General features: G+C 65.0%; 93 protein-coding genes, 1 other RNA gene and 1 pseudogene (1 of these 95 cut by a window edge). 43 read left to right on the top strand and 52 right to left on the bottom strand.

Annotated features, from left to right (window positions below):
• From ASE11_RS20295 to ASE11_RS26010, 5 genes and pseudogenes are all read left to right on the top strand, one after another.
• Nucleotides 1–773: pseudogene (locus ASE11_RS20295) on the top strand (hypothetical protein); the annotation flags it as partial.
• Nucleotides 774–1,053: 280 nt separating this feature from the next.
• Nucleotides 1,054–2,757, top strand: a complete 1,704-nt coding sequence (locus tag ASE11_RS20290; RefSeq protein ID WP_056275833.1) for a PQQ-dependent methanol/ethanol family dehydrogenase — start codon at nt 1,054–1,056, stop codon at nt 2,755–2,757.
• Nucleotides 2,758–2,847: 90 nt separating this feature from the next.
• A complete protein-coding gene (locus tag ASE11_RS20285) occupies nt 2,848–3,168 on the top strand; it encodes a c-type cytochrome (protein WP_056276433.1) in 321 nt (106 codons plus the stop codon).
• 31 nt (nt 3,169–3,199) lie between these two features.
• Nucleotides 3,200–4,039 (top strand): tetratricopeptide repeat protein, encoded by an 840-nt coding sequence (locus tag ASE11_RS20280; RefSeq protein WP_200959390.1) that lies wholly within the window; start codon nt 3,200–3,202, stop codon nt 4,037–4,039.
• A gap of 129 nt (nt 4,040–4,168) precedes the next feature.
• On the top strand, nt 4,169–4,747 hold the full coding sequence (locus tag ASE11_RS26010; RefSeq protein WP_056275826.1) for a hypothetical protein: 579 nt from the start codon (nt 4,169–4,171) through the stop codon (nt 4,745–4,747).
• A 63-nt stretch (nt 4,748–4,810) separates the two neighbouring features.
• Here the strand turns inward: ASE11_RS26010 and ASE11_RS20270 are convergent, their stop codons facing one another.
• The 6 genes from ASE11_RS20270 to pqqA form a co-directional block, all read right to left on the bottom strand.
• The gene (locus ASE11_RS20270) at nt 4,811–6,517 is read right to left on the bottom strand and encodes a hypothetical protein (protein WP_056275824.1); all 1,707 of its coding nucleotides are present in this window, start codon (nt 6,515–6,517) and stop codon (nt 4,811–4,813) included.
• A 132-nt stretch (nt 6,518–6,649) separates the two neighbouring features.
• On the bottom strand, nt 6,650–7,819 hold the full coding sequence (gene pqqE / locus ASE11_RS20265; protein ID WP_414842470.1) for a pyrroloquinoline quinone biosynthesis protein PqqE: 1,170 nt from the start codon (nt 7,817–7,819) through the stop codon (nt 6,650–6,652).
• Complete coding sequence (gene pqqD, locus ASE11_RS20260) at nt 7,803–8,060, bottom strand: pyrroloquinoline quinone biosynthesis peptide chaperone PqqD (RefSeq protein ID WP_056275822.1); 258 nt, start codon at nt 8,058–8,060, stop codon at nt 7,803–7,805. The genes pqqE and pqqD overlap by 17 nt, the downstream gene beginning before the upstream one ends.
• On the bottom strand, nt 8,057–8,788 hold the full coding sequence (pqqC, locus tag ASE11_RS20255) for a pyrroloquinoline-quinone synthase PqqC (RefSeq protein WP_056275818.1): 732 nt from the start codon (nt 8,786–8,788) through the stop codon (nt 8,057–8,059). The genes pqqD and pqqC overlap by 4 nt, the downstream gene beginning before the upstream one ends.
• 12 nt (nt 8,789–8,800) lie before the next feature.
• Nucleotides 8,801–9,718, bottom strand: coding sequence for a pyrroloquinoline quinone biosynthesis protein PqqB (pqqB, locus tag ASE11_RS20250; RefSeq protein ID WP_056275814.1), 918 nt, complete (start codon nt 9,716–9,718; stop codon nt 8,801–8,803).
• 74 nt (nt 9,719–9,792) lie between these two features.
• Nucleotides 9,793–9,867 (bottom strand): pyrroloquinoline quinone precursor peptide PqqA, encoded by a 75-nt coding sequence (pqqA, locus tag ASE11_RS25555; protein WP_068167214.1) that lies wholly within the window; start codon nt 9,865–9,867, stop codon nt 9,793–9,795.
• Between the two features lie 75 nt (nt 9,868–9,942).
• On the opposite strand from pqqA, the gene ASE11_RS20245 reads away from it, so the two are divergent.
• Nucleotides 9,943–11,037, top strand: a complete 1,095-nt coding sequence (locus ASE11_RS20245; protein WP_162258075.1) for an alpha/beta fold hydrolase — start codon at nt 9,943–9,945, stop codon at nt 11,035–11,037.
• Nucleotides 11,034–12,032, top strand: coding sequence for an MBL fold metallo-hydrolase (locus ASE11_RS20240; protein ID WP_056275808.1), 999 nt, complete (start codon nt 11,034–11,036; stop codon nt 12,030–12,032). The genes ASE11_RS20245 and ASE11_RS20240 overlap by 4 nt, the downstream gene beginning before the upstream one ends.
• 1 nt (nt 12,033) lies before the next feature.
• On the opposite strand, the gene ASE11_RS20235 is transcribed toward ASE11_RS20240, so the two are convergent.
• Nucleotides 12,034–14,121 (bottom strand): sigma-54-dependent Fis family transcriptional regulator, encoded by a 2,088-nt coding sequence (locus ASE11_RS20235; protein WP_056275806.1) that lies wholly within the window; start codon nt 14,119–14,121, stop codon nt 12,034–12,036.
• 400 nt (nt 14,122–14,521) lie between these two features.
• Here ASE11_RS20235 and pedF point away from each other — a divergent pair, with 400 nt between their 5' ends.
• Nucleotides 14,522–15,013 (top strand): cytochrome c-550 PedF, encoded by a 492-nt coding sequence (gene pedF / locus ASE11_RS20230; RefSeq protein ID WP_056275804.1) that lies wholly within the window; start codon nt 14,522–14,524, stop codon nt 15,011–15,013.
• A 46-nt stretch (nt 15,014–15,059) separates the two neighbouring features.
• Nucleotides 15,060–15,938 carry a substrate-binding periplasmic protein gene (locus ASE11_RS20225; protein WP_056275802.1) on the top strand — a complete coding sequence of 293 codons (879 nt, stop codon included), beginning with the start codon at nt 15,060–15,062 and terminating at the stop codon, nt 15,936–15,938.
• A gap of 3 nt (nt 15,939–15,941) precedes the next feature.
• Here the strand turns inward: ASE11_RS20225 and ASE11_RS20220 are convergent, their stop codons facing one another.
• Nucleotides 15,942–17,318 carry a type II toxin-antitoxin system HipA family toxin gene (locus ASE11_RS20220; protein ID WP_082585890.1) on the bottom strand — a complete coding sequence of 459 codons (1,377 nt, stop codon included), beginning with the start codon at nt 17,316–17,318 and terminating at the stop codon, nt 15,942–15,944.
• Complete coding sequence (locus ASE11_RS20215; RefSeq protein WP_056275796.1) at nt 17,315–17,635, bottom strand: helix-turn-helix domain-containing protein; 321 nt, start codon at nt 17,633–17,635, stop codon at nt 17,315–17,317. Before ASE11_RS20215 ends, ASE11_RS20220 begins: the two co-directional genes overlap by 4 nt.
• A gap of 341 nt (nt 17,636–17,976) precedes the next feature.
• Here ASE11_RS20215 and ASE11_RS20210 point away from each other — a divergent pair, with 341 nt between their 5' ends.
• Nucleotides 17,977–19,497: an aldehyde dehydrogenase family protein gene (locus ASE11_RS20210; protein WP_056275794.1), complete on the top strand. Its 1,521-nt coding sequence runs from the start codon at nt 17,977–17,979 to the stop codon at nt 19,495–19,497.
• Between the two features lie 262 nt (nt 19,498–19,759).
• Entirely contained in the window at nt 19,760–20,131 is a 372-nt protein-coding gene (locus ASE11_RS20205; protein WP_056275791.1) for a DUF779 domain-containing protein, read from the top strand.
• A 68-nt stretch (nt 20,132–20,199) separates the two neighbouring features.
• Here ASE11_RS20205 and ASE11_RS20200 read toward each other — a convergent pair whose 3' ends face one another.
• From ASE11_RS20200 to ASE11_RS20160, 9 genes are all read right to left on the bottom strand, one after another.
• Nucleotides 20,200–21,294 carry a helix-turn-helix domain-containing protein gene (locus tag ASE11_RS20200; RefSeq protein WP_235501375.1) on the bottom strand — a complete coding sequence of 365 codons (1,095 nt, stop codon included), beginning with the start codon at nt 21,292–21,294 and terminating at the stop codon, nt 20,200–20,202.
• A 64-nt stretch (nt 21,295–21,358) separates the two neighbouring features.
• Nucleotides 21,359–22,051 carry an NTP transferase domain-containing protein gene (locus ASE11_RS20195; RefSeq protein ID WP_056275786.1) on the bottom strand — a complete coding sequence of 231 codons (693 nt, stop codon included), beginning with the start codon at nt 22,049–22,051 and terminating at the stop codon, nt 21,359–21,361.
• On the bottom strand, nt 22,048–23,139 hold the full coding sequence (locus tag ASE11_RS20190) for an XdhC family protein (RefSeq protein WP_056275783.1): 1,092 nt from the start codon (nt 23,137–23,139) through the stop codon (nt 22,048–22,050). Before ASE11_RS20190 ends, ASE11_RS20195 begins: the two co-directional genes overlap by 4 nt.
• Before the next feature lie 18 nt (nt 23,140–23,157).
• Complete coding sequence (locus ASE11_RS20185) at nt 23,158–23,721, bottom strand: CoxG family protein (protein WP_056275779.1); 564 nt, start codon at nt 23,719–23,721, stop codon at nt 23,158–23,160.
• Between the two features lie 46 nt (nt 23,722–23,767).
• On the bottom strand, nt 23,768–24,943 hold the full coding sequence (locus tag ASE11_RS20180) for a vWA domain-containing protein (protein WP_056275776.1): 1,176 nt from the start codon (nt 24,941–24,943) through the stop codon (nt 23,768–23,770).
• A 442-nt stretch (nt 24,944–25,385) separates the two neighbouring features.
• Complete coding sequence (locus tag ASE11_RS20175; protein WP_056275773.1) at nt 25,386–26,291, bottom strand: AAA family ATPase; 906 nt, start codon at nt 26,289–26,291, stop codon at nt 25,386–25,388.
• Entirely contained in the window at nt 26,288–27,079 is a 792-nt protein-coding gene (locus tag ASE11_RS20170) for an FAD binding domain-containing protein (RefSeq protein ID WP_056275770.1), read from the bottom strand. Before ASE11_RS20170 ends, ASE11_RS20175 begins: the two co-directional genes overlap by 4 nt.
• An 11-nt stretch (nt 27,080–27,090) precedes the next feature.
• Complete coding sequence (locus tag ASE11_RS20165; protein WP_056275767.1) at nt 27,091–29,469, bottom strand: xanthine dehydrogenase family protein molybdopterin-binding subunit; 2,379 nt, start codon at nt 29,467–29,469, stop codon at nt 27,091–27,093.
• Between the two features lie 12 nt (nt 29,470–29,481).
• Nucleotides 29,482–29,949, bottom strand: coding sequence for a (2Fe-2S)-binding protein (locus ASE11_RS20160; RefSeq protein WP_056275765.1), 468 nt, complete (start codon nt 29,947–29,949; stop codon nt 29,482–29,484).
• Nucleotides 29,950–30,392: 443 nt separating this feature from the next.
• Here ASE11_RS20160 and ASE11_RS20155 point away from each other — a divergent pair, with 443 nt between their 5' ends.
• The 5 genes from ASE11_RS20155 to ASE11_RS20135 all read left to right on the top strand — a co-directional run bounded on the left by ASE11_RS20155 (nt 30,393) and on the right by ASE11_RS20135 (nt 34,838).
• Nucleotides 30,393–30,869, top strand: coding sequence for a 4Fe-4S dicluster domain-containing protein (locus ASE11_RS20155; RefSeq protein ID WP_056275763.1), 477 nt, complete (start codon nt 30,393–30,395; stop codon nt 30,867–30,869).
• Between the two features lie 82 nt (nt 30,870–30,951).
• Entirely contained in the window at nt 30,952–32,799 is a 1,848-nt protein-coding gene (locus ASE11_RS20150; protein ID WP_056275760.1) for an aldehyde ferredoxin oxidoreductase family protein, read from the top strand.
• 81 nt (nt 32,800–32,880) lie between these two features.
• Nucleotides 32,881–34,221, top strand: coding sequence for an NAD(P)/FAD-dependent oxidoreductase (locus ASE11_RS20145; protein ID WP_056275757.1), 1,341 nt, complete (start codon nt 32,881–32,883; stop codon nt 34,219–34,221).
• Between the two features lie 57 nt (nt 34,222–34,278).
• Nucleotides 34,279–34,533, top strand: a complete 255-nt coding sequence (gene thiS / locus ASE11_RS20140) for a sulfur carrier protein ThiS (protein WP_056275753.1) — start codon at nt 34,279–34,281, stop codon at nt 34,531–34,533.
• A 41-nt stretch (nt 34,534–34,574) separates the two neighbouring features.
• A complete protein-coding gene (locus ASE11_RS20135) occupies nt 34,575–34,838 on the top strand; it encodes a hypothetical protein (RefSeq protein WP_235501374.1) in 264 nt (87 codons plus the stop codon).
• A gap of 27 nt (nt 34,839–34,865) precedes the next feature.
• On the opposite strand, the gene ASE11_RS20130 is transcribed toward ASE11_RS20135, so the two are convergent.
• From ASE11_RS20130 to ASE11_RS20120, 3 genes are all read right to left on the bottom strand, one after another.
• Complete coding sequence (locus ASE11_RS20130; RefSeq protein WP_056276427.1) at nt 34,866–35,936, bottom strand: flavodoxin family protein; 1,071 nt, start codon at nt 35,934–35,936, stop codon at nt 34,866–34,868.
• Nucleotides 35,937–36,019: 83 nt separating this feature from the next.
• A complete protein-coding gene (locus ASE11_RS20125) occupies nt 36,020–36,502 on the bottom strand; it encodes a hypothetical protein (protein ID WP_056275748.1) in 483 nt (160 codons plus the stop codon).
• Nucleotides 36,503–36,533: 31 nt separating this feature from the next.
• On the bottom strand, nt 36,534–37,262 hold the full coding sequence (locus ASE11_RS20120; protein WP_056275745.1) for an NIPSNAP family protein: 729 nt from the start codon (nt 37,260–37,262) through the stop codon (nt 36,534–36,536).
• Nucleotides 37,263–37,340: 78 nt separating this feature from the next.
• Here ASE11_RS20120 and ASE11_RS20115 point away from each other — a divergent pair, with 78 nt between their 5' ends.
• Nucleotides 37,341–38,297, top strand: coding sequence for a helix-turn-helix transcriptional regulator (locus tag ASE11_RS20115; protein ID WP_056275742.1), 957 nt, complete (start codon nt 37,341–37,343; stop codon nt 38,295–38,297).
• Here ASE11_RS20115 and crcB read toward each other — a convergent pair.
• The 5 genes from crcB to ASE11_RS20090 all read right to left on the bottom strand — a co-directional run bounded on the left by crcB (nt 38,294) and on the right by ASE11_RS20090 (nt 42,652).
• The gene (crcB, locus tag ASE11_RS20110; RefSeq protein WP_056275739.1) at nt 38,294–38,686 is read right to left on the bottom strand and encodes a fluoride efflux transporter CrcB; all 393 of its coding nucleotides are present in this window, start codon (nt 38,684–38,686) and stop codon (nt 38,294–38,296) included. The genes ASE11_RS20115 and crcB overlap by 4 nt on opposite strands.
• Before the next feature lie 10 nt (nt 38,687–38,696).
• The gene (locus ASE11_RS20105; protein WP_056275735.1) at nt 38,697–39,683 is read right to left on the bottom strand and encodes a recombination-associated protein RdgC; all 987 of its coding nucleotides are present in this window, start codon (nt 39,681–39,683) and stop codon (nt 38,697–38,699) included.
• 81 nt (nt 39,684–39,764) lie between these two features.
• Nucleotides 39,765–41,060, bottom strand: a complete 1,296-nt coding sequence (locus ASE11_RS20100; protein ID WP_056275732.1) for a TRAP transporter large permease — start codon at nt 41,058–41,060, stop codon at nt 39,765–39,767.
• Nucleotides 41,053–41,556, bottom strand: a complete 504-nt coding sequence (locus tag ASE11_RS20095; protein WP_056275728.1) for a TRAP transporter small permease — start codon at nt 41,554–41,556, stop codon at nt 41,053–41,055. The genes ASE11_RS20100 and ASE11_RS20095 overlap by 8 nt, the downstream gene beginning before the upstream one ends.
• 130 nt (nt 41,557–41,686) lie before the next feature.
• A complete protein-coding gene (locus ASE11_RS20090; protein WP_056275726.1) occupies nt 41,687–42,652 on the bottom strand; it encodes a TRAP transporter substrate-binding protein in 966 nt (321 codons plus the stop codon).
• A gap of 94 nt (nt 42,653–42,746) precedes the next feature.
• Here ASE11_RS20090 and ASE11_RS20085 point away from each other — a divergent pair, with 94 nt between their 5' ends.
• The 7 genes from ASE11_RS20085 (at nt 42,747) to ASE11_RS20055 (ending at nt 52,117) form a co-directional block, all read left to right on the top strand.
• Complete coding sequence (locus ASE11_RS20085) at nt 42,747–43,706, top strand: LysR family transcriptional regulator (RefSeq protein ID WP_056275723.1); 960 nt, start codon at nt 42,747–42,749, stop codon at nt 43,704–43,706.
• 91 nt (nt 43,707–43,797) lie between these two features.
• Entirely contained in the window at nt 43,798–44,622 is an 825-nt protein-coding gene (locus ASE11_RS20080) for a putative hydro-lyase (protein WP_082585889.1), read from the top strand.
• A 14-nt stretch (nt 44,623–44,636) separates the two neighbouring features.
• Nucleotides 44,637–45,605: a TRAP transporter substrate-binding protein gene (locus ASE11_RS20075; RefSeq protein ID WP_056275720.1), complete on the top strand. Its 969-nt coding sequence runs from the start codon at nt 44,637–44,639 to the stop codon at nt 45,603–45,605.
• 80 nt (nt 45,606–45,685) lie between these two features.
• Entirely contained in the window at nt 45,686–46,195 is a 510-nt protein-coding gene (locus ASE11_RS20070; protein WP_056275717.1) for a TRAP transporter small permease, read from the top strand.
• A 24-nt stretch (nt 46,196–46,219) separates the two neighbouring features.
• Nucleotides 46,220–47,518, top strand: a complete 1,299-nt coding sequence (locus tag ASE11_RS20065) for a TRAP transporter large permease (RefSeq protein WP_056275715.1) — start codon at nt 46,220–46,222, stop codon at nt 47,516–47,518.
• Nucleotides 47,519–47,548: 30 nt separating this feature from the next.
• Nucleotides 47,549–48,511 (top strand): TRAP transporter substrate-binding protein, encoded by a 963-nt coding sequence (locus tag ASE11_RS20060; RefSeq protein WP_056275713.1) that lies wholly within the window; start codon nt 47,549–47,551, stop codon nt 48,509–48,511.
• A 12-nt stretch (nt 48,512–48,523) separates the two neighbouring features.
• Nucleotides 48,524–52,117, top strand: coding sequence for a hydantoinase B/oxoprolinase family protein (locus ASE11_RS20055; RefSeq protein ID WP_056275710.1), 3,594 nt, complete (start codon nt 48,524–48,526; stop codon nt 52,115–52,117).
• Nucleotides 52,118–52,183: 66 nt separating this feature from the next.
• Here the strand turns inward: ASE11_RS20055 and lapB are convergent, their stop codons facing one another.
• The 9 genes from lapB to gyrA all read right to left on the bottom strand — a co-directional run bounded on the left by lapB (nt 52,184) and on the right by gyrA (nt 63,769).
• Nucleotides 52,184–53,329, bottom strand: coding sequence for a lipopolysaccharide assembly protein LapB (gene lapB / locus ASE11_RS20050; protein ID WP_056275706.1), 1,146 nt, complete (start codon nt 53,327–53,329; stop codon nt 52,184–52,186).
• On the bottom strand, nt 53,319–53,624 hold the full coding sequence (locus tag ASE11_RS20045) for a lipopolysaccharide assembly protein LapA domain-containing protein (protein ID WP_056275703.1): 306 nt from the start codon (nt 53,622–53,624) through the stop codon (nt 53,319–53,321). The genes lapB and ASE11_RS20045 overlap by 11 nt, the downstream gene beginning before the upstream one ends.
• A gap of 59 nt (nt 53,625–53,683) precedes the next feature.
• Nucleotides 53,684–54,004: an integration host factor subunit beta gene (locus ASE11_RS20040; RefSeq protein ID WP_056275700.1), complete on the bottom strand. Its 321-nt coding sequence runs from the start codon at nt 54,002–54,004 to the stop codon at nt 53,684–53,686.
• Nucleotides 54,005–54,097: 93 nt separating this feature from the next.
• Complete coding sequence (gene rpsA / locus ASE11_RS20035) at nt 54,098–55,783, bottom strand: 30S ribosomal protein S1 (RefSeq protein WP_056275697.1); 1,686 nt, start codon at nt 55,781–55,783, stop codon at nt 54,098–54,100.
• A 184-nt stretch (nt 55,784–55,967) separates the two neighbouring features.
• Entirely contained in the window at nt 55,968–57,977 is a 2,010-nt protein-coding gene (locus ASE11_RS20030; RefSeq protein ID WP_056275694.1) for a bifunctional 3-phosphoshikimate 1-carboxyvinyltransferase/cytidylate kinase, read from the bottom strand.
• Between the two features lie 37 nt (nt 57,978–58,014).
• Nucleotides 58,015–58,893, bottom strand: coding sequence for a prephenate dehydrogenase (locus ASE11_RS20025; RefSeq protein ID WP_056275691.1), 879 nt, complete (start codon nt 58,891–58,893; stop codon nt 58,015–58,017).
• Nucleotides 58,893–59,990: a prephenate dehydratase gene (gene pheA, locus ASE11_RS20020; protein WP_056275687.1), complete on the bottom strand. Its 1,098-nt coding sequence runs from the start codon at nt 59,988–59,990 to the stop codon at nt 58,893–58,895. Before pheA ends, ASE11_RS20025 begins: the two co-directional genes overlap by 1 nt.
• A 24-nt stretch (nt 59,991–60,014) precedes the next feature.
• On the bottom strand, nt 60,015–61,121 hold the full coding sequence (serC, locus tag ASE11_RS20015; protein ID WP_056275684.1) for a 3-phosphoserine/phosphohydroxythreonine transaminase: 1,107 nt from the start codon (nt 61,119–61,121) through the stop codon (nt 60,015–60,017).
• Complete coding sequence (gyrA, locus tag ASE11_RS20010; RefSeq protein ID WP_056275681.1) at nt 61,121–63,769, bottom strand: DNA gyrase subunit A; 2,649 nt, start codon at nt 63,767–63,769, stop codon at nt 61,121–61,123. Before gyrA ends, serC begins: the two co-directional genes overlap by 1 nt.
• A gap of 261 nt (nt 63,770–64,030) precedes the next feature.
• Here gyrA and ompA point away from each other — a divergent pair, with 261 nt between their 5' ends.
• From ompA to ASE11_RS19990, 5 genes are all read left to right on the top strand, one after another.
• The gene (gene ompA, locus ASE11_RS20005) at nt 64,031–64,681 is read left to right on the top strand and encodes an outer membrane protein OmpA (protein WP_056275680.1); all 651 of its coding nucleotides are present in this window, start codon (nt 64,031–64,033) and stop codon (nt 64,679–64,681) included.
• A gap of 68 nt (nt 64,682–64,749) precedes the next feature.
• Nucleotides 64,750–65,457: a bifunctional 2-polyprenyl-6-hydroxyphenol methylase/3-demethylubiquinol 3-O-methyltransferase UbiG gene (ubiG, locus tag ASE11_RS20000; RefSeq protein ID WP_056275677.1), complete on the top strand. Its 708-nt coding sequence runs from the start codon at nt 64,750–64,752 to the stop codon at nt 65,455–65,457.
• Complete coding sequence (locus ASE11_RS19995) at nt 65,454–66,131, top strand: HAD-IA family hydrolase (protein ID WP_056275674.1); 678 nt, start codon at nt 65,454–65,456, stop codon at nt 66,129–66,131. Before ubiG ends, ASE11_RS19995 begins: the two co-directional genes overlap by 4 nt.
• Before the next feature lie 12 nt (nt 66,132–66,143).
• Nucleotides 66,144–66,520, top strand: a transfer-messenger RNA (tmRNA) gene (gene ssrA, locus ASE11_RS25550).
• 161 nt (nt 66,521–66,681) lie between these two features.
• Nucleotides 66,682–67,425 (top strand): pseudouridine synthase, encoded by a 744-nt coding sequence (locus ASE11_RS19990; RefSeq protein WP_056276421.1) that lies wholly within the window; start codon nt 66,682–66,684, stop codon nt 67,423–67,425.
• Nucleotides 67,426–67,440: 15 nt separating this feature from the next.
• Here ASE11_RS19990 and ASE11_RS19985 read toward each other — a convergent pair whose 3' ends face one another.
• Together ASE11_RS19985 and ASE11_RS19980 are read right to left on the bottom strand one after the other, a co-directional pair.
• Nucleotides 67,441–68,169, bottom strand: a complete 729-nt coding sequence (locus ASE11_RS19985) for a DUF2726 domain-containing protein (protein WP_056275670.1) — start codon at nt 68,167–68,169, stop codon at nt 67,441–67,443.
• A 215-nt stretch (nt 68,170–68,384) separates the two neighbouring features.
• Nucleotides 68,385–69,206: an alpha/beta fold hydrolase gene (locus ASE11_RS19980; protein ID WP_056275667.1), complete on the bottom strand. Its 822-nt coding sequence runs from the start codon at nt 69,204–69,206 to the stop codon at nt 68,385–68,387.
• Nucleotides 69,207–69,332: 126 nt separating this feature from the next.
• On the opposite strand from ASE11_RS19980, the gene ASE11_RS19975 reads away from it, so the two are divergent.
• The 6 genes from ASE11_RS19975 to ntrC all read left to right on the top strand — a co-directional run bounded on the left by ASE11_RS19975 (nt 69,333) and on the right by ntrC (nt 76,223).
• A complete protein-coding gene (locus ASE11_RS19975) occupies nt 69,333–70,229 on the top strand; it encodes an EI24 domain-containing protein (protein ID WP_082585888.1) in 897 nt (298 codons plus the stop codon).
• Between the two features lie 28 nt (nt 70,230–70,257).
• Nucleotides 70,258–71,073, top strand: a complete 816-nt coding sequence (locus ASE11_RS19970; protein ID WP_056275664.1) for a competence/damage-inducible protein A — start codon at nt 70,258–70,260, stop codon at nt 71,071–71,073.
• Nucleotides 71,074–71,338: 265 nt separating this feature from the next.
• On the top strand, nt 71,339–72,754 hold the full coding sequence (gene glnA / locus ASE11_RS19965) for a type I glutamate--ammonia ligase (protein WP_056275661.1): 1,416 nt from the start codon (nt 71,339–71,341) through the stop codon (nt 72,752–72,754).
• A 191-nt stretch (nt 72,755–72,945) separates the two neighbouring features.
• Nucleotides 72,946–73,467, top strand: coding sequence for a hypothetical protein (locus ASE11_RS19960; protein WP_056275659.1), 522 nt, complete (start codon nt 72,946–72,948; stop codon nt 73,465–73,467).
• Nucleotides 73,464–74,612: a nitrogen regulation protein NR(II) gene (gene glnL, locus ASE11_RS19955; RefSeq protein ID WP_082585887.1), complete on the top strand. Its 1,149-nt coding sequence runs from the start codon at nt 73,464–73,466 to the stop codon at nt 74,610–74,612. The genes ASE11_RS19960 and glnL overlap by 4 nt, the downstream gene beginning before the upstream one ends.
• A gap of 51 nt (nt 74,613–74,663) precedes the next feature.
• On the top strand, nt 74,664–76,223 hold the full coding sequence (ntrC, locus tag ASE11_RS19950) for a nitrogen regulation protein NR(I) (protein ID WP_056275658.1): 1,560 nt from the start codon (nt 74,664–74,666) through the stop codon (nt 76,221–76,223).
• Here ntrC and xth read toward each other — a convergent pair.
• The 7 genes from xth to ASE11_RS19915 are packed head-to-tail and all read right to left on the bottom strand — an operon-like array spanning nt 76,210 to nt 82,033.
• The gene (xth, locus tag ASE11_RS19945; protein ID WP_056275653.1) at nt 76,210–76,986 is read right to left on the bottom strand and encodes an exodeoxyribonuclease III; all 777 of its coding nucleotides are present in this window, start codon (nt 76,984–76,986) and stop codon (nt 76,210–76,212) included. The genes ntrC and xth overlap by 14 nt on opposite strands.
• A 4-nt stretch (nt 76,987–76,990) precedes the next feature.
• Nucleotides 76,991–77,503 (bottom strand): dihydrofolate reductase, encoded by a 513-nt coding sequence (locus ASE11_RS19940; RefSeq protein ID WP_056275649.1) that lies wholly within the window; start codon nt 77,501–77,503, stop codon nt 76,991–76,993.
• Between the two features lie 4 nt (nt 77,504–77,507).
• Nucleotides 77,508–78,413, bottom strand: a complete 906-nt coding sequence (locus tag ASE11_RS19935; RefSeq protein ID WP_235501372.1) for a DMT family transporter — start codon at nt 78,411–78,413, stop codon at nt 77,508–77,510.
• Nucleotides 78,410–79,240: a thymidylate synthase gene (locus tag ASE11_RS19930; protein WP_056275648.1), complete on the bottom strand. Its 831-nt coding sequence runs from the start codon at nt 79,238–79,240 to the stop codon at nt 78,410–78,412. The genes ASE11_RS19935 and ASE11_RS19930 overlap by 4 nt, the downstream gene beginning before the upstream one ends.
• Nucleotides 79,237–80,142, bottom strand: a complete 906-nt coding sequence (locus ASE11_RS19925) for a lytic transglycosylase domain-containing protein (RefSeq protein WP_056275645.1) — start codon at nt 80,140–80,142, stop codon at nt 79,237–79,239. Before ASE11_RS19925 ends, ASE11_RS19930 begins: the two co-directional genes overlap by 4 nt.
• On the bottom strand, nt 80,139–81,575 hold the full coding sequence (locus ASE11_RS19920) for an FAD-binding oxidoreductase (RefSeq protein ID WP_056275642.1): 1,437 nt from the start codon (nt 81,573–81,575) through the stop codon (nt 80,139–80,141). Before ASE11_RS19920 ends, ASE11_RS19925 begins: the two co-directional genes overlap by 4 nt.
• Nucleotides 81,572–82,033 (bottom strand): DUF2069 domain-containing protein, encoded by a 462-nt coding sequence (locus ASE11_RS19915; protein WP_082585886.1) that lies wholly within the window; start codon nt 82,031–82,033, stop codon nt 81,572–81,574. Before ASE11_RS19915 ends, ASE11_RS19920 begins: the two co-directional genes overlap by 4 nt.
• A gap of 35 nt (nt 82,034–82,068) precedes the next feature.
• On the opposite strand from ASE11_RS19915, the gene ASE11_RS19910 reads away from it, so the two are divergent.
• Nucleotides 82,069–83,355 (top strand): YihY family inner membrane protein, encoded by a 1,287-nt coding sequence (locus ASE11_RS19910; RefSeq protein ID WP_056275639.1) that lies wholly within the window; start codon nt 82,069–82,071, stop codon nt 83,353–83,355.
• Nucleotides 83,356–83,362: 7 nt separating this feature from the next.
• Here ASE11_RS19910 and ASE11_RS19905 read toward each other — a convergent pair whose 3' ends face one another.
• Entirely contained in the window at nt 83,363–84,622 is a 1,260-nt protein-coding gene (locus ASE11_RS19905; RefSeq protein ID WP_056275637.1) for a cytochrome P450, read from the bottom strand.
• Between the two features lie 99 nt (nt 84,623–84,721).
• Between ASE11_RS19905 and ASE11_RS26005 the strand changes: the two genes are divergently transcribed.
• The gene (locus tag ASE11_RS26005; RefSeq protein ID WP_156406425.1) at nt 84,722–84,955 is read left to right on the top strand and encodes a hypothetical protein; all 234 of its coding nucleotides are present in this window, start codon (nt 84,722–84,724) and stop codon (nt 84,953–84,955) included.
• A gap of 3 nt (nt 84,956–84,958) precedes the next feature.
• Here the strand turns inward: ASE11_RS26005 and ASE11_RS19900 are convergent, their stop codons facing one another.
• Together ASE11_RS19900 and ASE11_RS19895 are read right to left on the bottom strand one after the other, a co-directional pair.
• Nucleotides 84,959–85,777, bottom strand: a complete 819-nt coding sequence (locus ASE11_RS19900; RefSeq protein WP_056275634.1) for an alpha/beta fold hydrolase — start codon at nt 85,775–85,777, stop codon at nt 84,959–84,961.
• Between the two features lie 2 nt (nt 85,778–85,779).
• The gene (locus tag ASE11_RS19895) at nt 85,780–87,090 is read right to left on the bottom strand and encodes an O-acetylhomoserine aminocarboxypropyltransferase (RefSeq protein WP_056275631.1); all 1,311 of its coding nucleotides are present in this window, start codon (nt 87,088–87,090) and stop codon (nt 85,780–85,782) included.
• Between the two features lie 132 nt (nt 87,091–87,222).
• Here ASE11_RS19895 and ASE11_RS19890 point away from each other — a divergent pair, with 132 nt between their 5' ends.
• Nucleotides 87,223–87,690 carry a CBS domain-containing protein gene (locus ASE11_RS19890; RefSeq protein WP_056275627.1) on the top strand — a complete coding sequence of 156 codons (468 nt, stop codon included), beginning with the start codon at nt 87,223–87,225 and terminating at the stop codon, nt 87,688–87,690.
• 65 nt (nt 87,691–87,755) lie between these two features.
• On the opposite strand, the gene ASE11_RS19885 is transcribed toward ASE11_RS19890, so the two are convergent.
• The gene (locus ASE11_RS19885) at nt 87,756–88,967 is read right to left on the bottom strand and encodes a polyhydroxyalkanoate depolymerase (RefSeq protein ID WP_056275624.1); all 1,212 of its coding nucleotides are present in this window, start codon (nt 88,965–88,967) and stop codon (nt 87,756–87,758) included.
• A 133-nt stretch (nt 88,968–89,100) separates the two neighbouring features.
• On the opposite strand from ASE11_RS19885, the gene ASE11_RS19880 reads away from it, so the two are divergent.
• A complete protein-coding gene (locus tag ASE11_RS19880) occupies nt 89,101–89,757 on the top strand; it encodes a glutathione S-transferase (RefSeq protein WP_056275621.1) in 657 nt (218 codons plus the stop codon).
• Between the two features lie 231 nt (nt 89,758–89,988).
• On the opposite strand, the gene ASE11_RS19875 is transcribed toward ASE11_RS19880, so the two are convergent.
• Nucleotides 89,989–90,411 carry a cupin domain-containing protein gene (locus ASE11_RS19875; RefSeq protein ID WP_056275618.1) on the bottom strand — a complete coding sequence of 141 codons (423 nt, stop codon included), beginning with the start codon at nt 90,409–90,411 and terminating at the stop codon, nt 89,989–89,991.
• A 163-nt stretch (nt 90,412–90,574) separates the two neighbouring features.
• Between ASE11_RS19875 and aroC the strand changes: the two genes are divergently transcribed.
• A complete protein-coding gene (gene aroC / locus ASE11_RS19870) occupies nt 90,575–91,675 on the top strand; it encodes a chorismate synthase (RefSeq protein WP_056276409.1) in 1,101 nt (366 codons plus the stop codon).
• Nucleotides 91,676–91,774: 99 nt separating this feature from the next.
• Nucleotides 91,775–92,944 carry an MFS transporter gene (locus ASE11_RS19865; protein WP_235501370.1) on the top strand — a complete coding sequence of 390 codons (1,170 nt, stop codon included), beginning with the start codon at nt 91,775–91,777 and terminating at the stop codon, nt 92,942–92,944.
• On the opposite strand, the gene ASE11_RS19860 is transcribed toward ASE11_RS19865, so the two are convergent.
• The gene (locus tag ASE11_RS19860; RefSeq protein WP_056275613.1) at nt 92,910–93,800 is read right to left on the bottom strand and encodes a DMT family transporter; all 891 of its coding nucleotides are present in this window, start codon (nt 93,798–93,800) and stop codon (nt 92,910–92,912) included. The genes ASE11_RS19865 and ASE11_RS19860 overlap by 35 nt on opposite strands.
• A 7-nt stretch (nt 93,801–93,807) precedes the next feature.
• A complete protein-coding gene (gene aroQ, locus ASE11_RS19855; protein WP_056275610.1) occupies nt 93,808–94,266 on the bottom strand; it encodes a type II 3-dehydroquinate dehydratase in 459 nt (152 codons plus the stop codon).
• A gap of 198 nt (nt 94,267–94,464) precedes the next feature.
• Between aroQ and ASE11_RS19850 the strand changes: the two genes are divergently transcribed.
• A complete protein-coding gene (locus ASE11_RS19850; protein ID WP_056275607.1) occupies nt 94,465–95,505 on the top strand; it encodes an SGNH/GDSL hydrolase family protein in 1,041 nt (346 codons plus the stop codon).
• Here ASE11_RS19850 and aroE read toward each other — a convergent pair.
• Nucleotides 95,486–96,307 carry a shikimate dehydrogenase gene (aroE, locus tag ASE11_RS19845; protein ID WP_056275604.1) on the bottom strand — a complete coding sequence of 274 codons (822 nt, stop codon included), beginning with the start codon at nt 96,305–96,307 and terminating at the stop codon, nt 95,486–95,488. The two genes, ASE11_RS19850 and aroE, sit on opposite strands and share 20 nt — an antisense overlap.
• Nucleotides 96,308–96,407: 100 nt before the next feature.
• Between aroE and ASE11_RS19840 the strand changes: the two genes are divergently transcribed.
• Nucleotides 96,408–96,670 carry the 5' portion of a DsbA family oxidoreductase gene (locus tag ASE11_RS19840; RefSeq protein ID WP_056275601.1) on the top strand. It continues 397 nt past the right edge of the window, so the window shows 263 of its 660 coding nt (coding positions 1–263); its start codon is at nt 96,408–96,410; its stop codon lies beyond the right edge, outside the window.

Here is a 96,670-nt window from a genome sequence, read left to right as displayed (position 1 = left end):
TGCGCCTGCCGGTGCCCCTGCGTTTCCAGGCCTGGGCCGCTCAGCCAGCCGAGCTGCACCGCACCATCACGCAGTGGTATCCGCGCTACGAGCAGCAGCGCCGGGCCATCGAACGCATCACGCGCGAGCCGGTGGTGCGCGTGCTCAGCCTCAACCTGCACCCCGACTATTTTTTCGGCAACCAGGCCTGGGCCGACCGGCCCACGCAGGCGCTGCCGGGCAGCATCAACGGCATGCAGGCTGAGGGCCGCGCCTACGCCGACAACCTCTACCGGCTGTGCGGCGACTGGATGAAGGGTACCGAGTCCACCCCCTCGCGCGAGCCCATCGAGGCCGGGGTGCTGCAGATCGGCAGCCACAAGCTGGAGCTGCGTCGCCTGAGCGGCCACACCAGCGACGACCTCGTGCTGATCGACCACACCACCGGCGTTCTGTTTGCCGGCGGTCTGGTGTTTGCCCAGCGCGTGCCCACCACGCCGCACGCAGACTTTGAAGCGTGGCAGGCCAGTCTGGTGAAGCTCTCGCAGTGGATCGCCACCGAGAACATCCGCCAGGTGGTGCCCAGCCACGGTCCGCTGCACAGCGGCCAGGCCGGCGTGGACCAGACGCGCGATGCGCCTGCCGGTGCCCCTGCGTTTCCAGGCCTGGGCCGCTCAGCCAGCCGAGCTGCACCGCACCATCACGCAGTGGTATCCGCGCTACGAGCAGCAGGTGCTCAGCGGCTCCGCGACCCGGCGCTGAACGCCGACTGTTGCAGGCCTGCGGGTCTGTGATTCATTTTTGAACACTGTCACCGCAAGGTGACAACCGCCACCGGCGGCATGGCGCAGTTGCACCCGCCGTTCGTTGCAACAGGTGCTCGAAAACCCTTGGAAAAACCGCCGCATGGCACGCCGTGAACGTTGGCACAGATGTTGCCATTCAAGTCGCGTGCAGCCCACGACTGACCTGTCGCGCAGGGCATCACAAGCGGCCGCGCATGTTGCACGGCAGCAGCCATCCAACCCACGAACGAGCAGGAGACACACTGTGAAACGCACCCTACTGAGCCTCATGATCATGGCCGCCACGGCCCACGCAGGCGCCCAGGGCGTCACCGACGCCATGATTGCCGACGACGCCAAGTCGCCCGAGAACGTGTTGAGCTGGGGACTCGGCACCCAGGGGCAACGCCACTCCGACCTCAATGGCATCACCGCCCGCAACATCAACAAGCTGGTGCCGGTGTGGTCCATGTCGTTTGGCGGTGAGAAGCAGCGCGGCCAGCAGTCGCAGCCCCTGGTCAACAAGGGCAAGATGTTCGTGACGGCTTCCTACTCGCGCATCTACGCGGTGGACACCAAGACCGGCCAGAAGCTCTGGAAGTACGAGCACCGCCTGCCCGAAGGCATCATGCCGTGCTGCGACGTGATCAACCGTGGCGCCGCGCTCTACGACAACCTGGTGATCTTCGGCACGCTCGACGCGCAACTGGTGGCGCTGGACCAGGACACCGGCAAGGTGGTGTGGCGCGAGAAGATCGACGACTACTCGGCAGGCTACAGCTACACCGCCGCTCCGCTGATCGCGCAAGGCCTGCTCATGACCGGTGTCTCCGGTGGTGAGTTCGGCGTGGTCGGCCGCGTGGAAGCGCGCGATCCGCGCACCGGCAAGATGGTCTGGTCACGCCCCGTGGTCGAAGGCCACATGGGCTTCAAGGACGGCAAGGAAAACGGCATCACCGGCACCACCAACGCCTCGTGGCCCGGTGAGACGTGGAAGACCGGTGGCGCGGCCCCCTGGCTGGGCGGCACCTACGACGAAAAGACCGGCCTGGCCTACTTCGGCACCGGCAACCCGGGCCCATGGAACAGCCATGTGCGCAAGGGCGACAACCTGTACTCGGCTTCCACCGTGGCGATCGATCCCAAGACCGGCAAGATCGTGTGGCACTACCAGAGCACGCCGAACGACGGCTGGGACTACGACGGTGTGAACGAGTTCGTCACCTTCGACATGGACGGCAAGCGCATGGGCGCCAAGGCGGACCGCAACGGCTTCTTCTATGTGAACGACGCCACCACCGGCAAGCTGGTCAACGCCTTCCCGTTCGTGAAGAAGGTGACCTGGGCCACCAGCATCGATCTGAAGACCGGCCGGCCGAACTTTGACGACACCAACCGCCCGGGCGACCCGACCGCTGCCGCTGCCAACGGCGACGGCGGCAAAGGCAAGTCGGTGTTCTCCGCGCCTGGTTTCCTGGGTGGCAAGAACCAGATGCCCATGGCCTACAGCCCGCGCACCGGTCTGTTCTACGTGCCCACCAACGAATGGGGCATGGAGATCTGGAACGAGCCGATCACCTACAAGAAGGGCGCTGCCTTCCTGGGTGCGGGCTTCACCATCAAGCCACTGTTCGAAGACCACATCGGCTCGCTGCGCGCGATCGATCCCAAGACCGGCAAGGTGGCCTGGGAAGTCAAGAACAACGCGCCGCTGTGGGGCGGTGTGCTGACCGCTGGCGACCTGGTGTTCTGGGGCACGCCCGAGGGTTACCTCAAGGCCGCCGATGCCAAGACCGGCACGGTCGTGTGGCAGTTCCAGACCGGCTCTGGCGTGGTCGCTCCTCCCATCACCTGGACCGAAGGTGGCGAGCAGTATGTAAGCGTGGTCTCCGGCTGGGGCGGTGCCGTGCCGCTGTGGGGCGGTGAAGTGGCCAAGAAGGTCAACTTCCTCGAACAGGGCGGCTCCGTCTGGACCTTCAAGCTGATGAAGTGATCGCCCGGGGTGCTGGCCAGGCGCGGTGCACGCGCCGGGGCCGGCACCTTCTTCTTCTTCTTCTTCTTTCCCTTTTCAGGTGGACTTGCCATGCGCTCGACCTTCTTCATCGCGACCTTGATCACGAGCGCCAGCGCCTTCGCGCAGGCCGATCTGGCCGGCGCCCCCGACCTGGCCAAGGCCAGCGGCTGTTATTCATGCCATGCCAATGGCGAAAAAGTCGTGGGCCCGGCCTTTGCCGCCATCGCCGACAAATACGCGACCGAGAAAGACGCGGCTGCGTCGCTCGCTCAATCGATTCAAAACGGCTCCAAGGGCAAGTGGGGTCGCATACCCATGCCCGCACACTCCAGCCTGAGCACGGCCGACCTCAAGACGCTCTCCACCTGGGTGCTGACCGTCAAGCCTTGACTGTGCTCACCGAGCTGTGCATGGAATCGCCGTGACCCCGACTGGAGACATCGACATGATCCACCCGCGCACTCTTCTCGGCGCGGCATTGGTGGTGCTCACCAGCGTTTCACAGGCGCAGGACAGCCACCGTGACGACTGGCTGCGCAACCCCGCCATGGGCAACTACAAGGCCTACGCCGAGTTCAAGATGGCCCACTACGCCCAGGCGCGCGAGGTGTGGGAGACGCTGGCCGAGGTGGGCAACGGCGATGCGCTGTTCAACCTGGGCATCCTGGCCGAAGACGGCCTGGGCGAGCCGAAGAACATGAAGAAGGCCGAGACGCTCTACACCAGCTCCGCGCATGCCGGCAACTTCAAGGCCCAGTACCGACTGGGCATGCTCTACAGCGCGGGCACCTTGCTGCCGCGCGACGTGGAGAGGGCGCGCATCTTCCTCATGCTGGCCGCGCAGGGCGGTGACAAGGACGCCACCGCCACGCTGGTCACACTGGGCCAACCCACTGCCAGCCTCGCGCCCTACCAGCGTGCCGAGTTCCTGAACGCCACCGGTGAGCACACGCAGGCCGCCGCGCTCTACCGCCAGCTCGCCGAGGGCGGGGACCGCCGCGCGCAGACGCGACTGGCCTGGATGTTTGAAGCCGGTCGTGGTGTTGTGCGCGACCTCGCGGAAGCAGCACGCCGATTCGAGAGCGCGGCTGTGGCTGGTGAAGCGGAAGCGCAGTACGCGCTGGCCGTGATGTACCGCACCGGCAAAGGCCGCGAACACGATGTGGCGCAAAGCCGGGCGTGGTTGCGCAAGGCGGCTGGGCAGAGCTATCCGCCCGCGTTGGCGGCCCTGGGGTCGGGCGAGAGCACCGGCGTGAAGTGACCAGCGTGCGCGGGCGCACGCATGGTTGACGTCTGGTAGCTCAAAACTACCGTTGGTAACCAATGAGCGTGCTCCCAGGTACAAGGCCGCCCTAGCATGGGTCGTGACACAACAACCCAGGAGCCGTTCATGAAGTTTTCCCATCCCCTGTTGCTCAAGACCGGCTTGTGCGCCGCGCTGTTCGCGGCGACCGGAGCATTCGCCCAGACGACCGTCGGCGTGTCGGTGACCACCGCGCCGACCACCACGAACGCGGCCACATCGACGCAAGACTTTGCGACCAACATCGCCAAGGCCGACCTCGCCCAACAAGGCATCACCAACCCCACCAGTGCCCAGCTGGGCATGGCGACCAGCAACGTGCAGGGACTGCGCGACAGCGGCATGGGCTGGGGCGCGATCGCCAATTCGCTGGGCTTGCGCTTGGGCGATGTGGTGAGTGACGCCAACAAGGCAAAGAAGGCGGATGATGCCCGTGCGGCCAGTGCAAACAAGTCGCAGAAGGCGGCCAAGACCTCGACCACCCGCTCGGACCGCTCCTCGGTCGCATCCGCTTCGGTGGGCCTCGGCGTGGGGCAAGGTGGTCTGGGCGGTGACGGTGGCAAGGGCAGTGGCAAAGGTGGCGGAAACGGTGGCGGAAATGGCGGCGGAAATGGTGGCGGAAGCGGTGGCGGAAACGGCGGTGGCGGCGGCGGCGGCAAGCACTGAGTTGGCTACGACGCAGCCGCGGCCTCCAGGGGCTTGGAGGCCGCGGCCATTTGACCGGTTGCCCTAAACCACGTAGGCCAGCGCCACCAGGTGCTCACCCGGACCGCCGGCCAGGGCCTTGGTCACGCGTACCTTCACCTCTGGCAGGCTCATGCGCTCGCGCCCGCTCCAGCAGGTGTTGCCCTGTGCCAGCACGACCGACTGCTCAGGGTGCCCCGGCGTCTGGAAGACCAACAAGGTGCAGGCGTATTGCCGCAGCGCGAGGTCCACGTCGGTGGCTTTGGGTGCGAGGATCACGCGCGATTTTTCGTGCGGCGCCAGCGTCTTGAAGAGATCTTCGAGCAGCGCGACCGGCCACATCACCCACACCTCGTCCCGGCGCAAGGCCAGGTCGCGTCGCGTGAGGTCGATCAGGCGGTCGATCGGCTGTTTGATCACGCCACTGGCCAGCCAGGCCGCCTCTTGTGCGTGATGGGCCATCAACTGCCTTTCGATCACTGGCTGCAAGGTGTCGTGCCAGTGGGTGCCGATCAAGCCGGGCACGTCGACACTGGCATCGATGCACTGGATCGCGCCGAGCAACAGCGGTACCTGCCAGTCGCCGCTGGAAAGCCGCACGGGGCCGCTGGACGTCTGCAGATCGTGCAGCGGCGCGGGGCGCGCCTGGCGCAAGGTCTGGATCACCGCCGCCGGCGTGGGGCCTGTGGGGTCGTTCGGCAACTGCACATGCGGCATGTCCAGGCGCATGTGGGACCAGCGTCGCGTCTTGTGCGAAAAGATCGCCGCCACAAAGGGACCTTCGTTGGATGTCACGTCCATCATTCCGATGAAGAAGGTCTGGAACATGCTGTTGTCGCGCGGGTAGTTGGCGCGGCAGGCCAGTTCGATCATGTTGGCGTCGCCCGGGGACACGAAGGCGCCGCGGGTGGTGTCGTCGAGATCGTGCCAGCCCACCAGCGCGGGATCGGGGTGCGAGCGCACCAGCAGGCCCTGGTTGAAGACCATCACCGAGATCGCGCCCGACTGCACGTGGGCGAGGTAGTCGCTGCGTTCGGCGTGCAGCACCAGTGCCAGGCTGCAGGCCTGTGCCACCACCGAGTTCGCGACCATCTGGCAGGCGCGTTGGGGGGTCATTTCGCGCAGCTGGTGCTCGGCGTCGCCCGCGGCATGCCAGGTGCCGTCCCAGAGCATCACCTGCAGTTGGCCGAACATCTGCAAGACCACCATCGAGGTATCGCCCGGGTTGCCCACCGGCTGGGGGGTCCAATGGCCGCCCTTGAGCTGCGCCACGAAGGCCTGGAGTTCGTCGGAGCTCTGCAGCGCCTTGTAGGCGTTGACAGCCCTGAGGGCGACCGGCCCCACGTACACCACAGCCTCGCACGGGTGCCAGCCCAGAAGCGCCCCGGACGGGGACCACCCTGGGTGGGGCTGCGCGTCCGCGTCATTGCGAGGTATTGCCGGGCTGCCCGGCCGCGATGCACTCGGCGAATGTGAGGGGGAAGTGCTGGAGCTGTCCGTGCTGAACCCGCCTTCGGAGCGGCTGTCGGTGCCATCGTTGTCGCTCCACGAGGACTCATTGCCGGAGCCGTAGCCGGTGGGGGAATGTGCGGGCGAGTCGGACATCAAGCGATGCAGTGTCAATGGCGACATGCAGCCCCAGCCCGGCTGGTCCATGTCGAGGATGAGCACGCCTTCCTGAAACACCATCAGCACGCTGTGGTGTCGCCGGGCCAGGCCGAGGTAGTGAAAGTGTTCCGCGCCGTCGATCATGAAAACTCCTTGGATTCGTTTGAAAGGGGTTTTCAATTTAGGAGCGATGGGCGTGCCGTGGCGCATGCATGCGGCGCCGCGCCCAGGCCATGTGTGGCCGGCGAGCCACGAAGGGCACGAATGCCCAGGCGCTCAGGCCTGCGGGTGCAATGCGCGCGACTCGGTGTCGCTGCGAAACACGATGGGAATGTGGCGCTGCGCGGGTGCCCGGTTCACCAGTTGCACCACCTTCTCGTGGTGCGGCGATTTGCCGCACACCGGGTCGGCCTGGGTGGCGTCGCCGGTGATCAGGAAGGCCTGGCAATGGCAGCCGCCAAAGTCCTTGTGGCGCTCGTCGCAGGTGCGGCAGGGCGGCTTCATCCAGTCTTCGCCGCGAAAGGCGTTGAAGGCCTGGCTCTTCTGCCAGATGTCGGCCAGGGCCATGTCGCGCACGTTGGGCAGCTTCAGGCCGGGCAGGTCGCGCGCGTTGTGGCAAGGCATGGCCACGCCGTCGGGCGCGACCGAGAGGAAGACCGAGCCCCAGCCGTTCATGCAGGCCTTGGGGCGCTGCTCGAAATAGTCGGGCACCACGAAGAGCAGCTTGCAGCGCTGGCCGATGGTCTCGCGGTAGCGGTTGACCACCGCCTCGGCCTCGATCAGCGCTTCGTGCGTGGGCATGAGGTGGTCGCGGTTGATCCAGGCCCAGCCGTAGTACTGCGTGTTGGCGAGTTCGAGGTATTCGGCATCGAGCGCGAGCGCCATCTCGATGATCTGGCCCACGTGCGGCAGGTTGTGCCGATGCAGCACGCAGTTCATCACCATCGGCCAGTCGTGCGCCTTGATCAGGCGCGCCACCTTCTGCTTGAGCTCGAAGGTCCTGGTGTGGCTGAGGAAGTCGTTGAGCTCGCGCGTGCTGTCCTGGAACGAGAGCTGGACATGGTCCAGGCCTGCATCTTTCAAACGCTGCGCACGTGCCTCGGTCAGGCCCACGCCGGAGGTGATGAGGTTGGTGTAGTAGCCCAGCGCGTGCGCCTCCTGCACCAGCTCTTCGAGGTCGTCGCGCACCAGCGGCTCACCGCCCGAGAAGCCGAGCTGCGCGGCACCGAGCTTGCGCGCCTGGCGCATCACGTCGACCCACTGCGCTGTTGTCAGCTCGTCCTTGATGCGCGCGTGTTGCGTGGGGTTGTAGCAAAACACGCAGTGCAGCGGGCACTGGTAGGTGAGCTCGGCCAGCAGCCACAGCGGTGGGCCGGCCGGGTGCGTTTTCGCCGCGAGCAGTGAGAGGGCTTCGGAGACCGGCGCGAACTCAGTCAATCCAGCCACGGCGGCCTCCTTCTTCCAGCAAAGATTCCACCTGCGGCGTGAGGCCATGAACCGAGAACGCAGCTTCCAGTTCGCTCACGATCTCAGCCACCGTGCGTTCACCGTCGCAGCGCTTGAGGATCTCCGCCGCGCTGTCGTTGAGCTGCACCATGCCCTCCGGATACAGCAGCACCCAGCGGGTCTGCGCTTCCTCGTACTGCAGGCGGAAGCGGCGCGAGAGCTTGGGATGAAGGGGGGTCATTGACAGGCTTTCTCGATGGCATCCAGCATGTTCCAGAGGATGTCCAGCTTGAACTGCAGGATGTCGAGCGCGCGGTGCTGGGCGGCGCGGGTGGTGAAGTGGTCCAGCGTGACCTGCAAGCCGTGCTCCACGTCGCGTCCGGCCAATGGAATGCGATTGCGGAAATAGCCCAGGCCGTCGGCGTCGATCCAGGGGTAGTGCGTGGGCCAGCTGGCGAGACGGTCTTTGTGGATCTGCGGCGCGAACATCTCGGTGAGCGATGAACACACGGCTTCCTGCCACGGTGCCTGGGCTGCGAAGTTCACATAGGCGTCGCAGGCAAAGCGCACGGCGGGCGCCACACCCTGCAGCGAGAGCAGGTCGTCGCGTTCGATGCCCACCGCTTCGCCCAGCCGGATCCAGGCCTCCAGGCCACCACTGGCCGAACCTTCGTAGTCACCATGGCCGTCGTGGTCGAGGATGCGCTCCACCCACAGGCGGCGGTGCGCGCGCTCCGGCATGTTGGCCAGGATGGCGGCGTCCTTGCGCGGGATGCAGAGTTGGTAATAGAAGCGGTTGGCCACCCAGCAGCGCAGCTCGTCGGGTGTGCAGCCGCCGGCGTTCATGCGCACGTTGAACGGGTGGTGAATGTGGTACGAGCGGCCCTTGTCGCGCAGCTGTGCTTCAAACTCGTCGCGTGTCCAGGCGGTGAGGCCTTCGCGGGGGCGTGGGGTGGTGGCGATGTCCATGGGGTGGGGGTGTCAGAACACGATGTCCATGCCGTCGTGCGCCACCTCGATGCCGTGGTGGGTGAGCTCGGCGCGCTCGGCGGAATCCTCGATCAGTATCGGGTTCGTGTTGTTGATGTGGATGAGGATCTTGCGGATGGAGCGCGGCAGCTGGTCCAGCTGTTCGATCATTCCGCCCGGGCCGCTTTGTGGCAGGTGGCCCATCTCGGCGGCCTTCTTCGTCGAGAGGCCGAGCGTGATCATTTCGTCTTCGGTCCAGAAGGTGCCATCCACCAACAGCACCGAGCAACTTGCCATGAGGGCGAGCAGCTCGGGTGTCACGGCGCCCAGGCCGGGCGCGTAAAACACGCGCGCGCCGGTGGCGGGGTTCTGGATCACCACGCCGATGTTGTCACCGGCGCGCGGGTTGCCGCGAAAGGGCGAATACGGTGGCGGCCGGGAGGCAATGGCCACGGTCTGCATCTCGATGCCGGGCAGGCCGTCGACGGTGATGGTGCGGCCGTCCGACGGCAGTTCGGTGGTGGCCACGCCGCAGTAGTGCGAGAGGATGCCGGTGATGGGGAAGCCGCTGGAGATGTCGGACAGCACCTCGGGGGTGGCCAGCAGCGGCAGCTTCGAGCCACGCTCGCGCAGCATGATGAGACCGGTCACGTGGTCGATCTGTGCGTCCATGAGCAGCACCGCGGCAATGCCGCTGTCGCGCACGGCGCGGGCCGGCTGCAGATCGGGTGTGTCGCGGATCTGCGTGAGGATGTCGGGTGAGGCATTGACCAGCAGCCAGTCCAGGCCGTTGGCCGTGACGGCGATCGACGATTGCGTGCGCGCTGTGGCCTGGATGCGCCCCTGGCGAAAGCCATCGCAGTTGGGGCAGTTGCAGTTCCACTGCGGGAAGCCGCCACCGGCCGATGAACCCAGAACACGGATGCGCATGTCAGGACCCCTGAAAGGCCAATGAAAAGGCGCACGCGTTGTTCACCCGTGCGCCCCGAACCGAGTGATGCAGATCAGCGGTTGGCGATGTACATCGTGATTTCAAAGCCGAAGCGAAGGTCGGTGAAGGCGGGGGTCGTCCATTGCATAGAAGGTCTCCAATAATGGGTTGGCACGAAACATGTCTGCAAGCTCGCCAGCACCATTGCCACAAGCCGCCCCTCATGAATAGCAATATCGATGCCACGAAAACTGTGCCACGCCCACCGGTGGCCAGCCCCGCGTGGCCACGTCCGCAACACCTGCCGCTGGGTGGGCTGCACCGCATGGCCTGGCGTGCCGTGGGGGCGCCAGATGGTGAGCCATGGCTGCTGCTGCACGGGGGGCCTGGCAGCAGTTGCCAGCCCGGCATGCTGAGGCCGTTCGACCTGTCGCGGCAACGGGTGGTGGCGCCCGATCAACGCGGCTGCGGCGCCTCGCTCCCGAAGGGCCGCACGGCGGGCAACCACACGGCCGCGCTGGTGGCCGACATGGAAGCGCTGCGCGAACACCTGGGGCTGGAGCGCTGGTCGGTGCTGGCCGGTTCGTGGGGCACGGTGGTGGCCTTGGCCTACACGCTGGCGCACCCGCTGCGTGTGCAACGCCTGGTGTTGCGTGGCGCGTTTGCGCTCAGCGCGCGCGAGGTCGGCGGGTTGTTGTTGCCCTCGTCGCGCGTGCGACGGTCGCTCGGCTGGGGCGCGCTGTGGCCGGTTGTTGGCGGCACGGTCTTGCCCGTTGCGTTGCAGCGGCTGACACAACTGATTCAAAGTGGGACACCCGGTGTTGCATCGCTGCGCGCCGCGCGCGGCTGGGGATTGCTGGAAACGGCAGCGGCCGCGCGCAGCCAGCGGCGCAGCCTGTTGCATGCGGCGCTGGGCACACCGCGCCTGGCGACGGCGATCCGGCGCGAATGGGCGGCGCTGCGCAAGGCCGAGAAGCGCGCCATCGCGCGACTGAAGCGACCCGGGAAAACCCGCGCCGACCGCAACGCGTTAGCCAAATTCCACATCCAGGCGCACTACTTGCGCCACCGCGGTTTCATGCGGACCGCCCAGCTCGACCGAGGCGTGTTGCAGGCCGCTCGACACGGCCTGCCGGTGGACTGGGTGCACGGCCGTTTCGACGCGATCTGTCCCCCCGCCAACAGCCGGCGTTGGGCCGCGCTGGGCCGCGCCGCGGGTGGCGCGATCGTACAGGTGGAGCCGCACAGCGGTCACCTGGGCCACGAGCCCGACATGCTGAGCGCCTTGCGCAAGAGCGTGCGCAGGACGCTGGCATGAACGGCCTGTGCCGCGCGTTGGGGGCGGGCTTGCTCGCGCTGTTGATGGGCTGTGCCTCCACCGCACCCAGGCCCGACTGCAGCGCCGCCCACGCGGTGCCGTGGCAAGCGGTGGTGCCCGGCCTGTGGGTGTGGCAGCCCGACGTGGTGGGTGAGGTATCGGCTGCCAATGCCGGTCATGTGGTGCCCACCTCGGTGGTGGTCTCGGGCGGTGAAGCCCTGGTGATCGACCCCGGCCCGAGCCACCGCCACGGCCTGCGTGTGCGCGACTCGTTGGCCTGCCGCTTCGGCGCGCAGGTGCGCTGGGTGGTCAACACCCACGCCCACGCCGAGAACGTGCTGGCGAACTCGGCGTTTGCCGACCGGTTGGCGGCGGGCCAGCTGGAGATCCTGTCCAGCGACGGCACGCGCAGTGCGATGCAGCAGCGCTGCGCGGCCTGCCTGGCCAGCCTGGGCGAGCGCGCTGGTCAGGGTGCGATGGCGGGCACGGGCATCGTGCTGCCCAGCCGCGTGCTGAAGACCGGCGAACTGCTGCGCGTGGGCCCGCACACCTTGCGTGTGCTGCCACCCGCGCCGGGCCACACCGAGAGCGATCTGGTGCTGTGGGACGAAGCCAGCCGCGTGGTGTGGGCCGGTGGGCTGGTGGTCGACCAGCGCCTGCCCGAGCTGGCGCAGGGCGGGGTGGACGCGTGGTTGTCGGCGCTGGACCGCATCGCAGCGCTGCGCCCGAGGCATGTGATCGGCAACACGGTGTCCAGCACCCTGGACGACCGGGCGCTGCCGCCTGCGGTGGTGGTCACCCGCGCATACCTCGCCGAGCTGCGCGCGCGCGTACTGGCGGCGATGGACGAAGGTCGTCACGCGGGCGAGAGCGCTTTGATCACCATGCCTGCGTATGCCCGTTGGGCAGGCTACGCGCAGCGCCAGGGCTTCAATGTGCAGCGCGCGTGGCGCGAACTGGAGCCGGTGTGGATGGAGCGCGGACCCGGGCAATGACTCAGTTCAGCAAGTCCGGCGGCAGCAGGTCCTTCTTGCGGTAGATGGTGTTGCGCGAGACGCCCAGCGCCTTGGCCGCTGCCGACACATTGCCCTTGTGCAGTCGCAGCATCTGCGCCATGGCGCACAGCGCCACGTCCTGCAGCCTCTGGCCTTCGGCGGCCACCTCCACCACCGGCTCGGGCAGGCTGCACACGGGTGCGGCCTCTGTCGGCACGCTGATGTGGGCGGTGGGTGCCGTGGCGGTCATGGACAGCAGGGGCCGCGTCAGCAACTGGTCGTGGTCCAGCTCTTCGAGGAAGTCATCGGGCAGGTGGCCCATGTCGATCACGCCGCCCTGGCCGACCATCACCACCGCCGTGCGCAGCAGGTTGTGAAGCTGGCGGAAGTTGCCGGGCCAGGCGTAGCGCTTGAAGAGGTCCATCACTGGCGCCGACACGCCCACCGGCTGGCTGCCCTCGCTCAGCGCAAGCAGGATCTTCTGCACCACGAGTTCGAAGTCGCTTCGCTCGCGCAGCGCGGGCAGGCGCACCACCAGGCCGTTGAGGCGGTAGTAGAGGTCTTCGCGGAAGTCGCCGCGCGCGATCATGTCCTTGAGGTTCTTGTGCGTGGCGCTGACCACGGCCACATCCACCTCGACCTCCTTGCCCGCGCCCAGCGGGCTGACCTTGCGCTCCTGCAGCACGCGCAGCAGCCGAGCCTGCAGGTGTTTGGGCATGTCGCCGATCTCGTCGAGGAACAGCGTGCCGCCGTGGGCCTGCAGGATCTTGCCGATGGAGCCCTTCTTGCGCGCGCCGGTGAAGGCGCCTTCTTCGTAGCCGAAGAGTTCGGACTCGATCAAGGTGTCGGGGATGGAGGCGCAGTTGACCGAGACGAAGGGCTGGGCCGCGCGCGTGGAGTCGCCGTGGATGGCTTGCGCGAGCAGGTCCTTGCCGGTGCCGGTTTCGCCCAGGATCATGATGGGGATGTCGCGCCCGCTGACCATGCGCAGCTTGTGGATCACCGAGGTCACCTGCGCGTCGCCGGTGTCCAGGTAGTGCAGCGAGGAGAACTGCATCTTCTTGCCGGTCTGCTTCAGCGGCTCGGGCCCTGGTTGGGCCGCCGCGGACGTGGGCTGCGGCTGGCCAGGCGCCTCGCTCGTGTGGCCGCCGGGCTTGGCGGCCCACATGTTGGAGGTCTTGAGCTTGACCCGGCACCACACCGACACGCCGTTGTGCATGCACAGTTGCTTGGGGTTGGGCGTGGCGCCGCTGAACAGCTCGACCAGGGCCGAGACCGGCAGGCCGAACAGCGAGAAGAAGGTGTGTGCCTTGAGCGCGCTGAAGGGCAGGCCGATCTGGAACTGCGCGCTGCGGTTGGCCGAGAGGAAGCGGCCCTCGGGCGAGAACACCGCGATGCCCTCGACCAGCGTGCCGAGAAATTCGGAGCGGGTGTGGAAGTGGATGCGGATCGCCTTGGGAAAGATGTCGGCGAACATGTGGTTCTCGATCATCTGTGCCGACATGCGCACCAGCGCCAGCGTGTGCTGGTGGTAGCTGCGGTGGTCACCGGTCACGTCGAGCGCGCCGATGACCTGGCCGTAGGGATCGAAGATGGGCGAGGCCGAACAGGTGAGGAACTTGTTGGCGTTCATGTAGTGCTGGCCGCCGTGCACGGTGAGCGCTTCCTCTTCACTCAGCGCGGTGCCGATCGCGTTGGTGCCCTTGCTCTTCTCCGACCAGTCCATGCCGGGCGTGAGCGCCACCTGCGAAGCGCGCTCCAGAAAATCCATGTCGCCCAGCGAGTGCAACACGAGACCCTTGGCCGAGGTCAGCAACACCATGCTGTGGGTGTTGACGATCTGGTCGTAGAGCGTCTCCATCACGGGTGCGGCGTGCTGGAACAGGAAGCGGTTTTCTTCCAGCGCGTCGGGCAGCACGCCATGAGAAGGGCTCGAGAAGTCGGGCTCGTCGGTCACGGTGATGCCGTACGACTGCGAGCGGCGGTGCGACTGGTCGATCAACTCGTGGAGTTCGGTGGTGACCATGCCCGATGGCGGGGATTCAACCCGACGACCCGGGATGGGGCTCGTGAAGAGGGCAGAACTCATGTTGTCTCCAGGGTCCGGGGGAATGACGCCCCAGTAGTCCACCGACCAGCGTGCGTCGTCTGCCGCAGGGGGGGTGGATCCAGTGTGTTCGCTGTCTTGGTGGCTCATGCAATTTTCTTCATAACTGTCTCGGGAAACAACACTGGTTATCCCGGTGTGCAACAACCCAGGCCCGATGTGCCCGTGCCTGGGTAGCAATTTGCCGGCCTGCTGCTTCCCGTGAAAAGGTGGTCCAGAAGGCACCAGTCGTGCAAGAGGATGTGTCACGCGGCGCGACGACCGGCTGTGCAACTGATGCAATTTGGAACAGGTTGCCGGTGTCGATCCGGTTTTTGGGGGAAGGCCTGCTTCTTGCTGACCAGCCAGGGTGAACCCGCCTTTTGACCCTGGAGACCTCGCGATGAAAACCCGATCCTTTTCTCTCTCGAAGCGCGCCGCTCGCGGCCTGCTGGCCGTGGCCGTGACATGCGGCGTGGCCGCCGTGATGGCCCACGGCGACGTGATCCCGCAATCGGTGGACACCAGCACCTTGCCGCAGCTCGGCGCCAAGTGGCTGGATGCCAACCCGTTCAGCACCGGCCCGGCCAACAAGGAAGCGCTGCGCATCGGCACCTCGGCCTACAACCAGAACTGTGCCCGCTGCCATGGGCTGGAAGCGATCTCGGGCGGCATGTCGCCCGATCTGCGCAAGTTCGACAGCGACTGCTCCGGCATGGCGGATGCGGCCAAGAAGGCCGCTTGCTACAAGGAGATGGACGAGTTCTACGTGGCCACCGTGCGCCGTGGCCGCGTGCGCGATGGCCGTGTGTACATGCCGCCCTTTGAAGGCACGCTCACCCAGGAAGCCATCTGGTCGATCAAGACCTACCTCGAAACCCGCCGCGAACAGTGATGTGAACCGCGAGCCGCTTGCGGCGCGCACCGTGAGGAGACAGGACATGACAGAAAAAAACAGACCCCTGGATCGCCGCCAGATCCTGGCCGGCCTGCTGCCCCTGCTGGCTGGCATGCCGCTGCTGGCGCAGGCGCAGACCGAGCTGAGCGATCTGGCGAAGATCCGCGCCGCCGGGGTGCTCAAGGTGGCGGTCTACAAGGACAACGCACCGTTCTCCGATGGCCCCGCCAACGATGTGCAGGGGCTGGATGTGTCGATTGCCACCGCGCTGGCCAGGCAGCTCAAGCTCAAGCTCGCACTGCTGCCGTTCGATGCGGGCGAGAACATGAACGACGACCTGCGCAACATGGTCTGGCGTGGTCACTACCTGGGCTACGGCCCGGCCGACGTGATGCTGCAGGTGCCGGGTGACAAATACCTCATGGCGCGCAACCGCCAGGTGCTGATCCTCGCGCCCTACATGCGCCAGTCGCTGGTGCTGGTCTTTGACACCTCGCGCATCGCCGACGTGAACAGCCCGGACGATCTCAAGGGCTTTCAGCTCGCGGCCGAGCGTGGCGCCGGGGCCACCAGCGCGCTCATGGGGTACGGCGGCGGCCTGCTGCGCGCGCAGGTCGGCATCCACAACACCGGCACGCAAGCCGTGCAGGCCCTGCTGGAGGGCAAGGCCGCCGCGGCCTACGTGACGCGTGCGCAAGCCGAGTCGGTGCTCTCGCGCGCCGAGGTCAAGCCGGGGCAATACCGCTTCACGCCGCTGGCGCTCAGCGGCCTGCCCGACAACGGCTGGCCGGTGGGCATGGCGATCAAGGCCGAGAACAAGGACCTGGGTCAGGCGCTGGAAGCCGCCCTGCAATCGATCCGCGCGAGCGGCGAGTTGCTCGCGATCTTCAGGCAGCACGGCATGACGCTCACCGCGCCCTGAGCGTCACGGCACGTTCGCGGCCGAGGTCCAGGCGTCGAGCAGATCGGGGCGGCGCAGCCGTCGGGTGGCCTGGATCAGGTGGGGGTGCTTCGCCAGGCGCGCGAGCAGCTGCAGCTTCTGCCTGGGTGTGAGGCCACTGGCCAGGATGGGCGCCAGCCAATGCTGCGCGGCCTCGGCCGCCACATCGCGCACGACCTTGGCGCAACCCGCCACCTGCAGGCCCAGCAGATTGCAGAACACCTGCAGCCGTTGCGGGTTGAAGATCGGTGCCGCGTGCTGCTTCTGTGCGCCAGGCATCAACACCAGGGCATGGCCCCGCGTGCCGTTGTAGATCAGGGTCGAGGTGATGTCGTAGGCCGGTGCCAGTTCGGCGTGGCGCCGGTCGCGGTAGAGCAGTCCCAGGTTCTTCAAATGCATGTCGGCGTTGCCGAGCAACTCGTTGACCTCGATGCGGCGCAGCAGTTCGTGTACGGCGGCCTGACCGCAGCGGGGCAGGCTCATCAACACCGCCGCGATGGCGACATAGGACTCGGCGTACTTCTGTTCGGGCGGCAACCCGAAGACCTGCGCGAAGTCTTCAAAGTGGACCTTGCCGCCGGGGTCGCGGTCGAACCGGGTCACAGCCAGGAACTCGCCGGCCACTTCCTCGCCCAAGTCGTAGCGGTGTGGCGCCGACAGCGCCGAGAGCGGTGCCAACTCGAACTCGCAGACATTCACCCCGGCGAGCCGGGCCAGGCTCATGCTCAGGCTCTCCAGCTGCGGCATGCGCGCGTACTCCGACGACGGCAGCTTGGCGATGATGGCCGCTTCGCCTTGAGACGTTCTTCCCACGAAGCGACCCTCACGGTCCTTGTTGACACCGATCTTGGGCTGCACACCGGAGATCGACAACGCGTCCTGGAACGGCTCGGCCCAGACCGTGGCTTCGAGTGCGTCCTGGTTCTGGGTGACCAGGCGCTGCAGCGTGGAGCGGGGAATGTCTTCCCACTCCGCAGTGACCGCGCCAGGGAGGTTTTTCCCGCAGGCCGCGATCATGCCCATGTGGTCGAGCGGATCGATCTGCGCCTCGTCGGCCACAAAGCGCCGGAACACCCCCTCGGGCAAGAGGTTCTGAAAGAACGGCGGCAGTTGGGCATCGCCCCGGCTGCCCGGCACGGCGTTGAACTCGGGCCGGGTCACGTCAAGCCAGAAGGACTGCTGCTGTGCCGGGTCGTCCGCGCGCATGGACTCCGAGAGCACATCGGCTTCTTCCCAGGGGATGCTGGCGTAGGTCTCATCGGCGGCGAAGCGCAGGACGATGGGCATGCCGGGCTGCGCATATTTGAAGAGACAACCGATGCGCTGGCCGTGCAGTTTGATGACGAGCACAGGAACGTTCATGGGCGGCCCTTCGGTACGATGGTGCCTTGCTTGAGACTGGCCAGGCGCCGTTGCACCGCCGACGGCGTGTGAGACGCGGGCGCCGTGGCGCCGAATTCCGGCATGCCCCGTTTGAGCGTGCGCGGCAAGGTGATCAGATCCAGTTGCAATACGTCCATGACGGCCAGCAAGGTCGACAGTTGCACATCGTTGCCCTTGAACAGGCGGTAGACGGCCTGGCGGCTCACGCCAGCCTGTTCGGTCAGCTGCTGCCGCGTGAGACCACTGGCCAGGCGGGCTGTTTCCAGGTGTTGGGCGAGTTCCAGTGAGGTGCTCATGGCGTTGTGTATTCGATACGAATGCCAGATATTATCGTATTTGCAACGTTTTTGACTGACTGTTATCGATACGTTTTAATATATTGACCGTATTCGATACGAATGATGACATTTGGGTCAGCGGCTTGCGCCACGACCTGGCAAGCACTTCACGCCACGTCGGGTGTGCCGGGTTGATACAACCGCTCCGGCGTCCGAGCGGTTTCGGGACAGTTTTCCAGGGCATGTGTGCTGTCGCGCAGCGGTTTCCCGGGAAATGCCCATGGCATGGAACTTGAGGTGTGAAGAGGGCCTGACGAAACAGGCTTCGTCATCAACGTTCACCCCTTGAGGAAGACAACATGCTCTATGCAGCCCCTGGCGCCGCCGGCGCCAAGATCACCTACAAAAACCAGTACGACAACTTCATCGGCGGTCGCTGGGTCCCACCCGTCAAGGGTCAGTACTTCGACGTCATCACGCCCGTGTCGGGCCAGGTGTACACCCGCGCTGCGCGCTCCACGGCAGAAGACATCGAGCTCGCGCTCGACGCCGCGCACGCCGCCGCCGATGCCTGGGGCAAGACCGATGCCGCCACGCGCTCCAACGTGCTGCTGAAGATCGCCGACCGCATCGAGCAGAACCTGGAGCTGCTGGCCTACGCCGAGACCGTGGACAACGGCAAGGCGATTCGCGAAACGCTCAACGCCGACATCCCGCTCACGGTGGACCACTTCCGCTATTTCGCGGGATGCGTGCGCGCGCAGGAAGGCGCTTTGAGCAACATCGACGAGAACACGGTGGCGTACCACATCCAGGAGCCGCTGGGCGTGGTCGGCCAGATCATTCCGTGGAACTTCCCCATCCTCATGGCAGCCTGGAAACTCGCGCCCGCGCTGGGTGCCGGCAACTGCGTGGTGCTCAAGCCCGCCGAGTCCACGCCCATCAGCATCCTGATCCTGGCCGAGCTCATCGCCGACCTGCTGCCCCCGGGCGTGCTCAACATCGTCAACGGCTACGGCCGCGAAGCCGGCATGCCGTTGGCAACTTCCAAGCGCATCGCCAAGATCGCGTTCACCGGCTCCACGACCACCGGCCGCGTGATCGCACAGGCCGCGGCGAACAACCTGATTCCGGCGACGCTGGAACTCGGCGGCAAGTCGCCCAACGTGTTCTTCGCCGACATCATGGACAAGGACGATGCCTTCCTCGACAAGGCGGTTGAAGGCCTGGTGCTGTTCGCGTTCAACCAGGGCGAGGTGTGCACCTGCCCATCGCGCGCGCTGATCCAGGAAAGCATCTACGACAAGTTCATGGAGCGCGTCTTGAAGCGCGTGGCCGCGATCAAACACGCCAGCCCGCTGGACACCGACAGCATGATGGGTGCGCAGGCCAGCAAGGAACAGCTCACCAAGATCCTCTCGTACCTCGACCTGGGCAAGCAGGAAGGCGCCGAGGTGCTGGCCGGTGGCGGCCAGGCGCATCTGGGCGGTGACCTCGAAGGCGGCTATTACGTGCAGCCCACGCTGTTCAAGGGCCACAACAAGATGCGCATCTTCCAGGAGGAGATCTTCGGCCCGGTGCTGGCCGTGACCACTTTCAAGGACGAAGCCGAAGCGCTGGCGATCGCCAACGACACGCTATATGGCCTGGGTGCCGGCGTGTGGAGCCGCAACGGCAACGTGGCCTACCGCATGGGCCGCGCCATCAAGGCCGGGCGCGTGTGGACCAACTGTTACCACGCCTACCCGGCGCACGCGGCCTTCGGTGGCTACAAGGAATCGGGCATCGGGCGCGAGACGCACAAGATGATGCTCGACCACTACCAGCAGACCAAGAACCTGCTGGTTTCGTACTCGGAAAACAAGCTGGGCTTCTTCTGACCAGCCGCTCGGCCCCTTCTCGCCGGAGGGGCCGCCACGTGGATCCCCAAGGGGGTGCCTACCTCATGCTGGGGTACCAGAAATCGGTGGTCACCCCCTTGCGGATCCACGTGGCTTTTCGCACTACGACGATGGCACTCCAACCACCCGGCTGCGTGGACTGTGTGGGCGGCCACCTCATGCTGGGGTACCAGAAATCGGCGTCCGCCCACACCGTCCACGAAGCTGCGAGCGCCAAAAAACCCCAAGAGGAGAAAAACCCATGGTCGACAAAGTCATAGCCACCCCTGCCGCCCTGGAGCTCGTGGCCTTCCTCAAAACCAAACACGGCCCGGACCTCATGTTCCATCAAAGCGGTGGCTGCTGCGACAACAGCGCAGCCAACTGCTACCTGCCCGGCGAAATCACCATGGGCGCGGGCGATGTGTACCTGGGCGAGATCGGGGGTTGTCCGTTCTACATCGGCAAGGCGCAGTACGTGACCTGGCGCCACACGCAGCTCATCATCGACGTGATCGAGGGCCACGGCGGCACGTTCTCGCTCGAGGGACCGGAGGGCAAGGCGTTTCACACGCGCTCGCGCGTGTTCAACGAGGCCGAGCTGGCCGAACTGGACGCCGACCGTTCGGGCTGAGCTTGTCGAAGCCCTCGCAGGCCAACATGGTGTGAAGGCTTCGACAGGCTCTGCCCGAACGGATGGGACTAAATGCGCGAGCGTGGTGCGCCGAGCTTGCGGTACACCGTGGCGCGGCTGATGCCCAGCGCGCGGGCGGCTTCCTTGACGTTGCCACGCGCGTCGTCCACCGCCTTGCGGATCATGGCGGTCTCCACGTCCTTGAGCGGCAGGCCATGGGTGGCTCCATGCACCGGGGCGCGTTCACCGCCCTGGTTGAGCTTGGCCAGCACGCTCAGACGCAGGCCTGACCACAGCGGCACTTCGAGCGGGCCGCGCTGCAGGCGCGCGGCGTCGAACAGCGTTTCCACCGGCACGGCAAACACATCGCTGCAGTGGCCAGGCGCCATGCCGGCCACGATGCCGAGCATGTCGGCCGCAGAGCGGTTGAGCGCGGTGATCTGGCCGTCGGCGTCCACGCAGACCAGGCCTTCGCTGGCGTCGCCCGGCAGGCCGCCCGGCCAGCTGAGGCACAGCAGCAGCCGGTGGGGTCGGGCCAGCGCCAGCGCGTTCTCGATGCTGCGCGCCGACTGCGTGACGAGGTGCTTGAGGGCGGGTTGCTCCACCACGTTCACGCCGGTGAGATCGAGCATGCCCACGCACTGCCCGTCGGGCCCCCAGATGGGCGCACCGGCGCAGCTGTAGACACTGGTGGCATCGAAGAAATGCTCGCCGCGGTGCAGCCACACCGGCTGCAGCTCGGCCAGCGTGGCACCGATGGCGGTGGTGCCCACGGCGCGTTCGGACAAATCAACACCCACGCGCGCGATGGTCGACGCCTGCGGGTTGTGGCGGTCCACCGGGCCATTGACGTCGATCACCAGGCCGCTGGCGTCGGTGAGGATGGCGAAATAGCGTGTGTTGGCCATGGCCCGCGTGAGCGACTGGATCACCGGTGCCGCTGCCCGCAGCAGAGGCTGGTTGGCCTCGATGGCGCTGCGCACGGCGCTGTGGGTGACCGCATCGAAGGCGATCGGCTGGTGCGGGTTGAAGCCCATGCCCAGGCAGCGCCGCCACGAACGGTCGATCCACGGCGAGAGTTCCACCGGGCTGCTCGGGTCCCGTGTGTCCAGAACCGATTTGCGCGCCTGCTCGATCAAGGCCAGGCGGTGGGGATGGGTCAAGGGTGACTGCGTGTGGGAGTTCACCCAGGAATTAGAGCAGCGTTTGAACGCCCATGCACGGCGATCAACCGCTCCCGGGATCGGTGTTAACCCCCGTCGTGGACTCGGGCCAGCGGCAGACCCAACCGGTGTCGCGCGCCAGGGCGTCGAGGTCGTCGGGCGTGTCCAGGTCGCGCGTGTAGTGTGGGTTGTCCACCACCCAGGGCAGGGTGGCTTGGCGGTGCGCCGCGCGCCACTGTCGCAGGCTGGTGCCGGGCGCTGCGAGCAGGTTGGCGCGCACCGAGGCGTCGAACACCACCGGGTGGCCCGGCACACCGTTCACCATGGGCATCAAGACCCGGCATCCGGGCGGGCGGCGTTGAAACGCATCGAGCACCGCACCGATGTCGGCGGCGTCGATCAGGGCTTGGTCGGCCAGCAGCACCATCACGGCCTGCACGTCGTCGTCGAGCGCGTGCAGGCCCAGGTGCAGCGAGGAGGCCGGATCGTCTTCGGGCTCGGGGTTGACCACCTGGCGTGGCACCAGGTGCGCAGGCCATTGCGCCAGGTGCGCCTGAATCTGGGCGGAGTGATGGCCGAGCACCAGCACCGGCGTGTGAAGCCCGACGCTGCGCACCGAGCGCACCAGCCGCTCCAGCAGGCTCTGGCCCTGCACCTCCAGCAAACACTTGGCCCGCCCGCCCATGCGCCGGCCGGCGCCAGCGGCCAGGATGAGAACGCCGGTGCGCAGCGGCTGTGGCGGGGCGGCGGTGTTCACCGTGCGGTGGTGGGCGAAAAGCAGGTCGGGCCGGACGGCTCCTTGTGGCCATCGGTCAGCGCATTCTTGGCCTGCGCCACGTCCATGTCGCGCGGCAGCGGCACGCCGTTTTTCACCGCCAGCACCTCGGCCATGATGCTCACCGCGATCTCGGGTGGGGTCTTGCTGCCGATGTAGATGCCGATCGGCCCGCGCAGCCGCGCCAGGCTCTCGGGGGTCTGGTCGAAGTGTTCGATCATGCGGGCGTGGCGCGCCTCGTTGTTGCGCCGCGAACCGATGGCGCCGACGTAGAAGGCCTCGGTCTCCAGCGCCTCGAGCAGGGCGAGGTCGTCGAGCTTGGGGTCGTGCGTAAGCGCGATCACGCAGCTGCGGCGGTCGACCTTGAAGTCGCGCACCACGTCGTCGGGCATCTCGGTGAGCAGGGTGACGCCGCTCACCTGCCAGGCGGTGCGGTACTCCTCGCGCGGGTCGCACACGGTGACCGCGAAGCCGCTGAACAGCGCCATGGTGGCGAGGTACTCGGTGAGCTGGCCCGCGCCGATGAGCAGCATGCGGTACTCGGGGCCGAAGGTGTTGCTGAGCCACGGCCCGTCGTCGCTGAGCGAGGCCGGTGCGGTGGCCGCGCGCAGGGCCACGCGGCCGGTGGCGAGTTCGGTGCGGCGCTCCATCATCTGGCCGTCGGCCAGGGCCTGCACCAGCTCGGCCAGCGAGCCGGCGTCGGGGTTGAATTCGAGCACCAGTTCCAGCGTGCCGCCGCAAGGCAGGCCGAAGCGGTGCGCCTCGTCGGCGCTCACGCCGTACTTCACGCGCTCGGGCGGCCCGTCGGGAATCTCGTGCGTGATGCCGGACGGCGCGGTGCTGCCTTGCACCGCGCCGTGCGCGCGGCTGTAGCGGTAGATCAGGTCGTCTTCAATGCAGCCACCCGAGACCGAGCCGACCACCGCGCCGTTCTCGCACAGCGCCATGATCGAGCCCACCGGGCGCGGTGACGAGCCCCAGGTGCGCACCACGGTGGCCAGCAGCGCGCGCCGGCCTTCCGCGCGCCAGCCTTGCAGGCTGCGCAGAACGGTGACGTCGAGGTTTTCCAAGTTCAGACTCCTTCGGTTTCAGGTGGCCAGGTAGATCATGACCGCCACCACGACCGCGATGGCGGCCCAGGCCCACGTCGGCAGGCCGCCGCCGGCCTGGGGCATCGGTGTGAGTGCAGTATCGGTCGTGGCACCCGGGTAACGGCGCTGCAGTTCTTCGTCGAAGCGGCGAAAGAAGTCTTCGGCGAGCGACTTGGCCGCGCCGTCGATCAGCCGCTGGCCGAGCTGCGCAATCTTGCCACCGACGATGGAGTGCACGGTGTAGCTCAGTTCGCAGCCGGTGCCCGCGGGCGCGAGCTGTACCGCGGCCTCGCCCTTGCCGAAGCCGGCCACGCCGCCCTGCGCATCGAAACCGAGCTTGTAGGAGCTGGGCGGCACGATGTCGGAGAGTTGCACGCGCCCATTGAAGCGGGCGGACACGGGCCCGATCTTGATCGCGGTGGTGACGGCGTAGGTGTTGGGCTCGGTGAGTTCGAATTTCTCGCAGCCCGGGATGCAGGTCTTGAGCATCGCCGGGTCGTTGAGGGCTTCCCAGGCCTGTTGTTGGGTGACGGCGAGTGGCCGGCTGCCTTGCATGTCCACGTGGGGTTCTCCTGTCAGGTCGGCATGGTGAATGAAACCGGGGAATTCAGCCGCGCTGCATCAGCGTTGCCATGGACCGCGCAAGGTCTTCGAGGCGGCTCAGGTTGTGCACGGCCAGCATGCCGTGCGCATGGCGGTGCAGCACGCTGGCACCGCTGGCCAGCGGCGCATAACCCTCGTAGCGCAGCAGCGGGTTGAGCCAGAGCAGTTGCCGGGTGTGGCGGCCCAGCCATTGCAGTTCTTCTTCGAGCGCGTCGGGCGAGCCGGTGTCCAGGCCGTCGGTGATGAGCAGCACCACGGTGCGTCGGCCCACCAGGCAGCGCTTGTGCTCGGTGCGCAGGCGCGCGAGCGATGCGCCCAGGCGCGTGCCGCCAGCGAAATCGTCGATGGCGGCGTTGGCGAGTTCCAGCATCTGGTCGGTGTCCCGGTGGCGGAAGGCCGCTCGCAGGTCGGTCAGCTCGGTGCCGAAGGCGAATGTCGCACGTGGTGTGCCGTGCGTTGCCTGGTGCAGGAAGGCCAGCAGCAGCCGGGCGTAGCGCTCCATGGAGCCCGAGATGTCGACCAGGATCAGCAGCGGCAGCGGCTGGCGCCGCCGGGTCATGCGGGGGATCTCCAGCAACTCGCCGTCGTGCCGACGCGCCTGCTGCAGCGCGCGCGGCCAGTTCGGGCGGTGGCCACGCGTGCCGGCGCGTTCGCGTCGCGCGCGCACCGGCGGCAAGGGCAGGGGGATGTCGCGCACCAGTTGTTCGACCAGGCGTAATTCGCTGGCCGAGAGCCCGGCGAAGTCGGCGTGTCGCAGGCGCTGCTGGTCGCTGGCGGTCATGGCGGCGTCGAGTTTGATTTCGGTCTCGCCCTGGTTGGGCGTGCGCGCCTTGAGGCCGGCCACGCTCAGCGCTTCCTGCACGCGCGCCTTGCGCCGCACCGGGTGCGCCTTGGCGGCCTTGGGCAGCATCTGCGCGAGCAACTGCTGCGCCAGTTCGGGGTTGCGGAAGAAGGCCTCGAACATTTCGCCGAACACGCCGATGTCCTGCTGGCGGCTCACCAGCACGGCTTCGAGCGCGGCGCGCAGGTCGTCCTTGCGCTCCACGCCCACGATCTCCGTGGCGGTGATCGCGCTGGCGATGCGCGTGCTGTCCACCGGCACACCGGCGCGGCGCAGTGCGCGGCCGAAGGCGGTGATGTGGTCGGGGAGCTTCCCGCTCCTTGCGTCACCCAGGATCATGGTTTTTCTACTTGTTTTGTGCCTGGACCTCGCGCTGACGGCTGGCGTGGTCCGCGTTCTCCGGCGCACGGTCGCGGGCGTCTGCCCGGGCAGGCCGGCACCACTCCATGAACGCCATGGCTGGCGCCCACACTCTGCGGCAGCCGCGAATGGCGCCTGCGCCCGCGAACCCCACCAGCCGTCGAGAGTGGCGCGAAGGCGTGCAGAAGGCCAAGGCCATCATTTTCGTGGCGGGCCCAGGTGCTACTGGGGTCGATGGGGTGGGTGTCCGGGCGCAGGCGCCATTCGCGGTTGCCACAGAGGGCGAGCCCAGACCACGTGGTTGATGAAGCGCGACTCCGAGCGCCCGGGCAGACGTCCGCGACCGAGCGCCGGAGAACGGACACACGCCCCAGCGGCCCGGAAGTGGTGCAGGCAAACAAGGTTTCCACGACAAGTACAGTCAAACAGGTTCAGGCGCCAACAACTGGTCCAGCATCGGCAACAAAGCAGCCACATCCTCGCGCTGCTTGAACAGGATGCCCGCCGTGTCCTGGATCACCTCGGGATCCAGAGTGAGCGTGTCCAGTGCCACCAGCGCCTTGGCCCATTCCACGCTCTCGGCGATGCCGGGGCTGCGCTGGAAGGCGTTGGCGAAGGGCTGGCTGCGCAGGCGCGAGACGAAGCGCGTGACCTGCTCGGTGAGCGTGGCGCTGGCCTCTGGCACCTGGCTCTTGACGATGGCGAGCTCGCGCTCGCGGTCGGGGTAGTCCAGCCACTGGTACAGGCAGCGGCGCTTGACGGCGTCGTTGAGGTCGCGCGTGCGGTTGCTGGTGAGGATGGTCAGCGGCGCGGCCACGGCCTTGATGGTGCCGAGTTCGGGAATGGTGACCTGGTATTCGCCCAGGTACTCGAGCAGGAAGGCTTCGAAGGGTTCGTCGGCGCGGTCCACTTCGTCGATCAGCAGCACCGCGCCGGGCTCGGGCGTCTGCAGCGCCTGCAGCAGCGGGCGGCGGATCAGGTAACGCGCCTGGTAGACCTCGCGCTCGATCTCGTCGGGTGTGGAGGTGGCCTGCGCCGCGCGCATGTGCAGCAGCTGCGCGGTGTGGTTCCACTCGTAGAGAGCCTCGCGCTGCTCCATGCCGTCGTAACACTGCAGGCGCAGCAGCGGGCGGCCGAGCAGCTGGGCGAGGGCCTTGGCCAGCGCGGTCTTGCCCACGCCGGGCTCACCTTCGAGCAGCAGGGGGCGCTGCAGTCGCATCGCCAGAAAAACGGCGGTGGCCAGCCGCCGGGGAGCGTGGTAGCCAACGCCTTGCAGGGCGTGGGTGAGGCCGTCGATGGAGTCGGTGTCGGCGGGCAAGCGGCTCATCCGTTTGCCTGCCGCACCGCGGCCTGCGTCTGCACCGTGATCAGGTGCGCCCGGTAGGCCGCGCTGGCGTGCAGGTCGCCACTGATCTCGCTGGCGTCGATCTGCACGTCCTTCACCGCTTCGGGCGTGAAACTCTTGGCCAGCGCCGCTTCCAGGCCTTGGTGGCGGAACACGCCGTTGCCGGTGCCGGTGATGGCCACGCGCGGGCCGCCCGGGGTGAGGGCCACGAACACGCCCACCAGCGCAAAGCGGGAGGCCGGCTGGCGGAACTTGGCGTAGGCCGCCTTGCTCGGGATGGGGAAGCGGATCGCGGTGATGAGTTCGCCCGGTTCCAGCGCCGTGGTGTACAGGCCCTGGAAGAAGTCGTCGGCCGCGATCTGGCGCCGGTCGGTGACGACGGTGGCGCCCAGGCCCAGCACCGCGCTCGGGTAACACGCGGCCGGGTCGTTGTTGGCGACCGAGCCGCCCATCGTGCCCATGGCACGGACCTGGCGGTCGCCGATGCCGTCGGCCAGCGCCGCCAACCCCGGGATGTGCTTGCGCACGTCCGCGTTGTTGGCCACGTCCTGGTGGCAGGTCATGGCGCCGATGACCAGGTTCTGGCCATCGACCTTGATGCCGCGCAGCTCGGCCACGCCGCCCAGGTCGACCAGGTTTTCGGGCCGCATCAGGCGCTGCTTCATCGAAGCGATCAGGGTCTGGCCTCCCGCCAGAGCCTGTGCGCCGCCCGCGGTGAGGCGCTTGGCGTCGGCCAGGGTCTTGGGTTGCTCAAGGGTGAATGCGTACATGGTGCTTCTCCTTACTTCGCGGCCTGGATGGCCTGCCACACGCGGTTCGGGCTCGCGGGCATGTCGAGGTCCTTCACACCCAGCGGGGCGAGGGCGTCGAGCACGGCGTTGATCACCGCGGGGGGCGAGCCGATGGCGCCGGCCTCGCCGCAGCCCTTGGTGCCCAGCGGGTTGGTGGTGCAGGGCGTGACCACATGGCCGAGTTTGAAATCGGGCACGTCGTCGGCGCGCGGCATGGCGTAGTCCATGAACGAGCCGGTGACGAGCTGGCCGGTTTCGCGGTCGTACACACAGTGCTCCAGCAAGGCCTGGCCGATGCCCTGCACCAGGCCGCCGTGCACCTGGCCCTCGACGATCATCGGGTTGATGATGGTGCCGAAGTCGTCCACCGCTGTGAAACGGTCGATGCGCACCACGCCGGTGTTGGGGTCGACCTCGACCTCGCAGATGTGCGTGCCGGCCGGGAAGGTGAAGTTGGTCGGGTCGTAGAACGCGGTTTCGTTCAGGCCCGGCTCCAGCTTGTCCAGCGGGTAGTTGTGCGGCACGTAGGCGGTGAGCGCGACCTGGCCGAAGGTGACCTTCTTGTCGGTGCCCTTCACAGTGAATTCGCCGTTGGCGAAGTCCACGTCGGCGTCGCCGGTCTCCATCAGGTGGGCCGCGATCTTCTTGGCCTTGGCCTCGATCTTGTCGAGCGCACGCATGATGGCCGAGCCGCCCACCGAGATGGAGCGCGAGCCGTAGGTGCCCATGCCGAAGGGCACGCGGCCGGTGTCGCCGTGCACGATGTCCACCTGCGACGGGTCCAGGCCCAGGCGCGAAGCCACGACCTGCGCAAAGGTGGTTTCGTGTCCCTGGCCGTGGCTGTGCGAGCCGGTGAACACCGTCACGCTGCCGGTGGGGTGCACGCGCACTTCGCCGCACTCGAACAGGCCGGCGCGCGCACCGAGCGCACCCGCGATGTTGCTGGGTGCCAGGCCGCAGGCCTCGATGTAGCTGCTGTAGCCCACGCCACGCAGCAGGCCCTTGGCCTTGGACGCGTCCTTGCGTTGCGCGAAGCTGGACATTTCGGCCAGTTCGTTGGCTTTTTCCATGCACTGCGGGAAGTCGCCGGTGTCGTACTGCAGGGCCACCGGGGTCTGGTAGGGGAACTCGGTGATGAAGTTGCGGCGGCGGATCTCGTCCTGCGCGAGGCCGGTCTCCCACGCGGCGCGGCTCACGATGCGCTCCAGCAGGTAGGTGGCCTCGGGCCGGCCGGCACCGCGGTAGGCGTCCACCGGCGCGGTGTTGGTGAACCAGGCGTCCACCTCCACGTAGACCTGTGGTGTCTTGTACTGGCCCGCGAGCAGCGTGGCGTACAGGATGGTGGGCACCGCGGTGGAGAAGGTGGAGAGGTAGGCGCCGAGGTTGGCGTCGGTGTGCACGCGGAAGGCGAGGAAGTGACCGTCCTTGTCGAGCGCCATCTCGGCATGCGTCACGTGGTCGCGGCCATGGGCGTCGCAGAGGAAGGCTTCCGAGCGGTCGCAGTTCCACTTGATCGCGCAGTTGAGCTTCTTGGAGGCCCAGGTCAGGCACACGTCTTCGGCGTAGAGGTAGATCTTGGCGCCGAAGCCGCCGCCCACGTCGGGCGCGATCACGCGCACCTTGTGCTCGGGCAGGCCCATCACGAAGGCGGTGAGCAGCAGGCGCTCGACGTGCGGGTTCTGGTTGGCCACGTAGAGCGTGTAGTCGTCACCGGCGCGGTTGTACGAGGCGATGGCCGCGCGCGGCTCCATCGGGTTGGGCGCGAGCCGGTTGTTGATCAGGTCGATCTTGGTCACGTGCGCGGCGTTGGCGAAAGCCGCGTCCACCTGGCCCTTGTCGCCGATGGCCCACTTGTAGCAGTGGTTGTCGGCGGCGGCTTCGTGCAACGCGGGTGCCCCCGATTTCATGGCATCGCGCACATCAACCACGGCGGCCAGCGGCTCGTAGTCCACCTCCACCAGCTCGGCCGCGTTCTTCGCGTTCTCCAGCGTGTCGGCCACCACCATGGCGACGTGGTCGCCCACGTAGCGCACCTTGCCGAAGGCCAGGATGGGGTGGGGCGGCTCCTTCATGGGCTCGCCGTTGACGTCGGTGATCAGCCAGCCGCAGGGCAGGCCGCCGATCTTGTCGGCCGCGACGTCGTTGCCGTCGAAGATGCCGATCACACCTTCGGCCTTGAGCGCGGCGGCCTTGTCGATCTTGCGGATGTTGGCGTGGGCGTGCGGCGAGCGCACGAACACCGCGTGGTGCATGTTGGGCAGCACGATGTCGTCGGTGTACTGGCCGGCGCCGGTGAGAAAGCGGTAGTCCTCCTTGCGCAGGAGGGATTCCCCGATGTGGGGGAGTTTGGCGAAGTCGATGGCACCCATGTTGTTGGCTCCTTATGCCTTGAGCGCAGCGGCGCCTTGTTGAACGGCCTTGACGATGTTCTGGTAACCGGTGCAGCGGCACAGGTTGCCCTCCAGCCCTTCGCGAATCTCCCTGGCGCTGGCGTTGGGGTGGCTCCTGCACAGGCTGATCGAACTCAACACCATGCCGGGCGTGCAGAAACCGCATTGCAGGCCATGACAGTCCTTGAAGGCGGCTTGCATGGGATGCATGGTCCCGTCGGCCGCAGCCAGTCCCTCGATCGTGGTGATGTCGCTGCCGGCGGCCTGGGCCAGCAGCATGTTGCAGGACTTCACCGCGCGGCCGTCCACCAGCACCGTGCACGCGCCGCATTGGGCGGTGTCGCAACCGACGTGGGTGCCGGTGAGCTTGAGGTGTTCGCGGATCGTCTGGACCAGCAGCGTGTGGGGCGCTGCATCGACCGTCACGGCCTTGCCGTTGACCTTCAGTTGAACCTGCATGCTTGTCTCCTTGTGGTTGCTTAGGCGCAGTGGAGCATGGCTGGATGGGCCTGGATTGAGGGTTAACACTCGGTTCAATTCCACCGCTTCAAACATTCTCAAATTGAGACGCTGACGCCCGGGAGAAGCGCCCGGCCGTGGGCCTGGTGGCGCCCGACAATGCAGACCGTTCCGGCTTGAAACCGGACCCTGGCTATGCAACGGTGTGCCAATGTGGTCGGGGGCCGCGGGAGCGGCCTGGCGAATCTCCACGAAGGCCTGGACGGCGCCGTTTTCCCGGGCAATTGCCCCGTGTCTCAATCTGAGACTTTTTGGCCTGGCCGGACGGAAACACGGGTAAACCCTGAACACGAAAAAGGGAGGGGCACAAAAAATCGTATGAGCAGATGTACATAGGCGCTGTTCGTGCGCACCGCGTCTGTTACCCCCACGGAGACATAACGATGCAAAAAGTCCTTCACATCAATCCCGACAAATGCACCGGCTGCCTGCAGTGCGAAATGGCCTGTTCGTTCGAGAACTACGGCACTTACGCCACGTCGAAGTCGCGCATCAAGGTTTTTGACTTTCACCACACCGGCAAGAAGGTGCCCTACACCTGCACGCAGTGCGACGAGGCCTGGTGCCTGCACGCCTGCCCGGTGGAGGCGATCACGGTGGACAAGATGACGGGTGCCAAGGTGGTGAACGAGACCACCTGCGTGGGTTGCAAGGTCTGCACCATCGCCTGCCCCTTCGGCACGATCAACTACGTGCAGGAAACCGGCAAGGTCCAGAAGTGCGACCTGTGCGGTGGCGAGCCGGCGTGCGCCGAAGCCTGCCCGACCGCCGCCATCACCTTCATCGATGCCAACTGGACCGGCATGGACAAGATGAAGCAGTGGGCCGACAAGTTGGGCAACCAGCCTTCCGCCGCCTGACCCCAAGCCTGAAACCTTGTGGGTCAGACCACTCGCGCAGCGATGTGCTCTGACCCCAACTGACCAATCAAGGAGCATCAACATGTCATGGGCTGGAAAAATCCTCCGCGTCAACCTGACCGCGGGCACCGTGAAGTCCGAACCGCTGAACACCGAATGGGCACGTGCCTACATCGGCTCGCGCGGGCTGGGCAGCAAGTACCTGGTGAGTGAAGTCGACCCCAAGGTCGACCCGCTCTCGCCCGAGAACAAGATCATCTGGGCCACCGGCCCGTTGACCGGCACCATGGCCTCCACCGGTGGCCGTTACACCGTCATCACCAAGGGCCCGCTGACAGGCGCCATCGCCTGCTCGAATTCGGGCGGCTACTGGGGGGCCGAGCTCAAGATGGCCGGCTGGGACATGATCATCTTCGAGGGCAAGAGCCCGAAGCCGGTCTACCTCTACATCAACGACGACGAGGTCGAGCTGCGCGACGCAGGTCACCTTTGGGGCCAGAGCGTGTGGAAGACCGAGGAGGTGCTCAAGTCGAGCCTGCAGGACCCGCTGGTGCGGGTGTCGAGCATTGGCAAGGCCGGTGAAAACGGCGTGCTCTATGCGGCTGTGGTGAACGATCTGCACCGCGCGGCTGGCCGCTCGGGCGTGGGCGCCGTGATGGGCAGCAAGAACCTGAAAGCCATCGCCGTGCGCGGCACCAAGGGCGTGGGCAACATCCGGGACCCGAAGGCCTTCATGAAGACCACCTTCGAGAAGAAAAAGATCCTGGCCGAGAACGCGGTGACGGGCCAGGGCCTGCCGGCCTACGGCACGCAGGTGCTCATGAACGTGATCAACGAGATCGGTGCGCTGCCCACGCGCAACCACCGTGACGTGCAGTTCGAAGGCGCGAAGGACATCTCGGCCGAAGCCATGGTCACACCGCGCGAGAGCGATGGCAAGAAGCACCTGGTGACGAACCAGGCCTGCTTCGGTTGCACCATCGCCTGTGGGCGCATCAGCAAGATGGACGAGAACCACTTCACGGTGAAGAACAAGCCGCAGTACTGGGGCGCCAACGGCGGCCTGGAATACGAAGCGGCCTGGGCGCTGGGCGCTGCCAACGGCGTGAACGATCTGGAAGCCCTGCAATACGCCAACCTGCTGTGCAACGAAGAAGGCTTCGACCCCATCAGCTTCGGCGCCACCGTGGGCGCTGTCATGGAGCTCTACGAGATGGGCGTGCTCACCCAGGAACAGCTCGGCATCGACGCGAAATTCGGCTCGGCGCAAGCGCTGGCCCACTTCGCCGAGATCACCGCCAAGGGCGAAGGCTTCGGCAAGGAGATCGGCATGGGCTCGGCCCGCCTGACGAAGAAGTACGGCCACCCCGATCTGTCGATGAGCGTGAAGGGCCAGGAATTCCCGGCCTACGACGGTCGCGCGATCCAGGGCATCGGCCTGGCCTACGCCACCTCCAACCGCGGCGCCTGCCACCTGCGTGGCTACACCATTGCTTCCGAAGTGCTGGGCATTCCGGTGAAGACCGATCCGGTGGAGAGCGAAGGCAAGCCCGAACTGGTGAAGGCGTTCCAGGACGCCACCGCCGCGTTCGACTCGTCCGGCCTGTGCGTGTTCACCACCTTCGCCTGGGGCGTGGCCGATCTGGCGCCGCAACTGCAAGCCGCGTGTGACGAAGAGTTCACCACCGAGGAGCTGGAGAAGATCGGTGAGCGCATCTGGAACATGGAGCGCGAATTCAACAACGCCGCTGGCTTCACGTCCAAGGACGACAGCCTGCCCAAGCGCCTGCTGACCGAAGCCGCCAAGACCGGTGCTTCCAAGGGCATGGTGAGCAAGCTGCCCGAGATGCTGCCCAAGTACTACGCCGCGCGCGGCTGGGACACGGAAGGTCGCCCCACGGCCGAGACCCGGGCACGCCTGAGTCTGTAAGGCCTGGCGCCCAAGAGCCTTGGCCTGAACCCAGGGGGCAGTCACCACGCTGCCCCCTTTCTTTTTTCGAGGAGACAAGACATGCACCACGTCATCCTGGGCGCCGGCCCCGCCGGTGTCATCGCCGCCGAGACCATCCGCAAGCATGCCCCCGCCGACACCATCACCCTGGTGGGCGACGAGGCCGAGCCGCCGTACTCGCGCATGGCCATTCCGTATCTGCTGATGGGCAACGTCAAGGAAACCGGCACCTACCTGCGCAAGAGCCTCACGCACTACGCCGATCTGCGCATCGACCAGGTGCCCGGACGCGCCACGTCGGTGGATGCCCAGGCGCGCACCGTGACGCTGGACAACGGGACCCAGCTCACGTTCGACAAGCTGCTGATCGCCACCGGCTCGCACCCCGTGCGCCCGCCGATTCCCGGCATGGACTCACCCGGCGTGCATCCCTGCTGGACGCTGGAGGACGCACGCGCCATCATGGCCCTGGCCAAGCCGGGCGCCCGCGTGCTGCAGATGGGCGCTGGCTTCATCGGCTGCATCATCATGGAAGCCTTGGCCGCGCGTGGTGTGGAGCTGAGCGTGGTGGAAATGGGCGACCGCATGGTGCCGCGCATGATGGGCCCGACCGCCGGCGGCATGATCCGCGACTGGTGCGAGAAGAAGGGCGTGAAGGTCTACACCGGCACCAAGGTGGAGGGGATCGAACTCGCCTCGGAGCCCTCGGGTGTGGTGGGCAGGATCGCCAGTGCCATCGGCCTGGGCTCGTCCGAGCCGGCCAAGGGCTTGCGCGTCAAGCTCTCGGGCGGGCAGACGGTGGAGGCCGATCTGGTGATCAGCGCCACCGGCGTGCGCCCGGCCATCGGCTTCCTGAAAGACTCGGGCATCACCTGCCTCGTGGGCGTGCTCACCGACGAACACCTGCAGACCAATGTGCCGGGCATTTACGCCGCCGGCGATTGCGCAGAGGCCTTTGACAAGGTCAGCGGCAAAACCATCGTGAGCGCCATCCAGCCCAATGCCGCCGAGCAGGCGCGCGTGGCCGCGCTCAACATGGTGGGCCAGAAGGCCGATCTGAAAGGCGTGACGCAGATCAACGTGCTCGACACGCTGGGCATGATCTCCACCAGCTTTGGCAACTGGGAAGGTGTGCCCGGCGGTGAACACGCCGAGCTCACCGACAAGGCCGGCGGGCGCCACCTGAGCCTGCAGTTCCAGGGCGACGTCATGGTCGGCTGCAACTCGGTCGGCTGGACCGAACACGTGGGCGTGATGCGCGGCCTGGTGGAAGGCCAGGTGAAGCTGGGCGACTGGAAAGACCGCCTGATGCACGACCCGACCAAACTGATGGATGCCTACCTGGCCAGCGCGCAGGGGCAAGGGCAATGGGCAGGTGCCGCGGATGAGCGCAGGCGTTGAAAATAACGTGTCCTTTTTCCCGTTCGCCCTGAGCCTGTCGAAGGGCCTTCGCCATCCATGAACATCACCTTCAAACTGTTCGCCACCCTCACCGACTACCTGCCCCCCGAAGCCCGGCGCAGCAACCAGGTGTCGCTGGACATCGATCCGGCGACACCGATCAGCCAGATCATCGAGCCCTTCGGCCTGCCGCCCAAGCTGGTGCACCTGGTGCTGGTCAACGGCAAGTACATCCAGCCCGACGAGCGCCTGAGCGCGACGCTGACCGAAGGCGATGTGCTGGCCATCTGGCCGCCCATTGCCGGGGGTTGAGGGCTGTGCAGGCGAGCTACGCGGAAAGTTTCGAACGCGACATGGGTTGTACCGAGGCCGAGTGGCTGGGTTGGTTGCCGGCGGCGGTGGGCGCTTGCGTCTGGCGCCGCGAAGGTGCTCATGCCGTCATCGAGGTGCCGCCAGGGCGGCTCGCGCTGCGCTGGACGCAGCAGCCACCGCGCGTGATCGCGCTCATGCGCATGCCGGTGCTGCGGGTGAACTTCGCCTTCAGCGGGCTGGATGCCGGGCAGCGCTACGCGTTCATGAAACGCTTCGATCTGTACATGCAGCGCGGCGGCGGCTGACGCTGGGTGCGACGCCGCTGCCAGCATTCACTTCGGCCGCGGCCTGGCGCGTGGGGATTGCAGCGATTTCAGCCGGCCAGCGCGCAACTCGACCACCGCCTTGCCGAGTGCCTGCGCGGCCTGGCGCGTTTCTTCCTGCACGTCGAGATCGCGGTCCAGCGCTTCGTGGCTGGTCGCGTACGGTTCGTAGTAGCCGATGTGCCGGTCGATCCGGGCGACGGCACCAGCGTCGATGAATCCCATCCAGTCGAGCCAGTCGCACAGCGAGTGGCGCGAGCCTTCGATGCCGGCCACGTCACCATGCACCACCACGCCGTAGGCCCGGCCTGCCAGGTGTTTCGGGTAGTCCCAGCCTGCCATCTCCAAGGTCTTGGCCAGCGCGGCCTTCTTGCCGCCGGTAGAGGTGGGGTCAGGGTTGCCGCCGTCGGCACACACCAGACGGTCGATCATCAGCTTGAGCGGGCTGGGGCTCTGGTACCAATACACCGGCGTGACGATCAGCACCGCGTGCGCGGCGGTCCAGCGCTCGTAGATCTCGGCCATCCAGTCGTGCGTCTGGCCCAGTGCGTGGTTGGGGTAACAGCTGCAGGGCCAGTGGCACAGCGGCATGGCGGTGGACACGCAGCCTTTGCAGGGGTGGATGTGAAGCTGGTACTCGGACGTGATCAGGCTCAGATCGAGCACATCGCATTCGATTCCGGTGGCCTCCAGTGCCTCGCGCGCGATCTGCGTGAGGCGAAAGGTCTTGGAGATTTCACCGGGGCAGGTGCCGTCGTTGCGCGCCGAGCCGCACACCAGCAGCACACGGGTGGGCGTGTCGACCAGCGCCCACCGGGCCTGAGCCGCGTCGATGCGTGCCTTGGTGGCCACCCATTCGACCGAGAGGTCGTAGTCCGGGTCGGCATAGCCTGCTCCCGCCTTTTCCGTGAAGGGGGCCTTGCGGCCTTCCTTGTAGGCATCCCAGGCAATCGCCTCCAGGCGCGCGATACCGCTGTCTTCGGCGCGAAATCCCGGATCCAGGAAGAGGGCCCGAAAGCGCTCGGCGAATTGCGCTCGCTCCAGCGGGGCGGGGGCCTGTCCTGTGCGGATCTGGGTCATGGTGCGGTGCAAGCGTGTGGGGTTCGGCAGCCCACTGTGAAAGTGCGACGCGCGCACGTCTGTTCGCCACCGCACCGTCGTTTTCATGCGGTGTGCTGTCGGTGGAAGCACATCGTCCAGTTGACCTCCCATGTGGCGCCTGCGTCGATGGAGAACGCCTGCTCCCAGAGCGGCGATGCGGTGTGCGTGTCGGTCCAGCGGAAGCGCACACGGATCGCACGGCCGTCGAGTTCGTCATCGGCGAAGAAGGTGCCGACGCCTTGGTCGAACGAACCGACCACGGGCACGTCGAGGCGGTGCGGGTGGCGGTCATCGAGCCACCAGATGGACCAGCGGCCGGTCTGCGGGTCGTGCGCGCGCAGCGTGACGGCGTGGTAGCTGCCGTCGGGCAGGTTCAGCAGGTTGTCGTCGACGATGCCCTGGCCGCCCAGCACGGGGTGGGCGCTGCAACTGCCGTCGAAGCTCTGCCAGTCGTCGCTGCCGCACAGGCGCTCGCGCAGGCGCCGGTGCGTGACCCGCCAGGGGCCGTGCAGGAAGTCGAAGTCGTGTGAACTGAGGGTGGTCATGGGTGGCTCCTTGGGTGTCGAAGGGTTGGTTTCAGGCGTGCAGGGCCGAGCGCGCGGTGGGCACCAGGCGGTGGCTTTCGGCGGGGCGCGCCAGCCAGGGCGCGAGTGCAGGCTGCGCGTCGCGCGCCCAGGCGCCGCTGCGGGCGAAGGCCTCGAAGGCTGTGAGGTGGTCGAACAGCGCCAGGCCGACCAGCACCGGCTCGCCCTCGCGCACCGGCAGGCGCGGAAAGTCGTTGGGGCGGGCTTCGCTGACGTACCAGCCGATTCGCCGCGCGCCGCCCTGTCGGAGCACGGGCGAGAGCACCTCGCGGCACAGCCTGAGCAGGTCGTCGCTGGCGGGTGCACGCAGGGGGAAGACGCTGGCGTCCACCAGGCCGGGTGGTGTCGCAGAGCCGATGGCGAGGCGCCCGGACGTCGGATTGTCGATGCCCGCGCCAGGCCAGGCCGGGCGAAGCAGGAACACGTCGTTCGAATCCACCATGGTGGCGTTGGCGGCGTCGCGGTGCGCGTGCCACACCGGGCCGCCGTAGAAAGCCTCCAGGCCCGCGCGGCGGCGGGCCATGTCGGCAAAGCCGCGCAGCCAGACGAAACGCTGGTCGTCGTCGAGGTCGCGGAACTGGCCGATCACGTGCATGCCGACCGCCTCCTGGGTTTCGACGAACTCGCGGTCGAACAGATCGATCAGGGTGTCTCGCTGGCCGGGGTGCAGCGTGTAGCGACGCAGTTCGACCAGGGAGGATTCGGACGGGGTGGAAGACATCGGGGGCTCCTTGAAAATGGTGTGACGATGATCTGCCCAATAACCTGACACGTTGTGTCATGTTTAAATCGGCGGGCCATGAAAGCCAGCCGATTGCTCTCCATCCTGATGCTGTTGCAGGCGCGCGGCCGTCTGACGGCGGGCGCGCTTGCGCAGGCCATGGAGGTCTCGGAGCGCACCGTGCTGCGCGACATCGATCAGCTCTCTGCGGCGGGCGTGCCGCTGTGGGGCGAACGCGGGCGGCATGGTGGTTTTCAGTTGCGCGAGGGTTGGAGCACGCAGCTCACCGGCATGACCGAGCCCGAGGCCAACGCACTGTTGCTCGCCGGCCTTCCCGGGCCGGCCACCGAGCTGGGCCTGGGTGCTGCGGCGGCGTCGGCCCGCCTGAAGATGGTGGCCAGCCTGCCCGGCGAGTGGCGTGAACAGGCCGAGCGTGTCGGCCAACGCTTGCACATTGACGCGGTGGATTGGTACCGCACCCAGGACGCACCGCGGTTCCTGCGCGAGGCGGCTGATGCGGTCTGGCGCGCACGGCGCATCGAGGTGCGCTACGAAAGCTGGCGGGGCAGGACGCAGCGCTTGCTGGAGCCGCTGGGTCTGGTGCTCAAGGCGGGTGCGTGGTATCTGGTGGCGCGCGCGGTGGAGGCGCCAGCACGGGGCGGTGGGGGCGACGGCGTGCGCACCTACCGGTTGGCGAGCGTGCTGGATCTGACAACGGGCGCTGCCTTCAGACGCCCCAAAAGCTTCGACCTTGCCGGCACCTGGCGGGCATCTGCAGCGCGCTTCGAGTCGGACCTGCGTTCGATCGAGGTTCGCGTCCGCGTGTCAGACCGTGCGATGAAGTGGCTGGCGAATGCGCGCATTCCCCATGCCGATCAGATGGGTGATGAGGTCACGATCCGCGTGGAGTCCATCGAGCAGGGCGCCCGGCAATTGCTGGGCTTCGGCGATGAGATCGAGGTGCTGGCGCCACCCGCGATGCGCCAGCGCATGGCGCAGCAGGCCGGCGCGGTGGCGGCGCTGTACAGGCCCTAGGCCGGGGTGAGCCAGAGCGCAGCCGTGCGCAAGCCCAGCCAGGTCAGCAGCAGCGAACCGACGAGGTGCAGGCTGGCCACGCCGCTGGCCAGCACGAGGCGGCCTTGCTGCAGCAGCGTCACCACCTCGGCCGAGAAGGTGGAAAAGGTCGTCAATGCCCCCAGGAGGCCGGTGACGATGGCCAGGCGCCACACAGGGTCGATGTGCGGCTGCGCGTTGAAGAAGGCCAGCGACAGGCCGATGGCGTAGGCGCCGATCCAGTTGGCGGCGAGGGTGCCCCAGGGCAGCAGCGAGCCCGGCGCGCTGAGCCACAGACCCAGGCGCCAACGGGCCAGAGCACCCACGCAGGCCCCCAGGCAGATGGCGATGACGCTGGGCAGGCTGCTCATGGCTCAGACCTCAGAAGGGCGGGCCTTCGTCGTCCCCGTCGGCGGTCACGGCAGCGTGCTGCGCCGCAGCAGGTGCGTCGCCCGCAGGCGCGGCACCGAACGCCATCTCACCGCCCAGCGCCTCGACCAGCTCGGGCAACAGCTTTTGCAACTCGCCGGTGGACAGGGCCACGTCGGCATCAAAACCGTTCTCGCCTTCGTCGGGTCGGCCGTCGAACACACCTTCGAGGAAATTGATCTTCTTGAGCTGCAGCGACTCGGTGAGCACGAAGCCGATGCGGCCTTCCCAGCTCAGCGCCAGGCGCGTGGGCAGTTTGCCCTCGGTGATGTGTTGGCGCACCTCGTCGGTGGCGAGGTTGTGGCGGGTGAATTTCACCACCGATTTTTCCTCGTCGCCCGATTTCAGCTCGCACTCGCGTTCCACCGCGAAGCCGCCCGGCCATTCGTCGGGCGTGGTGGCCGAGAGCCACTGCGTCATGGCAGTTTGCGGCGTCACAGCTGTCTGCAGGAGTGTGATCACCAGGCCATCGAAGGCGCGCACCAGGGCGGTCACGACCTCGTCGATCTTCCCTTGGCTGCTGGCGTCGGTGACCAACCAGCCGGCTTCCAGGTCGAGCCAGACCCACACGTTCATCTGTCGCGCAAACGCCTGCGGCAGAAGTGACAGCAACGCGTCCTCGCGCAGGGCTTTGGTTTCCTTCTTGCCGGGCTTGCGGCCGGTGGTGGCCTCGATGTGGTCGGCCTCTTCCTGCGCCTTCTTTTTAACCACCGAGCCGGGCACGCCCTTGGTCTCGATCTGGAGTTTCAGGATGCGCTGGCCGGCCACCGACTCCACCAGCGGACCGTGGGCCTCACCACGCGGCTCGACCCAGCCGACCGACTTGTCCTGCGTGGCGCCGCAGGGCTTGAAACGGGCCGCGTCCAGCGCAGCCTCCATGTCTGCCACCGTCGCCGTCCAGCCGGGGGCGATGCGGTAGATCGTCACATTCTTGAACACGAAAATCCTTGTTGATCTGCAATACGAAAAAGGCCCGCCACGTTGATCGTGGCGGGCCTTGCATCTTAGGTGATGGCGAGGTCACATTCTCGATGGCAACCACGTAACGATTTGCGGAAACCACCACAGCAACAGCAGCGCCAGCACCATCAGGAAGAAGTAGGGCATGCAGACCTTGGCGATCCAGGTGATCTCGCGCTGGGTCATGCCTTGCAGCACGAACAGGTTGAAGCCCACGGGTGGTGTGATCTGCGCCATCTCGACCACGATGACAATGAAAATACCGAACCAGATCAGGTCGATGCCGGCGGCAGTGACGGTGGGCAGGATCACACCCATGGTCAGCACGATCATGGAAATGCCGTCAAGAAAACAGCCGAGCACGATGTAGAACAAGGCCAGCGCCAGCAGCAACACGCCGGGCGACAGCCCCAGCCCGGTGACGAATTCGGCCAGGTGCCGCGGCAGGCCGATGTAACCCATGGCCAGCGTGAGGAAGGCCGCACCGGCGAGGATCAGCGCGATCATGCAATAGAGGCGCGTGGCGCCCAGCAACGAGTCGCGGAAGGTGATCCAGTTGAGCGAGCCTTGAGCGCCCGAGAGGATGAGTGCGCCCACCACGCCCACCGCCGCCGCTTCGGTGGCGGTGGCGATGCCGGTATAGATGGTGCCGATGACGCCGCCGATGAGCAGGATCACCGGGATCAGATGGCGCGACTCACTCAGCTTCTGGGCCAAGGTCATGCTGGCGTCGCTCCGCGGCACCTTCTGCGGGTTGAACAAGGCCCAGATCATCAGGTGGCCACTGAACAGCCCGGCCAGCATGAGGCCGGGCAACACCCCTGCCACGAACAGCTTGGCGATGGACACCTCGGCCGCCACGCCGTAAACGATCATGATGATCGAGGGGGGAATCAGCAGGCCCAGCGTGCTGGCACCACCCAGCGAACCAACGATCTTCTCGGGCGGGTAGCCGCGCCGCGTGAGCTCGGGGATGGTCATCTTGCCGATGGTGGCGCAGGTGGCAGCCGACGAGCCCGAGACCGCAGCGAAGATGGTGCTGCCCAGGATGTTGGTGTGCAGCAGCCGACCGGGCAGGGCGTTGACCCAGGGTGCCAGGCCGCGGAACATGCTCTCCGACAGCTTCGTTCGGAACAGGATCTCGCCCATCCACACGAACAAGGGCAGCGCGGTCAGCGTCCAACTGCTGGCCGACCCCCAGATGGTGATGGCCATGGCGTCGCCCGCCGGTCGCGAGGAAAACATCTCCATGCCGATCCAGGCCACGCCCGCGAGGGTGAGGCCGATCCACACACCGCTGCCCAGCAGGGCAAACAGCGCCACGATCAGCAGCGAGGTGACGAGCAGTTCATTCATGGCGGGTCTCCACGCTGTCGTGCGAACGCTTGCGCTGGAATTCCAGGACCCACTCGTCAAGGAATGCGATCAGCAGAACTGTGGTGCCCACGGCCATGAGGATCTGCGGAATCCACAGCGGTGTGGCGTCGGCGGAGGTGGAAATGTCGTGAAACTCGTGCGATTGCCAGGACAACCGCCACGCGTACACCGCCAGCAAACCGGCCAGCAGAACAGCCACCGAGAGCGACCACAACTCCAGCCCGCGCCGCGCACCACCCTTGAGCTTGCCGATGATCAGCGTCACACGGATGTGTTCACCGCTCTTGAGGGTGTGTGCCAGCGCGAGAAAGCCGGCGCCCGCCATAGCGTAGCCCGCATAGGCATCGGTGCCGGGTACATAGAACTGGAGCATGCGGCCCAGCATCGAGAGCAGCACCATGACCAGCACACCGATCATGAACAGCGCGGCCAGCCAGGCCGCGCCAAGGTAGAGGGAATCGAGGAGTTTGCGCATGGGGAGGTGACTTCAGATGAATGACCCGTTGCGCGTGCCCGGGTCCAACCCAGTGAGACCGCCGAACCGGCTTTGCCGGGCGGCAGGTCTCGCCCCCTTGAGGGGGTCGCGCGGAGCGCGGCGGAGGTGTTTACTTTCTATACGCGTCGAGCATGGCTTGGCCGTCGGGACCCGCTTTTTCAAGCCATTCCTTGAGCATGGTCTCGCCCACCTTCTGCATGTCGGCCTTGAGCGCAGCCGACGGAGATTCCACCGCCATGCCATTGGCCTTGAGGATGGCCAGCGTGTCGGTGTTGACCTTTTGCGAAGCAGCCCAGCCGCGGGCTTCGGCGTCAGCGCCGGCCTTGAGCAGCGCGTCCTGCGTGGGCTTGTCCAGCGCGTCGAACGCGCGCTTGTTCACGATGATGGCGTTCTTCGGCAACCAGGCCTGCACGTCGTAGTAGAACTTCAGGTGCTCGTAAAGTTTGCTGTCCACCCCGGTGGCGCCCGAGGTCATGTTGGATTCAACCGCACCGGTGGCCAGCGCCTGCGACAGCTCGGCGGCCTGCACGGTGACCGGTTGTGCGCCCACCAGTTCGGCGATGCGTGAGGTGGCCGGGCTGTAGGCGCGCCACTTGCTGCCCTTGAGGTCGGCCGCACTGCTCAGGGGTTTCTTGCTGTAGATGCCTTGCGGTGGCCAGGCCACGGTGTAGAGCAGCGTCATGCCCTGCTCTGCGAGCTTCTTCTCCAGAATGGGCTTCTGCGCCTTGTAGAGCTTCATGGAATCGGCGTAACTGGTGGCCAGGAAGGGCAGGCCATCGGCGCCGAACATCTGCCATTCATTCTGGTACGCGGCCAGCAGGATCTCGCCAATCTGTGCCTGCCCACCCTGCACCGCGCGCTTGATCTCGGGGGCCTTGAACAACGATGCACCGGGGTGCACGGTGATTTGCAGCTTGCCGCCTGTGGCCTTCTGCACATCGGATGCGAATGAAGCGAGGTTGACGGAATGGAAGTTGGTCGCCGGGTAGGCTGCCGGCAAATCCCATTTGGTTTGTGCGTGGGCAGCGGTGCCCAGGACAAGGGCGGCGGCGAACAGGCCAAATTGGTTCTTCATGGTTTCTCCGGGACAATGGTTGAATGACGAGGACCATCAGCATAAATGCAAATACCGGGCCAGTCGCTCGGGTATTTCCCCCGGGGCCGATTCCATGAACCTGCGATTTGTCGAGGCGTTTTACTGGGTGGCGTCGCTCAAAAGCGTCACGCGTGCGGCCGACAAGTTGTTCCTCACGCAATCGGCCATGTCCAGCCGCATTGCAGCGCTGGAGGAAGAACTCGGCGTTCTGCTGCTGGATCGGCGTGACAAGCAGTTCCGCCTGACGGTGGCGGGAACACGCTTCTTCACCTATGCCCAGCGGCTGCTGGAGCTGCAGCGCGAGGTGAAGGCCGAGATGGGGTCGGGTGCCGCGTTGGCGGTGTCGCTGCGCATTGGCGCCATCGAATCGGTGCTGCATTCGTGGTTGATTCCTTGGATCGAGAAACTGCGCGCCGACCACCCTGCGCTGGCGCTGGAACTCACGGTGGAGACCACGCCCATCCTGGTGGAGCAAGTGCAACGCGGCACGCAGGATATCGTCTTCGCCGCGCTGCCCGCGGCGGCCGATGGCGTGCGCAGCCGAAGCCTGCCACCGATGGAGATGGTGTTCATGGGCCATGCGCAACTGCATCGCAAGCGCCGTTATGCATTGAGCGAATTGTCCGAGTTGGAACTGTTGACCTTCCAACGCGGTTCCCACCCGCATGTGGCGCTGATCGATCTGTTTCGGCAGGAGGGCGTGGAGCCCGGTCGTGTGCACACCATCTCGTCGATCTCGGCCATGGTGCAACTGGTGCAGGGCGGCTTCGGTGTGGCCACGCTGCCTCTCTACGCGGTCCAGCGCATGCAGAACTACCCCGACCTGCGCCCGCTGGCGTGCAACAGCGTGTTGCAGCCGTTGCCGATCCACGCCAGCTATCGGACAGACCCCACCACGGACGCCGTGGAGACGGTGGTGAAGTCGGCTTTGGCCTTCGTGGAAGCGCAGTTTGGTACCAAGGCTCGCGCCGTGAGCGCACCATCCAGGCGCATCGTGCCCCGTTCCGGAGCATCGAAAAAATCGATGAGCTAAGCGAAATATTTTGAATTTGAACTCCCGCTGATCGCCCTCCACAATCCGCCCATCGTCATCACGGTGACATGCGAAAACAGCAGGAGACGCGGTGGATTCAGCTTCCCAACTGGCGGTGGATGTGTTCGGGCAGGACGGCCTTCAGAACGCTTCCCATGTGCGCAGCTTGATCCGCCAAGGTCGTTGGAGTTCACACACCAGCGGCCTGGCCGACCAGCATGTACAGGGCAACGTTGTCATCCTGCCGGAGTCGTTGGCCGTGGATTTCCTGCGTTACTGCCAGCGCAACCCCAAGCCCTGCCCGCTGCTGGCAGTGTCGGAGCCAGGCGATCGCCTGTTGCCGACGCTGGGTCCGGACATCAACATCTGCTCCGACCTGCCGCGCTATCGAGTCTGGCGCCATGGTGAACTGATCGACGAGCCCACGGACATCACCAACCTCTGGCGTGAAGGTCTGGTGAGCTTCGTGATCGGTTGCTCGTTTTCCTTTGAGCAGGCGCTGATGGCGGCCGGTTTGTCGTTGCGCCATGTTGAGCAGGGGCGCAACGTTGCCATGTATCGAACCAACATCCCCACGGAGCCAGCCGGCCTCTTCGGTGGCCCTTTGGTGGTGTCCATGCGCCCCATGAAGGCTGCAGACGCCATCCGCGCCGTACAGGTCACATCGCGCTTTCCCAGTGTCCACGGAGCACCGGTGCACATCGGTGATCCGTCCCAGATCGGCATTCACGACCTCTCGCGCCCCGACTATGGCGACGCGGTGGACGTGCTGCCCGATGAACTGCCGGTGTTCTGGGCCTGTGGTGTCACGCCGCAAGCCGCGATCCAGCAGGCCCGCCCCGCGTTCTGCATCACCCACGCCCCCGGTGCGATGCTGATCACCGACCTTCTCAACCACCAGTTAGCCAGTTTTTGAACCAGGAGACCACGATGAAAAAAATGCTGTTCTGTCTTACCGCTGTCACCCTTGCCGGCGCCGCTTCGGCACAAACCAAGTGGGACCTTCCCACGGGGTATTCCGCCAACAGTTTCCAGACCCAGAACGTGCAGCAGTTCGCTGACGAGGTGGACCAGCTCACCGGCGGCAAGCTCAAGATCACGGTGCACCCCGGCGGCTCGCTGTACAAAGCCAACGAAATCAAACGCGCCGTGCAAACCGGTCAGGTGCCGGCGGCCGAATTCATCCTGTCGGGGTCGGCCAACGAGAACGCCCTGTTCGGTATGGACTCCATTCCCTTCCTGGCCACCACTTACCCCGCGGCCAAGCGCCTGTACGAAGCAGGCAAGCCGGCCCAGGACAAGTTGTTGGGCTCCCAGGGCATGAAAGTGTTGTTCACCGTGCCGTGGCCCGGTCAGTCGCTTTACTCGATCAAGCCGGTGAATACCCCCGCCGATCTGGCTGGCACGAAGATGCGTGCCTACAACCCTGCCACCACGCGCATTGCGCAGTTGCTCAAGGCCCAGCCGGTCACCATCCAGCTGGCAGAACTGCCGCAGGCACTGGCCACCGGCGGCGTGCAGAACTTCCTCACCTCCAGCGCCAGTGGCGTGGAAAGCAAGCTGTACGAGCAGGTGAAGTACTTCTACCCTGTCAGTGCATGGTTGCCGCGCAACGCCACCGTGGTGAACCAGAAGGCCTTTGATGCGTTGGACAAGCCCCTGCAGGACGCCGTGGTCAAGGCGGCCGCTGCGGCCGAGCAGCGCGGCTGGGTCACCAGCGAGAGACTCAACGGCGAGTTCATCAAGGAGCTCGGCGCCAAGGGCATGACGATTGCAGAACCGTCTGACAGCCTCAAGAAGGAGCTTGCCTCCATCAGCGAAGCCATGACCGCCGACTGGCTCAAGACCGCCGGCCCCGAAGGCCAGGTCGTGATCGACGCGTACCGCGGCGTCCGGTAAGCCGCTTCCCAGACGGGCGGGCGTTCTTGCCCGCTCGTTTCATCTTTTTTTTGCCCTTCAACCGAACCCAGGAGAGTGCGGTGTCCCGACTCGTCTTTCGTTTCTACCAGGGGCTGATGTTCCTGTCGTGCCTGTCCATGATTGCGGCCTTCGCTGCGGTGCTGCTGGGTGTCGTGGCGCGCGAAGTGCATTGGGACATTCCGGGGCTCGATGCCTATGCGGGTTATGCCATTGCATGTGTGCTGTTCCTCGCTTTGCCAGCCACGCTGCGGCATGGCGATCACATCAGGGTGACGCTGTTGCTGGACCGTTTGCCGACGCGAGTTCGCGGTGCGCTGGAATGGATCTGCCTCGCCGGAGGGTTGGTCATCGCCGTGGCGCTGGCCTGGTATGCCATGCGGTTGGTCTGGGTGTCTTGGGACACGCATGACATCTCCCCGGGTGCAGACGTCACGCCACTGTGGATTCCGCAACTCGGCATGGCGCTGGGTTGCGCTGGCTTTGCTCTGTCGTTTGCTCATGCCCTGGTGCTTCGCTGGCAAGGTGAGCAATTCATCGCGGCGAGCGCCGAAGCTGCACACATCGAATAACCCGCCCCTCCTCGAAAGAGCCTCATGGATATTTTGATTGCCGCAGGCCTGATGGTCCTGCTTCTGGCATTGTTGAGCAGCGGTTTGTGGATCGGTCTGTCCCTGCTGGCCGTGGCCTACATCGGCATGGAGATGTTCACGTCTCGCCCGGTTGGCGACAGCATGATGTTGACCATCTGGGGGTCGACATCCAGCTGGACCCTGACAGCGTTGCCCTTGTTCCTCTGGATGGGTGAGATCCTTTTCCGAAGCAAGCTCTCGGACGATATGTTCAAGGGTCTGGCGCCCTGGCTCGACCGGCTGCCCGGCCGCCTGCTTCACACCAACGTGGTGGGTTGCACCATCTTCGCCGCCATCTCGGGTTCGTCTGCGGCCACCTGCGCCACCATCGGCAAGATCACGTTGCCCGAGTTGAAGAAACGAGGCTATCCCGAAGACATCTCGGTGGGCACGCTGGCCGGTGCCGGCACGTTGGGGCTTCTGATTCCTCCCTCGATCATCATGATCGTCTATGGCGTGGCAGCCAATGTCTCGATCGCCAAGCTGTTCCTGGCCGGTGTGATTCCAGGCCTGATGCTGGCCGGCTTGTTCATGGGATACATCATCGTGTGGGCCCTGCTCAACAAGGACAAGATCCCAGCTGCCGATGCACCCATGACCTTTGTTCAAAAGATCCATGCCTCGCGGCATCTGATCCCGGTGGTCTCCCTGATTGCTTTGGTGCTGGGAGGCATTTACAGCGGTATTGCGACTGCCACCGAGGCGGCGGCGTTGGGCGTAGGCGGGGCACTGATCCTGGCCAGGATCGAAGGCTCCCTGAACTGGGCTCGCTTCAAGGATGGACTGGTCGCTGCCTGTCGCATCTACTGCATGATCGGCTTGATCCTTGCGGGTGCTGCCTTCCTCACCCTGGCCATGGGTTTCATTGGTCTGCCGCGCCATCTGGCCGAATTCATCGGCGGGCTGCACCTGTCGCCGTTCAACCTGATGCTGATGTTGATCGTGTTCTTCATTGTGCTCGGGTGTTTTCTGGATGGCATTTCGATGGTGGTGCTGACCATTGCGGTCCTGCTGCCCACCGTCGAGGCCGCCGGCTTTGATCTCATCTGGTTCGGCATCTTCATCGTGCTGGTGGTCGAGATGGCCCAGATCACGCCACCGGTGGGCTTCAACCTGTTCGTGATCCAGGGATTGACCCGGCGCGAAGTGACCTGGATTGCCCGCACCGCGTTGCCTCTGTTCCTGCTGATGCTGGTGGCGGTGCTGGCCACATATTTCATGCCCGACATCGTGCTGTGGCTGCCGCGCCAGATGCAGAGCTGATTCCGTTCACCCCATCGATCGGGAGAGCCCATGAAATTCCTAGTGTTGGCCATATTGATGCTGACCTCGGTGGCGCACGCGCAGACGCGCTGGCAACTGGCAACAGGCTACAGGGCGGACTCATTTCACGCGCAGAACCTCGCCCAGTTCGCGGACGACGTGGAGCAAGCCACGGCCGGTGCGTTGCGCATCGAGCTTCGCCCCGACAACACCCTGTTCAAGCTCGCGGAGATCCGTCGGGCTGTGCAAGAGGGCAAGGTGGAGGCGGGTGAGACCATCATGAGCAGCATGGTGGGGGATATCCCGATCGCGGGGGCCGATGCCATTCCCTTCGTGGTGCATAGCTATGGTGATGCCCGTCGGCTCTGGCATTTGCAGCGCCCATTGATCGAGAAGCATTTTGGGGCGAGAGGGTTGAAGGCTTTGTATGTGGTGCCCTGGCCGCCTCAAGGTCTCTTCACCAGCCAGCCCGTGCACTCGGCGGCCGACTTCAAAGGAACACGCATGCGCACCTACAACCAGTCCACCGTGCGCATCGCCGAGATGCTGGATGCTTCGCCGGTGGATGTGCCGATGGTCGAGGTCAATCAGGCGCTCGCTGACCGCAAGGTGGACAGCATGATCACCTCCGCCGTGACCGGGGTTGAGAACCGCGTGTGGGACCAGATCGGGTTCTACTACGGCATCAACGCCTGGTTCCCCAAAAACATTGTGTTCGTCAATGCCAGGGCTTTTGAGGCCTTGCCGACATCAGCCCGTGAGGCCCTGACCCAGGCTGCCGCCCGCGCCGAAGTGCGAGGCTGGGCGCTGAGTGAAGCCGTGGCCAACGAATCCACCTGGGAATTGCAACGTCGCGGCATCAAGGTGGGTCGCGTGCCCCTCGGCTTCGAGGCTGAACTCAAGCGCCTGGGCGAAAAGTTTTCCCGTGAATGGGTGAGATCGGTCGGCAGCGAAGCCAACCTGATCTTCGTTCCCTACTACCTTCAACGTTAAAGTTCGCAAATCATGCAAGACAACACTTCCCCGCTGGGCAGCCGCTGGCAATTCTGGATCGACCGTGGCGGCACCTTCACCGACATCGTGGCCAAGAAGCCGGATGGGTCACTCAGCACCCACAAGCTTTTGTCCGAGAACCCCGAGCAGTACCGTGATGCGGCAGTGGCCGGCATTCGCCACCTGCTGGGTTTGAAACACGGCGAGCCTGTGACGCCTGTGCTCGTGGAGTGCGTGAAGATGGGCACCACTGTGGCCACCAACGCGCTGCTGGAGCGCAAGGGCGAACCCACGCTGCTCGTGACCACGCGCGGTTTTCGTGATGCGCTTCGCATCGCGTACCAAAACCGCCCGCGCCTGTTCGATCGCCGCATTGTCTTGCCCGAGTTGCTGTACAGCGAGGTGATTGAGGCCCAGGAACGTGTCAGCGCGCACGGCGATGTGCTGCAGGTGTTGGATGAGGTGGCGTTGCGTCGAGATTTGGTGACCGCGTACGCGCGCGGACTGCGCAGCATGGCCATCGTGTTCATGCACGGCTACCGCTTCACCGCGCACGAACAGGCCGCCAGTCGCATTGCGCGTGAGATCGGCTTCACGCAGGTGAGCACCTCGCATGAAACCAGTCCGATGATGAAGTTCGTGAGCCGCGGCGACACGACAGTGGTCGACGCCTACCTCTCGCCCATCCTGCGACGCTATGTGGAGCAGGTGGCCGGCGAGATGCCAGGTGTCAAGCTGTTCTTCATGCAGTCTTCGGGCGGGTTGACGGACGCGCGAGCGTTCCACGGCAAGGACGCGATCCTCTCAGGTCCGGCGGGCGGGATTGTGGGCATGGCACGCACGGCAGGCCTGGCGGGCCAGGACAAGGTGATCGGCTTTGACATGGGTGGCACCTCCACTGACGTTTCACACTATGCGGGTGAGTTCGAACGCGAGTTCGAAACCCAGGTGGCGGGTGTGCGCATGCGCGCACCCATGATGAGCATCCACACCGTGGCGGCCGGCGGAGGGTCCATTCTTTCCTTCGACGGTGCCCGCTTCCGCGTGGGGCCGGAAAGCGCAGGTGCCAACCCAGGACCCGCCAGCTACCGCCGTGGCGGACCGCTGGCGGTCACCGATGCCAACGTGATGACCGGCAAGATCCAGCCGCGCCATTTTCCCAAGGTGTTCGGCCCCAAGGCCGACGAGGCGTTGAGCCTGGAGGCGGTGCAGGCTCGGTTCGGCGAATTGGCGGCGCAGACCGGTCGTCCACCTGAAGAAGTGGCCGAAGGTTTCATCAACATCGCGGTTCAGCAGATGGCCAATGCGATCAAGAAGATTTCAGTTGCGCGCGGTTATGACGTCACACGCTACACACTGCAGTGCTTCGGCGGTGCGGGCGGGCAACACGCCTGCCTGGTCGCTGATGCATTGGGTATGACGCGCGTGTTCGTGCACCCGCTTGCAGGCGTGCTCAGTGCTTACGGCATGGGTCTGGCCGATCAAAACGTCATTCGTGAGCAGGCGGTGGAGTTGCCTCTGGCGGCCACCTCGTTGCCCCTGATTGCTGAAAAGCTCGATGCATTGGGCGCTACCGCGCAAGCGGAGTTGGAGCGCCAGCAGGTGAATGCGGGTGAAGCCAAGGTGCACCAACGGGTGCACATCCGCTACGAGGGCAGCGACTCGGCATTGGTTGTGCCATTCGGGGACCTTGCCACGATCCAGGCTGGCTTCGAGTCCGCTTACCGCCAGCGCTTCGCTTTCCTGATGCAAGGCAAGCGCCTTATGGTGGAAGCGGTGTCGGTGGAAGCGGTGGTGCCGGGCGACGCGCCCGACGAACCCCGCTTTGAGACGCATGAAGCCCGTGAAGTGCCGCGGCGCGAAACCGTGCGCATGTATTCTGGTGGTCAGTGGTTGGACGCTGCCTTGGTGGTGCGCGAGGATCTGCGTCCCGGTGACGTGATTCCGGGGCCGGCGATCATTGCCGAAAAAAATGCCACGACGGTGGTGGAGCCGGGTTGGGAAGCTGTTCTGACCGCGCTCGATCACCTGGTTCTGGACCGCCGCGTGCCGCGCACCGTGACCTACGCCGTGGGCACCTCGGTGGACCCCGTGCTGCTGGAGGTGTTCAACAACCTGTTCATGAACATCGCAGAGCAGATGGGGCTGCAACTGCAGAACACAGCCTACTCGGTCAACATCAAGGAGCGACTCGACTTCTCGTGCGCGCTGTTCGACGCCGAGGGCAACTTGATTGCCAATGCACCTCACATGCCTGTGCACCTGGGTTCCATGGGCGAGAGCATCAAGACCGTGATCCGTGAGAACGCCGGCAAGATGCAGCGTGGCGATGTGTATGCGCTCAACGACCCGTACCACGGTGGAACCCACCTGCCCGACGTGACCGTGATCACACCGGTGTACCTGGGCAACAAGCCCACGTTCTACGTCGGCTCACGCGGCCACCATGCCGACATCGGTGGCACCACTCCCGGGTCCATGCCACCGTTCTCAACGCGCATCGAACAAGAGGGCGTGCAGATCAACAACGTCAAGTTGGTTGATCGTGGCGTCTTGCTCGAAGCCGAGATGGTGGCGCTGCTGCAAGGCGGAGAGTTCCCCTCTCGCAACCCGCAGCAGAACATGGCCGACCTCAAGGCACAGATCGCCGCCAACGAAAAGGGTGTGCAGGAGCTGCGCAAGATGGTCGAGCAGTTCGGTCTTGACGTGGTGCAAGCCTACATGCGCCACGTGCAGGACAACGCGGAAGAGTCGGTGCGACGCGTGATCACACGCCTCAAAGACGGCGCATTCATCTTGCCGCTGGACAACGGTGCGCAGATTCAGGTGGCCGTGCGGGTGAATACCGCACAACGCAGCGCAGAGATCGACTTCACAGGAACGTCGGCTCAACAACTCAACAACTTCAACGCCCCCACCGCAGTGTGCATGGCCGCCGTGCTCTATGTGTTCCGCACCTTGGTCGACGACGACATCCCGCTGAACGCTGGCTGCCTCAAGCCACTCAAGGTCATCATCCCTGCGGGCTCCATGCTCAACCCCAACCCGCCGGCGTCGGTGGTGGCCGGCAATGTGGAGACCTCCAGCTGCATCACCAACGCCTTGTATGGCGCACTGGGCGTGATGGCTGCGAGTCAGTGCACGATGAACAACTTCACCTTCGGGAACGCGGCCCACCAGTATTACGAAACGATCTCGGGCGGCAGCGGCGCGGGAGAGGGATTTGATGGCACGAGCGTGGTGCAGACCCACATGACCAACTCGCGCTTGACCGACCCCGAAGTGCTGGAGTTCCGCTTCCCGGTTCGGCTGGAGAGCTACGAGATCCGCGAAGGCTCGGGCGGCACAGGCCGCTGGCAGGGGGGGCACGGTGGCGTGCGGCGCGTTCGCTTCCTCGAAGACATGACTGCCAGCATCCTGTCCAATGGCCGCCTCCACGGCGCGTTCGGCATGGGCGGTGGGCAGGCCGGTCAGGTGGGTCTCAACCGAGTGGTGCGGGTGGATGGCTCAGCGGAGGAACTGGGTCACATCGGCCAGGCGGAGATGAAGCCGGGCGACATCTTCGAGATCCACACCCCCGGCGGTGGCGGCTACGGAAAAGCTTGACGAGCGCAGAGCTCGTTCCAGCAACTGCGGAACCGGCTATGGCCGGGCCGCAGGCGTTGCCCCAGGCTACAACTCTTCGACTCGGCGTGCCGGGTAACTGTCCCAGGTCTGGCAGCCAGGACACTGCCAAAAATGTTGGCGAGCCTCAAAACCGCAGGCTGCGCAGCGGTAGCGTCGCAATGGCGCGCTGGCTTGCTCCAAGGCCTGTTGCACCCGTGCTTGTGCGCGCTCACTTGATAATGTTTCTCCCGCCAACCACTGCGCGGTGATAACCAGTGAGGGCTCGCGTTCCAGGTGGCTGAGGTAGTGGTTGCGCATTGCCTCGGGATTGAGGCTCAGGCTGGCCAGGGCTTGCGTGATGTCGATCGACGGCGCTCGCTCGTGGCTCGCATGCAGCACCTTGACAGCCTCTGCCTCGCGTCCGGTTTGCCGGGCCAGGTCGGCGAGTGAGTGGGCCGCCAGCGGCAATCCCTGTGGAGCATGCTGGTTGAGATGAAACAGGGCATCCAGCGCGCCTGCAGCGTTTCCACCCTGGGCCTTCTGTGCAGACAGAGCCATCCAACCCCGTGAGAGCTGTGGTGCCCGCTGCACCGCCTCTTCCAGGAGATGCAGGGCCTGCTTGCTGTCACCGCCCTGTTGGGCAATCTCAGCCTCTTCGCAGAGGTAGTGGGCGAGCCGCGTCGAGAAGCTGCCTTGCTCGGCTGCCTCAAGCCGTTGGGCGATCTCCTTGGCCCGCGGCCAATCGCGCGAACGCTCGTAAATGCCCAGCAATGCCAGCAAGGCCTCGCCCTCGAAGGCTGAACCCTGGAGTTTGTTGAGGGCGGCCTCCGCACGGTCCAGCAGTCCAGCCTTGAGAAAGTCCAGGGCCAGCGCATGCTGGGCGCGGTCGCGGTCTTTGTGACTGATGTCGGCTCGCGAGAGCAGGTGTTCGTGGACTCGCACGGCGCGGTCATAGTCGCCGCGGCGCCTGAACAGGTTGCCCAGCGCAAAGTGCAGTTCTGCTGTGTCAGGGTCGCCTTGCACCGCCTCGATGAAAGCGTCGATCGCCTGGTCTTGCTGTTCGTTCAGCAGGTGGTTCAGGCCGCGGAAGTAAGCCTTGGGCGCTTGGCGGCTTTCCATGCGCCATTGACGAAGATCCAGGCGAGAGGCTCCCCAGCCTGCCGCGAAGGCCAGGGGTAGGCCCCACAGCAGCCAGGTGAAATCAAAGTCCATGGCGGCGGTCTGTGGGGTCGGGGAATAGCGTGGAATCAGCGTCGAAGGAGGTGCTGGCCGCGACGACCGACGCAGCGCGGCGTCGAGAGCGTTTGGCCCGCAACCACAGTGGCAACATGACCAGCACGCCCAGGAACACGCCGAGCACGAGTGCGACCAGGATGACGAGCACCAGCGGCGCTTGCCAACTGGCGCCAAAGAACAGGTTGAGCGTGACGCTGTCCTGGTTGTTCAACGCGAAAGCGAACAACACAAAAAAAATGGCTGCATTGAGCAGCCACATCAGGTATTTCAAATCGTCCCCTTTGTGGTGGGGCGATTGTAGCGATCAGGTCGCCGCCAAGGTAGCGACCATCACGTCGGTTTCTTCGGTTCGCGCCCGAGAATCTCGGCCGTCTTGGCGTCCACCTGTTCGCGCAGGGCCTTGCCCGGCTTGAAATGCGGTACTCGCTTCTCGGGAATCATCACACTCTCGCCAGAACGCGGGTTGCGTCCCACGCGCGGGGATCGGCGATTGACCGAAAAGCTGCCAAAGCCGCGGATCTCGATCCGATGGCCTTTGACCAGTGCATCACCCATGGCGTCGAGGATGGCCTTGACGGCGAACTCGGCGTCGCGGTGGGTGAGCTGACCAAATCGGCTGGCCAACGCTTCAACAAGGTCGCTGCGGGTCATGTGTTCGGATTTGGGCTTGGGCATTCAAGGACCGGCGTCCGGTCAGAACACACGCCGTGAGACATGTGTCTGATCAGACGCCAGCATTCGTGCTTAGCCGTTGTTGTTGTCCAGCTTGGCGCGCAGCAGGGCGCCCAGGCTGGTGGTGCCGGCGCTTTCGCGCGAGGATTGCTGGCTCAGGGTCGCCATGGCTTCCTGCTGGTCAGCGGCATCCTTGGCCTTGATGGACAACTGGATGTTGCGCGTTTTGCGGTCGATGTTCACCACCACGGTGGTGACTTCGTCGCCTTCTTTCAGCATGTTGCGTGCGTCTTCCACACGGTCACGGCTGATTTCGCTGGCGCGCAGGTAGCCCAACACGTCTTCACCCAGGTCGATCTCGGCGCCTTTGGCGTCGACGGTCTTGACCTTGCCGGTCACGATGGAGCCCTTGTCATTCACCGACACGAAGGTGGTGAACGGGTCGCCGTCGAGTTGCTTGATGCCCAGAGAGATGCGCTCGCGCTCCACATCGATGGCCAGCACGATGGCTTCGACTTCCTGGCCCTTCTTGTAGTTGCGCACAGCGGCTTCGCCGGTTTCGTTCCACGACAGGTCGGACAGGTGAACCAGGCCGTCAATGCCGGCGGCCAGACCCACGAACACGCCGAAGTCGGTGATCGACTTGATCGGACCCTTGACGCGGTCACCGCGCTTGGTCTGTTCAGCAAACTCGTGCCATGGATTGGCACGGCACTGCTTCATGCCCAGCGAGATGCGGCGCTTGTCTTCGTCGATGTCGAGCACCATGACTTCGACTTCGTCACCCAGCGACACCAGTTTGGAAGGCGCCACGTTCTTGTTGGTCCAGTCCATTTCGGACACATGCACCAGGCCTTCAATGCCTGGCTCGAGTTCCACGAACGCGCCGTAGTCGGCGATGTTGGTGATCTTGCCGAACATGCGGGTGCTTTGTGGGTAGCGGCGAGCCACGCCCATCCAGGGGTCGTCACCCATCTGCTTCAGACCCAGCGAGACGCGGTGCTTCTCGGTGTCGAACTTCAGGATCTTGGCGGTGATTTCCTGGCCAGCCTGCACCACTTCGCTCGGGTGGCGCACACGACGCCATGCCATGTCGGTGATATGCAGCAGACCGTCGATGCCGCCCAGGTCCACGAACGCACCGTATTCGGTGATGTTCTTGACCACGCCGTGCACGATGGCGCCTTCTTTCAGGGTATCCATCAGCTTGGCGCGCTCTTCGCCCATGGAGGCTTCCACCACGGCGCGGCGGCTCAGCACCACGTTGTTGCGCTTGCGGTCGAGCTTGATGACCTTGAATTCCAGGGTCTTGTTCTCGTACGGGGTCAGGTCCTTGGTCGGACGGCTGTCCACCAGCGAGCCTGGCAGGAAGGCGCTGATGCCGTTAACCATGACCTTCAGGCCGCCCTTGACCTTGCTGGAGGTTGTGCCGGTGACGAATTCACCCGATTCGAGTGCTTTCTCCAGGGACATCCACGAGGCCAGGCGCTTGGCCTTGTCGCGCGACAGCAGGGTGTCGCCGAAACCGTTTTCCACGGAGTCGATTGCAACGGAGACAAAGTCTCCGACCTGCACTTCGAGTTCACCCAGGTCGTTCTTGAATTCGGCCAGCGGCACGTACGCTTCCGACTTCAGACCGGCGTTGACCACCACATGGCTGTGTTCGATGCGAACAACTTCAGCAGTGATGACTTCGCCCGAGCGCATTTCAGCGCGTTTCAGGGACTCTTCGAACAGGGCGGCAAATGATTCAGACATTGAATTTCCTAAAACCACTCAGCGTCGGCGCCTTCAACCGGTGTGACTCGGTTTGCGCAGGGATCGACGTGTGGGCGGCGTTGACATTGCGGTGCGAAACACCGCGGGGTTGGTTGAAAAGAACCGTCGAGCATGCGGGCTGGGAGCGCCCGGCTGTGCCGTCAGGGCCGTGTGTGAAGCGCGCTCAGTTCCCCGAGAACGCTGATTTGCCCTGCCACCAGTTCATCACCACTTGCACCGATTGTTCGATGTCCAGTTCGGAGTTGTCCAGTTTCAAGGCGTCTTCGGCTGGCTTGAGAGGTGCGTGTGTGCGGGATGAGTCCCTCAAATCACGCGTTCGCAGGTCTGCCAAAAGACTGTCGATGTTAGCAGCAATTCCCTTTGAAATCAATTGCTTATGGCGCCGCTCGGCGCGCTGCTCGGCGGTGGCGGTCAGGAACACCTTCAAAGCCGCGTCCGGGAAGATCACCGTACCCATGTCGCGCCCGTCGGCCACCAGACCGGGCAGGCGCCGGAAGCTTTGCTGAAGGGCGTGCAGGGCGGATCGCACGGCCAGGTGTTGGGATACCCGGGACGCCATGCCGCCGGTGGATTCCAGTCGCAGCGGGTCGGTGATGTCGCGACCACCCAGAAACACCTTGTGGTCACGGAAAGCCAGCGGCAGTTGTGCGGCCAGACGGGCCAGGGCGGGTTCGTCGTCCAGCGACACACCAGCGTCTTGCGCTGCGAGCGCGGTTGCTCGGTACAGTGCGCCGGAGTCGAGCAGGTGGTAGCCCAGGCGTTGAGCCACTTCAGAGGCCAACGTGCCCTTGCCGGAAGCCGTGGGGCCGTCAATGCAGATGACTGGGATGGCCTGGGCTGGCGTGTTGCACACCTCGAACAAGGTCTCGAAGTAGTCGGGAAAAGTCTTGGCGACGCATTTCGGATCTTCAATGCGCACCGGCAGGCCCGCCGGGTTGAAGCTGGTCAGCGAGAAGCACATCGCCACCCGGTGGTCGTCGTAGGTGTGGATGCTCGCGGAGCGCCAAGTGGTGGGCGGCGTGATGCGGATGAAGTCGGCGCCTTCCTCCACCGTGGCACCCAGTTTGCGGCACTCGTTGGCCATGGCGGCGATGCGGTCGGTTTCCTTCACGCGCCAGCTGGCGATATTGCGCAGCGTGGTGATCCCGTCGGCGTAAAGCGCCATCACGGCCAACGTCATGGCGGCGTCCGGGATGTGGTTGCAGTCGAGGTCGATGGCCTTGAGTGGCCACGCGCCACGGCGAATGCGCAGGCGATTGGCTTCACCGGTGACCTCGGCGCCCATGAGCCTGGCCGCTTCGACGAACCTGATGTCCCCCTGGATCGAGGCCAGACCGACGCCTTCGATAGTGATGCCTTGCGTGCTTTGCGCGATGGCACCCAGCGCGATGAAGTAGCTGGCCGATGACGCGTCGCCCTCGACGGGTATGCGCCCCGGCGAGCGGTAACGGCTACCGGCAGGGATGGTGAAGCGTTGCCAGCCGTCCCGTTGCACCTGCACACCGAAACGCGAGAGCAGGTTCAGCGTGATTTCGATGTACGGGCGCGAAATCAGTTCGCCCACGACATCGATGACGATGTCTTGCTTCTGCGCCACCAGCGGCAAGGCCAGCAGCAGTGCCGTGAGGAACTGGCTGGAGACGTCGCCCCGCACCCGGATGGGCTGGTCGAGCTGCAGCGCAAGGGGTGTGCCCGTACCGAGCTTGAGCGGCGGATAGCCTTCCTGGCCCAGGCAGTCCACTGCGCAGCCCAGTTGGCGCAGGGCATCCACGAGATCACCAATGGGCCGCTCATGCATGCGCGGGACACCACTGAGCTCGAACTCGGCACCGTGTGTGGACGCAAGCAAGGCCAGTGCTGCGGTGAGCGGGCGCATGGCGGTGCCGGCATTGCCCAGAAACAGCCGCGCTTGTCGCACCGGGAGCACGCCGCCCAGGCCGTGCACTCGCAAGGCGCCGTCGGGTTGTGGTTCGATCCGGCAGCCGAGCTGGCGCAGGGCATCCAGCATGACTTGCGTGTCGTCGGAGTCCAAGAGGTCTGTCACGTCGGTGTGACCCTCGCTCAAGGCTGCCAGCAAGAGCACCCGGTTGGAGATGCTCTTGGAGCCCGGCAGGCGCACGGTGCCGCCAGCCGTGGCCAGCGGAGGAATGTCGAGAAACGGAATGGAGTACATGTGCGCGGTGACGCAAGAACGCCGCAGCGTGCGTCGCTCAGCTCTGGGGCTTGATGGCGGTCATGCGCCAATGGGCGCGGGCAGTGCTGGCTTGGTCAATGAGGGCTTCCAGCGCGTCCGGGTTGTCGGCATTGATGGCCGTCTCCAACGCATGCAGAGCGCGCTGGAAAAATCGGGACTGCGCCAGGAGTTCTTCGCGGTTGGACATGAGGATGTCGCGCCAGACGGCGGCGTCGCTGGCCGCAATGCGCGTGAAATCGCGAAAGCCTGGGCCGGCCAGCGACAGGAAGTCCGCAGCCTGTTGTTGACTCTGGATGCCGTTCATCAGGGCAAACGCCACCAAGTGGGGCAGGTGGCTCACCGCTGCGTAGGCAGCGTCGTGCGCTTCGGGCGACATCTGCTTGACGTGGCAACCCAATGCGGTCCAGACCTTGTGTGCCTTGTCCAGTTGCGCCGTGAGCGTGCGCTCGATCGGCGTAAGGATGACCTGACGGCCCTTGTACAGATCGGGATCTGCATGGTCGACGCCGGCGAGTTCCTTGCCCGCAATCGGATGTGCTGGCACGAACACGCCCACCTGATCCTTGAGCACGCGTCGCGCCGCATCGATCACTTCGCGTTTGGTCGATCCCACATCCATGATCAACACGTCACCGCGCACCAAGTGCCGGATGGCCTTGAAGGTGGCTTCGGTGGCCGACACGGGCACGGCGAGCAGCACCAGATCAGCGCCCGAAACGGCCAGCAACGCAGAGGGTGCCTCGACGTCGATCACACCCAGCTGGCGTGCCCGCTCGGTGGTGGAGGGAGACTTGCTGTAGCCGACCACGCGTTTGACCAGACCGGCGCGCTTGAGAGCCAGCGCAAACGAGCCGCCCATCATGCCGCAGCCGATCAATCCCAGTTGTTCAAACATCATTCGTTCACCGGGTACGCGCCCAGCACCTTGTAGAAAGCGCACAGGCCTTGCAGTTCTTGTAGGGCGGCGGCCACATTGGGCTGCGATGGGTGGCCTGCGATGTCGATATAGAAGTAGTACTCCCACTGTCCGGATTTCGCCGGCCGCGACTCGAAACGCGTCATCGAGACACCGTTGTTCTTGAGAGGCACCAACAGGTCGTGCACCGCCCCTGGCCGATTGGGGACCGACACCACCAGGCTGGTGCAGTCGCGTCCCGAGGCAGGCGGCATGGCCAGCGTCTGGGGCAAGGCGATAACGGCAAAGCGCGTGCGGTTGTAGGCCTCGTCCTGGATGGCGTGCGAGACGATGTGCAAGCCGAATTGAGCCGCAGCGCGCTCACTGGCGATGCCGGCCCAAGCAGGATTGGTGGCCGCAAGTCGGGCGCCTTCGGCATTGCTGGAGACTGCCCGCTTTTCGGCCTTGGGCAGGTGCTGCGAGAGCCAGTTCTGGCACTGGGCCAAGGCCTGGGGATGCGCCATGACCACTTCGATGCCGTCCAGCGTGTTGAGCTGGCGCAGCAGGTTGTGACGCACCAGCAGGCTCACTTCACCTACCACATGCACGGGCGAGCGCAGGAACAGGTCCAGCGACCGCGCCACCACGCCTTCGGTGGAGTTCTCCATGCCCACCACACCAAATTGTGCGGTGCCGGCGGCGGTGGCGTGGAACACCTCGTCGAAGTCGGCGCAGTAGATCAGGTTGGCTGCACTGCCGAAGAACTCGATGGCTGCCTGCTCGCAGAAGGTGCCCTGCGGACCCAGCACCGCCACACGTTGCGGCGCTTCGAGCGCGAGGCAGGCCGACATGATTTCGCGCCAGATCGATGCCACATGCTGGTTCAGGAGAGGGCCTTGGTTGGCACCCTGGATTTTCTCGATCACCTGCGCCACGCGGTCCGGTCTGAAAAATGGCGAACCTTCTCGCCGCTTGATGACGCCGACTTCCTCGGCCACGCGCGCACGCTCGTTGAGCAACGACAGCAACTGCTGGTCCAGCGCGTCGATCTGGACGCGCAGGACCGCCAGGGCATCTGACTGGGTGGGTTGGGTCATGTCTTCGGGTTCTGAGGCCTGGGGTCAGGCCCGTGTTTTTTCAAAGTCGTGCATGTATTGCACCAGCGTTTGCACGCCTTCCAGTGGCATGGCGTTGTAGATGCTCGCACGCATCCCACCCACCGATTTGTGACCCTTGAGCTGCAACAGACCCGCGCCCTTGGCACCTGCCAGGAATGCATCGTTCAGGGCTTCGTCGCGCAGGAAGAACGGAATGTTCATGCGCGAGCGGCAGTTGCGCGCGACCTTGTTCAAGTAGAAAGCGGAGCCGTCAATGAAGTCGTAGAGCAGCGAGGCCTTGGCGATGTTGCGTTGCTCCATGGCCGCCACGCCGCTCAGGCCACCTTCGGTCTGTCGCTTGAGCCATTGAAATGTGAGGCCAGCCATGTAGATGCTGAAGGTGGGCGGCGTGTTGTACATCGAGGCATTCGCCGCCACAGTCTTGTAGTCGAATGCGCTCGGACAGACGGGAAGGGCATGGCCCAGCAGTTCTTCGCGTACGACCACGAGGGTCACACCAGCCGGGCCCAGGTTCTTTTGCGCGCCTCCAAAGGCCAAGCCCACGCGCGACCAGTCCACCGGTCGCGATGCCACATGGGAGGAAAAATCGATCACCAGCGGCGCGTTGCTGCCCAAAGCCTTGAGGTTGGGCAATTCGTGGAATTCGATGCCGTGGATGGTTTCGTTGCTGCAGATGTGTACGTACTGAGCGTCTGCGCTGAGCTTCCAGGTGGCGGGCGAAGGCAAGGTGGTGTGGCCGGAATCGGCGTTGCTGGCGGCCAGCACGGGTTGGGCATAGCGCGCGGCTTCCTTGATGGACTTCTCGCTCCAGCTGCCCGTGATCACAAAGTCCACCTTGCCGCCGCGCGAGAGGTTGAGCGGCACAATGGCGTTCTCGGCCAGTCCGCCACCTTGCATGAACAAGATACGGAACTCTGCCGGCACTGCCAGCAGTTCCCGCAGATCGGCTTCTGCTGTCTCGATGATGGTGCTGAACTCCTTGCCGCGGTGGCTCATCTCCATCACGCTCATGCCGCTGCCCCGCCAGTCGAGCATCTCGTCAGCGGCTTGCTGCAACACTTCGGCGGGCATGGCCGCCGGACCGGCTGAGAAGTTGAAGGGGCGCGCCATCACGCTTCAGTGCCCGGATCGTCGACCTCGTTGGTCTCATTCGAGTCGTCAAGCTCTGGCACATTGGCATCGTTCTCAACGATGCGCTGCAGGCCTGAGAGTTCGGCACCTTCATCCAGCGCGATCAGTGTGACGCCTTGCGTGGCGCGACCCATTTCACGGATCTCGGCGACGCGGGTGCGCACCAGCACGCCCTTGTCGGTGATCAACATGATTTCGTCGTCGGTGTGCACCAGCGTGGCGGCCACCACCTTGCCGTTGCGCTCGCTTTGTTGGATGGCGATCATGCCCTTGGTGCCTCGGCCATGGCGGGTGTATTCGGATATCGGCGTGCGTTTGCCGTAGCCGTTGATGGTTGCGGTCAGCACGCTCTGATGCTCGTCTTCGGCCACCAACATGGCGATCACGCTTTGGGTCTCTTCAATCATCATGCCGCGCACACCGCGTGCGTTGCGGCCCATGGGGCGCACGTCGTTCTCGTCAAAACGCACGGCCTTGCCGCCGTCGCTGAACAGCATCACATCGTGTTGGCCATCGGTGAGCGCAGCCCCGACCAGGAAGTCGCCTTCGTCCAGGTCCACCGCGATGATGCCCGCCTTGCGTGGATTGCTGAACTCATCCAGCGCGGTTTTCTTGACGGTACCCATGCTCGTCGCCATGAACACATAGCGGTCTGACGGGAACGTGCGCATCTCGCCAGTCAGAGGCAAGACGACATTGATCTTCTCGCCTTCCTGCAGCGGGAACATGTTGACGATCGGTCGACCGCGCGAGCCGCGCGAACCCGCGGGCACTTCCCACACCTTGAGCCAGTAAAGCCGGCCGCGGTTGGAGAAGCACAGGATGTAGTCGTGTGTGTTGGCGATGAAGAGTTGATCGATCCAGTCGTCTTCCTTCGTGGCCGTGGCCTGTTTGCCCCGCCCGCCGCGCTTTTGCGCCCGGTACTCGGAGAGCGGCTGGCTCTTGATGTAGCCACTGTGGCTGAGTGTGACCACCATGTCGGTGGGCGTGATCAGGTCCTCTGTGGCCAGGTCTTGCGCGTTGTGCTCGATTTCGCTGCGGCGCGCACCCAGCTTGGTCTGGCCAAACTCCTGCTTCACCACCACCAGCTCGTCGCCAATGATGGTCGAGACGCGCTCGGGTTTGGACAGGATGTCGAGCAGATCGTCGATCTCGCCCATGACCTCCTTGTACTCCGCGACGATCTTGTCCTGCTCCAGGCCGGTCAGGCGCTGCAGGCGCATCTGCAGGATTTCCTGCGCCTGTGTCTCGGAAAGCCGGTACAGACCGTCACCGCCCATGCCGAACGCCTTCTCCAGGCCCTCGGGCCGGTAATCGTCGGCGTTGATCACGCCGCCATCGCTGCGCGTGCGGGTGAGCATCTCGCGCACGAGTTGGCTGTCCCAAGGTCGCGCCATCAGTTCAGCCTTCGCCACGGGGGGCGTGGGCGACTCGCGAATGATCTTGATGAAATCGTCAATGTTGGCCAGTGCCACCGCCAGGCCTTCGAGCACATGACCGCGTTCGCGTGCCTTGCGCAGGTTGAACACGGTGCGACGGGTCACGACCTCACGGCGGTGCTCCAGGAACACCTGGATCAGGTCTTTGAGGTTGCACAAACGGGGCTGGCCGTCGACCAGCGCCACCATGTTGATGCCGAAGGTGTCCTGCAGTTGCGTTTGCTTGTACAGGTTGTTGAGCACCACCTCCGGCACTTCTCCCCGCTTGAGCTCGATCACCAGGCGCATGCCCGATTTGTCCGACTCGTCCTGGATGTGGCTGATGCCTTCGATCTTCTTTTCGTGCACCAGCTCGGCAATGCGCTCCTGCAGAGTCTTCTTGTTGACTTGGTATGGGAGCTCGTCCACGATGATCGACTGGCGCTGACCGCGGTCGATGTCTTCAAAGTGGCACTTCGCGCGCATCACAACCCGGCCGCGACCTGTGCGATATCCATCCTTCACGCCATTGATGCCGTAGATGATGCCGGCCGTGGGGAAGTCGGGGGCCGGGATGATCTCCATCAATTCATCGATTGATGCTTCCGGGTGCTTCAGCAGGTGCAGACACGCATCAACAACCTCATTGAGGTTGTGCGGCGGAATGTTGGTGGCCATGCCTACCGCAATGCCCGACGAGCCGTTGACGAGCAAGTTGGGCAGGCGAGAAGGCAGTACCAAGGGCTCCTTTTCAGAGCCATCGTAGTTGGGGCCGAAGTTGACGGTTTCCTTGTCAATGTCGGCCAACATCTCGTGCGAGATTTTCGACAGGCGGATTTCCGTGTATCGCATGGCGGCTGCGTTGTCGCCGTCCACCGAGCCGAAGTTGCCCTGTCCATCCACCAGCATGTGGCGGAGCGAAAAATCTTGCGCCATCCTAACGATCGTGTCGTATACCGCGCTGTCGCCGTGCGGGTGGTACTTACCGATGACATCGCCGACGATACGGGCCGATTTCTTGTACGGCCGGTTCCAGTCGTTGTTGAGCTCGTGCATGGCAAACAACACGCGCCTGTGCACGGGCTTGAGGCCATCGCGCGCATCGGGAAGCGCCCGCCCGACAATCACGCTCATTGCGTAGTCGAGGTAGCTGCGGCGCATTTCCTCTTCAAGACTGATGGGCAGGGTCTCTTTGGCGAACTGTGTCATGAGCAGGGGCTGAAATGCGTCGGGTGGGCCAAAAGGCAACTCGCCATTTTACGGGTGGCACAGGATCGCGCCTTGGCGCGCGCTTTGTTGTAACACCACAACGAATGCGGGGGCAGCCGGAATACAGTCCCCGAGGCGCCCGTAACTGCCGGTTGGCGCTATAGCGCTTGTGGCACAATGAAATCCAGCGTTTTGAGTGGTGGTCACTTCAAGCGTCTTTTTTTGTACGCAGATTGTCTGCGGCTTACCAAGAGGAAAACCATGAAAAAACTCAACAAAGTGGCAATGCTGATCGCAACGGCCGCCATGGCAACGGCCGCCGGCGCCCAAACCATCGACAACTGGCGCAATGGCACCAGCGAACTGGTCTGGAAAAACGGTACCAATGAACTGTGCTGGCGCAATGCAAACTGGACGCCTGCAACTGCCGCTGTCGGTTGCGACGGCGCCATTGTTCCTGTGGCTGCTCCTGCACCGGCTCCTGCTGCAGCGCCGGCACCTGCCCCAGCCGCACGCCCCGCGCCCGCTCCTGCCGCCGCACCTGCTCCTGCCGCGTCCAAAGTTACCTACGCTGCCGATGCGTTCTTCGACTTCGACAAAGCCGTGCTCAAGCCAGAAGGCAAAGCCAAGCTGGACGACCTTGCCAGCAAAGTTTCCGGTATCAACCTGGAAGTTGTGATTGCCGTGGGTCACACTGACTCCACTGGCGCTGCTGGTTACAACCAAGCCCTGTCCAATCGCCGTGCTGAAGCCGTCAAGGCCTATTTGGTGAGCAAAGGCATAGAAAGCAACCGCATCTATACCGAAGGCAAGGGTCTGACCCAGCCAGTGGCAGACAACGCCACCCGCGAAGGCCGCGCCAAGAACCGCCGCGTCGAAGTGGAAGTTGTCGGCACCCGCGCCAACAAGTAAACCTTCGGGTTGCTCCAAGAAAACCGCGCCTCGGCGCGGTTTTTTCATGGGCTGACGATAATCAAACAATGAATCACAACCTCAATGCCGACCCAGCCGAGTTGGCCAAATTCTCCGATCTGGCTCATCGCTGGTGGGATCCTGAAAGCGAGTTTCGGCCACTCCACCAGATCAATCCATTGCGATTGAGCTGGATTGATGGAATGGCTCAACTTGCAGGCAAACGTGTACTGGATATCGGATGCGGCGGTGGCATTCTTTCGGATGCCATGGCGAGAAAAGGCGCCAGGGTGACAGGTATCGATCTTTCGGTCAAAGCACTGCGAGTAGCCCAGTTGCATGCGCTCGAAGCAGGCACGACCAATGTCGAGTACTTGGAAATCAGTGCAGAGGCCATGGCGTTGCAGGAGCCGGGCTCGTTCGATGTGGTCACCTGCATGGAAATGCTTGAGCATGTGCCCGATCCATCTTCCGTTGTTCGTGCGTGTGCGACTCTTGTGAAACCTGGTGGCTGGGTCTTCTTCTCGACCTTGAACCGCAACCCCAAGTCGTTTCTGTTTGCAATCCTGGGTGCCGAATACCTCCTGCAACTGTTGCCCAAAGGGACCCATGAGTACGCCAAATTCATCAGGCCAAGCGAGTTGGCCCGGTATGGTCGCGACGCTGGACTTGAGCTGTCGGACACGCGCGGCATGGAGTACAACCCACTGACTCGTCGCTACTGGTTGAGTCAGAACACCAGCGTCAATTATCTGTTTGCCACCCGAAAAACATGAGGTTCGTTTCTTTCCACGGGGTGCGCGCAGTGCTGTTTGATCTGGACGGGACGCTGATTGACAGCGCGCCCGATTTGGGCGCAGCGGCAGATGGCATGCGCCTGCAGCGCGGCTTGCCGCCCAAACCATTGGCGGAATACCGCCCCCATGTGGGTTCCGGTGCGCGCGGCATGTTGCAAGTGGCATTCGGTATGAATGCTGAACATGTCGAATACGAACAATACAAGGAAGAGTTCTTCATTCACTACGAAAACTGCCTGACCCAGCGCACTCGCCCCTTCGCGGAGGTGGTTCAACTGGTGTCTTCTTTGCTTGAGCGCGGTTTGCGCTGGGGGGTTGTGACCAACAAGGCTCAGCGTTTCACGACGCCCCTCACCCGCTCCATGGGGCTGTTCGATTCGGCAGCCACTGTGATCAGCGGTGACACGACGTCTCACGCCAAACCGCACCCCGCGCCCCTGCTGGAAGCGGCGCGCCGCATGTCGTTGCTTCCAGCCCAGTGCATCTATGTCGGTGATGACGAGCGCGACATCCGCGCAGGGCGTTCGGCAGGCATGTGGACCGTGGCAGCGCGTTATGGCTATCTGGGTGCAGGGGCTGACGTTGCGTCCTGGGGTGCCGACGCTGAAGTTTCTTCTCCGTTGCAGGTCTTGCAATTGCTCGAACCGTCTTAAAATAGAGTACTTGGGGCTGCACTGGTTTCGACGTGGGTTCGGACGCGCAGCAGGGCATGTCGAGGTTCTGTCACCTCGTAAAGCAACAGAAAAAAACCAACTGCAAACGACGAACGTTTCGCACTCGCCGCTTAATCAGCGGTGAGCCTTGCAACAGCAGGCCGATGGGCTGGGCAAGGGGGTCGCAAGACCTCCCGGCTGCAAGGATAATTTCATCGGCTGGCTTTGCGTCGGGCACCTTGACGCAGGGCGAGACTCAAGGATGCTGGCTTCCCGTTTAGCGTGCCACTGCGCGACTCGGGCGGCGAGACTTAAATCAGACGGCTACACATGTAGAACTGCTCGAAGAAGGCTTGCGGACGGGGGTTCAAATCCCCCCAGCTCCACCATACGACCTGATAAAGGCCGCCAACAAGATTCAGTTGGCGGCCTTTTTTCTTTTTGAATCAGGCATTTGCGCAGTTTGACTTCAAGGCGCGATGCATGCGATGGGGCATTGTCCTGACTCGAAGGCGAGCAGCTGTACAGCGGCGACAATTCCCGCATCATGATGCAATTGCAGGACATTCTTTTTTCACAAGGTTTTGGTACCCGCCGAATCTGTTGCGGACTCATTCAGCAAGGGCTGGTGAAGGTGGAAGAGGGTACGGACTGGCAAGCATGCACCGATCCCACAGCCGCGTTTGTCGAGGAGGGTTTGGTGTTCCAGGTTCAGGGCGAAACCTGGGTCTACCACGAGCACGCCTACCTCATGGTTCACAAACCTGCGGGTTTCGAGTGTTCGCAAAAGCCCAGCACCTATCCGAGCGTCTACACCCTGTTGCCCGGCCCATTGCGTTCCCGTGGCGGTGGAGCGGCTGCGGGCGTGCAGGCGGTGGGCCGTCTTGACCAGGACACCACGGGTCTGTTGTTGATGTCGGATGACGGCAAGTTCATTCATCGGTTGACCTCTCCCCGTCATCACGTTCCCAAGGTGTACGAGGTGCAGGTCAAACATCCTCTGGATGAGCAGCAGGTGATCCGATTGCTGGAGGGCGTGGTTCTTGACGACGATCCCAAGCCTGTTAAGGCCCAAGCGTGTTCGGCTGAGAGCGAGTTTCACCTGAAATTGACGCTGACCGAAGGCAAGTACCACCAAGTCAAGCGCATGGTGGCTGCGGTCGGCAACAGGGTAGAGGCCCTGCATCGGTCGTCGGTGGGAGTGCTTTCGCTGACCGGTGATTTGATGCCCGGTCGCTGGCGATGGCTGAGTCGAGAAGAAGTCGCGTCGCTTACTCAAAAGACCTCTGGCTGATGCCCACGACGTCGTTCAGAGGAGATCGCCTTTGCGGCTGTCGAGCGGCATCAGGAAAGAGTTCTCTTGCCACTGAGAGTTGAAGTCGCTTCGTGGCTCGCCCGTGGTGCTGTTGGGCCACGTGGAGAGTGGGGAGAAGTCGCTGGCGCGGGTGCTGCGTTGGCGGGTCAATACCGTGCGCAGGTTGGCCTGCGCGGCGATGATGGCGCGCTCCTCCATTTCGCGCTCGCGCATCGACTGGCTCAGCGCAGATTCGCCCAGGAATTCGGCTCGGATTTCGGCCACGGTGGGAAGACTGTTGGAGCGAACAACCCAGTAGGGCAGGCCGCACTGGGTCAGCAATGAGTGCTTGAGTGCTCGCGTGCTGCGCGGAAGGCCAGCACTTCCAGGCACATCGAGGCAACCGAGCACCCGGCCGTCAGATCGGCACACGGTGAACGTGCAATACACACTGCCCAGCAACTTGTACCACTCCATGCCTTGTTCTCGGTCCCGTGGAAGGGTGAAGCGCGTCACGGGGAGCTTGATCATCACGTGATGATCGTAAAAGGCTCTGGCCAGCCAATGCCATACCCTGGCTTCTTCGCTGTTGGCCAGCGCTCGCGTGCTCAAGGGCCAGTGTTTCGGGATGCGTCTTTTCTCCCTGGCCTTCCGTTCTGCCCACATGCGGTGCAGCAGCGCGCCCAGCGCCAGCAAAGCGGGCACCAGCACTGCAAGCAGCCATGGGTTGGTCCAGTCGGTCATGAGGATCGGAGGGTGTTCGTCTATCTGTATCAAAGTGTATGCAGTTGTCGCCAGCCATGGAGGGTCTGCAATCTCGATACACGAAGAAGGTGTGAATTTCTTGGGGTTTGGGCACCGTTTGATGGGCTATTTGGTCCACATTACACCCCCAGACCGATTGTGCACACTGCTGGACGTTCGTACATCCTACAAAGTGAGTAACTTCCAAACGGTCGTCAAACAATGCGGCTCAAAAAGCTTTCTACCGCTTCGGTGAGATGATCGGGCTGATCTCGGTGGGGGCTGTGCCCGCACTGGGCAAGCTCGAGCCTCAAGGCACCGGCGATCACTGTTTCAATCGACCTCAATTGCTCCATGGAGCCGTACTCGTCTTCCAAGCCTTGCACCATGAGCAGTGGCGAAGCAATGGTCCGTATTTCTGCCCTGATGTCGAACGTGCGGAATGCCTCGCTGAGCCAGACATCGTTCCACTGCCAGAAAGCGTTGTCGACATCTCGATGGTGACGGGCCAGCCGCTGGCGCAGGCCATCTGCGGATTGTGGCGCGGCCTGAAAGAGCGCTTTGGCCTGAGCGATGGCCTTCAATGACATCTCTTCCACGAACACATGGGGCGCTAGCGCCACGCAACCTGCCACGTCATGGTTTGCAGCGTGCAGCAATGCAATCGTGGCACCGTCGGAATGTCCCACCAGAACCGGGCGGCCGATGTCCAACTGCTGGAGCACCTGTGGCAACACTTCGTTGGCCTCCAGATGCATGTAGTCGGGCTCGTGGCGGCCGATGTGCCATGGTCCGCTACGGCGCGGAGGGCCCCTGACGTCTTCCACCGGGTCTGATTGTCCGTAACCGCGTCTTGAATATATCCAGCCGGTGCGACCAGTCGCGGCGCACAGTTCGGCGGGCCAGAGTCGTCCTCGCTGCTGCCAGAGAGAGACGCTGCCTAAGCCTTCATGCAGAAAGACAAGTGGACTCTTGTTGGTTGAGCCGGGAATGTGAGCCACCTCGAGCCCCACGCCTGAAATGACGATGCGATTCATCGTTCAGATGCTAGCCTTCAAGCAGCGTTTGAGTTGTCTTCAACGTGATTGCCTTCGTTCTGCGGCACACCGATACACGTTGTGCCGAGCCCCATCTGTGTCCTGGATTGGCTGTATTCTCATGCGATGACCTTGTTGTTCGATTCTTTCTGGCGGGCCGTTGCGTACTGCGTCCACCCCAGGGTGATCGCCCTGTCCTTTCTCCCCCTGATCTTGATGGTCGTCCTGTCGTTCGGCCTGGGCTACTTTTTCTGGGAGGGCGCAGTGGCCTCGGTGGGTGCCTGGCTGGCATCATTTGAGCTCGTGGAAACCTTGCTGGCCTGGATGGACCGGATCGGAATGGGTCCACTCAGAGGCGTGTTTGCGCCGCTGCTGGTGTTGGTGCTGGCCACTCCTGTGATCGTGCTGCTGTGTCTGTTGCTGGTGGCGATGTTCATGACGCCGGCGATGGTGGATCTGGTGGGGCAGCGTCGCTTCGCCAGCCTGGAGCGCAAACACGGCGGGTCGCTGGTGATCAGTGTGCTCTGGTCATTGGGCTCCACACTGCTGGCCATCGTTGCGCTGGTGATTTCCTTGCCGTTGTGGCTGGTACCCCCCTTGGTGCTGATCCTGCCGCCCCTGATCTGGGGTTGGCTCACATACCGCGTTTTTGCGTTTGACGCGCTGGCCACGCATGCCAGCAGTGACGAGCGCAAATCCATCTTGAGAGAGCACCGCGGCAGCTTGCTGCTCATGGGTGTGCTCAGCGGCTATTTGGGCGCAGCCCCCACTTTGCTGTGGGCTTCCGGCGCCATGTTCATTGCCATGGCGCCGCTGTTGGTGCCATTGGCCATCTGGATATACACGCTGGTGTTTGCCTTTGCCTCGCTCTGGTTTGCCCACTTCGCGCTCGCGGCGCTGCAGCGCTTGCGTGCCGTGGTGCCGGTGGAGGTGCTTGACGCCGATCCAGAACGTGTTCGCCCGTCTGAAGCCCGCTCCGAGCCGCCGCAACTGCGCGGGCCAGATCAGACCGGCGCGGCGTGACCATTCCTTTCTTTTTGTTGAGCACTTCATGAAGCCAGCCATCGGCCTGATCATCATTGGCGACGAAATCCTCTCGGGCAAGCGCTCGGACAAGCACCTGTCCAAGGTCATCGAGCTGTTGAACGCGCGAGGCATGTCACTGTCCTGGGCGCGGTTTGTGGGCGACGACCGCCCGAGCATCACCGCCAATCTGCGAGACGCATTTGCTCAGCCGGGCATTGTTTTTTCATGCGGCGGCATCGGTGCCACCCCTGACGATCACACCCGCCAGTGTGCGGCTGCTGCCTTGGAGGTTGAACTCGCCTTGCATCCCGAAGCCAAGCTGCTGATCGAGTCGCGCATGCGCGATGTGGCCGCCGAGCAGGGTCAGGTCTTCGACCCCCAGCGTGCGGACAACGTGCACCGCTACAACATGGGGGTGTTCCCAATGGGTTCGAACATCATCCAGAACCCTTACAACAAGATCCCTGGGTTCAGTTGCACTGGTGCCGGTGGGGGGCAGGTTCACTTTGTGCCTGGATTTCCAGTCATGGCATGGCCGATGATTGAGTGGGTACTGGACCATTCCTATGCTCACCTGCACCACCAAGGTTCCTCGCTGGAGCGCTCGGTGATCGTGATGGGCGCCATGGAGGCGGCACTGACGCCATTGATGGAGCGGATTGAGCGGGAGTATCCGGTCAAGGTGTTCAGCCTGCCCAGCGTCGATCACCCCGAGTTCGGGCGCCACATCGAACTGGGCGTCAAGGGGGGCTCTGGCGCGGTTGCAGACGCCTTTGCCAGCCTGCTTGCTGGGCTGCAGCTGCACGGGGCCGAGCTGGGCCCTGAGATGGTGCGCAACTGAGTTGCACCTTGTTGGTGCACATCATTTGGAGTGCACCGCAATCGTGCGAATGTCCCGTTCATCGGTTCAGCCTTCGCGCTGAAGGCTGAAAACCCCTCGTCAGCGCTTTGCCGCGAACCTTTGTGGCGCATCGCCTGCGCCATAATCCCCGGGCGTTTGGAGGCAGATGCCCCGTTCAGGTGAACCCGGGTTGCGTTTGGCACAAATACTGCTTCATTCCCAAGTCGATTTTCATTTTTCACTCACCCAGCTACAGGAGTATTTGATGGCCAAGACCGTCGCAGACGTGATGCAAATGGTGAAGGACAACGACGTCAAGTTCGTTGACTTCCGTTTCACCGACACCCGGGGCAAAGAGCAGCACGTCACCGTGCCTGTGTCCCACTTCGACGAAGACAAGTTCACCTCGGGCCACGCGTTCGACGGCTCTTCGGTCGCTGGCTGGAAAGGCATTGAAGCTTCGGACATGCAACTCATGCCCGACTCCAACACCGCCAACATCGATCCATTCTTCGAAGAAACCACGCTGTTCCTGCAGTGCGACGTGATCGAGCCGGGTGACGGCAAGGCCTACGACCGCGACCCGCGTTCCATCGCCAAGCGCGCTGAAGCCTACCTCAAGGCCTCGGGCCTGGGCGACACCGCTTACTTCGGACCAGAGCCGGAATTTTTCATCTTCGACGGCGTGCGCTGGAGCAATGAGCCCGGCCGCGTGATGTGCGAGATCGACGAATATGAAGCACCGTGGAACAGTGGAGCCAAGCTCGAAGGCGGCAACCGTGGCCACCGCCCCACCGTCAAGGGTGGCTACTTCCCCGTGCCCCCGGTCGACAGCACGCAAGACATGCGCGCCGAGATGTCCCTGATCCTCGAATCGCTGGGCATTCCGGTTGAGGTGTTCCACCACGAAGTGGCGGGCGCTGGCCAGAACGAAATCGGCACCAGGTTCAGCACGCTGGTCGAGCGCGCCGACTGGACCCAGGTGCTCAAGTACGTGGTGTGGAACGTGGCCAATGCCTACGGCAAGACCGCCACGTTCATGCCCAAGCCCTACGCTGGCGACAACGGCTCGGGCATGCACGTTCACCAGTCGATCTGGAAAGACGGCAAGAACCTGTTCGCCGGCGACGGATACGCCGGCCTGAGCGAATTCGCTCTGTACTACGTGGGCGGCATCATCAAGCACGCCCGTGCGCTCAATGCCATTACCAACCCTGGCACGAACTCGTACAAGCGCCTGGTGCCTGGCTTCGAAGCCCCGGTGAAGCTGGCTTATTCGGCCCGCAACCGCTCGGCCTCGATCCGCATCCCGTACGTGGCCAATCCCAAAGGTCGTCGCATCGAAGCGCGTTTCCCCGACCCTTCGGCCAACCCTTACCTGGCCTTCTCGGCCCTGATGATGGCCGGTCTGGATGGCGTGGAGAACAAGATCCACCCGGGCGAAGCCGCCACCAAGGACCTGTACCACCTGCCGCCGGAAGAGGACAAGTTGGTGCCCACCGTGTGCCACAGCCTCGACCAGGCGCTGGAGTATCTCGACAAGGGTCGCGGCTTCCTGACCAAGGGTGGTGTGTTCACCGACTCCATGCTGGATGCCTACATCGAGCTCAAGATGGCCGAAGTCACGCGTTTCCGCATGGCGCCGCACCCGGTCGAATTCGACATGTACTACAGCCTGTGATGGATCGCTCGGCCTGGCCGGGCGTCCATGCAGACGAGGGACGGCGCAAGCCGTCCCTTTTTGTTTTGGAGCGACATCTGGCCCTGTCCATGGGGTCGGCGGCGGCACTTTTCAAAGGGTTTTCCGTCATACTGATTCGCGATAAACGGCGCCAGTCTTTGCCGTGTCGACCCAACGGAGACCCTGTGCCCATGTCCGCTCTGCATTTCTCTTTCGTTCCATGCCTCGTCGCAGGCGCTGTGGCCTTGTGCAGCCTGCAAGCCCAGGCCCAGGAGCGCATCTATCGCTGCGGCAACGAATACACCAACAACGCCCAAGTGGCCAAGAGCCGCAACTGCACCCCGATGGAGGGTGGAAACATCACGATCGTGGAAGGGACCAAGCCCGCGCCCGCTGCCCGCACCACACCTGCAGCGGCCACGCGCAACGGCAACGACCGTGTGGATCCCAATGCGCAGCGTGCCCGCGACAGCGATGCCAAGGCCATTCTGGAGGCCGAGTTGCGCAAGGCCGAGGAGCGGCTGGCGCAGGCGCGCAAGGAGTACGCCAATGGCGAGCCCGAAAAGCAGGGCATCGAGTCGCGCAACTACCAGCGCTATCTGGATCGGGTGGCTGAGCTCAAGGCTGCGGTGACACGCGCCGAGAGCGATGTTGCAGGACTGCAGCGAGAGTTGGGCCGGCTGCCTGCCGCGTCGGGCAATGCCGCAAGATGAGCGGTTTGAAGAAGACACCAGCTCCATCTCCCATCAAACGCGGGGCGCCGCCCAAGCCGACGGGGGCCGGAGGCGCGAAGCGGCCCGCTGCCTCGTCGGGGCGTTTTCAATCGCTTGACTTGTTGGCCACCCTGGTTGCGGTGGTCGATGCAGATGGGCATGTGCTGTATGCGAACGCGGCGCTCGAGGATGCGCTGGGCACCTCCCGACGCAGCATTGCCAACTCCCTGTTTCAAGACTGCTTCACCGAGCCCGCCTTACTGGAGAACGCACTCAGTGGCGCCCGGGGCAACGAATTTGCCGCCTTGCGCTACGACGCCTGGCTCAAGCGCGTGAGCCATGAATCCTTGCCGGTGCATGTGGTGGTGGCCCAGACCGAGAGCAAGGGTGAGGTAGTGGTGGAGTTGTTGCCGCTGGAGCAACAGGCCAGACAAGAGCGCGAGGAGCGCCTGATCGACCAGGCCCAGGCCAACAAGGAGCTCATTCGCAACCTCGCGCACGAGATCAAGAATCCGCTGGGCGGGATTCGCGGAGCCGCGCAACTGCTTCAGATGGAGCTGGATTCGCGCGAACTCATCGAATACACACAGGTCATCATCCACGAGGCTGATCGGCTGCAATCGCTGGTTGATCGCCTGCTCGCGCCGCACCGCCGACCGCACGTGGTGGGTGACGTGAACATTCACGAGGTTTGCGAGCGGGTGCGTTCGCTCATACTGGCCGAGTTCCCCAAGGGGTTGCGCGTGGTGCGCGACTACGACACTTCCATTCCCGAGTTTCGCGGTGACCGCGAGCAACTCATCCAGGCCGTGCTCAACATCGCGCACAACGCGGCGCAAGCGCTGGCCGAACGCATCGCGGCGGGTGAGGCGAAGATCATTTTCAAGACCCGTGTGGGTCGGCAAGTCACGTTTGGCAAGCAGCGCTATCGCCTGGCATTGGAATTGCATGTCATCGACAACGGGCCTGGCGTACCAGACTCGATCAAGGACCGCATCTTTTTCCCGCTTGTGTCGGGACGCGATGGCGGCTCCGGCCTGGGGCTCACGCTGGCACAAACCTTTGTTCAGCAGCACCATGGATTGATCGAGTGTGAGAGCGTGCCGGGATGCACGGACTTCAAGATCCTCATCCCCTTGCCCTAGAACCGACACACCATTGCCGAGCGCTGCGCCACAAGAAGGGACGACACCAACATGAAGCCGATCTGGATAGTGGACGACGATCAATCGATCCGCTTCGTGCTTGAAAAAGCGCTGTTGCGCGAGAACCTGCCCACACGCAGCTTCACCAATCCGCAGGACGTTCTCAAGGCCCTGACGGACTCACCCGAAAGCGAAGGCCCGCAGATCCTGGTGAGCGACATCCGCATGCCCGGCGGCTCTGGCCTGGAGCTGCTGGAGAAGGTCAAGGAAATGCTGCCCGGCCTGCCGGTCATCATCATGACCGCCTTCTCCGACCTCGACAGTGCGGTGTCTGCCTTCCAGGGTGGAGCATTCGAATACCTGCCCAAGCCGTTCGATCTGCCGAAGGCGGTGGAGCTGATCCGCCGTGCGGTGGAAGAAAGCCAGCGAGAAGAGGTGGCCGAAGAACGCATGACCGCCGCGCCCGAGATGCTCGGGCAGGCGCCGGCCATGCAGGATGTGTTTCGCGCGATCGGACGCTTGAGCCAGAGCCAGGTCACGGTGCTGATCACCGGTGAATCGGGCTCCGGCAAAGAGCTGGTGGCGCGCGCCTTGCACAAACATTCGCCCCGCGCCGCAGGCCCGTTCGTGGCCATCAACACCGCAGCGATTCCGAAGGACTTGCTGGAGTCCGAACTCTTCGGCCATGAGCGGGGTGCCTTCACCGGTGCGCAGACGATGCGCCGTGGTCGCTTCGAGCAGGCCGATGGCGGCACGCTGTTTCTCGACGAAATCGGCGACATGCCGTTTGACCTCCAGACGCGCTTGCTGCGCGTGTTGTCCGACGGACACTTCTACCGTGTCGGTGGCCACAGCGCCGTGCGCGCCAACGTGCGCGTGATTGCCGCCACGCACCAGAACCTGGAGCAACGTGTCAAGGAAGGTGTGTTCCGCGAGGATCTGTTTCACCGGCTCAATGTGATCCGCCTGCGTCTGCCTGCCTTGCGCGAGCGTCGTGAAGACGTGCCCATGCTCACGCGCTTTTTCCTGCAGCAAAGTGCCAAGCAACTGGGTGTGGAGCCCAAGCGCATTTCAGAGTCCGCCATCCGGTTGTTGGGCACGTTCGACTTTCCCGGCAACGTGCGGCAACTGGAGAACGTGTGTCACTGGCTCACCGTGATGGCGCCCGCCCAGATGATCGAAGTCAAGGACCTGCCCCCCGAGGTGCTGGCCATGGCGGGAACGTCGGTGGCGGCGTTGGCGGAACTGCCAGAGGCGTTGTCCACGCCCACCGCTTCGGCCCCGTTCTCGGCCACTTTGCCACTCGTGGCGCTCCCGGAGGCCTCGCACATCGAATCGCCTTCACTCACCATGGCCGAATTTTCACCAGTGCCTGATGCCGTGCCGACGGCATCGGTGCCGGCCTGGGAAACGGGCCTGCAGGCCGAGGCGTTGGCGTTGCTGGAAGAGGGCCGCACTGATGTGTGGGACGTGCTCACCCGCCGCTTCGAGACCAAGCTGATTCAGACGGCGCTGGTCAACACCCGAGGCCGGCGCATCGAGGCCGCGCACAAGCTGGGCATTGGGCGCAACACGATCACCCGAAAAATACAAGAACTCAATCTAGAGTGACCACCACCGGTGCATGGTCGCTGGGCTGTTGGTTCTTGCGGGGCGCGCGGTCGATGGTGCATGCCTTGACACCGTCGCGCAGCGCCTCACTCACCAGAATATGGTCGATGCGCAGCCCGCGGTTCTTCTGGAAGCCCAGCATGCGGTAGTCCCACCATGAATAGCTCTTCTCGGGCTGCTCGAACAGTCGGTAGGCGTCGGTGAGCCCCAGTTGCAGCAAGGCCTGGAAGTGCGCGCGCTCTTCCACCGTGTGGTGGATGGTGTCCTTCAAGCCCACGGGATCGAACGAATCACGGTCTTCTGGCGCCACGTTGAAATCGCCCATCAGCACCAACCGCGAATGCACTTTCAACTCTTCCACGAGCCACCGGTGCAGCGCCTCCAGCCAGCGCAGCTTGTAGGCAAATTTCTCCGAGCCGGGTTCCTGCCCGTTGACGAAATAGCAGTTCACCAGTCGCAGCGGTCCCTCTGGGGTGTCCAGGGTCGCGGCGATCACGCGCGACTGGTCGTCGGAATGCATCGGGATGTTGCGCACCACGTCGGTCACGGGCGTGCGGCTCAGGATGGCCACGCCGTTGTAGGTCTTCTGGCCAAAAACCGCGGCGTGGTACCCGGCTTCCTTCAATGCGTCATAGGGAAACTTCTCGTCCACCAGCTTGAGCTCTTGCAGCCCGAGTGCATCGACAGGGTTGGCGGCGAGCCAGTCCAGCACCTGGGGCAGGCGCACGGTGAGGGAGTTGATGTTCCAGGTGGCGATTTGCATGGCTTCAGCGGTCCTGTGTGTAGGTGACGAAGGCAAACGGCAGGCCGTTGGCCGCGGTGTGGTGCTCGCGCGCGGTCTCGCGCCAAGTGGGCCCGAACACGGGGGCGAAGGCGTCGCCCTCGAAGTCCTGCGCGATCTCGGTGACCACCGCCGTGTCGGCCAGGTGCAGCGCGGCGGTGTAGACCTGCGCGCCGCCAATCACCCAGGCGTCGGCATCGGGCGGGCACAGCCTCACGGCATCTTCAAGCGAGCTTGCACGCGCGGCGCCATCGGCCTGCCAGTGCACGTCGCGCGTGACGACGATGTTGAGCCGGCCGGGCAACGGCCGGAACTTGCGGGGCAACGAATCCCACGTCTTGCGGCCCATGATCACCGGGCAGCCCAGCGTGGTGCGTTTGAAGTGAGCCATGTCCTCTGGCAGGTGCCAGGGCAGGGCGTTGTCCTTGCCGATCACGCCATTGGCGGCGCGCGCAAAGATGAGATGGAGGCGAGGGCTGGGCTGGGCTGTGGCTGGCATGCCGCTATTGTGCCGCCGGCCCGGGCGCAGCCGCTGCGGCTCGAGAGGGCAGCAGCACGCTGGCAATGGCCATCATCACGAAGCCGATGGCCACCCAGTCCTGCCAGTGCGGCACCTCGCCCACGATGAAGGTGGCGCTCAGCGTGCCCACCAGTGGAATCGCCATGACACTCATGGCGCTGGTGGCCGGGGGCAGGTCGCGCGCCATGCCGAACCAGATCAGCTGTGCGACGCCGTAGTTGATGAACACGCCGTACACCAGGCTGATCCACAGAGGGATGGAGAAGGTCGAAGGTGTGGGCACAGGCTCCAATGCAAGGGCCAGCACCCACACCACCGCACTGCCCAGCAACAGCATCCAGACCGTGACCACCATGGGCGACAGCTGGAAGTGCGCCCGGCGAAACATCAAGGTGCCCAGACCCCAGCAGAACGCCGCGCCCAGCATCCACGCGATGCCCACCGGCCGACCGCTCAGGCTTTGCAACTCGTGCCACAGCAGCAGGCCGATGGCAATGCCCGCGCACACCACCGCCACGCGCACGCGCGGCGTGATGCGCTCGCCAAAGAAGGCCGCGCCGATCAGCACGGTGAAGATCGGCATGGTGAAGCCCAGGATGGCCGCGCGACCAGAGGCCAGCTCTCTCACGCCGAAGATGGACAGCGTGTGCCAGCCCAGCACGTTGGGCAGGCCCAGCCAGGCGATGGTGGCCCACTCGGCGCGCGCTGGCCACATGCGCTCGCCGCTGCGGGCCACATAGGCAAAGAGCCAGAGCGCGCCCAGCAGCATGGTGCTGGCGCGAAAGTACAGCGGCGAGAGTTCCTGCAGCGATAGCTTCATCATGGGCCAGTTCACGCCCCACATGAGCGTGAGCGCCAGCAGCGCCCACAGTTGGCGGCGGCTGATCACACCGCTACAGGCGCCTTGATGGCCGCGTGGTGTTGGTAGTGCTGCACCTCGAAATCTTCGAACTCGTATTCGAAAATGCTGGCCGGGCGGCGCTTGATGTGCAAGCTGGGGTAGGCCATGGGCTGGCGCGAGAGCTGCAGTTCCACCTGCTCGTGGTGGTTGCTGTAGATGTGGCAGTCGCCACCAGTCCAGATGAAGTCGCCCACGTCCAGATCGCACTGCTGCGCCACCATGTGGGTGAGCAGCGCGTAGCTGGCGATGTTGAAAGGCACGCCAAGAAAGATGTCGGCGCTGCGCTGGTAGAGCTGGCAGCTCAGCTTGCCGCGCCCTCCGGGCTCGGTGGGAGGGGCCACGTAGAACTGGAAGAACGCATGGCACGGCATGAGCGCCATCTTGGAGAGCTCGGCCACGTTCCAGGCGCTCACGATGATGCGGCGCGAATCCGGGTTGCTCTTGAGCGTGTTCATCACGTCGGCGATCTGGTCGATGTGGCCACCGCCGGGCGTGGGCCAGCTGCGCCACTGCACGCCATAGACCGGGCCCAGGTCGCCGTCTTCCCGGGCCCACTCGTCCCAGATCGTGCAGCCGCGTTCCTGCAACCACTTCACGTTGCTGTCGCCGCGCAGGAACCAGAGCAGCTCCACGATGATGGCGCGCAGGAACACCTTCTTGGTGGTCACGAGCGGGAAACCTTCATTGAGGTCAAAGCGCATCTGGTGGCCAAACACGCTGGTGGTGCCGGTGCCGGTGCGGTCTGTTTTCTGCACGCCTGTGGTGTAGACGTGGCGCATGAAGTCTTCGTACTGCGATCGGATGGGACGGGTCATGGAAGGCGGTTGGGCAGGGCCTGCGAGGGGGATGTGATGCGTGCGTCGAACGGGTGGTGCTGCAGCGCGAACACCTGCTGGATGCGTTTGATGTAGCCCTGGGTCTCGGGGTAAGGCGGCACACCGCGGTAGCGGTCGACCGTGCCCTCACCTGCGTTGTAAGCGGCCAGCACCAAGGGCACGTTGCCCCGGAAATAGGCCAGCAGCCATTGCAGGTACGACAGGCCGCCGCGGATGTTCTGCTCGGCGTCGAACGGCTTGCGCACGCGAAAGCGCGCCGCCGTCTCGGGGATGAGCTGCATCAGGCCCTGCGCGTTCTTGTCCGACCGCGCGTTCACGTTGAAGTTGGACTCGGCCCGGATCACCGCGAAGGCCAGGCCCGGCTGAATGCCGAACTGCGGCGCCAGCTTGTAGACGATCTTCATGATCCGCTGCTGTTCGGGTGTGTTCACGAGGGACTGGTAGTGCGTCGCGAGCTCGGTGACTTCCGCTGCCTGCCTGGCCTCATTGGCCTTTTGCAGGTCGGTGCGTTCGGCCTCCTGCACACATTCGGGCTTGTCTGCCGGCGTGGCCAGGCGGTTGAACATGCCCTCGGCGTGCGTGTCGCCCAGCAATGCGGCGCGCGCAAACCAATGCGCGGCATACCCGTCGTTGCGCTCCACGCCGCGGCCGTTGGCGTAGATCCAGCCCAGGTTGTAGGCCGACATCGCGTCACCAGCCAGCGCGGCCTGGCAATACAGACGGATGGCGGCCTCGGTGTCGCGCTTCACCCCCTCGCCGTGCTCGAAGCCCTGCGCCTGCTCACGCCAGGCCTGGCGCTGCGACACGTCCACCGCGTGCGCCTGCCCCGCGGCAGCGAGCGCGAACGCCAGCAGAAGTCGGAGCCAATGGCGGGAGATCATGGTGAAAGGACGCGGCCAGGGTTCATGAGGTTGTGCGGGTCCAGCGCCTGCTTGATGGCCCGCATCAGACCCAGTGCAACCGGGTCCTTGTAGTGGGGCAGGTGGTCAGCCTTGAGGCTTCCCACGCCGTGCTCGGCGCTGATCGAGCCATGGTAGCGCGCCACCGCGTCAAAAACCAGCGTGTTCACGCGTGTTTCCTGCTCGTTCAGGAACTTTTTGGCGTCGCTTCCGGCCGGCGCCTGCACGTTGTAGTGCAGGTTGCCGTCGCCCAGATGGCCAAAGTTGACCAGCCGCACGCCCGGAATCTCACGCTGCAGCAAGGCGTCGGTCTCGACGCAGAAGGCCGGGATGTGCGAGACGGGGATGCTGATGTCGTGCTTGATGTTCAGGCCTTCCTCGGCCTGCGCCAGCGGAATGCTCTCGCGGATGTGCCAGAGCGCATGGGCCTGCGCCAGGCTCTCGGCCACCACCGCGTCGCTCACCAGGCCTTGCTCGAAGGCCGCTTCCAGCAGGCGCTCGAATTGGGCGCGTGCGTGTTGTTCCGATTCGTTGTCGCTGTTCTCCAGCAGCACGCAATAGGGCGTGTCCTGCCACAGCGGCACGCGCAACCGCGGCATGTGCTTGTCCACCAGGCTGAGCGCGAACTGGCCCATGACCTCGAAGCCGGTGAGGCCCGCGCCCAGGTGCTGGTGCGCGAGGCCCAGCAGGGCCACGGCGGCGTCCAGCGTAGGCAGTGCTGCCCAGGCGGTGAGCTGCGCGGCGGGCAGGGGGTAGAGCTTGAGCGTGGCGGCGGTGATGACGCCCAGCGTGCCTTCGCTGCCAATGAACAGGTCGCGCAGGTCGTAGCCGGTGTTGTCCTTGCGCAAACCGGTGAGACCCTGCCACACCTCGCCTTGCGCGGTCACCACTTCCAGGCCCAGGCAGAGGTCGCGCGCGTTGCCGTAGCGCACCACCTGCGTGCCGCCGGCGTTGGTGGCCAGGTTGCCGCCGATGCTGCAACTGCCTTCGGCCGCCAGGCTCAGGGGAAACAGGAAACCCGCCTTTTCGGCTGTGTCCTGCAGAGTCTGCAGCACGCAGCCGGCTTCCACCGTCATGGTGAGGTTGGCCGGGTCGATGGCGCGCACGGTGTTCAGGCGCATGAGACTCAGCACCACCTGCGCGCCCGAGGCGTCGGGCACCGAGCCGACCACCAGGCCGGTGTTGCCGCCTTGCGGCACCAGCGATACGGCGGCTTGCGCGCAGGCCCGCACCACGGCGGCCACCTCGGCCGTGCTGCCCGGGCGAACCACGGCCAGAGCCCGGCCATGCGCGCGCTTGCGCCAGTCCTGTTCCCAGGCCGACAGATCGGTGGTGGGGTCTTCGTGCGTGAGCACATGCGAGGCGCCCACGCTCTGGCGCAGTTGCGCCAGCAGTTCGAGGTGTGCCGGGCTCATGGTTGAGCAGCCGCGTTGGCGCTGGCCACGTCGGCCGCCACAGCGTCTTTGCCGGCCGCGCGCAGGCGGATGCGCACGTGCAGGGCGCAGGCCACGAACAAGGCCACGCACAGCAGCGTCTGGAGCACCGCCAGCCAGACGGATGGGCCGGTGTCGCTGGTGGCGCGCACCACACCTTCGGTGAAGTACAGCCACACGATCAGGCTGACCCAGCGGTAGGTGTACATGCGGTTTTTCAGCAGGCCCGCCAACGGGATCGTGAGCGGCAGCACCTTGAGCACCAGCCAGGAGCCACCCTCTCGCAGCGGGGCCAGCCACATTTCCCACAGAAAGCCCAGCACGATCAGGCCGAGCAGGCTGCCCACGGCCAGCCAGCGTGTGGCGTTGACGGCGCGCGCCGAATCTCCCTGTGCAACAAGGAGGGCTTCGAGGCTGGGGGGCGTGGAGATGTCGGGCATGGGAGGGGAGAAAAAGCAGGTGGCATGATACCGGGATGACCTTCAAAGAGCGCCTGCGTGCCCTGGAAACCCTCGCTCGCGCGCTGTGGCGCGATGCCTTGAACTTCCCCTGGGCCAACACCGCCATTACCCTGCGCGAGCGGTTCCGGGAAGACCGCCTGGGCATCACCGCCAGCAGTCTGACCTTCACCACCACCATTTCGCTGGTGCCGCTGTTCACCGTGGCGCTGGCCATCTTCAGTGCGTTTCCGATGTTCGATCGCCTGCAGGTCACGCTGCAGCGCTGGCTGGTGCAAAGCCTGGTGCCGCCCGACATCGCCAAGCAGGTGTTCAGCTACCTCAACCAGTTCGCGGGCAAGGCCGGCCAGATCGGGTGGGCTGGCGCGCTGGTGCTGCTGATCACCGCGCTGGCGTTGATCCTCACCATCGACCGCAAGCTCAACGACATCTGGCGCGTGCGCCAGCCGCGCTCATTCACCCAGCGGGTGCTGGTGTACTGGGCGGTGCTGACCCTGGGGCCGCTGCTGCTGGCGGTAAGCCTGACCGTGACCACGTACGCCGTGACCGCCTCGCGCGGCGTGGTCTCCGGCCTGCCCGGCGGCGTGCGCTTCCTGCTGGACGCGGTGCAGTTCGCGTTGCTCACGGGCGGCATTGCCGCGCTCTACCGCTACGTGCCCAACACGCGGGTACGCTGGAGCCACGCGCTCATTGGCGGCGTGTTCGTGGCCACCGGGCTGGAGCTGGCGAAGAAGCTGCTGGCCTGGTACCTCGCGCAGGTACCCACGTATTCGGTGGTCTACGGCACGTTTGCCACGGTGCCGATCCTGCTGGTGTGGTTTTACGTGGCCTGGGTGATCGTGCTGCTGGGGGCGGTGGTGACGGCCTACCTGCCCAGCCTGCTCTCGGGCATTGCGCGGCGCGGTGATTCGCCGGGCTGGAGTTTTCAACTGGCGCTGGAGGTGCTGGAGCAGTTGCACACCGCGCGCGACACGGCGCCCAAGGGCCTGAGCCTGGAAGCCCTGGCCCAGGTGCTGCGGGTCGATGCGCTGCAACTCGAGGAACCCGTGGCCGCATTGGTGTCGCTCGACTGGCTGGGGCGGCTCGATGAGGACGGCGAGCGCTACGTGCTGCTGGTCGACCCCGTCAGCACACCCTTGGCGCTGCTGGTGGAACGCTTGCTGCTGGCGCGCCAGCCGAACACCGCGCGTTTCTGGTCGGAGAGCCACTGGGCTCAGCTCACGCTGGCACAGGCCCTGGCGTCCACGCCCCAGCCGCCGTTGGTCCAGGAGATGGCCGAAGGCCCGTCAGTCGCGTCGGGCTGAAACGCCTTCACGCCACCGAGAACGGTGCGCGCAGGAAGCCGCGAAACCGAGCGCGCCCACCTCGCAGCGGGGCTTCGGTCAGCTGGAAATCGGGGAAGCGCTGCAGAAAGCGCCCGATGGCGATGCGTCCTTCCAGCCGCGCCAGGCTCAGACCCGCGCACTGGTGGATGCCGAAACCGAAGGCCAGGTGCTTGTTGCCCTCGCGCGCCAGGTCCAGCACCTCGGGGTCGGCGAACTGGGCGGGGTCGCGGTTGGCCGCGCCGATGCACAGCGTCACCAGCGTGCCGGCCTTGAGCTCAACACCGCCCACCTGCGTGTCCTTCACCGCGCGCCGGTTGCCCAGCTGATTCGACGACTCAAAGCGCAGGAACTCGTCAACCGCGCGGCTGAGCACCGCCTCTTGCGCAGTGCCATCGTCTGCGGTGTGCTGCATCGCGGTTTGCAGGAAGTTGCGGGCCTGGGGGTGTTCCTGCAGCGCGATCAGGCCGTTGCCGATCAGGTTGGTGGTGGTCTCATGGCCCGCATTGAGCAGGAAGATGCAGTTCTGCAGCAGTTCGACTTCGCTCAATTGCTCGCCACTGGCCTCGCCCTGGATCAGCCGTGTGAGCACGTCGCGCTCCGGGTCACCCGGGTGCTGCCTGCGCTGCGCCACCAGCGTGCGCAGGTAGGCCAGCATGTCGGTCACCGCCTCGTTGCCCAGCGCTTGCTGCACCGGCGTGATGGTGGGCTCCAGCGCGCCCAGAATGGCGAGCGACCAGGCGCGCAGCGGGCCGCGGTCCTGGTGCGGGACATCGAGCAGGTTGCCGATGATCTCCACCGGAATGGCCGAGGCGAAGTCTTCGATGAGGTCACCACCGCCGCGCTCGGCCAACGAGTCCAGCAGGCTGTCGACCAGCGCGATCAGGCCAGGTTCCATGTCGGCGATGGCGCGGCGCGTGAGTGCGCCCATGATCAGCCGACGCACGCGCGTGTGCAACGGCGGGTCGTTGAACACCAGGCTGGTGGTGTGGTGCTCGAAAAGCGCGGAGCCCACGCCGTATTTGGGCGCGAACTCGACCTGCTTGTCCGAGCTGAAGGTCTGCGCATCGCGGTACACCGCCATCAGGTCGGCACAGCGGGTGAGGAACACCGAACCATCGGGCATGCGGCGCACGGGTTCGTGTTCGCGCAGCGCGGCGTACACCGGGTAGGGGTTGGCGAGGAACTCGGGTTGGAGTGCGCGCAGGTCGAAGGCCCGGGCGATGTCCCGGGCCCGGGCGGGGGTCATCGGTGGCGTGATGTCGAGAGTCATGGTCTAAACAGGTTGGCGGCGGCGTAGCATGCAACGCAGCGCTGATGATGGCGTTTTTGATTGAAGGAGAACTTGATGACTTCCTGCATTTCCCGACTTTCCGTGTTGGTGCTGGCGCTCTCGTTCCACACAGCGCCAGCACTGGCTCAAAGCGTCATGACGGCGCCGGCCTGCCAGTGTTCGGCGCCCACGTTGGTGGTCTCGGGTGGCGCCAGCGTGGTGCATTGCATGTGCGGTGCGATGTCCTGCGTGATCACCCTGCCACCCGCCTCCAGCAAGGACACCAGCCAGCTCCAGTGTGTGAAGTGAGGCTCAGGCCGCGAGAAAGTTGCGGATGGCCACCAGCGTTTCTTCGGGCGCTTCGGTCATCTGGTGATGGCCCGCGGGCACGCTGGTCACCGAGACCCGGTGGCCGGCGGCCCTGGCCGTCTCGATCAGACCTTGCGCGGCCTTGGGATGCGTCATCTGGTCCTGCACGCCCAGCAGAAACAGCACCGGGCAGGTGATCTTCGACATGGCGGCTTCTCCGCCCGCATAGCTGTCGCAAGCCACGAAGCCGCGGTGGAACACATTGACCCGGGGGTTGCTGCGCAGCACCCGGCGGTTCAGTGCCAGGCTGGATCCGTACACCCAGGTGCCGGGGCCGAGCGCCGACGGCGGTGCGGCCAGCGTGCTGCGCGAGAACACGTTGATCATCTTCATGCCCTTCTCGGGCTCGTTGAGCGCTGCTTCGATCAACGCGGGCGAGACCTTCATGGGGTAGGCCGTGCCCACCAGCACCAGGTGGCTGACCCGGTCCGTCAAGCGCGCAGCCGCTTCCAGCGCAATCAGCGAGCCCCAACTGTGACCGACCAACGCGGCCTTCTGCACACCCGCCGCGTCGAGCAGCGCAGCCACGAAGCCAGCCGCGTCTTCCACCGATGCGGGCGCCTCGCCTTCGCTCTTGCAGTGCCCTGGCAGGTCCACCGCCAGCACGTTCCAGCCGTGGTGGGCCAGGTAGCGACTCTGCAGGATCCAGACGCTGTGGTCGTTGAGCACGCCGTGGATGAAAACCACGGTGGGTTTGGCGGCATCGAAGGGCTTGCCGCCGGTGTAGCAGTAGGTGTTGGCGCCGTTGACGGTGAGGTGCATGGTCAAGCCTTTGCTTTCTCAGCGGCCTTCAAGGCACGCTTCAAGTCGTCGATCAAATCGTCGGCGTCTTCCAGACCGATGGACAGGCGGATCGTGCCCGGGCCGATGCCGCCGGCGGCCAAGGCCTCATCGGTCATGCGGAAATGCGTGGTGCTGGCCGGGTGGATCACCAGCGAGCGGCAGTCGCCCACGTTGGCCAGGTGGCTGAAGATCTGGAGCGCTTCGATGAAAGCCTTGCCTTGCGCCCGGCTGCCCTTGATGTCGAAACTGAACACAGAGCCTGCGCCTTTCGCACCGAAGCGCAGCAGCTTGTTGGCCAGCGCATGGCTGGGGTGGCTCTCCAGCAGCGGGTGGCCCACGCGGCCCACCAGCGGGTGGCTGGCCAGGAACTGCACCACCTTCTCGGTATTGCCCATGTGGCGGTCCATGCGCAGCGACAACGTCTCGATGCCCTGCAGGATGAGCCACGCGCTGTGCGGCGAGAGGCAGGCGCCGAAATCGCGCAGGCCTTCGCGGCGCGCGCGCAGCAGGAAGGCGCCCACGGTGCTCTCCTCGCTGAAGACCATGTTGTGGAAGCCTTCGTAGGCCTCGGTGAGCTCGGGGAATTTGCCCGACTTCTCCCAGTCGAAACTGCCCGCGTCCACCACCACGCCACCGATCACGGTGCCGTGGCCACTGAGAAATTTGGTGGCCGAGTGGTAGACCAGGTCGGCACCGAGCTCGAAGGGTTTGACGAGGTAAGGCGTTGTAAGCGTCGAGTCCACCAGCAAGGGCACACCGGCCTCGTGTGCGATCTGCGAGACGGTGGGAATGTCCAGCACGTCCAGGCCGGGGTTGCCCACGGTCTCGCCGAAGAAGAGCCTGGTGTTGGGCCGCACGGCGGCGCGCCAGCCGTCGATGTCACCGGGTTTGACGAAGGTGGTGTCGATGCCGAAGCGGCGCATCGTGTAGTGCAGCAGGTTCTGGCTGCCGCCGTAGAGCGCGGTGCTGGCGACGATGTGCGAGCCCGCGCCCATGAGCGTGGCCACGCTCAGGTGCAGCGCGGCCTGGCCGCTGGCGGTGGCAATCGCGCCAATGCCGCCTTCGAGTGCGGCCATGCGCTGCTCGAACACCGCGTTGGTCGGGTTGCTGATGCGGCTGTACACATGACCCGCGCGCTCCAGGTTGAACAGGGCCGCTGCGTGGTCGCTGGATTCGAAGACAAACGAGGTGGTGAGATGGATCGGCACGGCGCGTGCGCCAGTGGCGGGGTCGGGCGCGGCGCCCGCGTGCAGCGCGAGCGTGTCGAAGCCTGGGTCTGAATAACCGGACATGGGGGTGGTCTCCTCGGAGTGCAGTGCTGTGTCGCCAGGGGCTGGCGCGCAGTGGTTTTGAGCGGTATTGTGGGGGTATATTGCACGGACGCCAGCCTTGCTGGAGACACCACCAGAAACAGGAGATCAGACATGAAAGTCAGCGACATCCTTCGCGTCAAGGGCGGCACGCTCTACACCACCCACCCGCAAGAAACCCTGCACCGCGCGGTGGAGACCATGTCTCAGTTCGACATCGGTTCGCTGGCCGTGATGGAGCACGGCGAGCTGGTGGGCATGTTGACTTTCCGCGAAATCATTCACACGCTGGCGCGCAACGGTGGCGCGCTGGGCGACAAGACCGTGCGCACGGTGATGGACGACCACCCCATGACCTGCACCCCCCAGACCGAGCTTGAACAGGTGCGCCCCATGATGCTGGAGCGGCACACCCGCTACATGCCGGTGATGGACAACAAGATGCTGATGGGCGTGATCAGCTTCTACGACGTGGCCAAGGCCGTGGTGGACAGCCAGAATTTCGAGAACCAGATGCTCAAGGCCTACATCCGCGACTGGCCGGCCGAAGACGAGGTGCAGCCCGCCGCACCGGCACGCTGATCCGCTTCAGGCTCCATGAAAAACGCCCCGCATGCCGGGGCGTTTTTCATGGGCTTGCCGAAACATCACCCCATCGTGGCGTGGATCATGTCCCGTACGCGTGGATAGATTTGCTGGTTCCAGCGCCGCCCGCTGAACACGCCGTAGTGGCCCACGCCGGTCTGTACGTGGTGGGTCTTGAGGTAGGGGCGCACGCTGCTGCACAAGTCTTGCGCGGCCACGGTCTGGCCGACCGCGCAGATGTCGTCGCGCTCGCCTTCCACCGTCATGAGGGCGGTGCGGCGGATGGCCGCCGGGTTGACCTTGCGTCCGTTCCAGGTGAGCTCTCCGCGCGGCAGGTCGTAGGTCTGGAACACCTTGGCCACCGTCTCCAGGTAGAACTCGGCCGGCAGGTCGTTGACCGCCAGGTATTCCTCGTAGAAGTCCTGGATCACTTGCGCCTCCTCGGTGCGACCGTGTTCCAGGTGGTCGTAGATGTTGCGGAACGACTGTTTGTGGCGCTCCGGGTTCATGGCCATGAAGGCCGAGAGCTGGATGAAGCCGGGATACACGCGGCGCATGAAGCCGGTGTGCGGCAGCGGCACGTGGTTGATGAGGTTCTTCTCGAACCATTCGATGGGCTTGCTGGTGGCCAGGCGGTTCACCTCGGTCGGGTTCACGCGGCAGTCCACCGGGCCGGCCATCAGCGTGAGGCTGCGCGGTTGCGCCGGGTTGTCGTCTTCGGCCATCACGGCGGTGGCCGCGAGTGCCGCCACACAGGGCTGGCACACCGCCACCATGTGGCTGCCTGGTCCCACGGCCTCGGTGAAGCGGATCATGTAGGTGATGTAGTCGTCGAGCGAAAAGCCGCCGTGCAGCAGCGAGACGTCGCGCGCGTTGTGCCAGTCGGTGATAAAGACGTCGTGGTCCTGCAGCAGGGTGCGGGCGGTTTCGCGCAGCAGGGTGGCGAAGTGGCCCGAGAGCGGTGCCACCAGCAGCACCGGCGGCTGCGGCTCCACGCCCGCCTTGCGAAAGTGAAGCAGCGTGCCGAAGGGCAGGGTGAGCGCGACTTCTTCGGTCACGGGCACTTCCTGGTCACCCACCATCACCTGGCCAATGTTGTAGGGCGGGCGCGAGTGCGTGAGGCGCAGGCGCGAGATCACGTCACAGGCGGCGGCCACCTTGCGCAGCACGCTGCGTTCCGTGTCTTGCAGCCACAGCGAAGCGCTCAGGTGCTGGGCCATGAGTCGCAACGGCGAGAGCAGGTCGGACTGGGTCTGGTAGGCCTGGTACAGCATGGTGGGATCCTGAAACTACGTGTTGCTGTGCAGGCAAGTAACGCGCCAGCCGGGTCTGCACCGCTGCGGTGCGTGGCTGGGCACTTTTGTGGCACAGCCCTTGCTCAGAGCAGGGTCAACGAGGAGCATGTCCATGACCACCACGGTACTCACGATCAGCAGCAAGAACTACGGTGCCTGGGCCCTGCGGGGCTGGCTGATGGCCCGGCTGGCCAAGTTGGAGTTCACCGAGAAGGTCATCTCGCCCGACGATCCGGCTATGAAGGCCGAAATGCTGCTGCTCTCGGCCTCGATGCGGGTGCCCGCGCTGGAACACCAGGGTATTCACGTGTGGGACACGCTGGCCATTGGCGAATACATCAACGAAATCAAACCCAAGGCGGGCCTGTTGCCGGCAGACCGCGCAGCACGCGCGCACTGCCGCGCGATCTGTGGCGAGATGCATTCGGGCTTCAGTTCGATGCGTTCGTCGCTGCCGATGAACATCAAAGCGCATTTCCCGAACTTCAAACTCTGGTCGCGCGCGCAGACGGACATCGACCGCATCGAGGCGATCTGGACGGAGTGTCTGGAAGCCTACGGCGGGCCTTACCTGTTTGGTGCCAAGCCCTGCATGGCGGATGCGATGTTTGCGCCGGTGGTCACGCGCTTCATCACCTACGGGGTGGCGATTGACGAGGTGTGTGTGGCGTACTGCGACGCCATCATGGCGTTGCCGGCGATGAAGGAGTGGGTGGCTGCTGCGGAGGCTGAGCCGGATGACATCGATGAGTTGGATGCGGAGTTCTGAGGTTTTGTTGTTCGTTGCGTTGTAGGCGGCTACCTCGCGCTGGATCGGGCACCTGGGCGCTCTGCTCCGCGAATGTCCTCCGGCGGCTGGTGCCGCCTCCCCCTTTATTTCGCTGCGCAGAGCGCCCAGGCGCCCGATCCCAATTGGCGGGTGTTTAAACCGCCGTTGGAGTGCCCGTACCCATGCTCCCGGGCCCAGCAACCCGGCAGCCCAGCAATCCCCGAACCCCAATCAACCCCAAGGCGCAGGTTTGGGAATCTCACATACCGGCTCCACATCCACCGTCTTGAAGTCCGCCGGCGATACGATCTCCAGGTACTCCATGTCCGGTGAATAGTCGAACAGATAGTGGCGGATGCCCGGGCGCTGGTGCACGCAGTCGCCGGCTTCCACCAGCGTCACCTGATCCTCGTACATGAACTTGGCCCAACCTTTGATCATGATCACGATCTGGAAGTCGGCCTCGTGGCGGTGCCAGCCCGTACCCTCCTCGGGCGGCAGGTTGGCCTTGACCAGATGCGCGATCACCTTGCCGTGGGTGGCGGCTGCGATGCCGAGGTCGCGGTAGAGGAAAAAATCCCGCAGACCGCCGGTGGCGTAGGGGTTGTCGGTGCCTTTGACGTGCGAGAACAGGGTGCTGGTGCGATCGAGCATGGAGCGCTCCTTTCTGGGGCTGGGCAGCAACGATTTGCTGCACTGCAGCGCGAAGCACGAAATGTTCCTGTCGCCCTTCCTGCCATGCGGGCGTTTTTTCGGGCACCTCACGCACCAGACTGGCTCACCGGCGCACCAGCGTGCCTCAGGGATAATCCAGCGCATGAGCGGCAACACCTTCGGCACCCTGTTTTGCGTCACCAACTTTGGTGAATCCCACGGCCCGGCCATTGGCTGCGTAATCGACGGCTGTCCGCCGGGCATGGAACTCAGCGAGGCCGACATCCAGGCCGACCTGGACCGCCGCCGCCCGGGCACCAGCAAGTTCGTCACCCAGCGCAACGAGCCTGACGCGGTCGAAATCCTGAGCGGCGTGTACGAGGGCAAGACCACCGGCACACCGATCGCCCTGCTGATCCGCAACACCGACCAGCGCAGCAAGGACTACGGCAACATCGCCCAGACCTTCCGCCCCGGCCACGCCGACTACACCTACTGGCAGAAATACGGCATCCGCGACCCGCGCGGTGGTGGGCGCAGCTCGGCCCGCCTGACCGCGCCCACCGTGGCCGCTGGCGCCGTGGCGCGCAAGTGGTTGAAAGAGAAGTTCGGCACCACCTTTCGCGGCTGCATGACGCAGATCGGCGAAGTGGTCGTGCCGTTCGAGGGCTGGGAGCACGTGCCGAACAACCCGTTCTTCGCCCCCGTGGCCGACGTGTCGGCGCTGGAGGACTACATGAACGCCCTGCGCAAGAGCGGCGACTCCTGCGGCGCGCGCATCCGCGTGACCGCGCAGGGCATGCCGGTGGGCCTGGGCCAGCCGCTGTACGACCGGCTCGATGCCGACATCGCCTACGCCATGCTGGGCCTCAATGCGGTCAAGGGCGTGGAGATCGGCGCCGGGTTTTCCAGCGTGTCCGACAAGGGCAGCACGCACGGCGACAGCCTCACACCCGAGGGCTTCGCGGCCAACAAGGCCGGCGGTGTGCTGGGTGGCATCAGCACCGGGCAAGACCTGGAGGTGGCGATCGCGATCAAGCCCACCAGCTCCATCCTGATCCCGCGCGAGACGATCGACGTGGCAGGCGCGCCCACCGAGATCATCACCAAAGGCCGCCACGACCCCTGCGTGGGCATCCGCGCCACACCGATCGCCGAAGCGCTGCTGGCGCTGGTGGTGATGGACCACGCGCTGCGCCACCGCGCCCAGTGCGGCGACGTGCAATTGCCCACACCCGACATCGCGGCCGCCGGTCGACGGTGATTCGCCCCACCGTTTCGTGCGCCAACTCCTCCCGTTCGGGCTGAGCTTGTCGAAGCCCTTGCGAGCCCTTCGACAGGCTCAGGGTGAACGGGGTCTCTTGTGAGTCGGCAAAGAAATCTGTTTCCGTTTGCCATGCTGAGCGCGAGCTACTTCGCGCACATCGGCTTCTTCAATCCCTACCTCCCGCTATGGCTCAAGGAGCTCGGGTTCAGCCTGCTGGCCATCAGCGTGCTGACCTCGGTGCAGTCGGCCTCGCGCCTGTTTGCGCCGTACCTCTGGGGTTCATTGAGCGACCGCACCGGCGAACGCGTGCGCTTGTTGCGCTACGGCGCCACGGCCGCACTGCTGCTTTCGTTGGGCTTGTGGTTCGACTTGGGCGGCGTGGGCCTCTTCGTGGTGTTGCTGCTGATGTTCACCCACACCAGCGGGATGATGCCCATGAGCGAAGCCGCGCTGGCACACCTGGTGAGCCACGGCGGAGCGTTCGACGCCCGGCGCTATGGCCGCATCCGCCTGTGGGGCTCGCTGGGGTTTCTGGTGACGGTGGTGACGGCGGGGTTCTGGTTCGAGCGGTTCGGCTTGGTGCACTTTCCCGCCTGGACACTGGCCACGCTGGCCGCCGTGACGATCAGCGTGTGGCTGCTGCCCGACTTTCGCGAACCGGCCCACGCCGACGAGGTGCAGCCCAGCGTGTGGCCGGTGCTGCGCCAGCCGCCAGTGCGCTGGTTCTTCGCGGCGGTGTTCTTCCATGTGCTCGCGCACATCTTCATCTACGTCTTCTTCTCGCTCTACCTGGACGCGCTGGGCTACAGCAAGACGGTGATCGGTCTGCTGTGGGCGCTGTCGGTGGTGATCGAGATCGGCTGGTTCTTCACCCAGGGCCGCTGGCTGCCGCGACTGTCGCTCTCGGCCTGGCTGGTGCTGGCCGCGGCGCTCATGGCCTTGCGCATGGGCCTGACCGCCGGTTTCCCGCTGGTGTGGCCGCTGCTGCTGGTGGCCCAGGCGCTGCACGCCATCACCTTCGCCGCGCACCACACGGTGTGCATTGCCATGCTGTCGCACCATTTCCCGGGGCGCCTGCGCGGGCGCGGGCAGGCGCTCTACACCGTGGTGGGTTATGGCTTGCCGGGTGTGGTGGGCGGCGTGGCCGGGGGATTCCTCAGCTCGGCCTTCGGGCTGGCCAGCGTGTTCTGGCTCGCGTCGGCATGCGCGGCGGTGGCCTGTGTGTGTGCCGTCAAGGCGTGGGTGTTGCAGCGAACCAGCGCCTGAGCGGGTTGAAGCCGGTCACCAGCGCGGTGGCCAGCAGCACCAGCGCGCCGCCGGCAAAGATGCCGGGCGACAAGGCTTCACCCAGGAACAAGTGGCCCCAGGTCACGCCGAATACCGGGATGAGGAAGGCCGGGCTCATGGCCGCCACCGGGGTCACGTGGCGGATGATGCGCAGGTGCGCCCAGTAGGCCAGGCCAGAGGTGACCACCCCCATGACGAGCAGCGCACCGAGTGCCGCCGGTGTGAACTGCGCTTGTGGCCAGGCCCACACAGCGCCGGGGAAAACCAGCACCATGGCCGCGAGGTGAATGCCAGCCGCGATCGCCAGCGGTTGCATGCGGGTGGTGGCGCGCTTCATGAGCGGGGTCGAGCAACCGTAGCAGGCCGCCGCCAGGATGCAGGCCAGGGCAGCGGCGATGGTCCCGGCATCGGGCTGCACCGGGCCCAGCCGCACGATCAGACCCACGCCGATGAAGCCGCACAGGCAGCCCAGCAACTTGCGCGCGGTGAGCGTGTCTTCCTTGAACCAGCTGGACGCCAGCGTGCCGAACAGCACCGCCGTGGTGTTGAGCAGGGCGCTGTAGCCGGCCGGCAGGCGCAGCGCGGCCCAGGCATAGAGCAGGAAGGGCGCTGCCACCGACAGCGCGCCCAGCAGCAACAGCTCGCGCCAGTGTTCCCACGGCCAGCGCTGCTTCAGGCCCCGCATGATGACGGCCAGCGTGAGACCGGCCAGCGCCACGCGGCAACCCGCCAGCACCATCGGCCCCATCACGGGGCTGGCGATGCGGATGAACAGAAAGGACGCGCCCCACAGGGCGGACAAGCCCACGAGCTGGGCGAAGTGGCGGGTCTTCAACGCACGATCAGGTGGCGCCGTCTTTGCGCGCCAACCCTTCGATGGCCAGGCGGTATCCGTCGGTGCCGAAGCCCACCACGATGCCCGCCGCAGCCGGCGACAGGTACGAGTGGTGGCGGAAGGCCTCGCGCGCGTGAACGTTGGAGATGTGCACCTCGATCACCGGCAGGGGTTTGACGCCGCTGATGGCGTCGAACAAGGCCACCGAGGTGTGGGTGAGGGCGCCGGCGTTGAACACCACGCCGGCCAGCTCTCCGCCCTTGAAGCGGCGGCCCGCCTCCTGGATCCGGTCGATCAGCACACCCTCATGGTTGCTCTGGAAACACTCGACCGCGTAGCCCAGCCGCTTGCCGTGGCCAACGCACTCGGCCTCCACCTCGGCCAGCGTGGTGGCGCCGTACACCGCGGGTTCGCGGGTGCCGAGCAGGTTGAGGTTGGGGCCGTTGAGGATGAGCAGTGTCTTCATGGCGTTGTGGTGTGCTGGCCGATGGGTTGGGCGACGGAAGTATAGGCCGCGGGTGGCGGCTGTCCGGCCGGCGACTGCCTTGCGCGGCCCTGAGGGTTTGCCCCGTGTCGGCCGCCGGGACTCGCGGGGATGCTTCGGTTGCGCCCCTCGCTTCCGCAACCAGAACGGCGCATCACAACAAACACCAGGAGACATTTCATGACTTTCAAGCGCATTCGCTCGACCCTGCGCGCTCTGCTGCTGCCCGCGCTGGTCGCGGTGTCGGTGTCGGCACACGCCGGGCCGTTTTCCGGCATCTTCGTGTTCGGCGACAGCCTGTCCGACACCGGCAACCTGAGCCTGGCCACGGGCGGCGCCGCACCGGGTACGGCTCAGCCGTACGCCGACGGCCGATACTCGAACGGGCCGCTGTGGGTGGAGGGCCTGGCCTTTGGCCTGGGGCTGGCTGGCCAGGCCAGTTCTTATCTCACCGGTGGCAACAACTTTGCGTACGCCGGTGCCCGCACGGGCACGGGCAGCAGCCCGCCCGGCTTGTTGGCGCAGGTGGCCGGCATCTGGGGCAGCGGCCCGGTGCCCGTGCCCGGAAGTGCCGATCCCGACGCCCTGTATGTGGTGGTTGGCGGCGGCAACGACATGCGCGATGCCCGCCTTGCTTTTCAAGGGAGCACGCCGGCCGATGATCTGGGCCGCCAGGCTGCGGCGATCGCCGCCATCACCGACCTGGCCACCACCATCGGCTACCTTGCCGCCAGCGGTGCGCAGAACGTGCTGATTGCCAGCTTGCCCAATCTGGGCAACACCCCTGAAGCCGCGCTGCTGGGTCTCCAGGCAGCGTCTGCCGACGCCTCCGCCCGATTCAACGCGCTGGTGCCCACTCTGTTCGGTCTGGAATCGCTGTTTCCCAGCCTCAACGTCGAGCTGCTCGACATGGCGGGCATCGCGGTCGACGTGCTGTCGAATCCGGGCGCTTACGGCGTGATCAACACCACCCTGCCGTGCGGTGCCTTCTTCTACAGCGCCGGCGCCGACTGCGCGCATTCGCTGTTCTCCGACACGCTGCACCCGTCTGCCTTCGTGCATGGCCTGTTTGCCCGGGCGGCACTGGAGATCTACGGCGTGCCGGTCCCTGGCACGCTGGCGCTCATGGCGCTGGCCTTGCTCATGCTGGTGGTGGTGCAGCGCAGCCGCGCGGGCCGTGGCCGTGTGATGGCCGCAGCGTTCAGGCCAGCGGCACGGTGAGCCGCTGAATCACGGCGCGGGTGTCGGGCCGCACGCCGCGCCACCAGGCAAAAGCCTCGGCGGCCTGCTCGATCAGCATGCCCACGCCGTCGGCCACGGTGCTCACGCCGGCGGCCTGGGCCTGTTTCAGGAACGGCGTGAGGCCCTTGCCGTAGACCATCTCGTAGGCGATGGCGCCCGGCGCGAACACGCCTGCCGGCAGGGGCAGCGCTTCCTGCGTGAGACCGGTGGAGGTGGCGTTGATCACCACGTCGAACGACTGGCCCACGAGGGTTTCATAGCCTCCGGTCTGCAAGGGTGTGTGGGCAGCGAAGTCGTGCCTCAGCGCGTGTGCCTTGTCGGCCGTGCGGTTGGCCACCGACAGCAGCGCCGGTCGTTCGGCCGCGATCGGCAGCAGCGCGCCGCGCGTGGCGCCGCCCGCGCCCAGCAGCAGCACCCGCTTGCCGGCGAGCGGGCAGCCCAGGTTGCGCTGCAGGTCGTTGACCAGACCCACGCCATCGAAGTTGTCGGCCAGGATGCGGTCTCCGTCGAACTTGAGGCAGTTGGCCGCTCCGGCCAGCCGGGCGCGCTCGCTGGGCTCGGTCGCGATTTCATATGCCTGCAGCTTGAACGGCAGGCTCACGTTGAGCCCACGCCCGCCGCTGGCGCGAAAGCCCAGCACGGTGTCCTTGAAGCCGTCCAGCGGTGTCTCGATGGCGGTGTAGGCGATGTCCTGCCCGGTGGCCTGGGCAAACAGGCGGTGGATCAGGGGCGACTTGCTGTGGCCAATGGGGTTGCCGAGAACGGCGTAGCGGTCAGTCATGGGAGGGCAGTGGAGTTGAGTGCGCCGAGGGGTGTTCGCCAATTGTGGCGCAAGCCCCTGCGGCTTTTGCGGTCAAGGGTCACGGCCTACCATCGCGGCCATGACCACATCCCTCAAGATCGATTTTGTGTCCGACGTGTCCTGCCCCTGGTGCGCCGTCGGGCTGGGCGCGCTCGAAGAAGCGCTGGGCAAGCTGCAGGGCGAGGTGTCTGCCGAGTTGCATTTCCAGCCGTTCGAGCTCAACCCGCAGATGGGCGCACAAGGCCAGGACATCGGCGAGCACCTGACGCAGAAATATGGCTCCACCGCCGCACAGCAGGTGCAGATCCGCGAGACCATCCGCGCGCGCGGCGCCGAGGTGGG

The organism is Hydrogenophaga sp. Root209 (assembly GCF_001428625.1).
GTDB lineage: Bacteria > Pseudomonadota > Gammaproteobacteria > Burkholderiales > Burkholderiaceae_C > Hydrogenophaga.
This window is presented reverse-complemented; position numbering and strand designations above follow the sequence as displayed.

Bases quoted from the DNA above. Each gene is read 5' to 3' on its own strand.
- ASE11_RS20290 (WP_056275833.1), top strand. From the start codon at position 1,054: ATGATCATGGCCGCCACGGCCCACGCAGGCGCCCAGGGCGTCACCGAC.
- ASE11_RS20285 (WP_056276433.1), top strand. From the start codon at position 2,848: ATGCGCTCGACCTTCTTCATCGCGACCTTGATCACGAGCGCCAGCGCC.
- ASE11_RS26010 (WP_056275826.1), top strand. From the start codon at position 4,169: ATGAAGTTTTCCCATCCCCTGTTGCTCAAGACCGGCTTGTGCGCCGCG.
- ASE11_RS20270 (WP_056275824.1), bottom strand. From the start codon at position 6,517: ATGATCGACGGCGCGGAACACTTTCACTACCTCGGCCTGGCCCGGCGA.
- pqqD (WP_056275822.1), bottom strand. From the start codon at position 8,060: ATGACCCCCCTTCATCCCAAGCTCTCGCGCCGCTTCCGCCTGCAGTAC.
- pqqC (WP_056275818.1), bottom strand. From the start codon at position 8,788: ATGGACATCGCCACCACCCCACGCCCCCGCGAAGGCCTCACCGCCTGG.
- pqqB (WP_056275814.1), bottom strand. From the start codon at position 9,718: ATGCGCATCCGTGTTCTGGGTTCATCGGCCGGTGGCGGCTTCCCGCAG.
- ASE11_RS20245 (WP_162258075.1), top strand. From the start codon at position 9,943: ATGAATAGCAATATCGATGCCACGAAAACTGTGCCACGCCCACCGGTG.
- ASE11_RS20240 (WP_056275808.1), top strand. From the start codon at position 11,034: ATGAACGGCCTGTGCCGCGCGTTGGGGGCGGGCTTGCTCGCGCTGTTG.
- ASE11_RS20235 (WP_056275806.1), bottom strand. From the start codon at position 14,121: ATGAGTTCTGCCCTCTTCACGAGCCCCATCCCGGGTCGTCGGGTTGAA.
- pedF (WP_056275804.1), top strand. From the start codon at position 14,522: ATGAAAACCCGATCCTTTTCTCTCTCGAAGCGCGCCGCTCGCGGCCTG.
- ASE11_RS20225 (WP_056275802.1), top strand. From the start codon at position 15,060: ATGACAGAAAAAAACAGACCCCTGGATCGCCGCCAGATCCTGGCCGGC.
- ASE11_RS20220 (WP_082585890.1), bottom strand. From the start codon at position 17,318: ATGAACGTTCCTGTGCTCGTCATCAAACTGCACGGCCAGCGCATCGGT.
- ASE11_RS20215 (WP_056275796.1), bottom strand. From the start codon at position 17,635: ATGAGCACCTCACTGGAACTCGCCCAACACCTGGAAACAGCCCGCCTG.
- ASE11_RS20210 (WP_056275794.1), top strand. From the start codon at position 17,977: ATGCTCTATGCAGCCCCTGGCGCCGCCGGCGCCAAGATCACCTACAAA.
- ASE11_RS20205 (WP_056275791.1), top strand. From the start codon at position 19,760: ATGGTCGACAAAGTCATAGCCACCCCTGCCGCCCTGGAGCTCGTGGCC.
- ASE11_RS20180 (WP_056275776.1), bottom strand. From the start codon at position 24,943: ATGATCCTGGGTGACGCAAGGAGCGGGAAGCTCCCCGACCACATCACC.
- ASE11_RS20175 (WP_056275773.1), bottom strand. From the start codon at position 26,291: ATGAGCCGCTTGCCCGCCGACACCGACTCCATCGACGGCCTCACCCAC.
- ASE11_RS20170 (WP_056275770.1), bottom strand. From the start codon at position 27,079: ATGTACGCATTCACCCTTGAGCAACCCAAGACCCTGGCCGACGCCAAG.
- ASE11_RS20165 (WP_056275767.1), bottom strand. From the start codon at position 29,469: ATGGGTGCCATCGACTTCGCCAAACTCCCCCACATCGGGGAATCCCTC.
- ASE11_RS20160 (WP_056275765.1), bottom strand. From the start codon at position 29,949: ATGCAGGTTCAACTGAAGGTCAACGGCAAGGCCGTGACGGTCGATGCA.
- ASE11_RS20155 (WP_056275763.1), top strand. From the start codon at position 30,393: ATGCAAAAAGTCCTTCACATCAATCCCGACAAATGCACCGGCTGCCTG.
- ASE11_RS20150 (WP_056275760.1), top strand. From the start codon at position 30,952: ATGTCATGGGCTGGAAAAATCCTCCGCGTCAACCTGACCGCGGGCACC.
- ASE11_RS20145 (WP_056275757.1), top strand. From the start codon at position 32,881: ATGCACCACGTCATCCTGGGCGCCGGCCCCGCCGGTGTCATCGCCGCC.
- thiS (WP_056275753.1), top strand. From the start codon at position 34,279: ATGAACATCACCTTCAAACTGTTCGCCACCCTCACCGACTACCTGCCC.
- ASE11_RS20135 (WP_235501374.1), top strand. From the start codon at position 34,575: ATGGGTTGTACCGAGGCCGAGTGGCTGGGTTGGTTGCCGGCGGCGGTG.
- ASE11_RS20130 (WP_056276427.1), bottom strand. From the start codon at position 35,936: ATGACCCAGATCCGCACAGGACAGGCCCCCGCCCCGCTGGAGCGAGCG.
- ASE11_RS20125 (WP_056275748.1), bottom strand. From the start codon at position 36,502: ATGACCACCCTCAGTTCACACGACTTCGACTTCCTGCACGGCCCCTGG.
- ASE11_RS20120 (WP_056275745.1), bottom strand. From the start codon at position 37,262: ATGTCTTCCACCCCGTCCGAATCCTCCCTGGTCGAACTGCGTCGCTAC.
- ASE11_RS20115 (WP_056275742.1), top strand. From the start codon at position 37,341: ATGAAAGCCAGCCGATTGCTCTCCATCCTGATGCTGTTGCAGGCGCGC.
- crcB (WP_056275739.1), bottom strand. From the start codon at position 38,686: ATGAGCAGCCTGCCCAGCGTCATCGCCATCTGCCTGGGGGCCTGCGTG.
- ASE11_RS20100 (WP_056275732.1), bottom strand. From the start codon at position 41,060: ATGAATGAACTGCTCGTCACCTCGCTGCTGATCGTGGCGCTGTTTGCC.
- ASE11_RS20095 (WP_056275728.1), bottom strand. From the start codon at position 41,556: ATGCGCAAACTCCTCGATTCCCTCTACCTTGGCGCGGCCTGGCTGGCC.
- ASE11_RS20090 (WP_056275726.1), bottom strand. From the start codon at position 42,652: ATGAAGAACCAATTTGGCCTGTTCGCCGCCGCCCTTGTCCTGGGCACC.
- ASE11_RS20085 (WP_056275723.1), top strand. From the start codon at position 42,747: ATGAACCTGCGATTTGTCGAGGCGTTTTACTGGGTGGCGTCGCTCAAA.
- ASE11_RS20075 (WP_056275720.1), top strand. From the start codon at position 44,637: ATGAAAAAAATGCTGTTCTGTCTTACCGCTGTCACCCTTGCCGGCGCC.
- ASE11_RS20065 (WP_056275715.1), top strand. From the start codon at position 46,220: ATGGATATTTTGATTGCCGCAGGCCTGATGGTCCTGCTTCTGGCATTG.
- ASE11_RS20060 (WP_056275713.1), top strand. From the start codon at position 47,549: ATGAAATTCCTAGTGTTGGCCATATTGATGCTGACCTCGGTGGCGCAC.
- ASE11_RS20055 (WP_056275710.1), top strand. From the start codon at position 48,524: ATGCAAGACAACACTTCCCCGCTGGGCAGCCGCTGGCAATTCTGGATC.
- lapB (WP_056275706.1), bottom strand. From the start codon at position 53,329: ATGGACTTTGATTTCACCTGGCTGCTGTGGGGCCTACCCCTGGCCTTC.
- ASE11_RS20040 (WP_056275700.1), bottom strand. From the start codon at position 54,004: ATGACCCGCAGCGACCTTGTTGAAGCGTTGGCCAGCCGATTTGGTCAG.
- rpsA (WP_056275697.1), bottom strand. From the start codon at position 55,783: ATGTCTGAATCATTTGCCGCCCTGTTCGAAGAGTCCCTGAAACGCGCT.
- ASE11_RS20030 (WP_056275694.1), bottom strand. From the start codon at position 57,977: ATGTACTCCATTCCGTTTCTCGACATTCCTCCGCTGGCCACGGCTGGC.
- ASE11_RS20025 (WP_056275691.1), bottom strand. From the start codon at position 58,893: ATGTTTGAACAACTGGGATTGATCGGCTGCGGCATGATGGGCGGCTCG.
- pheA (WP_056275687.1), bottom strand. From the start codon at position 59,990: ATGACCCAACCCACCCAGTCAGATGCCCTGGCGGTCCTGCGCGTCCAG.
- serC (WP_056275684.1), bottom strand. From the start codon at position 61,121: ATGGCGCGCCCCTTCAACTTCTCAGCCGGTCCGGCGGCCATGCCCGCC.
- gyrA (WP_056275681.1), bottom strand. From the start codon at position 63,769: ATGACACAGTTCGCCAAAGAGACCCTGCCCATCAGTCTTGAAGAGGAA.
- ompA (WP_056275680.1), top strand. From the start codon at position 64,031: ATGAAAAAACTCAACAAAGTGGCAATGCTGATCGCAACGGCCGCCATG.
- ubiG (WP_056275677.1), top strand. From the start codon at position 64,750: ATGAATCACAACCTCAATGCCGACCCAGCCGAGTTGGCCAAATTCTCC.
- ASE11_RS19995 (WP_056275674.1), top strand. From the start codon at position 65,454: ATGAGGTTCGTTTCTTTCCACGGGGTGCGCGCAGTGCTGTTTGATCTG.
- ASE11_RS19990 (WP_056276421.1), top strand. From the start codon at position 66,682: ATGCAATTGCAGGACATTCTTTTTTCACAAGGTTTTGGTACCCGCCGA.
- ASE11_RS19985 (WP_056275670.1), bottom strand. From the start codon at position 68,169: ATGACCGACTGGACCAACCCATGGCTGCTTGCAGTGCTGGTGCCCGCT.
- ASE11_RS19980 (WP_056275667.1), bottom strand. From the start codon at position 69,206: ATGAATCGCATCGTCATTTCAGGCGTGGGGCTCGAGGTGGCTCACATT.
- ASE11_RS19975 (WP_082585888.1), top strand. From the start codon at position 69,333: ATGACCTTGTTGTTCGATTCTTTCTGGCGGGCCGTTGCGTACTGCGTC.
- ASE11_RS19970 (WP_056275664.1), top strand. From the start codon at position 70,258: ATGAAGCCAGCCATCGGCCTGATCATCATTGGCGACGAAATCCTCTCG.
- glnA (WP_056275661.1), top strand. From the start codon at position 71,339: ATGGCCAAGACCGTCGCAGACGTGATGCAAATGGTGAAGGACAACGAC.
- ASE11_RS19960 (WP_056275659.1), top strand. From the start codon at position 72,946: ATGTCCGCTCTGCATTTCTCTTTCGTTCCATGCCTCGTCGCAGGCGCT.
- glnL (WP_082585887.1), top strand. From the start codon at position 73,464: ATGAGCGGTTTGAAGAAGACACCAGCTCCATCTCCCATCAAACGCGGG.
- ntrC (WP_056275658.1), top strand. From the start codon at position 74,664: ATGAAGCCGATCTGGATAGTGGACGACGATCAATCGATCCGCTTCGTG.
- xth (WP_056275653.1), bottom strand. From the start codon at position 76,986: ATGCAAATCGCCACCTGGAACATCAACTCCCTCACCGTGCGCCTGCCC.
- ASE11_RS19940 (WP_056275649.1), bottom strand. From the start codon at position 77,503: ATGCCAGCCACAGCCCAGCCCAGCCCTCGCCTCCATCTCATCTTTGCG.
- ASE11_RS19930 (WP_056275648.1), bottom strand. From the start codon at position 79,240: ATGACCCGTCCCATCCGATCGCAGTACGAAGACTTCATGCGCCACGTC.
- ASE11_RS19925 (WP_056275645.1), bottom strand. From the start codon at position 80,142: ATGATCTCCCGCCATTGGCTCCGACTTCTGCTGGCGTTCGCGCTCGCT.
- ASE11_RS19920 (WP_056275642.1), bottom strand. From the start codon at position 81,575: ATGAGCCCGGCACACCTCGAACTGCTGGCGCAACTGCGCCAGAGCGTG.
- ASE11_RS19915 (WP_082585886.1), bottom strand. From the start codon at position 82,033: ATGCCCGACATCTCCACGCCCCCCAGCCTCGAAGCCCTCCTTGTTGCA.
- ASE11_RS19910 (WP_056275639.1), top strand. From the start codon at position 82,069: ATGACCTTCAAAGAGCGCCTGCGTGCCCTGGAAACCCTCGCTCGCGCG.
- ASE11_RS19905 (WP_056275637.1), bottom strand. From the start codon at position 84,622: ATGACCCCCGCCCGGGCCCGGGACATCGCCCGGGCCTTCGACCTGCGC.
- ASE11_RS26005 (WP_156406425.1), top strand. From the start codon at position 84,722: ATGACTTCCTGCATTTCCCGACTTTCCGTGTTGGTGCTGGCGCTCTCG.
- ASE11_RS19900 (WP_056275634.1), bottom strand. From the start codon at position 85,777: ATGCACCTCACCGTCAACGGCGCCAACACCTACTGCTACACCGGCGGC.
- ASE11_RS19895 (WP_056275631.1), bottom strand. From the start codon at position 87,090: ATGTCCGGTTATTCAGACCCAGGCTTCGACACGCTCGCGCTGCACGCG.
- ASE11_RS19890 (WP_056275627.1), top strand. From the start codon at position 87,223: ATGAAAGTCAGCGACATCCTTCGCGTCAAGGGCGGCACGCTCTACACC.
- ASE11_RS19885 (WP_056275624.1), bottom strand. From the start codon at position 88,967: ATGCTGTACCAGGCCTACCAGACCCAGTCCGACCTGCTCTCGCCGTTG.
- ASE11_RS19880 (WP_056275621.1), top strand. From the start codon at position 89,101: ATGACCACCACGGTACTCACGATCAGCAGCAAGAACTACGGTGCCTGG.
- ASE11_RS19875 (WP_056275618.1), bottom strand. From the start codon at position 90,411: ATGCTCGATCGCACCAGCACCCTGTTCTCGCACGTCAAAGGCACCGAC.
- aroC (WP_056276409.1), top strand. From the start codon at position 90,575: ATGAGCGGCAACACCTTCGGCACCCTGTTTTGCGTCACCAACTTTGGT.
- aroQ (WP_056275610.1), bottom strand. From the start codon at position 94,266: ATGAAGACACTGCTCATCCTCAACGGCCCCAACCTCAACCTGCTCGGC.
- ASE11_RS19850 (WP_056275607.1), top strand. From the start codon at position 94,465: ATGACTTTCAAGCGCATTCGCTCGACCCTGCGCGCTCTGCTGCTGCCC.
- aroE (WP_056275604.1), bottom strand. From the start codon at position 96,307: ATGACTGACCGCTACGCCGTTCTCGGCAACCCCATTGGCCACAGCAAG.